This window comes from Novosphingobium pentaromativorans US6-1 (genome assembly GCF_000767465.1).
Classification (GTDB): domain Bacteria; phylum Pseudomonadota; class Alphaproteobacteria; order Sphingomonadales; family Sphingomonadaceae; genus Novosphingobium; species Novosphingobium pentaromativorans.
In genome coordinates, this window is sequence record NZ_CP009291.1 from 2,579,553 (window position 1) to 2,691,692 (window position 112,140).

The 112,140-nt window shown below is 64.1% G+C and carries 105 protein-coding genes and 1 tRNA gene (2 of these 106 running past the window's edge); 57 read left to right on the forward strand and 49 right to left on the reverse strand.

Annotation, left to right across the window (positions count from 1 at the left end):
- The 6 genes from metK to hisS all read right to left on the reverse strand — a co-directional run.
- Nucleotides 1-397: the 5' portion of a methionine adenosyltransferase gene (metK, locus tag JI59_RS12085; RefSeq protein ID WP_013831828.1), read on the reverse strand. It extends 821 nt beyond the left edge of the window; only the first 397 of its 1,218 coding nucleotides appear in the window; its start codon is at nucleotides 395-397; its stop codon lies off the left edge, out of view.
- Nucleotides 398-440: 43 nt separating this feature from the next.
- Nucleotides 441-2,141, reverse strand: a complete 1,701-nt coding sequence (gene lnt, locus JI59_RS12090) for an apolipoprotein N-acyltransferase (protein ID WP_007012452.1) — start codon at nucleotides 2,139-2,141, stop codon at nucleotides 441-443.
- 70 nt (nucleotides 2,142-2,211) lie between these two features.
- Nucleotides 2,212-3,012, reverse strand: coding sequence for a DUF4167 domain-containing protein (locus tag JI59_RS12095; protein ID WP_081473953.1), 801 nt, complete (start codon nucleotides 3,010-3,012; stop codon nucleotides 2,212-2,214).
- A 241-nt stretch (nucleotides 3,013-3,253) separates the two neighbouring features.
- Nucleotides 3,254-4,087 carry a peptide chain release factor N(5)-glutamine methyltransferase gene (gene prmC, locus JI59_RS12100; RefSeq protein ID WP_007012449.1) on the reverse strand — a complete coding sequence of 278 codons (834 nt, stop codon included), beginning with the start codon at nucleotides 4,085-4,087 and terminating at the stop codon, nucleotides 3,254-3,256.
- The gene (gene prfA, locus JI59_RS12105; protein WP_007012448.1) at nucleotides 4,080-5,150 is read right to left on the reverse strand and encodes a peptide chain release factor 1; all 1,071 of its coding nucleotides are present in this window, start codon (nucleotides 5,148-5,150) and stop codon (nucleotides 4,080-4,082) included. The genes prmC and prfA overlap by 8 nt, the downstream gene beginning before the upstream one ends.
- Before the next feature lie 45 nt (nucleotides 5,151-5,195).
- Nucleotides 5,196-6,452, reverse strand: coding sequence for a histidine--tRNA ligase (gene hisS / locus JI59_RS12110; protein WP_007012447.1), 1,257 nt, complete (start codon nucleotides 6,450-6,452; stop codon nucleotides 5,196-5,198).
- A 179-nt stretch (nucleotides 6,453-6,631) separates the two neighbouring features.
- Between hisS and JI59_RS12115 the strand changes: the two genes are divergently transcribed.
- The 4 genes from JI59_RS12115 to JI59_RS12130 all read left to right on the forward strand — a co-directional run bounded on the left by JI59_RS12115 (nucleotide 6,632) and on the right by JI59_RS12130 (nucleotide 11,120).
- Nucleotides 6,632-8,566: a M61 family metallopeptidase gene (locus tag JI59_RS12115; RefSeq protein ID WP_007012446.1), complete on the forward strand. Its 1,935-nt coding sequence runs from the start codon at nucleotides 6,632-6,634 to the stop codon at nucleotides 8,564-8,566.
- Between the two features lie 109 nt (nucleotides 8,567-8,675).
- Nucleotides 8,676-9,212 carry an inorganic diphosphatase gene (gene ppa, locus JI59_RS12120; RefSeq protein WP_007012444.1) on the forward strand — a complete coding sequence of 179 codons (537 nt, stop codon included), beginning with the start codon at nucleotides 8,676-8,678 and terminating at the stop codon, nucleotides 9,210-9,212.
- A gap of 409 nt (nucleotides 9,213-9,621) precedes the next feature.
- Complete coding sequence (locus tag JI59_RS12125; protein WP_007012442.1) at nucleotides 9,622-10,254, forward strand: DUF1326 domain-containing protein; 633 nt, start codon at nucleotides 9,622-9,624, stop codon at nucleotides 10,252-10,254.
- Nucleotides 10,254-11,120, forward strand: a complete 867-nt coding sequence (locus JI59_RS12130) for a DUF2182 domain-containing protein (protein ID WP_007012441.1) — start codon at nucleotides 10,254-10,256, stop codon at nucleotides 11,118-11,120. The genes JI59_RS12125 and JI59_RS12130 overlap by 1 nt, the downstream gene beginning before the upstream one ends.
- A 25-nt stretch (nucleotides 11,121-11,145) precedes the next feature.
- On the opposite strand, the gene JI59_RS12135 is transcribed toward JI59_RS12130, so the two are convergent.
- Nucleotides 11,146-12,600 (reverse strand): NAD-dependent succinate-semialdehyde dehydrogenase, encoded by a 1,455-nt coding sequence (locus tag JI59_RS12135; protein WP_007012440.1) that lies wholly within the window; start codon nucleotides 12,598-12,600, stop codon nucleotides 11,146-11,148.
- 361 nt (nucleotides 12,601-12,961) lie between these two features.
- Between JI59_RS12135 and JI59_RS12140 the strand changes: the two genes are divergently transcribed.
- Genes JI59_RS12140 through JI59_RS12150 form a run of 3 tightly spaced genes read left to right on the forward strand, consistent with a single transcriptional unit; the run spans nucleotide 12,962 to nucleotide 16,874 of the window.
- Nucleotides 12,962-14,563, forward strand: a complete 1,602-nt coding sequence (locus tag JI59_RS12140; RefSeq protein WP_038577534.1) for a carboxyl transferase domain-containing protein — start codon at nucleotides 12,962-12,964, stop codon at nucleotides 14,561-14,563.
- Between the two features lie 5 nt (nucleotides 14,564-14,568).
- Nucleotides 14,569-16,422, forward strand: a complete 1,854-nt coding sequence (locus tag JI59_RS12145; RefSeq protein WP_038577536.1) for an acetyl/propionyl/methylcrotonyl-CoA carboxylase subunit alpha — start codon at nucleotides 14,569-14,571, stop codon at nucleotides 16,420-16,422.
- Complete coding sequence (locus JI59_RS12150) at nucleotides 16,422-16,874, forward strand: MaoC family dehydratase (RefSeq protein WP_007012436.1); 453 nt, start codon at nucleotides 16,422-16,424, stop codon at nucleotides 16,872-16,874. The genes JI59_RS12145 and JI59_RS12150 overlap by 1 nt, the downstream gene beginning before the upstream one ends.
- Before the next feature lie 105 nt (nucleotides 16,875-16,979).
- Here JI59_RS12150 and JI59_RS12155 read toward each other — a convergent pair whose 3' ends face one another.
- Genes JI59_RS12155 through JI59_RS12175 form a run of 5 tightly spaced genes read right to left on the reverse strand, consistent with a single transcriptional unit; the run spans nucleotide 16,980 to nucleotide 21,577 of the window.
- Entirely contained in the window at nucleotides 16,980-17,471 is a 492-nt protein-coding gene (locus JI59_RS12155; RefSeq protein WP_007012435.1) for a cupin domain-containing protein, read from the reverse strand.
- Complete coding sequence (locus JI59_RS12160) at nucleotides 17,471-18,265, reverse strand: SDR family NAD(P)-dependent oxidoreductase (protein WP_007012434.1); 795 nt, start codon at nucleotides 18,263-18,265, stop codon at nucleotides 17,471-17,473. The genes JI59_RS12155 and JI59_RS12160 overlap by 1 nt, the downstream gene beginning before the upstream one ends.
- Before the next feature lie 31 nt (nucleotides 18,266-18,296).
- Nucleotides 18,297-19,187, reverse strand: a complete 891-nt coding sequence (locus tag JI59_RS12165) for an IclR family transcriptional regulator (RefSeq protein WP_007012433.1) — start codon at nucleotides 19,185-19,187, stop codon at nucleotides 18,297-18,299.
- Nucleotides 19,187-20,326: a phosphotransferase family protein gene (locus JI59_RS12170; RefSeq protein ID WP_007012432.1), complete on the reverse strand. Its 1,140-nt coding sequence runs from the start codon at nucleotides 20,324-20,326 to the stop codon at nucleotides 19,187-19,189. Before JI59_RS12170 ends, JI59_RS12165 begins: the two co-directional genes overlap by 1 nt.
- A 21-nt stretch (nucleotides 20,327-20,347) precedes the next feature.
- Complete coding sequence (locus tag JI59_RS12175) at nucleotides 20,348-21,577, reverse strand: amidohydrolase family protein (protein WP_007012431.1); 1,230 nt, start codon at nucleotides 21,575-21,577, stop codon at nucleotides 20,348-20,350.
- Nucleotides 21,578-21,637: 60 nt separating this feature from the next.
- Here JI59_RS12175 and JI59_RS12180 point away from each other — a divergent pair, with 60 nt between their 5' ends.
- On the forward strand, nucleotides 21,638-22,744 hold the full coding sequence (locus tag JI59_RS12180; RefSeq protein WP_081473952.1) for a phosphotransferase: 1,107 nt from the start codon (nucleotides 21,638-21,640) through the stop codon (nucleotides 22,742-22,744).
- A 73-nt stretch (nucleotides 22,745-22,817) separates the two neighbouring features.
- Here the strand turns inward: JI59_RS12180 and JI59_RS12185 are convergent, their stop codons facing one another.
- Nucleotides 22,818-23,399: a TetR/AcrR family transcriptional regulator gene (locus tag JI59_RS12185; protein WP_007012429.1), complete on the reverse strand. Its 582-nt coding sequence runs from the start codon at nucleotides 23,397-23,399 to the stop codon at nucleotides 22,818-22,820.
- 157 nt (nucleotides 23,400-23,556) lie between these two features.
- Here JI59_RS12185 and JI59_RS12190 point away from each other — a divergent pair, with 157 nt between their 5' ends.
- Together JI59_RS12190 and JI59_RS12195 are read left to right on the forward strand one after the other, a co-directional pair.
- Nucleotides 23,557-25,305, forward strand: a complete 1,749-nt coding sequence (locus JI59_RS12190; RefSeq protein WP_038576100.1) for an N-acyl-D-amino-acid deacylase family protein — start codon at nucleotides 23,557-23,559, stop codon at nucleotides 25,303-25,305.
- Between the two features lie 33 nt (nucleotides 25,306-25,338).
- The gene (locus JI59_RS12195; RefSeq protein ID WP_007012428.1) at nucleotides 25,339-26,235 is read left to right on the forward strand and encodes a Coq4 family protein; all 897 of its coding nucleotides are present in this window, start codon (nucleotides 25,339-25,341) and stop codon (nucleotides 26,233-26,235) included.
- Nucleotides 26,236-26,326: 91 nt separating this feature from the next.
- Here the strand turns inward: JI59_RS12195 and JI59_RS12200 are convergent, their stop codons facing one another.
- From JI59_RS12200 to JI59_RS12210, 3 genes are read right to left on the reverse strand one after another with little or no spacing between them, the layout of a single operon-like run.
- On the reverse strand, nucleotides 26,327-26,980 hold the full coding sequence (locus tag JI59_RS12200) for a Dabb family protein (protein ID WP_007012427.1): 654 nt from the start codon (nucleotides 26,978-26,980) through the stop codon (nucleotides 26,327-26,329).
- Nucleotides 26,973-27,314, reverse strand: a complete 342-nt coding sequence (locus tag JI59_RS12205) for a hypothetical protein (protein ID WP_007012426.1) — start codon at nucleotides 27,312-27,314, stop codon at nucleotides 26,973-26,975. Before JI59_RS12205 ends, JI59_RS12200 begins: the two co-directional genes overlap by 8 nt.
- 3 nt (nucleotides 27,315-27,317) lie before the next feature.
- Entirely contained in the window at nucleotides 27,318-28,160 is an 843-nt protein-coding gene (locus JI59_RS12210) for an SDR family NAD(P)-dependent oxidoreductase (RefSeq protein WP_007012425.1), read from the reverse strand.
- A gap of 70 nt (nucleotides 28,161-28,230) precedes the next feature.
- Here JI59_RS12210 and JI59_RS12215 point away from each other — a divergent pair, with 70 nt between their 5' ends.
- Nucleotides 28,231-28,986, forward strand: coding sequence for an SDR family NAD(P)-dependent oxidoreductase (locus JI59_RS12215; RefSeq protein WP_038576102.1), 756 nt, complete (start codon nucleotides 28,231-28,233; stop codon nucleotides 28,984-28,986).
- A 25-nt stretch (nucleotides 28,987-29,011) separates the two neighbouring features.
- Here JI59_RS12215 and JI59_RS12220 read toward each other — a convergent pair whose 3' ends face one another.
- The 4 genes from JI59_RS12220 to JI59_RS12235 form a co-directional block, all read right to left on the reverse strand.
- Nucleotides 29,012-29,749: an SDR family NAD(P)-dependent oxidoreductase gene (locus JI59_RS12220; RefSeq protein ID WP_007012423.1), complete on the reverse strand. Its 738-nt coding sequence runs from the start codon at nucleotides 29,747-29,749 to the stop codon at nucleotides 29,012-29,014.
- Nucleotides 29,750-29,869: 120 nt separating this feature from the next.
- A complete protein-coding gene (locus JI59_RS12225) occupies nucleotides 29,870-30,175 on the reverse strand; it encodes a DUF4286 family protein (protein WP_007012422.1) in 306 nt (101 codons plus the stop codon).
- A 127-nt stretch (nucleotides 30,176-30,302) separates the two neighbouring features.
- The gene (locus tag JI59_RS12230; RefSeq protein ID WP_007012421.1) at nucleotides 30,303-30,854 is read right to left on the reverse strand and encodes a flavin reductase family protein; all 552 of its coding nucleotides are present in this window, start codon (nucleotides 30,852-30,854) and stop codon (nucleotides 30,303-30,305) included.
- Between the two features lie 138 nt (nucleotides 30,855-30,992).
- Nucleotides 30,993-32,051 carry an aromatic ring-hydroxylating oxygenase subunit alpha gene (locus JI59_RS12235; protein ID WP_007012420.1) on the reverse strand — a complete coding sequence of 353 codons (1,059 nt, stop codon included), beginning with the start codon at nucleotides 32,049-32,051 and terminating at the stop codon, nucleotides 30,993-30,995.
- A 235-nt stretch (nucleotides 32,052-32,286) separates the two neighbouring features.
- Between JI59_RS12235 and JI59_RS12240 the strand changes: the two genes are divergently transcribed.
- From JI59_RS12240 to JI59_RS12260, 5 genes are all read left to right on the forward strand, one after another.
- Entirely contained in the window at nucleotides 32,287-33,063 is a 777-nt protein-coding gene (locus tag JI59_RS12240) for an SDR family NAD(P)-dependent oxidoreductase (protein WP_007012419.1), read from the forward strand.
- Between the two features lie 40 nt (nucleotides 33,064-33,103).
- A complete protein-coding gene (locus JI59_RS12245; protein WP_202946085.1) occupies nucleotides 33,104-33,943 on the forward strand; it encodes an SDR family NAD(P)-dependent oxidoreductase in 840 nt (279 codons plus the stop codon).
- 187 nt (nucleotides 33,944-34,130) lie between these two features.
- Nucleotides 34,131-35,639, forward strand: coding sequence for an aldehyde dehydrogenase family protein (locus JI59_RS12250; RefSeq protein ID WP_138921328.1), 1,509 nt, complete (start codon nucleotides 34,131-34,133; stop codon nucleotides 35,637-35,639).
- A 229-nt stretch (nucleotides 35,640-35,868) separates the two neighbouring features.
- Nucleotides 35,869-37,023 (forward strand): thiolase family protein, encoded by a 1,155-nt coding sequence (locus JI59_RS12255; protein ID WP_007012416.1) that lies wholly within the window; start codon nucleotides 35,869-35,871, stop codon nucleotides 37,021-37,023.
- Nucleotides 37,020-37,445 carry a Zn-ribbon domain-containing OB-fold protein gene (locus tag JI59_RS12260; protein WP_007012415.1) on the forward strand — a complete coding sequence of 142 codons (426 nt, stop codon included), beginning with the start codon at nucleotides 37,020-37,022 and terminating at the stop codon, nucleotides 37,443-37,445. Before JI59_RS12255 ends, JI59_RS12260 begins: the two co-directional genes overlap by 4 nt.
- A 46-nt stretch (nucleotides 37,446-37,491) precedes the next feature.
- Here the strand turns inward: JI59_RS12260 and JI59_RS12265 are convergent, their stop codons facing one another.
- Nucleotides 37,492-37,800 (reverse strand): DUF4286 family protein, encoded by a 309-nt coding sequence (locus JI59_RS12265; RefSeq protein WP_138921327.1) that lies wholly within the window; start codon nucleotides 37,798-37,800, stop codon nucleotides 37,492-37,494.
- Between the two features lie 359 nt (nucleotides 37,801-38,159).
- Between JI59_RS12265 and JI59_RS12270 the strand changes: the two genes are divergently transcribed.
- From JI59_RS12270 to JI59_RS12280, 3 genes are read left to right on the forward strand one after another with little or no spacing between them, the layout of a single operon-like run.
- Nucleotides 38,160-39,065 (forward strand): NAD-dependent epimerase/dehydratase family protein, encoded by a 906-nt coding sequence (locus JI59_RS12270; protein WP_007012413.1) that lies wholly within the window; start codon nucleotides 38,160-38,162, stop codon nucleotides 39,063-39,065.
- On the forward strand, nucleotides 39,062-39,493 hold the full coding sequence (locus JI59_RS12275; RefSeq protein ID WP_007012411.1) for a nuclear transport factor 2 family protein: 432 nt from the start codon (nucleotides 39,062-39,064) through the stop codon (nucleotides 39,491-39,493). The genes JI59_RS12270 and JI59_RS12275 overlap by 4 nt, the downstream gene beginning before the upstream one ends.
- Nucleotides 39,494-39,514: 21 nt before the next feature.
- The gene (locus tag JI59_RS12280) at nucleotides 39,515-40,525 is read left to right on the forward strand and encodes an MDR family NADP-dependent oxidoreductase (protein ID WP_007012410.1); all 1,011 of its coding nucleotides are present in this window, start codon (nucleotides 39,515-39,517) and stop codon (nucleotides 40,523-40,525) included.
- 196 nt (nucleotides 40,526-40,721) lie between these two features.
- On the opposite strand, the gene JI59_RS12285 is transcribed toward JI59_RS12280, so the two are convergent.
- Complete coding sequence (locus JI59_RS12285; RefSeq protein ID WP_007012409.1) at nucleotides 40,722-42,344, reverse strand: AMP-binding protein; 1,623 nt, start codon at nucleotides 42,342-42,344, stop codon at nucleotides 40,722-40,724.
- Between the two features lie 13 nt (nucleotides 42,345-42,357).
- Nucleotides 42,358-43,494, reverse strand: a complete 1,137-nt coding sequence (locus tag JI59_RS12290; protein WP_007012408.1) for an aromatic ring-hydroxylating oxygenase subunit alpha — start codon at nucleotides 43,492-43,494, stop codon at nucleotides 42,358-42,360.
- 563 nt (nucleotides 43,495-44,057) lie between these two features.
- Between JI59_RS12290 and JI59_RS28195 the strand changes: the two genes are divergently transcribed.
- Both JI59_RS28195 and JI59_RS12295 read left to right on the forward strand, forming a co-directional pair.
- Entirely contained in the window at nucleotides 44,058-44,183 is a 126-nt protein-coding gene (locus JI59_RS28195; RefSeq protein WP_138921326.1) for a topoisomerase C-terminal repeat-containing protein, read from the forward strand.
- A 158-nt stretch (nucleotides 44,184-44,341) separates the two neighbouring features.
- Nucleotides 44,342-46,744: a TonB-dependent receptor gene (locus JI59_RS12295; RefSeq protein WP_007012407.1), complete on the forward strand. Its 2,403-nt coding sequence runs from the start codon at nucleotides 44,342-44,344 to the stop codon at nucleotides 46,742-46,744.
- Between the two features lie 464 nt (nucleotides 46,745-47,208).
- On the opposite strand, the gene JI59_RS12300 is transcribed toward JI59_RS12295, so the two are convergent.
- Together JI59_RS12300 and JI59_RS12305 are read right to left on the reverse strand one after the other, a co-directional pair.
- Nucleotides 47,209-48,219, reverse strand: coding sequence for an NADP-dependent oxidoreductase (locus JI59_RS12300; protein ID WP_038577563.1), 1,011 nt, complete (start codon nucleotides 48,217-48,219; stop codon nucleotides 47,209-47,211).
- A gap of 45 nt (nucleotides 48,220-48,264) precedes the next feature.
- Nucleotides 48,265-49,080 (reverse strand): SDR family NAD(P)-dependent oxidoreductase, encoded by an 816-nt coding sequence (locus JI59_RS12305; RefSeq protein ID WP_007012405.1) that lies wholly within the window; start codon nucleotides 49,078-49,080, stop codon nucleotides 48,265-48,267.
- A gap of 189 nt (nucleotides 49,081-49,269) precedes the next feature.
- Here JI59_RS12305 and JI59_RS12310 point away from each other — a divergent pair, with 189 nt between their 5' ends.
- Genes JI59_RS12310 through JI59_RS12320 form a run of 3 tightly spaced genes read left to right on the forward strand, consistent with a single transcriptional unit; the run spans nucleotide 49,270 to nucleotide 52,160 of the window.
- Entirely contained in the window at nucleotides 49,270-49,737 is a 468-nt protein-coding gene (locus JI59_RS12310; RefSeq protein WP_038576107.1) for a MaoC family dehydratase, read from the forward strand.
- A gap of 14 nt (nucleotides 49,738-49,751) precedes the next feature.
- Nucleotides 49,752-50,996 (forward strand): CaiB/BaiF CoA transferase family protein, encoded by a 1,245-nt coding sequence (locus tag JI59_RS12315; RefSeq protein WP_202946084.1) that lies wholly within the window; start codon nucleotides 49,752-49,754, stop codon nucleotides 50,994-50,996.
- A 6-nt stretch (nucleotides 50,997-51,002) separates the two neighbouring features.
- A complete protein-coding gene (locus JI59_RS12320) occupies nucleotides 51,003-52,160 on the forward strand; it encodes an acyl-CoA dehydrogenase family protein (RefSeq protein WP_007012402.1) in 1,158 nt (385 codons plus the stop codon).
- A gap of 39 nt (nucleotides 52,161-52,199) precedes the next feature.
- On the opposite strand, the gene JI59_RS12325 is transcribed toward JI59_RS12320, so the two are convergent.
- The 4 genes from JI59_RS12325 to JI59_RS12340 all read right to left on the reverse strand — a co-directional run bounded on the left by JI59_RS12325 (nucleotide 52,200) and on the right by JI59_RS12340 (nucleotide 55,897).
- Nucleotides 52,200-53,051 carry an SDR family NAD(P)-dependent oxidoreductase gene (locus tag JI59_RS12325; RefSeq protein ID WP_038577564.1) on the reverse strand — a complete coding sequence of 284 codons (852 nt, stop codon included), beginning with the start codon at nucleotides 53,049-53,051 and terminating at the stop codon, nucleotides 52,200-52,202.
- A 53-nt stretch (nucleotides 53,052-53,104) separates the two neighbouring features.
- Complete coding sequence (locus tag JI59_RS12330) at nucleotides 53,105-54,055, reverse strand: alpha/beta hydrolase (protein WP_007012400.1); 951 nt, start codon at nucleotides 54,053-54,055, stop codon at nucleotides 53,105-53,107.
- Between the two features lie 62 nt (nucleotides 54,056-54,117).
- Nucleotides 54,118-54,969 carry an SDR family oxidoreductase gene (locus JI59_RS12335; protein ID WP_007012399.1) on the reverse strand — a complete coding sequence of 284 codons (852 nt, stop codon included), beginning with the start codon at nucleotides 54,967-54,969 and terminating at the stop codon, nucleotides 54,118-54,120.
- Between the two features lie 154 nt (nucleotides 54,970-55,123).
- Nucleotides 55,124-55,897, reverse strand: coding sequence for an IclR family transcriptional regulator domain-containing protein (locus JI59_RS12340; protein WP_038577569.1), 774 nt, complete (start codon nucleotides 55,895-55,897; stop codon nucleotides 55,124-55,126).
- A 277-nt stretch (nucleotides 55,898-56,174) separates the two neighbouring features.
- Here JI59_RS12340 and JI59_RS12345 point away from each other — a divergent pair, with 277 nt between their 5' ends.
- From JI59_RS12345 to JI59_RS12395, 11 genes are all read left to right on the forward strand, one after another.
- Complete coding sequence (locus tag JI59_RS12345; RefSeq protein WP_038577571.1) at nucleotides 56,175-58,112, forward strand: flavin-containing monooxygenase; 1,938 nt, start codon at nucleotides 56,175-56,177, stop codon at nucleotides 58,110-58,112.
- A gap of 146 nt (nucleotides 58,113-58,258) precedes the next feature.
- Complete coding sequence (locus tag JI59_RS12350) at nucleotides 58,259-59,347, forward strand: NAD(P)H-dependent amine dehydrogenase family protein (RefSeq protein ID WP_007012396.1); 1,089 nt, start codon at nucleotides 58,259-58,261, stop codon at nucleotides 59,345-59,347.
- Nucleotides 59,348-59,424: 77 nt separating this feature from the next.
- On the forward strand, nucleotides 59,425-60,630 hold the full coding sequence (locus JI59_RS12355; RefSeq protein ID WP_007012395.1) for a thiolase C-terminal domain-containing protein: 1,206 nt from the start codon (nucleotides 59,425-59,427) through the stop codon (nucleotides 60,628-60,630).
- A complete protein-coding gene (locus tag JI59_RS12360; RefSeq protein ID WP_007012394.1) occupies nucleotides 60,630-61,064 on the forward strand; it encodes a Zn-ribbon domain-containing OB-fold protein in 435 nt (144 codons plus the stop codon). Before JI59_RS12355 ends, JI59_RS12360 begins: the two co-directional genes overlap by 1 nt.
- A gap of 120 nt (nucleotides 61,065-61,184) precedes the next feature.
- Complete coding sequence (locus tag JI59_RS12365; RefSeq protein ID WP_007012392.1) at nucleotides 61,185-62,126, forward strand: alpha/beta hydrolase; 942 nt, start codon at nucleotides 61,185-61,187, stop codon at nucleotides 62,124-62,126.
- A gap of 194 nt (nucleotides 62,127-62,320) precedes the next feature.
- A complete protein-coding gene (locus JI59_RS12370; RefSeq protein WP_007012391.1) occupies nucleotides 62,321-63,946 on the forward strand; it encodes a flavin-containing monooxygenase in 1,626 nt (541 codons plus the stop codon).
- A 710-nt stretch (nucleotides 63,947-64,656) separates the two neighbouring features.
- Nucleotides 64,657-66,300: a GMC family oxidoreductase gene (locus tag JI59_RS12375; protein WP_007012389.1), complete on the forward strand. Its 1,644-nt coding sequence runs from the start codon at nucleotides 64,657-64,659 to the stop codon at nucleotides 66,298-66,300.
- Nucleotides 66,301-66,373: 73 nt separating this feature from the next.
- Nucleotides 66,374-67,777: an aldehyde dehydrogenase family protein gene (locus JI59_RS12380; protein WP_007012388.1), complete on the forward strand. Its 1,404-nt coding sequence runs from the start codon at nucleotides 66,374-66,376 to the stop codon at nucleotides 67,775-67,777.
- A 19-nt stretch (nucleotides 67,778-67,796) separates the two neighbouring features.
- Nucleotides 67,797-68,837, forward strand: a complete 1,041-nt coding sequence (locus JI59_RS12385) for an NAD(P)H-dependent amine dehydrogenase family protein (RefSeq protein ID WP_007012387.1) — start codon at nucleotides 67,797-67,799, stop codon at nucleotides 68,835-68,837.
- 82 nt (nucleotides 68,838-68,919) lie between these two features.
- On the forward strand, nucleotides 68,920-70,218 hold the full coding sequence (locus JI59_RS12390) for an MFS transporter (protein WP_238532494.1): 1,299 nt from the start codon (nucleotides 68,920-68,922) through the stop codon (nucleotides 70,216-70,218).
- Nucleotides 70,218-70,787: a hypothetical protein gene (locus tag JI59_RS12395; RefSeq protein ID WP_007012385.1), complete on the forward strand. Its 570-nt coding sequence runs from the start codon at nucleotides 70,218-70,220 to the stop codon at nucleotides 70,785-70,787. Before JI59_RS12390 ends, JI59_RS12395 begins: the two co-directional genes overlap by 1 nt.
- A 123-nt stretch (nucleotides 70,788-70,910) precedes the next feature.
- Here JI59_RS12395 and JI59_RS12400 read toward each other — a convergent pair whose 3' ends face one another.
- Complete coding sequence (locus JI59_RS12400; RefSeq protein WP_238532493.1) at nucleotides 70,911-71,783, reverse strand: MaoC family dehydratase; 873 nt, start codon at nucleotides 71,781-71,783, stop codon at nucleotides 70,911-70,913.
- 339 nt (nucleotides 71,784-72,122) lie between these two features.
- Between JI59_RS12400 and JI59_RS12405 the strand changes: the two genes are divergently transcribed.
- Nucleotides 72,123-72,569 carry a CHRD domain-containing protein gene (locus JI59_RS12405; RefSeq protein ID WP_007012382.1) on the forward strand — a complete coding sequence of 149 codons (447 nt, stop codon included), beginning with the start codon at nucleotides 72,123-72,125 and terminating at the stop codon, nucleotides 72,567-72,569.
- Nucleotides 72,570-72,590: 21 nt separating this feature from the next.
- On the opposite strand, the gene JI59_RS12410 is transcribed toward JI59_RS12405, so the two are convergent.
- The 4 genes from JI59_RS12410 to JI59_RS12425 all read right to left on the reverse strand — a co-directional run bounded on the left by JI59_RS12410 (nucleotide 72,591) and on the right by JI59_RS12425 (nucleotide 75,492).
- Nucleotides 72,591-72,995, reverse strand: a complete 405-nt coding sequence (locus tag JI59_RS12410) for a DoxX family protein (protein ID WP_038576113.1) — start codon at nucleotides 72,993-72,995, stop codon at nucleotides 72,591-72,593.
- A 244-nt stretch (nucleotides 72,996-73,239) separates the two neighbouring features.
- Nucleotides 73,240-73,641: a hypothetical protein gene (locus JI59_RS12415; protein ID WP_007012380.1), complete on the reverse strand. Its 402-nt coding sequence runs from the start codon at nucleotides 73,639-73,641 to the stop codon at nucleotides 73,240-73,242.
- 110 nt (nucleotides 73,642-73,751) lie between these two features.
- Nucleotides 73,752-75,170: a metalloprotease TldD gene (gene tldD, locus JI59_RS12420; RefSeq protein WP_007012379.1), complete on the reverse strand. Its 1,419-nt coding sequence runs from the start codon at nucleotides 75,168-75,170 to the stop codon at nucleotides 73,752-73,754.
- A gap of 109 nt (nucleotides 75,171-75,279) precedes the next feature.
- On the reverse strand, nucleotides 75,280-75,492 hold the full coding sequence (locus JI59_RS12425) for a zinc-finger domain-containing protein (protein ID WP_038577581.1): 213 nt from the start codon (nucleotides 75,490-75,492) through the stop codon (nucleotides 75,280-75,282).
- 163 nt (nucleotides 75,493-75,655) lie between these two features.
- Here JI59_RS12425 and JI59_RS12430 point away from each other — a divergent pair, with 163 nt between their 5' ends.
- Both JI59_RS12430 and nadB read left to right on the forward strand, forming a co-directional pair.
- Nucleotides 75,656-76,600: an ABC transporter ATP-binding protein gene (locus tag JI59_RS12430; RefSeq protein WP_007012377.1), complete on the forward strand. Its 945-nt coding sequence runs from the start codon at nucleotides 75,656-75,658 to the stop codon at nucleotides 76,598-76,600.
- A gap of 100 nt (nucleotides 76,601-76,700) precedes the next feature.
- A complete protein-coding gene (gene nadB / locus JI59_RS12435) occupies nucleotides 76,701-78,299 on the forward strand; it encodes an L-aspartate oxidase (protein WP_007012376.1) in 1,599 nt (532 codons plus the stop codon).
- A gap of 93 nt (nucleotides 78,300-78,392) precedes the next feature.
- Here the strand turns inward: nadB and JI59_RS12440 are convergent, their stop codons facing one another.
- Entirely contained in the window at nucleotides 78,393-78,638 is a 246-nt protein-coding gene (locus JI59_RS12440; protein WP_007012375.1) for a GlsB/YeaQ/YmgE family stress response membrane protein, read from the reverse strand.
- Nucleotides 78,639-79,243: 605 nt separating this feature from the next.
- On the opposite strand from JI59_RS12440, the gene JI59_RS12445 reads away from it, so the two are divergent.
- A complete protein-coding gene (locus JI59_RS12445; RefSeq protein WP_013831663.1) occupies nucleotides 79,244-81,286 on the forward strand; it encodes a ribonucleoside-diphosphate reductase subunit alpha in 2,043 nt (680 codons plus the stop codon).
- Nucleotides 81,287-81,429: 143 nt separating this feature from the next.
- Here the strand turns inward: JI59_RS12445 and JI59_RS12450 are convergent, their stop codons facing one another.
- Entirely contained in the window at nucleotides 81,430-81,912 is a 483-nt protein-coding gene (locus tag JI59_RS12450; RefSeq protein ID WP_238532492.1) for a hypothetical protein, read from the reverse strand.
- Between the two features lie 416 nt (nucleotides 81,913-82,328).
- Here JI59_RS12450 and JI59_RS12455 point away from each other — a divergent pair, with 416 nt between their 5' ends.
- A complete protein-coding gene (locus JI59_RS12455; protein WP_007012371.1) occupies nucleotides 82,329-82,721 on the forward strand; it encodes a PepSY domain-containing protein in 393 nt (130 codons plus the stop codon).
- A gap of 3 nt (nucleotides 82,722-82,724) precedes the next feature.
- Here JI59_RS12455 and JI59_RS12460 read toward each other — a convergent pair whose 3' ends face one another.
- Nucleotides 82,725-82,985, reverse strand: coding sequence for a DUF2171 domain-containing protein (locus JI59_RS12460; RefSeq protein WP_007012370.1), 261 nt, complete (start codon nucleotides 82,983-82,985; stop codon nucleotides 82,725-82,727).
- A gap of 406 nt (nucleotides 82,986-83,391) precedes the next feature.
- On the opposite strand from JI59_RS12460, the gene JI59_RS12465 reads away from it, so the two are divergent.
- Nucleotides 83,392-84,444: a ribonucleotide-diphosphate reductase subunit beta gene (locus JI59_RS12465; RefSeq protein ID WP_007012369.1), complete on the forward strand. Its 1,053-nt coding sequence runs from the start codon at nucleotides 83,392-83,394 to the stop codon at nucleotides 84,442-84,444.
- Between the two features lie 494 nt (nucleotides 84,445-84,938).
- On the opposite strand, the gene JI59_RS12470 is transcribed toward JI59_RS12465, so the two are convergent.
- Together JI59_RS12470 and JI59_RS12475 are read right to left on the reverse strand one after the other, a co-directional pair.
- Nucleotides 84,939-85,307, reverse strand: coding sequence for a DUF4870 family protein (locus JI59_RS12470; protein WP_007012367.1), 369 nt, complete (start codon nucleotides 85,305-85,307; stop codon nucleotides 84,939-84,941).
- Between the two features lie 134 nt (nucleotides 85,308-85,441).
- Nucleotides 85,442-86,704: a NupC/NupG family nucleoside CNT transporter gene (locus JI59_RS12475; protein ID WP_007012366.1), complete on the reverse strand. Its 1,263-nt coding sequence runs from the start codon at nucleotides 86,702-86,704 to the stop codon at nucleotides 85,442-85,444.
- A gap of 104 nt (nucleotides 86,705-86,808) precedes the next feature.
- On the opposite strand from JI59_RS12475, the gene JI59_RS12480 reads away from it, so the two are divergent.
- From JI59_RS12480 to JI59_RS12510, 7 genes are all read left to right on the forward strand, one after another.
- On the forward strand, nucleotides 86,809-87,489 hold the full coding sequence (locus JI59_RS12480; protein ID WP_007012365.1) for a queuosine precursor transporter: 681 nt from the start codon (nucleotides 86,809-86,811) through the stop codon (nucleotides 87,487-87,489).
- Nucleotides 87,490-87,499: 10 nt separating this feature from the next.
- Nucleotides 87,500-88,399, forward strand: coding sequence for an acetylglutamate kinase (gene argB / locus JI59_RS12485; RefSeq protein ID WP_007012364.1), 900 nt, complete (start codon nucleotides 87,500-87,502; stop codon nucleotides 88,397-88,399).
- Nucleotides 88,400-88,445: 46 nt separating this feature from the next.
- Complete coding sequence (locus JI59_RS12490; protein ID WP_007012363.1) at nucleotides 88,446-89,000, forward strand: hypothetical protein; 555 nt, start codon at nucleotides 88,446-88,448, stop codon at nucleotides 88,998-89,000.
- A gap of 105 nt (nucleotides 89,001-89,105) precedes the next feature.
- Nucleotides 89,106-89,399 (forward strand): YggT family protein, encoded by a 294-nt coding sequence (locus tag JI59_RS12495; RefSeq protein WP_007012361.1) that lies wholly within the window; start codon nucleotides 89,106-89,108, stop codon nucleotides 89,397-89,399.
- Entirely contained in the window at nucleotides 89,399-90,295 is an 897-nt protein-coding gene (gene folD / locus JI59_RS12500) for a bifunctional methylenetetrahydrofolate dehydrogenase/methenyltetrahydrofolate cyclohydrolase FolD (protein WP_007012362.1), read from the forward strand. The genes JI59_RS12495 and folD overlap by 1 nt, the downstream gene beginning before the upstream one ends.
- Nucleotides 90,292-91,014, forward strand: coding sequence for a hypothetical protein (locus JI59_RS12505; RefSeq protein ID WP_007012360.1), 723 nt, complete (start codon nucleotides 90,292-90,294; stop codon nucleotides 91,012-91,014). Before folD ends, JI59_RS12505 begins: the two co-directional genes overlap by 4 nt.
- A gap of 6 nt (nucleotides 91,015-91,020) precedes the next feature.
- The gene (locus JI59_RS12510; protein ID WP_007012359.1) at nucleotides 91,021-91,656 is read left to right on the forward strand and encodes a MarC family protein; all 636 of its coding nucleotides are present in this window, start codon (nucleotides 91,021-91,023) and stop codon (nucleotides 91,654-91,656) included.
- A 19-nt stretch (nucleotides 91,657-91,675) separates the two neighbouring features.
- Here the strand turns inward: JI59_RS12510 and JI59_RS12515 are convergent, their stop codons facing one another.
- Entirely contained in the window at nucleotides 91,676-92,287 is a 612-nt protein-coding gene (locus tag JI59_RS12515) for an LON peptidase substrate-binding domain-containing protein (protein WP_007012358.1), read from the reverse strand.
- Nucleotides 92,288-92,293: 6 nt separating this feature from the next.
- Nucleotides 92,294-93,196, reverse strand: a complete 903-nt coding sequence (trxA, locus tag JI59_RS12520; RefSeq protein WP_007012357.1) for a thioredoxin — start codon at nucleotides 93,194-93,196, stop codon at nucleotides 92,294-92,296.
- Between the two features lie 223 nt (nucleotides 93,197-93,419).
- On the opposite strand from trxA, the gene JI59_RS12525 reads away from it, so the two are divergent.
- The 4 genes from JI59_RS12525 (at nucleotide 93,420) to JI59_RS12540 (ending at nucleotide 97,834) form a co-directional block, all read left to right on the forward strand.
- Nucleotides 93,420-93,494: transfer RNA gene (locus tag JI59_RS12525), tRNA-Gly, on the forward strand.
- Nucleotides 93,495-93,586: 92 nt separating this feature from the next.
- On the forward strand, nucleotides 93,587-94,024 hold the full coding sequence (locus JI59_RS12530; RefSeq protein ID WP_239000558.1) for a hypothetical protein: 438 nt from the start codon (nucleotides 93,587-93,589) through the stop codon (nucleotides 94,022-94,024).
- A gap of 115 nt (nucleotides 94,025-94,139) precedes the next feature.
- On the forward strand, nucleotides 94,140-96,437 hold the full coding sequence (locus JI59_RS12535) for a TonB-dependent receptor (protein WP_038577585.1): 2,298 nt from the start codon (nucleotides 94,140-94,142) through the stop codon (nucleotides 96,435-96,437).
- Nucleotides 96,434-97,834 carry a PepSY-associated TM helix domain-containing protein gene (locus JI59_RS12540; RefSeq protein ID WP_038576117.1) on the forward strand — a complete coding sequence of 467 codons (1,401 nt, stop codon included), beginning with the start codon at nucleotides 96,434-96,436 and terminating at the stop codon, nucleotides 97,832-97,834. The genes JI59_RS12535 and JI59_RS12540 overlap by 4 nt, the downstream gene beginning before the upstream one ends.
- A gap of 4 nt (nucleotides 97,835-97,838) precedes the next feature.
- On the opposite strand, the gene JI59_RS12545 is transcribed toward JI59_RS12540, so the two are convergent.
- The 6 genes from JI59_RS12545 to JI59_RS12570 form a co-directional block, all read right to left on the reverse strand.
- Nucleotides 97,839-98,765 (reverse strand): formylglycine-generating enzyme family protein, encoded by a 927-nt coding sequence (locus JI59_RS12545; protein ID WP_038577587.1) that lies wholly within the window; start codon nucleotides 98,763-98,765, stop codon nucleotides 97,839-97,841.
- 73 nt (nucleotides 98,766-98,838) lie between these two features.
- Complete coding sequence (locus JI59_RS12550) at nucleotides 98,839-99,720, reverse strand: acyl-CoA thioesterase (protein ID WP_007012352.1); 882 nt, start codon at nucleotides 99,718-99,720, stop codon at nucleotides 98,839-98,841.
- Complete coding sequence (locus JI59_RS12555; protein WP_007012351.1) at nucleotides 99,713-100,159, reverse strand: MerR family transcriptional regulator; 447 nt, start codon at nucleotides 100,157-100,159, stop codon at nucleotides 99,713-99,715. Before JI59_RS12555 ends, JI59_RS12550 begins: the two co-directional genes overlap by 8 nt.
- Nucleotides 100,156-101,862 carry a long-chain-fatty-acid--CoA ligase gene (locus tag JI59_RS12560; RefSeq protein ID WP_038576119.1) on the reverse strand — a complete coding sequence of 569 codons (1,707 nt, stop codon included), beginning with the start codon at nucleotides 101,860-101,862 and terminating at the stop codon, nucleotides 100,156-100,158. The genes JI59_RS12555 and JI59_RS12560 overlap by 4 nt, the downstream gene beginning before the upstream one ends.
- Nucleotides 101,862-103,160 carry an OmpP1/FadL family transporter gene (locus JI59_RS12565; RefSeq protein WP_038576121.1) on the reverse strand — a complete coding sequence of 433 codons (1,299 nt, stop codon included), beginning with the start codon at nucleotides 103,158-103,160 and terminating at the stop codon, nucleotides 101,862-101,864. The genes JI59_RS12560 and JI59_RS12565 overlap by 1 nt, the downstream gene beginning before the upstream one ends.
- Nucleotides 103,161-103,213: 53 nt before the next feature.
- A complete protein-coding gene (locus JI59_RS12570; protein ID WP_013834354.1) occupies nucleotides 103,214-103,651 on the reverse strand; it encodes a DUF2147 domain-containing protein in 438 nt (145 codons plus the stop codon).
- A 191-nt stretch (nucleotides 103,652-103,842) separates the two neighbouring features.
- Between JI59_RS12570 and JI59_RS12575 the strand changes: the two genes are divergently transcribed.
- From JI59_RS12575 to JI59_RS12585, 3 genes are read left to right on the forward strand one after another with little or no spacing between them, the layout of a single operon-like run.
- Nucleotides 103,843-104,979: a thiolase family protein gene (locus tag JI59_RS12575; protein WP_038576123.1), complete on the forward strand. Its 1,137-nt coding sequence runs from the start codon at nucleotides 103,843-103,845 to the stop codon at nucleotides 104,977-104,979.
- Nucleotides 104,976-107,300, forward strand: a complete 2,325-nt coding sequence (locus JI59_RS12580) for a 3-hydroxyacyl-CoA dehydrogenase/enoyl-CoA hydratase family protein (protein WP_007012345.1) — start codon at nucleotides 104,976-104,978, stop codon at nucleotides 107,298-107,300. Before JI59_RS12575 ends, JI59_RS12580 begins: the two co-directional genes overlap by 4 nt.
- Before the next feature lie 47 nt (nucleotides 107,301-107,347).
- The gene (locus JI59_RS12585) at nucleotides 107,348-109,138 is read left to right on the forward strand and encodes an acyl-CoA dehydrogenase C-terminal domain-containing protein (protein WP_007012344.1); all 1,791 of its coding nucleotides are present in this window, start codon (nucleotides 107,348-107,350) and stop codon (nucleotides 109,136-109,138) included.
- Between the two features lie 57 nt (nucleotides 109,139-109,195).
- Here JI59_RS12585 and JI59_RS12590 read toward each other — a convergent pair whose 3' ends face one another.
- Complete coding sequence (locus JI59_RS12590; protein ID WP_007012343.1) at nucleotides 109,196-110,542, reverse strand: TldD/PmbA family protein; 1,347 nt, start codon at nucleotides 110,540-110,542, stop codon at nucleotides 109,196-109,198.
- Nucleotides 110,543-110,681: 139 nt separating this feature from the next.
- Entirely contained in the window at nucleotides 110,682-111,032 is a 351-nt protein-coding gene (locus JI59_RS12595) for a hypothetical protein (RefSeq protein ID WP_038576125.1), read from the reverse strand.
- Nucleotides 111,033-111,292: 260 nt separating this feature from the next.
- Here JI59_RS12595 and lptB point away from each other — a divergent pair, with 260 nt between their 5' ends.
- A complete protein-coding gene (gene lptB, locus JI59_RS12600) occupies nucleotides 111,293-112,081 on the forward strand; it encodes an LPS export ABC transporter ATP-binding protein (protein ID WP_007012341.1) in 789 nt (262 codons plus the stop codon).
- 26 nt (nucleotides 112,082-112,107) lie between these two features.
- Nucleotides 112,108-112,140, forward strand: partial view of an RNA polymerase factor sigma-54 gene (gene rpoN, locus JI59_RS12605; protein ID WP_007012340.1) — the beginning only. The gene runs 1,494 nt beyond the window's last position; 33 of the gene's 1,527 nt are visible here — the first part of the coding sequence; it begins with the start codon at nucleotides 112,108-112,110; its stop codon lies beyond the right edge, outside the window.

The following is a 112,140-nucleotide window of genomic DNA, read 5'->3' on the forward strand; positions in this document are numbered from 1 at the left end:
TGCCCTGGTCGCCCGCGCCTTCGTCCTTGTTGCCGGCCGAATCGACGCCCTGCGCGATGTCGGCGCTCTGCGGGTGCAGGTGGTTTTCGAAGGTCAGGTCCTTCCAGTGGAAGCCGTCCTGAGCGTAGCCGATGCGGTGCACGGTTTCGCGAACGACGCGCTGGATTTCCTCCTGCGCGCCTTCTTCCCAGTGACCGTTCCGGTCGATCATGCCCTTGCCGCGCACTTCTCCCGCCAGCACGACGCGCTGGGTGGTAGTGAGGGTCTCGCACGCGACGCGCGCTTCGGGGTCGCGCGAGAGGAAGAGATCGACGATGGCATCGGAAATCTGGTCCGAAACCTTGTCGGGATGGCCTTCCGAGACGCTCTCGGAGGTGAAGACGTAGTCACTGCGCATGTTGGGCACCGGGATATAAAGATTGCTTTATGTCTGTTGCCGTTTACCTCCCGCGGCGGCCGAGTGCAACCACGGAAAGCGCCAGAAGGGCAAGGAATGCGCTGAAGGCGAGCGGGAGGGCATTGCCGTAGCGGGCGAAAAGCGTGGGTTCATGCGGCGGCGGGATGCGGCCGTCGAGGCGTCCGGCGCGGCGCCAGGGGACGAACTTGCGCACGATCCCGTCGGCATCGACGACGGCGCTGATGCCGGTGGTGGTCGAACGCAGGACCGGCAGCCCTTCCTCGATCGCCCGCAGACGGGCCTGTGCCAAGTGCTGCGGCGGGCCCCAGGTGCCGAACCATCCGTCGTTCGAGGGATTGAAGATGTAGTCCGGGCGATTGCGGGGATCGACGACCTGGCCGCTGAAGATGATTTCGTAGCAGATCTGGATGCCGGCCTCGCCATAGCTGCCGAGATCGTACGTGCGTGGCCCCGGGCCGGGCCAGAAGTCCAGCGATCCGGCCACCAGACGGCGGGCGCCCAGCGGTTCCAGCAGCCAGCGCATGGCGAGATATTCGCCGTAGGGCACGAGGTGCGCCTTGGAATAGCTGGCAAGGATGTGCCCTTCGCCATCGAAGGCGGTGACGGTGTTGCGCGCGCCCACGCTCTCGCCGTCCCTCATCACCAGATCGACCGCGCCGGTCAGCAGCACGCTGTACGGGCCGATCATGCGGCCGATGCGCTGGCGGGCCAGCAGCGGATCCCCGGCATAAGTGTACATGCGGTAGAGGTAATCCGGGTACCCGTCGCGCAAGTAGTCGCCCAGCCCCGATTCCGGCCAGAACACCACGCGCTTCTCGCCCGGTCGGCGCTGCAGAGACAGCATGGCGAGCTTGATGAAATTCGCTTCGTATTCGCGCGGATCGTCGATGACTTCCTGCCGCAGGTCGGGCTGGACGAGTGTGTAGCGGATCTCGCCTTCTTCGCGCTTGGCCCAGCGGTCGGGCCCGGTCATCACCAGTACGAGCGGTGCGGCGAGCGCGAGGAGGGCAAGCGCGCAGGCCCAGCGGCCATGGCCGCTGCGAGCAGAGCCCAGACGGGCAAGGTAGCCGGGCAGGCAGGCCAGCAGGACCAGTACGCCGGACAGGCCGTAGGTCCCGATCCAGGGGGCCAGCAATGCCAGCCCGCGCGTGTCGAACTGGCCGAGCAGCGCGACCCCCAGCGGATTCCACGAGAACCCGGTGAAGACCCATGCGCGCAGCCACTCGGTCACGATCCAGGCGGCCGGGAGCGCGAAAAGGACGATCAGGAAGGCTGCGGGGCCTGCCGCTGAGGTGACCTTTTCCAAGCCATTTCCCTTGACCTTGCGCCCAGCCTTGAGCGCCAGCCATGCGCACAGCGCGGCAAGGGCGGGATAGATCGCGAGGTAGAGCGAGAGCAGGAACACGGCGATGCCGCCCAGCCATGCGGGCATTTCCGCCTGGTAGGTGAAGGCGGTCGCGATCCAGTTGTTGCCGAGGGTGAAGTGGCCAATGCCGAAGCACCAGCCAAGCAGGAAGGCGCTGCGTCCGCTGCCGGCCCGCACGACGAGCTCGGCGAGAATGGCGACCCCCGCAAGGGTCAGCGGCCAGAGCGAGAGAGGCTGGAAACCGCAGGCGGCCACTGCGCCCGCGAGGATCGCAAGCAGGCCCGCGGCAAGGCGCGGGAAGCGGTCGAGGATCGACAGGGGATTGCGGGAGGCCGGAGCGTGCCGAGGGAAATTCATCGGCGCCGGTATGTAAGCCAGCCCGGCCGCGACGCAAGCGAAGTTGCGCGCGGCCGGATTGGTTGTCGTATCAGTCTACGGTTTCCAGCGCGCTGCCGCTGCTGCCGTCTTCGTTCGAAGCGCTGGTCTTGCGGGTCCGGCGGCGCTTGGGCTTTTCCTCGCCCTCCGCGCTCGCTTCGGGCTTGGCCTTGGCGCGGGTACGGCGCTTGGGCTTTTCTTCCGCCTTGGCCGCGATCGGCGGCGGCAGGGTTGCCGGATCGAAACCGTCGGAGGCATTCTGCGCGTCCTCGGCCTGGCCCTGCTGTGCTTCGGCGCCTTCGCTGGCTTCGGATTCTTCGTTGCCGTCGCCCGCGTCATTGCCGCGGCGCGACTTGCGCTGCTTCAGTCCGCCACGGGCGCCGCGATTGTCGCGCACGAAGGGATTCTGCGGCGGTTCGTAGATCGAGCCGTCGTTGCCTTCGGCCTCTTCCTTTGCTTCGACCGGCTCGGCAGGAGCCTCGTTGCCGCGCTGGTAGCGCTGGCCGCGATCCTGCTGGTGATAGCGCGGGGCTTCGCCCTCGTTCTCGTCCTCGGAACCGGCGTCGTCGCCGTAATCCTGCGAACGATCGTCGCGGCGCGGCTGGCGCGATTCTTCCTGTCGCTGCTTCTGGTCGGCAATGACACGGAAGTAGTGGTCAGCAAACTGGAGGTAGTATTCCTCCTGGACACGGTCCCCATTGAGGTGCGCGTCATGGGCCAGCTTCCGATACTTCTCCAGCAGCTGCGGTGCATTGCCCCGCGCCCTGCTGTCGATCCGGTTCATCTGCTGTCCGCCCTGCTGACGGTTATTGCCGCGGCCACGCCTGCGGTTATTACCACGATTGTTATTCAAGGATTACGTTCCTCAAAACCCCTGGCTGCCGTCCAGAATGCCTGGCGGTTCAGCCGCACGTCGCAAGTTCACGGTTCGCTGTGATTGCCGTGATTTCCAAATCTGCTCAGTCGAGGCGCCGTAAGCTGCACCGATTGCAAATTGTGGAGGTGAACCGTGCATGGGAAGTTTCATCCATGTCCGGGTTCGTTATTAGGCTTAGGCACTCCAGCGCCGGATTCCAAGCGAAATCTTGAGTTATTCACCAAAATCCCAGGACTCGTGGCCGATCAGCCAGGTCGCGATGGAGCCGTACCGAAAGCCCGGCGGCGCGGCCAATTGCGCTGACGGCATCGGCCTGGGCATGGCCGATCTCGACCAGCGCCATCCCGGAGGGTGCGAGCAGGTCACGCAGCTGGGGAATGAGCACGCGGTAGTCGTCGAGCCCTTCAGGCCCGGAAAACAGCGCGCCGGCCGGTTCGAATGCGCGGACGGAAAGGTCGAGCGGGGCATCGTCCTCGACATAGGGCGGATTGGCCAGGATCAGGTCGAAAGGCCCGCCCAGTGCCTCGGCCCAGCCCGGGACATGCCAGTCGGCCAGGGCCAGTGCGGCGCGTCCGGCAAGGCCCAGTGCCTCGGCATTGGCCCGGGCCACGGCAAGGGCCGAAGAGGAACAGTCGATGCCGACGCCGCGCGCGCCGGGAAGCTGCGAGAGCACGGCCAGCAGCAGTGCGCCCGATCCGGTGCCGCAATCGAGGATCCTGCGTGCCTGCGGCCGCTCGGCGATCGCGGTCTCGACGAGGACCTCGCTATCGCCGCGCGGGATCAGGACGTCGCTGGATACCGCGAAGGGCAGGCCGAAGAATTCCTGCTGCCCGGTGATGTAGGCGACCGGTTCCTGCGCCATGCGACGCGCAACCATCGCTTCGTAGCTTTCAGGCACCGGCGCACCCATGTGGCGCAGCAGCACTTCGGACCGGGTGGCGCCAAGGGCGTGGGCCATCAGCACTTCGGCGTCGAGCCGGGCCGTGTCGCTGCTCGCGCCCAGTTTCAGGGCAGCCTCGCGGATCGCCGCGGCGACGGTGTCTTCAGGCATCCATGGCGGCAAGGCGCTTGGCCTCGTCCTCGGCGATCAGCGCGTCGACGAGTTCGCCCAGGCCCGGGCCTTCGAGGATCTCGGGCAGCCGGTGCAGGGTCAGGTTGATGCGGTGGTCGGTCACGCGGCCCTGCGGGAAGTTGTAGGTGCGGATGCGTTCGGAGCGGTCGCCCGATCCGACCATCGCCTTGCGCGCTTCGGCCTCGGCGCCCTGCGCTTCGTCACGCATCTTTTCATAGAGCCGCGCACGCAGGACCTGCATCGCCTTGGCCTTGTTCTTGTGCTGGCTGCGCTCGTCCTGGCAGATCACCACGAGACCGGAGGGCAGGTGCGTGATGCGCACCGCGGAATCGGTGGTGTTGACGTGCTGACCGCCCGCGCCGCTTGCACGGTAGATGTCGATCTTGAGGTCCTTGTCCTCGATCTGGACGTCGACCTCGCTGGGTTCGGGCAGGACTGCAACGGTCGCGGCCGAAGTGTGGATGCGCCCGCCGCTCTCGGTCACCGGCACGCGCTGGACCCGGTGGACGCCGCTTTCGAACTTGAGCTTCGCGAAGACGCCGGTGCCCGAGACGTTGGCGACCACTTCCTTGAAGCCGCCGATGTCGCTGGCATTGGCGGAGATCATCTCGACCTTCCAGCCCTGTTCGGCCGCGAAGCGCTCGTACATGCGATAGAGGTCGGCAGCGAACAGCGCGGCCTCGTCGCCGCCGGTGCCGGCGCGGATTTCCAGCATGGCCGGGCGGCTGTCGGCAGCATCGCGCGGCAACATGGCAATGGCGAGCTTGCGCTCGGCCTCGGGCAGTTCGGACTTGATCCGCGCGATTTCCTCGTCCGCCAGCGCCCGCATCTCCGGGTCCGGATCGTCGAGCTTCTGCAGGCTTGCCAGTTCCTCGCGCATCGAGACGACTTCGGCGGAGACGCGCGCTACCGGTTCGAGTTCGGCGTAGTCGCGGCTGGCGGCCACGAAGGCCTCCCCCTCCAGCGTGCCGGAAGCCAGCCGGGCTTCGAGCTCGGCGAAACGGTGCGCGATCTGGGCGAGGCGCTCGTCAGAGACGGACATCGTGCCGTACCTCCCATGCCGCGCGCCGGTCGGTCATCCCCCTGCTCACGGCCGGATCGACTGGATGACCTGCTCGACCGCGAGGTATTCCGCCGTCGGATCGGCCGCGCGCAAGTTGGCGACGGGCACGCCGTCACGCATCACGAACGAGACGAGGACTTTCGCGCCGAGCTTGACCGCCTTGTCGAAGCGCTTGCGGGGCGATCCGGTGGCGATCATCTCGGCGTCGATGCCCTGGTGGCGCAGCGCGGTGATGGCCTTCTGGGCATAGGGCAGGGCGGTATCGTCCTCGACCGCGAGGATCACCGTAAGGGGGGATTCCCCAAGCGCGCCGGCATCGGCGACCAGCATCGAGAGGCGCTCGATGCCCGCTGCCCAGCCGACTGCCGGGGTCGCCGGTCCGCCCAGCGCCTCGAGCAGGCCGTCGTAGCGACCGCCGCCGAGCACGGTGCCCTGGGCGCCGAGCCGGTCTGTCACAAATTCGAACGCAGTGTGGCGATAGTAGTCGAGACCGCGCACAAGGGCCGGCGCGCGCACATAGTCCACCGAGGCCGCGTCGAGCCCTTGTGTCACCTGCCCGAAAAAGTCCTGCGCCTCGGTCGAGAGGAAATCGTCGATCTTCGGTGCATCGGCGGTGAAGGGCTTGTCGCGCGGATCCTTGGAATCGAGGATGCGCAGCGGGTTGCGTTCAAGACGGTCCTGCGAATCCTCGCTGAGCGAGTCCTTGTGGTCGCGGAAGTACTCGATCAGCGCGGCGCGCCAGGCTTCGCGGCTGGCGGCATCGCCCAGGGTGTTGAGCTGAAGCGTCACGCCTTCGGCAATGCCCAGTTCCTTGAGCAACTGGTCGGCCATCACGAGAAGCTCGACATCGACCATCGGCTCGGCTGCGCCGATCACTTCGGCGTCGATCTGGTGGAACTGGCGGTAGCGGCCCTTCTGCGGGCGCTCGTAGCGGAACAGCGGGCCGTGGGTCGCGACCTTGAGCGGGGCGAACTGCTTCCAGCCGTTGGTGAGGTAGGCGCGGGCGATCCCTGCGGTGAATTCGGGGCGCAGGGTCAGCGATTCGCCGCCGCGATCCTCGAAGGAGTACATTTCCTTGGAAACGACGTCGGTCGTCTCGCCCAGCGAACGCGAGAAAACGGCGGTCTTCTCGAAGACCGGCATTTCGACGCGGCGGAAGCGGTAGAGCTTGCGTACGCGTTCGAAGGTTTCGACGACATGCGCGAAAGCCTCGGCGTCGCTGCCGAAAATGTCCTGGGTTCCCCTGATCGCTTTGGGAATGGCCTGTGGTGTGCTGCTCATGACGCGCGCGCTTAGCGGGAATGGCGCTGCGGGGGAAGACCGCTGCTGGACGCGATGGCGCCGGGATGACACCGATTGGCCCCGTCGTGGTAACCGATCCGGTCCAAATCGGGAAGGTTGCAGGGTCCATGCACGCTTGCGGTTGCGCTCGCGCGGCCGGGTTGCCAATACCCGGGCCCATGAAAAATATTCCTGCGGTTGCGACGCTTCTCTCCGCCCTTTGCCTTTCCACCTCGGTCCCGGCCATCAGCGCCGAGCCGCCGCGTATCGAGATGGCCAGCCCTACGGTGCCCGATGCGGTCGACAGTCCCTGGCCGGGCGGAACGATCCAGCTCGACATCGATGCGAGCGACGTGACTCGCGCGACCTACAAGGTGACCGAAACGATTCCGGTTGCGCCCGGGACCGAGCGGCTGACGCTGCTCTTTCCGCAGTGGCTGCCCGGCAACCACGGGCCGCGCGGGCCGCTGGCGGAACTGGTCGACTTGCGCTTCACCGTCGACGGCAAGCCGGTGAAATGGGAGCGTGACCCGATCGAGGTCTATGCTTTCCACGTCGAGCTGCCCGCGAATGCGCGCAAGGTCGTGGCCCGCTTCATCCATACCTCGCCGCTGCAGCCCTCCGAGGGCCGCGTGACGGTGACGCCCGACATGCTCAACCTGCAATGGGAGAAGATGAGCCTCTATCCGGCCGGGCACTACGTCAGCCGGATCAAGGTTCGCCCCAGCGTGACCTTCCCCAAGGGCTGGACCCCGGCAACCGCGCTCGACGGCGAGACTTACGCCGGCGATCGCTACGCCTGGGCCGAGACCAATTACGAGGAACTCGTCGATTCCCCGATCTTTGCCGGCGCCAATTATCGCCGCTTCGATCTGGGCAACAATGTCTCGCTCGATGCCGTGGCGGATTCGCCCGAACTGCTGGAACTCGCCCCGGAGAACCTCGCCAAGCTGCGCGCGCTTTCCGATCAGGCGCTCTACCTGTTCGGCAAGCCGGCCTTCGATCACTACGAATTCCTTGTCGCGCTTTCCGGCAAGATCGGCGGGATCGGCCTTGAGCACCTGCGCTCGAGCGAGAACCAGCTCGAGCCGCGTGCCTTCATCGACTGGAAAGGCATGGACTGGGACCGCAATGTCCTGCCGCACGAGTTCACGCACAGCTGGAACGGCAAGTATCGCCGCCCCGCCAAGCTGTGGACGCCGGACTACCGCACGCCGATGCAGGACAACCTGCTCTGGGTCTACGAAGGCCAGACCCAGTTCTGGGGCCAGGTGCTTGCCGTGCGTTCGGGTGTGCAGGAAAAGGACACCGTGCTGGGTGCGATCGCGCGCGCTGCTGCTGCGCTTGCCGCCAATCCCGGGCGCGGCTGGCGTTCGGTGGAAGATACCACTTTCGATCCGGTCTTCGCCGCCCGCAAGCCCAAGCCCTATGCCTCGATGGCCCGCACCGAGGATTACTACTGGGAAGGCGCGATGGTCTGGCTTGAGGCCGACCAGGTGATTCGCGAGGGCACCAACGGGCGCAAGGGCCTGGACGACTTCGCCAAGGCGTTCTTCTCCTACCGCGATGGCACGGCCCCGACGCTGCGCTACAGCTTCGACGACGTGGTGGCGACGCTCAACGAGATCTATCCGTACGACTGGGCGCGCTTCCTCAAGGACCGCATCTACCAGCCGGGCCGCGGCGCACCTTACGCGGGGATCGAGAAAGCGGGCTACCAGATCGTCTTCAAGGACGAGCCCAACCCCTACGACAAGGCGCTCGTCGACAAGTACGGCAGCCTCTACCTTTCGCACTCGCTGGGCATGACGGTCGACAAGGACGGCGACGTCAGCGGCGTTGTCTGGGACAGTCCGGCCTTCAACGCAGGGATCGTGTCCGGCGCGAAGATCATCGCGGTCGACGGCACGGTCTATTCCGCCGATGCGATGACCAAGGCAATCACCGCGGCCAAGTCGCGCAAGGAGCCCTTGCAGATCGTTGTGCGGCGCGGCGACAAGGTCATGACCGTTCCCGTCGATTATCATGACGGCATGCGCTGGCCATGGCTGGTATCGACGATACCCGGCAGGGAAAACGGCCTGGACCGCCTTCTTGCGGCCCGTCGCAACTAAATCAGTCTACGACCATTAGCCTGTTGCGACGCAGCAGGGGCGAGGCTAAGCCGCGCACCGCAATAGTACCGCGGTCAGCGGACTCACGTCTGCACAAGTAAGGAATAGTATGCGCATCGACATGATTCCCGTCGGCGACAATCCGCCGGAAAGCCTCAACGTCATCATCGAAGTTCCGACTGGCGGCGAACCCGTCAAGTACGAATTCGACAAGGCCTCCGGCGCCCTGTTCGTCGATCGCATTCTGCATACGCCGATGCGTTACCCGGCCAACTACGGTTTCGTGCCGCACACCCTGTCGCCCGATGGCGACCCGCTCGATGCGCTGGTCGTCGCGCGCTCGCCCTTCATTCCGGGCTGCGTCGTGCGCGCCCGTCCGATCGCCGTGCTCAATCTCGAGGACGAACATGGCGGCGACGAGAAGCTGGTCTGCGTGCCGGTGGACTCGACTTTCCCGTACTACTCGGACGTGAAGGAAAAGACCGACCTTCCCGAGATCGTGTTCAGCCAGATTGAGCACTTCTTTACCCACTACAAGGACCTCGAGAAGGAAAAGTGGGTACGCGTCGGGACCTGGGGCGATGCCAACGAAGCGCGGAAAATCGTCGTTGAGGCGATTGAGCGCTATAAGGAATCCACGCGCTAAGCGGCTCTTCTGAGTCGCGCGGACAGCACGAGTTCCACTCCCCCATGTGGAACGGGGGCCGACGGTGCAAATCGTCGGCCCTTTGTCATTCTGGAATCGTGGTTTTTTGCTTTTGAGCTGCCGCGGTAGCTTCCCGGCGTGGCCTTTCCGCCCCCGTTCAGGCGGGCGGGCGCAGGCCAGAAATCGTCCCAAATGCCGATGGCCGAGTCGCAGCAGGATGCCGGGCTCGCGGGCCGGGCGATGGCGATTGCGCCCCGAATTTTCATGAAAATGCCGGCCTCGGGGCGGGTTCTGTCGGATTACCTCGGTCGGGACTGCAAATAGCGTCCGAAGCGGGGCAAATCGTGCTAGAAGAGGTTTCCCAAGCGCGCCGATCAGCGCGTCTGCATTGCTTACGGGAGATGAAGCAATGGCATACTGGAAACTCAAGGGACGCGAACTCGCCAACTGCAATTGCGAGTATGGCTGCAACTGCCAGTTCGGCGGCCTGCCGGACAAGGGCAACTGCCAGGCCGTCTTCGCCATGGCGATAGATCAGGGCATCCACGGCGACACCGACCTTTCCGGGCTCAACATCGCGGCGGTCTTCTCCTGGCCCGGCCCCATCCACGAAGGCCACGGCGAATGCGCTGCCTTCGTCGACGAACGGGCCACAGATGCGCAGCGCAATGCCCTCCTGACGATCATGACCGGGGGCGACACCGATCCCTTCGCTACCGTCTTCGCCGTCTTTGCCTCGACGATCGAGACGATGCACCCGCCGGGATTCGTGCCGATCGAGTTCGATGTCGACGTCGACGGGCGCACGGGGCGGCTGCGCATCGAAGGGCATGTCGAAATGGACGGCGAGCCGATCCGCAGTCCGGTCAACGGCGCCGAAGTGCGCGCCCGCATCAATCTGCCAGATGGCTTCGAATATGAGATCGCCGAAATCGGCTCGGGTTCCAGCAGGTCCTTTGCCCCGATGAAGCTGGAGCATTCGCACAGCTACGGCCAGTTCGCGAACCTGCATCTCGATAGCCACGGGGTCGTGCGCGCCTGATGGCGACCGCCCTTGAGGCCATGCTGGCACGGCATCGCGCCGTCACCGTCGCCATGCTTTTCCTTCTGACGGTCCTTGCGTGGATATGGCTGGCGACCGGGGCGGGTTCGGGCATGGTCCCGGGCCTGTCGTTCCCTGCGATGATGCCGGCCAGCAGCCCGTCGCCGGAGATGATGCGGGGCATCGACAATGCCATGGGCGACCGCACGGGCGCATCGATGGGGGCGATGCCGGGGATGGCCGCAGCCGCTGCGCCCTGGGCCCTGCCGCGCTTCCTGCTCACCTTTGCGATGTGGTGGGTGATGATGGTGGCCATGATGCTGCCGTCCGCGGCCCCCACCATCCTGCTCCATGCCCGCGCCGGAAACGCCTCGGCAACCGGTTCGCCGCCAGCGACCGGCACCTTTCTCGCCGGCTACCTGCTTGTCTGGGGTCTGTTCTCGCTCGCCGCAACGGTCCTGCAGATGGCGCTTGAACGGGCCGGGATCATGGCCGGGATGGACATGGTCTCGGTCAGCCGACCGTTTTCGGCCGCCGTGCTCGTCCTTGCCGGGCTCTACCAGCTATCGCCGTTGAAGGAGGCATGCCTGCGCCATTGCCGCAATCCCGCCCGGTTCCTGGCCCGGCACTATCGCCCCGGGCAGACGGGCGCATTGCGCATGGGGCTGCTGCACGGGGCCTGGTGCGCCGGATGCTGCTGGCTGCTGATGGCGCTGCTGTTCGTCGGCGGGGTTATGAACCTCGTCTGGATCGCGTTCCTGACGCTTGTCGTGGCTGCCGAAAAGCTGCTCCCCGGCGGCCGCGGAATCGCGATCGCCGGAGGGCTGGCCTGCATCGCCTGGGGCGCGTGGATCGTCCTCGCGTGACCTGAGGCGTAATCTCGACCTTGGGTCAGGCGCTGGGCTGGATGCCCATGCACAGGTACTTCACTTCCATGAAGTCATCGAGGCCGTAGTGCGAACCCTCGCGGCCCAGTCCCGATTGCTTGACCCCTCCGAAGGGGGCGACTTCAGTGGAGATCAGGCCGGTGTTGATCCCGACCATGCCCGCCTCCAGCGCTTCGGCGACGCGCCACACGCGGCTGAGGTCGCGTGCATAGAAATAGCTGGCGAGGCCGAATTCGGTGTCGTTGGCCATGGCGATGGCGTCCGCCTCGTCCTTGAAGCGGATGACGCCTGCGAGCGGGCCGAAAGTCTCTTCGCGCGCGATCTTCATGTCGGGCTTCACGCCTGCGACCACGGTCGGGTTGAAGAAGCTGCCGCCCAGCGCATTGCGCTGTCCGCCCGCGAGAACGGTAGCGCCGCCGGCCTTGGCATCCTCGAGATGCTCCTCGACCTTCTCGACCGCCTTCTCGTCGATCAGCGGGCCGATTTCCGTGCCGGAGTCCATGCCGTAGCCGACCTTCATCGCCGAAACCCGCTTGGCCAGCTTGTCGACGAACTCGTCATAGACGCCGTCCTGCACGTAGAAGCGGTTGGTGCACACGCAGGTCTGGCCGCCGTTGCGGAACTTGGAAATCATCGCGCCGTCGATCGCGGCATCGACATCGGCATCGTCGAAGACCAGGAACGGCGCATTGCCGCCCAGTTCCATCGAGCACTTCTTGATCGTCTCGGCGCTCTCGCGCAGCAGGTCGCGGCCGATCTCGGTCGATCCGGTGAAGGTGATCTTGGCGACCTTGGGATTGCCGGTCAGTTCCGAACCGATCTGGCCCGCGCTGCCGGTGACGACGTTGACGACGCCCGCCGGAATGCCCGCCATCTCGCACAGCGCGGCAATGGCAAGCGCCGAGTAGGGCGTGGCCGACGCCGGCTTGATGACGATGGTGCAGCCCGCCGCCAGCGCCGGGCCGAGCTTGCGGGTGATCATCGCATTGGGAAAGTTCCAGGGCGTGATCGCGCCCACGACGCCGACGCCCTGCTTAATCACGACGATGCGGCGATCCGCGGCATGGCTGGGGATGACGTCGCCATAGGCACGCTTGCCCTCTTCGCCGAACCATTCGATGAAGCTGGCGCCATAGGCGATTTCGCCCTTGCCTTCGGCGAAGGGCTTGCCCTGTTCGCGGCTGAGCAGTTCACCCAGGTCGTCCTGATGCTCCATCATCAGTTCGTAGAGCTTGCGCATGAGCTTGGCGCGCTCACCGGCGGTCTTGGCGCGCCAACCGGGCAGGGCGGCTTCCGCGGCATCGATGGCGCGCGCGGTCTCGTCCTTGCCCATCTTCGGCACGGTGCCCAGCACTTTGCCACTGCCGGGATCGGTCACTTCGAAGGTGGCCCCTGAATCTGCGTCGCACCACTTGCCGTCGATGTAGCACTGCTGCTTGAGGAAGTCGGTGTAGGCCATGATTTCAGGTTCCCTGTTTTCCGCCGGCCCCGACAGGCGGGGGCGCTTCTTTTCACGATCGATAGGGTGGCGCTTACCTCGTTGCAACCGCTCACTGCTGCCGGGTGGCGGTGCCCGCCGCGGCAACCTGTCTCTCACGCTCCGCGCGCGGCGTTCCGACCACGCGTGATCGCCGCAAAGGCGAGGGTCAAAGTATTGTCGAGCGTTTTGCGCAGAGCGCTTGATTATAGACTGCATCTATAAAGTACCCCGGAAACTTTCAATTTCCCCACCGGTTTCGCCCTTGGTACATAGATGCCGCAAATCAGAACGAACCGGTGAAGAGGGTTATGCTCCCAGCAGCGACAAGGACGATCCGGGCATGAGTGCGCCTGTCCTCCAGACCAGCATCAATCTCGAAAGCCCTGAGGCCCGGGCCCGCGCCGTGCACAACCGCGTCTTGGCCGCCGAACTGCGTGAGAAGGTCGCCCAGGCGGCGCTTGGCGGCAGCGAGAAATCGCGCCAGCGTCACGTCAGCCGCGGCAAGCTGCTCCCGCGCGAGCGGGTGGAGCGCCTGCTCGATCCGGGTTCGCCGCTGCTTGAACTCGGGCAGCTCGCGGCCAACGGCCTGTATGGAGAGGACATCCCGGGCGCGGGCCTCATCACCGCGATCGGCCGGGTTTCAGGCCGCCAGTGCCTGATCGTGTGCAACGATGCGACCGTCAAAGGCGGGACCTACTACCCGATGACGGTCAAGAAGCACCTGCGGGCGCAGGAGATCGCGCTCGAGAACAACCTGCCGTGCATCTATCTCGTCGATTCCGGCGGCGCCAACCTGCCGCACCAGGCCGAGGTCTTTCCGGACAGGGACCACTTCGGCCGGATTTTCTTCAACCAGGCCAACATGAGCGCCAGGCGCATTGCCCAGATCGCCTGCGTCATGGGATCATGCACCGCAGGCGGCGCCTACGTCCCGGCGATGTCTGACGAGACGGTGATCGTGAAGGAACAGGGCACCATCTTCCTGGCCGGCCCGCCGCTGGTGAAGGCGGCGACGGGTGAAGTCATCTCCGCCGAGGACCTGGGCGGCGGCGATCTCCATTCGCGCAAGTCGGGCGTGACCGACCATCTGGCCGACAACGACGAACATGCGCTGACGATCGTGCGCGACATCGTCAGCCATCTCGGGCCTGAGCACCTTCACGATCTGCGCCTGCAGGAGCCGCGCCCGCCCAGGTACGATCCGGAAGAACTCTACGGGGTGATCCCCGAGGACGTGCGCGCGCCCTATGACGTGCACGAGGTGATTGCCCGCGTCGTCGACGGCAGCGAGTTTCACGAGTTCAAGGCGCTCTACGGCAGCACGCTGGTCTGCGGCTTCGCGCATATCCACGGGATGCCGGTGGCGATCCTTGCCAACAACGGCGTGCTGTTCTCCGAAAGCGCGCAGAAGGGCGCGCACTTCATAGAGCTGGCCTGCCAGCGCAAGATCCCGCTGCTGTTCCTCCAGAACATCTCGGGCTTCATGGTCGGCGGCAAGTACGAGGCAGAGGGCATCGCCAAGCACGGCGCCAAGCTGGTGACGGCAGTGGCAACCGCCAGCGTGCCCAAGATCACTGTGCTTATCGGCGGGTCCTTCGGCGCGGGGAACTACGGAATGTGCGGCAGGGCCTATGCTCCGCGCTTCCTGTTCACTTGGCCCAATGCGCGCATCTCGGTGATGGGCGGAGAGCAGGCGGCAAGCGTGCTCGCGACCGTCCACCGCGATGCCGACCAGTGGGACGAACGCGAGGCCGAGGCCTTCAAGGCGCCGATCCGCCAGAAGTACGAGGACGAGGGCAATCCCTACTACGCCACCGCGCGGCTGTGGGACGACGGCGTGATAGACCCGGCGCAGACCCGTGACGTGCTGGGCCTTGCCCTGGCCGCGGCGCTCGAGGCGCCAATGCCCGAAGCTCCGCAATTCGGCGTGTTCAGGATGTAATGGCCATGATCCAGTCGCTCCTTATCGCCAATCGTGGCGAAATCGCCTGCCGCGTCATCCGCACCGCGCGGGCGCTCGGCATCCGTACGGTGGCGGTCTACTCCGACGCCGATGCCGACGCACTGCACGTTCGCGAGGCGGACGAAGCGGTCCACATCGGTCCGGCGCCGACGCGCGAATCCTATCTTGTGGGCGAGAAGATCATCGCAGCTGCCCGGCAGACCGGGGCAGAGGCGATCCATCCCGGCTACGGCTTCCTGTCCGAAAACGCGGCCTTCGCGCAGGCGGTGATCGATGCCGGGCTCGTCTGGGTCGGGCCCAAGCCCTCCTCGATCACGGCGATGGGCCTCAAGGACGCCGCGAAGAAGCTGATGGCCGAGGCCGGGGTGCCGGTGACGCCGGGCTACATGGGCGAGGACCAGTCCACTTCCTTCCTCGCCGAGGAGGCCGCCAAGGTCGGCTATCCGGTGCTCATCAAGGCCGTCGCAGGCGGCGGCGGCAAGGGCATGCGGCTGGTCGAGAGCGAGGAGGACTTCGCCGACGCGCTGGTTTCCTGCAAGCGCGAAGCGGCGGCGAGCTTCGGCAACGACCACGTCCTGATCGAGAAGTACATCGCCAGCCCGCGCCATATCGAAGTGCAGGTCTTCGGCGACAGCCACGGCAACGTCGTCCACCTGTTCGAGCGCGACTGCTCCCTGCAGCGCCGTCACCAGAAAGTGATCGAGGAAGCGCCCGCGCCGGGCATGGATGCTGCGACCCGCGAGGCGCTTTGTGCTGCAGCGGTGCGTGCAGCAAAAGCCGTCGACTATGTCGGTGCTGGAACCATCGAATTCATCGCCGACGGATCGGGCAAGCTCTCCGCGGACCGGATCTGGTTCATGGAAATGAACACCCGCCTGCAGGTCGAACATCCGGTGACCGAGGCGATTACCGGCGTCGATCTGGTCGAGTGGCAGCTGCGCGTGGCCAGCGGCGAGCCGATACCGATGCGTCAGGAAGACCTCACCATAGACGGGTGGGCGATGGAAGCGCGCCTCTATGCGGAAGATCCCGCGCGCGGCTTCCTGCCGAGCATCGGCACGCTCGAATTGCTGCAGTTCGGCGAGGCGGAAGGCGCCGAGGGCTGGGGCCGCATCGATACCGGCGTCTATGAGGGCGCGGAAGTGTCGCCGCATTACGATCCGATGATCGCCAAGGTCATCGCCTGGGGCGAGGATCGCGACGAGGCGCGCGAGCGGCTGGGCGAAATGCTAGCCGATACTGCGGTCTGGCCGGTCAGGACCAATGCCTCTTTCCTGGTCCGCGCGCTGCAGCATCCGCAGTTCGTGTCCGGCGATGTCGATACCGGGCTGATCGGGCGCGACGGCGAGTCCATGGCGCAGCCCCCGGTGCCTTCGGACGAAGTGCTGCAGGCGGCGGCCAATGCCATGCTGCCGGTCACCGAGATGGCCGGCTTCCGGCTCAATGCTGCACCCGCGCGTGCAGCATGGTTCCTGCTCGACGGCGAGAAGATCGAGATCGCGCTGACCGGAGAAGGCAGCGATGAGCCGGTGCCCAGCGTACTGGTGACGGAGCAGGGCCAGGCCTGGTTGCTTTCTCCCTGGCGGCGCGATGCTGCACATGGCGGGGCCGACGGTTCAGGCGCGATTCACGCGCCGATGCCGGGCAAGGTGATCGCGGTCGACGTTGCGCAGGGCGACGTCGTTACGCGGGGGCAGAAGCTGCTGACGCTCGAGGCAATGAAGATGGAGCACGCCTTGACCGCGCCCTTCGACGGGGTTGTCGCGAAGATCGACGTAGAGGAAGGTGCGCTGGTGCAGGTCGATGCCCTGCTGGTGCAGATCGAGGAGACTGAGTAATGCCGGGCCGCTATTTCGACGAATGGCACGTCGGTGACAAGCTGACCCACCAGCCGAGCCGCACCGTTACCGAGACCGACAACCTGATGTTCTCGGCCATGACCCATAACATGCAGCCGCTGCACCTCGATGCGGAACTGGCGAGGAAGAGCGAATTCGGCCGCATCCTCGTCAATTCGACTTTCACCTTCAGCCTCGCCATCGGCCTGTCGGTCGCGGATACGACGGTGGGTACGCTCGTCGCCAACCTCGGCTTCGACAAGGTGGTGACGCCCAAGCCGACATTCATCGGCGACACGCTCACCTGCACCAGCGAAGTGACCGAGATGCGCGAAAGCAAGTCGCGGCCCGGGCAGGGCATCGTGGTCTTCCGCCATGAACTGACCAACCAGAACGGGGAAGTCGTTCTTTCCTGCCTGCGCAGCGTGCTGCTTAGCGGCAAGCCGCAGTAAGTCCTGTACGCCGCATGTCTGGAACTGCCGGGGAAGGTCTTGGCCCTGACCGCTGAAGGCACCTGCCGCGTACCGTCAAAGGAAGGTACGCGGCAGGCTCCGGTCTCAGCCGGTTTCGCCTGAATAGAGCTTGCGCTGATCCTCGATCCAATCGGGCAGGTCGAGTGGCGGGTTGGGCAACTTGGCTATACCCCGCTCCTGCAGCAGTCGGTCGTAGCCTTCCGGATCGGCGTGCCACGGCGTGGGATCGCCGACCATCACTTCGTATAGCGTGACGCCTTCCGGTCCAGCCGTAAGCGGTCCATAGGGCACGCCGATGTCGAGCGTGATGTGCGTGCCGGCGGGGCATTCGCGATCGCCTACCGTCATCGAGCCGCTCAGCACGAAGATGGTATTGGTCGCGTAATGACCGTGCAGGGACACGGTCATTCCCGGATCCCATTCGGCCAGAAAGGCCATGCAGCGCGGGGTCAGTTCCAGCCACTTTTCACGCACGCTGACGCGCCGGCCGGCATGGTCCTGCGCAAGCACTTCGCGCCACTCGACATCGTCGGCGTGCACGAAGCGCGGCGCTGCGCCTTTCCTGCCGAACCCCATCAGCCGCCCATCTTGACCCCGGCCGCGAGGCCGCCGTCGACAGGCAGGTTCACGCCGGTGACGTTCGCGGCCATGTCGGAGGCCAGGAACAGTGCGGCATTGGCGCAGTCATCCGCTTCGATCAACTTGCCGAGCGGATGGAGCTTTGCGGCGAATTCCCGAGCCTTGTCGGACCATGCATCGGCACCAACGCCGAAATTGGTTGGCATGGCCGCGGGACACACGGCGTTGACGCGAATGCCTTCTCCGGCGACCTGCATCGCCAGGCTGCGGGTGAGGATCGAAACCGCCCCCTTGGTCGCACCGTAATCCGGTCCGCCGAAAGCGGTGATCCCGGCCAGCGATGACGTGTTGACGATCACCCCGCCACCGCCTTGCTTGCGGAACTGTGCGATGGCCGCCCTGCAGCCGTTCGCAACCCCGCCCGCGTTGATGGCCATGATTCGCATCAGTTCGTCGAAGGAGCCATCCATGAACGAACTGGCCTGGCCGTCTGCATTGGCCTTCGTGGCAACGCCGGCGTTGTTGTACATCACATCCAGCCGACCGAATTCGCTCACCGCCAGGGCGATCGCCGCTTCCACATCTTCATGCTTGGTGACGTCGCAGGCGATCGCGACTGCCTCGATGCCCTTGTCCTTTGCCATCGCGACGGTGTCTTCGGCACCCTTGACGTCGATATCGGCCACCACGATCCGCGCCCCTTCGGCACCGAACAGCATGGTTGCGGCACGCCCAACGCCCGCGCCCGCTCCGGTGATGACCACGCATTTGTCTTTCAGAAGGTCTTGCATCGAAATCCTCTCTAGCTTCAATCGTGTCGTGTCACGGCGTCACCGGCTGGCCGCCGGATGCCTTGGTAACCTGGTCGCATGCACGCCGGAGCTGGTCGCCGATTTCCAGGATCTGCGCTCCCGTGAGCCGCTTGGTGAAGCCCATCACTGCCAGCGCAAAGGCGACCTGGCCCGTTTCGTCGAAGATCGGAGCCGATGCGAAAGCCAGATCGTAGGTCTTCGCCTCGTCGAGTTCGGTCACGAGGTAATCGGTCTTGTCCGCGCGATAGGTAAGCGATTGGGCGTGCGCCTGGTCCTTCAGGCGCTCGGTCCGCAGGCCGGTGGCAAAGCCGACCTTACGCGCGAAAGCCAGGCTGGCGTGAATGCGTTCGGGATCGATGGCTTCCCGCCGGTCGGCGGTTGAGGCCAGCCAGCGCTCGATCTCGCGCGGTGTGTTCCACGCAAAGAAGACGGTGCCGAAAGGCGGGGAGAGCGGAAAGCGTTTGCCCAGTTGTGCCGCCCAGCCCAGGTGCGATAGCGAGGATGCGCGTTCGCGCACCACCGCTTCGCCTGCTTCGGGAAAGATCGCCGAACAGATCACGTCGTAGCGGTCAGCCAGTTCGCGCATGACCGACTTGGCCAGCTGCAAGGGGCCGCCGCGCTGTGCGGCCGCGTCGGCCAGCCTCCCCAGCGCCGGACCCAGCGCATAGCGCTTGCTGCTGTCGCGCGACAGGTAATTGGCGGAAACCAGCGTGGACAGGAAATTGAGGCAGGTCGCCGTGCTGATCCGCAGGGCGCGGGCCACTTCGGTCAGGGTGAAGCTTTCTCGGGGATGATCGGCAAAGAAATCGAGGATCGCCACGGTCCGCTGCGCGGCGGGTGAACCGCGCAGCGGAGTGTCTCCATCGTTATTGTCCGCAAGCTTTAGAAAGCTGTCGACCATCAGACTTCAAGCGGAACCAGGATGTCCTGGGGCGTGCCGAGGCCGCGGATCGTCGCATTCTGCTGCGTGGCGATGTTGTTGTTGCCGTTGTTGCCGGGGGCATTGTTGCCTTCCAGCGCGGCCTTGCGCGCGGTGATCAATGCGACCTTGTAACCGGCGAAAAGCTCGTACCATTCGATGTCGGAGACTTCGATACCGGTGATCGCGCTCCACCGATCGAGCGTTTCGGCGCGATCGCCCAGTCCTTCAAGACGGGTGAAGCCGAGCGTGTCCGAATGGAAACGGTCGAACCAGAGCCACCAGCCCATGTCGACCAGCGCGCCGCCGAGGCTCATCTGTTCCCAATCCATCACGCCGGTGCAGGTGAAGTCGTCGCCGAACATCATGTTGCCGATGCGCGCATCGCCCCATGACAGGCCCGCCGGGGGATTTGCCGGACGGTTGGCATCGAGCCATTCGCGCAAGTCGGCAATGGCCGGAAGGTGATCGACCTTGGCCCAGCGGCCCATGCGGTGCCACCACTCGATGTGCTCTTCGAAGCTGCCATCCCCGTCGGTTTCGGCCAGGAAGGCGACCTTGTCGAGCGGCGTGAGCGCGACCTGTGCCAGCTGGTCAACGGCCGTTTCCCATGCCCGGCGACGCTCGGCGACGGTGGCGTCGAACAGCATTCCGGCCGAGTTGTAGGGCGGAAAGCTGACCGGTACGCGCCCGTGCAGCTTTTCCATGATCATGTAGGGTTGGCCGAACGGCTTGCCGCTGTCGTCATACACGAAGGGCTCGGCCACCTTGACGCGGCCATGCGCGTGCAGGGCCTTGAGCAGCCGGTACTGGTCATGCATCCGCGGATCCATGAACAGCTGGAAATCGGCCGGACCGATGCGGAGCACCAGACCGCGACCGACATCGCTGCCATCGGCCTGCCACCGCGCGTCGAACAGGATCGTCTCGTTGGAGGATCCTGCACCGACGGGCAGCTTCAGGTTTTCGATGGTGACGGGCTGACCGCCCGCCAACTGCCCGGAGACGATCGCCTCCAGCTGACGGGCGACGGTTTCCATGTCGCGACCGACGCGCGCTGCTACGTCGGTCTTGCGGAAGGCTGGGTTACGGAGTTCGTAGTCCGCCTGGTTGTCTGTCATCTGAACCTCGCGTGCGAGCGGTTAAGCGCCGATCTTGAACAGTGCCTTGGCGCGGTCGCAGATGATCATCTTCTTGTCTTCTTCAGGCACGCCCACGAAATCCCGGGCGATGACGTCTGCGGAATGCGGGAAGGTGGTTTCCGAGTGCGGATAGTCGGAAGACCACATGATGTTCTTCGCGCCCGGCAGGTCGCGCATCAGGATGCCTGCACGGTCGTTGATGAACGATCCGTAGATGTTCTGGTCCATGTAGAAGCTCGGCCTTTCCTTCAGCGGGCTGCCGATCCAGCCTTTCTGCTTTTCCCAGGTGCGATCCATGTATTCGGCGGCGTGCGCGAACCAGCCCACGCCCGATTCGACCGTGGTGTAGCGCAGCTTCGGGAAGCGGTCGAAGACGCCGCCGTAGATCATGACTGCGATGGGTTCCGCCATTGAGTACTTGGTCATGAGCAGGTCTGGCAGGAAGTGCTTCTTGTCACCGAAGCGGGCGATGCGCGCGCCCAGGTGAATGGTCAGCGTCATGTCCAGGTCCACGGCAGCGGCCCAGAAATCGTCGAATTCCGGGTCGGCCAGTCCGCGATCGCCGAACGGGTCGCCGGTCAGCGCGGCAGCCTGCGCGCCCATCGCCGCGATTGCGCCGGTATCGCCGCTCGTCTTGTTGGCGGCCTTGGCTTGCGGGAAGGCGGGGATGTTGACCGCATTGAAGCCCAGTGCCTTGGCCTCGGTCATCATGCGGATCGATTCCTGCGTATCGCGCAGGGGAATATAACCAACGCCAATCAGGCGGCGCGGATCGGTCTTGCAGAAGTCCGAGAGCCAGCGGTTATAGGCGCCGAAGCTTTCGATATAGAGGTCGACATCCGACGAACCGAGCGGTCCGCCGCCGAACAGGACCGCGGCGTCGATGCCGTCGGAATCCATATCCTCAAGCCGGGTGTGGGGCATCCAGCCGCCGGCAAGCATGTCGGCTCGGCGGCCTTCGGCCTTGAAGTCCTTGTTGCCCGCAGCGCCGCCGCCGCCGAGCAGGTTCAGCTTCTTGCGCCGCCCTTCGAACACGATGTAGTCGGCGTCTTCGCCATGCTCGATCTTCGGGAGCTTGTCGGCCCATTTCTTGTCCATGTAGTGCTCCCAGAAATCGTGGGGCGGATTCACATGGCTGTCGGCGCAGATGACCTTGTAGTCGATGGGCTGCGAAATGTCGGGGCCGCCAGCGGCCTGGGATTCGCGCTTCAGATCTGAAACTTCGTTCACGGCACTCTCCAAAATTCACAATATTGAATTCTTGTGTAGGATTGTGAAAGATGTATCTCAATGAGTCAAGTGTCGGCGCGTCCGCTCGGCAGCAAAACCTACGGGAGATTACCCTTGTCCTTTTCACCTGCTCCGCTCGATGCAGATAAATGCACCTCTTTGGAGTGGCTTTCCGTGGCCTTGAGCCAGGGGCTCGGCCGCCCGGTCAGGCTGACCGGCCGCGAAATCCTCGAATCCAAGGGCCCCTCGGCGCTCAAGATCCGTATGCGCGTGGAGACCGAGGGAGATCGCGGCGATCTTCCAGAGCAGGTGTGCCTGAAGGGCGTGTTCGACCCCGAACTCTCGACCTGGCTCAAGTCCGGAGCGCAGCAGGCGGAAGCCTTTTTCTATCGCGATATCGCCAGCCGGCTATCGGTTCGCGTACCGCGCTGCTTCTATGCCGGCTATGACGGGAAGACCGGGGCCGGGCATATCATCATGGAGGATCTGGTGCCGCAAGGTGTCACCTTCCTCTCCGCGATCTCGCCCTATTCGGTTGAGCAGATGCGCGGCAGCCTCGACCAGCTGGCCCGGCTTCACGGCGGCACATGGAACGCCGATCCTGCAGCGCAGCCGTGGGTGCGCTCCAAGCTCGCCCAGTTTGCCGACGGATCGATCATGCCTCCTGAAGCCCTTGGCGCGCTGATGGCGGACGGTCGCGCGGAAGGCCTGCCCGACCGGCTGCGTGACGGGACGGCGATCTTCGACGCCCTGCGCGCCCTGTCCGACCGCGAGGCAGATCTGCCTCTGGGCTTCATCCACGGCGATTGTCATGCAGGCAATGTCTTCGAAGGCCCGGAAGGCATTGGCCTGATCGACTGGCAGGTGCTGCAGCGCGGGCACTGGTCGCTCGATGTGGCCTACCACATCGCCGCGGCATTGGAGATCGCCGACCGACGCGAGCATGAGCGCGACCTGCTGCGCCACTACTGCGACCGGCTGGCGCAGCACGGCGGCGAGCCGCTGGACTTCGAGGCTGCCTTCGCGGCCTATCGCGCCGCTTTCCCCTACGGCTTGCTGCTATGGGGAATCACGCGCCGTGTGGAACCGGCCATCGTGCACCGCTTCGTCCAGAGGCTGGGAACCGCGGCGGCCGACCACGATAGCCTGGGCTTGCTGGGTGTCTGAGCCCGGGGGCCGGGGGCGGACCTTGACCCTGACCCCTACGCTGACCCTGACCCTGAAACCTGCCTTGGCGACATCACTCCCCGAGAGGGGCGTTGTCGTCCGGCAGGCGGGACAGTCCGTCGATAATCAGCTCGATCAGCCGCCTCGCGCGGGCTTCACCCTCCTTGGTGCGGATCTGCCAGATGAAGCTGAGCAGCAATTGCATATCGCCTGAATCGTAGTCGCGGCGGAAAGCGTCCTGTCGGGCTCCGGCGTCGAGAAGGTGCTCGATTGCCTCGCGCACCGGGCGATAGGCTTCTTCCTGCTCCGCCAATGAAAGAGCGGCCCTGAGCGTCTCTGCAAAGCCGCGCTGGCCCACCACATAATCGATCAGGCGCGTGCACCACTGGCGGAACGCCTCGGTAGCCGGATGGGCGAGGCTGAGTTCGTGGGCGAGATCGATCAGCTTGTTCACTTCCGCCTGATTCACCGCGACGACCAGCGCCTCGCGCGTCGGGAAGTGGCGGTAGAGCGTGCCCGCGCCGACCTGCGCGGCTTTGGCGATGGAATTGAGCGATGCATCGGGGTTTGCGGTCAGGGCGCGCCGGGCAACATCGAGGATGCGCTGACGATTGGCTTGTGCGTCGGATCGCAGCGGGGAAGGCGTGGAACTCATATATCTCTATTGACCTAAGCGGAGACCTCTCCGATAATGTGGGGCGTTGAAAGCGAACGCGTTGGCAAGCCCTCTCAGCCGATAGGCGGTGCCGACTTGCGCTTTCGCGAAATTCGAGCAGGACGCTAGCTCCTGCCTCTAATCGGAGAGGTCTGCCATGTACAACATTCTTATCAAGAACGGCACCGTGGTCGATGGCGCGAACAATCCCCCGCGCAAGGCCGACGTGCGCATTGCCAACGGCAAGATCGTCGGGATCGGCGACTCCCTCGAACGGCAAGGCGCCGAGCGGGTGGTCGATGCCGAAGGATGCTACGTAACCCCCGGCTTCATCGAGACGCACAACCATTACGACGCGCCGATGTGGTGGATGCCCAACATGTTTCCGCTTCCCGGTTACGGCATCACGACCACGATAAACGGCAACTGCGGATTTGCGGCAGCGCCTGTGCCGCGTTCGGAAGATGCGAAGAACGCGATGATCAAGATCTTCTCCTTCTTCGAGGACATCCCGCTCAGCCCGTTTCATTCCGAACTGCCATGGGACTGGCAGACCTGGGGGGAATATCGCGAATCCATGCAGCGCCATCTGAAGGTGCCGGTGAACTTCGAATTCTTCTGCGGGCACCAGTCGCTGCGCCTCGCTGCAATGGGAATGGACGGGGCGAAGCGCGCCGCCACCGACGAGGAGATCGCCACGATGCAGGACATGCTGCGCGAGGCCCTGTCCGCTGGAACGATCGGCTTTTCCAGCAATCTTCTCGATTATGACGACGAGGGCAATCCGGTGCCCTCGCTGTTGGCGCAGGACAAGGAATTCGAAGCGCTGTTCGACGTGCTGGAGGAATTTCCCGGCAAGACCTTCCAGTTCATCATCGGCGTATTCCAGCGCTTCACCGGCGTGCAGGACATGGAGCGCATGGTCCCGTTGCTGAAGGATCGCAAGTTCAAGAGCCAGTGGGGCGGGGTGCCCACCCTGTCATACCAGATGGCGCGCGTCGGCGAACTGGTTGAACGACACGAGGAGTACAAGGCAAAAGGCTATCCGCTCTATACCGGCTGGACGCACGTGCCCCCGGCCACGCAGATCAACTTCAACAGTTCGCTTACCTTCGCGCAGAGCAACATCCTCGTCTGGGCGGAATTCGCTTCGGAAATGAACCAGAACCGCAAGCTGGCCATGCTGCAGGACGAGACCTGGCGCGAGAAGGCCCGGGCGAGCTGGGACCAGGCATACGAGCAGGCGATGTTCCGCCGTCCCGAAGTCGTCATCATGCGCGACAGCCAATTCAAGGTCGGTCCTTACGGCTCGGACGTCACCTTCCGGGACGTGATCGACGCCGCACCCGCCGGCAAGCACCCCTCGGACATCCTGGCGGACTGGATCCTCGACAACGGCCTTGGCTCCACCCTGGGCTACGACATGATAAAGGCGTCGGAAGATCAGATGGTGGGTCTGTTCCATGATCCCAACGCGGTTGGCAATCTGTCCGATTCAGGAGCCCACGCACAGATGCTGTGCGGCATTGGCGATCATATCGACATGATCAAGAAATATGTCGTGCGCGAAAAGAAGATCCCGATCGAGCTGGCGATCCACAACATCACCGGCAAGCTGGCCGCCTTCTTCGGCCTCGACGATCGCGGCGTGATCGAGGAAGGGCGCAATGCCGACATCGCGATCTGGCACATCGACGAGGTCGAGCGCCGCCCGATGATCAAGGAATTCGACGTACCCGACGGATCGGGGGGCAGGGGTTATCGCTATACGCGCGAACCCGCGCCCATGCGCATGACCATCGCCAACGGCGAACCGATCTTCGACGGCGGGTTCTTCACTGGCGCCTATCCGGGCCGCATCGCCGGATACCAGACCAACGAGGCTTTCGCCGAAGCGGCCGAATAAGGGCCGCAACAAAGGCGATCGAGGAGAGAAACGATGGCGACAAAGGCACAGGACAAATCCCTGCCGCAGGACAAGGCGGGAGCGAACGAAACGCGAATGCAGCAAAAGATGGGGATGACTGCGGAAGAAACCGCCTACATGCGCGGCGACAAGCATCCGGTGGCGGGATCCATCCCGATGAGCACCTCGCCCTATCTCAACAGTCCGCTTTTCGTGCATGCCTTCACGCGCATGGCGCTGCGCCGGCACGGGGACGACGTGGCCGTGACTTATGACATTCCCGACATGTCGCGCGGTCTGGCGGACGTTGCCGATTACCGTACGGCGATGGAAGGTCTCGAGATCGAGAAGGCATCGAATCCGGCGCTGGCGGACTTTCTGGAGCGGCGCCCTCGGCATGAATACCGGGCGGACGATCTGCAGGACTACGGCGCGGGAACGCTGGGCGCGGCGATCCGCGCCTTCATCGACAGGACGGGGTATGACCTTGCCTTCGTGAACAAGGGCGCCGATGACCAGAACGACCTGCAATACCTGATCAAGCGCTTCGGCGATTGCCACGATGTGCAGCATATCGCCACCGGGTTCCATCCGAACCTCGCGGGTGAGCTGGCGCTATCGATCATGAATGTCACCTGCAACGCCAAGCACTTCAATCCGAAGCTGGCCCATTTCCTGTCGCAACCCAACATTTTCGTTTCCAGCGCCAGCTATGCCCGTACGGCCTTCAACTATCCGGAAGGCACCGATGTCACTCTGGAAGCGATGGAACGCGGAATTGCGGCGGGGCGGGCGATCAACAAGCCGCTGATCCTGGTCGAATGGGAGAACTACCTCGATTGGCAGCTCGAGGACATTGCCCGGGATCTGGGCTTCGTCATGGGGCCGGGGCACGGCTGGGATTTTTCGAACGAGTGCTGCCGCGGCTAGCGGGCGGCCAGCGCATAGCGAATACGCAAGTCAGGGAGAGGAAGGCGCGGCGACTTCGGTGGCCGCGCCTTTATTGCCGAGAAGTCGTCCGTCAGGGCAATGCGTAACTTGCGATGGTGCTGCCGGGCGCTTCGCTGGCGCTGTGGCACAAGTCGGGATGGACGATGCGGCAGGGCATTTCCGCATCGAACCAACGGTCGACATGGCCCCAGTGATAAGGGTGGCGCATATAGGCGCTGTTCAGGTGGTCGAGGCAGGCAAAGTCCTGCTCCCATATATGCGTCCAGCGGCGACGCCCCATGGACCAAGCAGCCGTGCCCGTGGCCGCATTGCGGATTTCCACGATATAGTCCGGCATGGCGCGCAGTTCGGAGAGGAATTGCTGCTCCGTTAGCGGCGGCGTGCCGTCGTCCACGCTTACCAGCAAGGTGCGGTGAATGCCGTTCGCCAGAGCGGGATCGCGCAGGCATACCAGTTCGGGCTGGTACGCGATGGCGTCGATGTTCGCGACGCTCGATTCCCGAGCAAGTTCCTGCGTCAGGCGCTCAGAGCCGCTTGCAGCCCAACTGTCCCTGTCCGGGTAATCCAGGTGCCATGCGAAATGCCCTGCATTGGCGCCATGCACCACCGCGCGGACGGCATGGCGCATCGCGCCCGTGCGCAGGGACAGCTCTTCCAGAACCCGCCGTCCGGTTTGCGCAACGCTCGAAGCGTCGAACGTGACGAGTGCGAGCTGCTTAAACATTGCCTTGCTGCCCGCCTTCGAAAGGAACGCGCAAGGTGCGGCTGCGATCGACGATCAGCGGGGCGATCCCGGACCAGAATTGCGTCACGCGCTCGTCGCCAGCCCCGCCAAGGCGCATTCGCCACCAACCGGCAAGGTCCGGCACGCTCCATTCGAAAATCAGCGCATTGGTTCCCTTGTCGAGCAGTACCGGAGGACAAAGGGTGGTGCTCTCCAGCGTCATGCCGCGCGCCTGCGCGGTCGGCGCATAGTCATCAAGATAACGGTCCCGAACTTCCTCGGCGCGGGCACCCTCGACACACAGCGTATCGGTGATGAAAATCGGGCCATCCATACTTCAGGCCCGCGCCACGATGATCTCTCGCCCGTCTAGCGAGCGCGTGTCGCGACCGATCTCGTCGAGCCATTTGTACGACCAGGCGAGCTTGCCGGTGCATTCCCGCGGGGGGCGCTCCACCAGAGAAAGGGCGGCTTCGGCGATGTGCTCCACCTTTTCCAGGTACTTTGCCACTTGCGGGGTGAGGATGCCCTGCGCCCTCACGCCGGGCGTGTCGATCACGGCCACCGGCGCCGCGACGTTGACGGCGATATTGTCGGCTGCGAGGCCGATGGCGAGACCTTGCGACAGGCGATGGACCGCGGCCTTCACCGCCCCGTAGAAAGGCAGGGTCGCTCCCGCCCCGCTTTCCAGCGCCTGCGCCACGTCAACGGGGACCGCACTGGACGATCCGATATTGACGATCCAGCCTTCGCCTTGCGCTCGCATCACGTCGGCTGCCCGCAGGGAAAGGTCGAGCGGCCCGAAAAGGTATTGTTCCGCCTGCGACCGGCAGGTCTCCATTTCCATGTCCTGCACGGTTTGCAGGACGGAAGTGCCGGCATTGTTGACCAGGATGTCCAGCCGCCCACATCGGGCCTTGACCCGCTCGATCAGTTCGGCCCGGCTTGCGGCATCCTCGACGTCGCAGGGGAGGGCGATTGCCCTGCCGCCGGCGCATTCGATCGCGGCGACGGTCTCGTTCACGCAGCCTTGCATTCCCGGAGCGCCGCGGACGGTTCGCGCCGCGCAGACCACGGTCGCGCCGGCCGCAGCGAGCCGTTGCGCTATGGCGGCGCCGATCCCGCGGCTGGCGCCGGTTACCAGTGCCACGCGCCTTTCGAGTGCTGTAGCGTCGTCCATGACCTCTCCCGCTGGACTAATTAAGGTATCTGTTTCACATGTCGTGGACGAGAAGGCAAGGAGCGGATGGATGAAACGACTGGCGGGCAAGGCGATTGCGATTATCGGGGCTGGCGGCATCGGCGATGCCCTGGCGCAACGCTTCGTGTCGGAAGGTGCCGATGTCCTGCTGGGCGATCGCGACAGCGCCGCTGCGCGTGCTGGGGCGCAACGGGCCGGGTCGAATTGTTCTGCGATGTCGGTCAATGCAGCCGATGAAGATTCGGTCGCCGCGTTCTTTGGCTGGGCAAGGGAGATGTGGGGCGGGCTCGACGGGGCACACCTGAACTTCGCGGATTTCAGCGCGGCGCATCCGGACCAGGACTTGCTGACCCTTTCCGTCGATGCATTCGACCGGCAAGGCGATACGAATATCCGCGGTACTTTTCTGTGTGCGCGTGCCGCCGTGCCGCTTCTGCTCGATCGGGGTGGCGGCACGATGCTGATCACCGGGTCGGGCGCGGCGGCGAAACCGGACAAGAGCGGGTTCGGCTATGGCATGAGCAAGGCGGCGGGCAATGTCTTGATGCGCCACATTGCCTATCGCTACGGCGCGCAAGGGGTGCGGGCCAATGTCATCCAGTGCGGCATGGTGCTGCATGAAAGGCTGCTGGCCAATGCGCGGCCGGATTTTGCCGAACGCGCACTGGCCGGACAGGTGTGCAAGACGCGCGTGACGCGGCCCGAAGATGTCGCCGCGATGTCGGCCATGCTGATGAGCGACGAGGGAGCCACCATCAGCGGGCAGGTTATCGCCATCGATGGCGGATCGACCATGCGGCTCTAGGCCGGAACCGGCATTCAGGCCTCTTTCAGCGGAAGTGCCCGCCGCTCACCGAAAGGGTCGCTCCGCTGACGAAACCCGAAGCCGGGGTGCTGAGATAGAGGCACGCTTGTGCGACGTCTTCCGGCGTTCCCAGGCGGCGAACGGCGATCGTGCTGGCGGCCCTTTGCTCTGCCGCCTCGTCTGTGAACATGAAATCGGTCATCGGTGTGCGGATGACGCCGGGACAGATTGCATTGGCGCGAACATTCGCGGGCAATTCGCCCGACAAGGCTTCGGTGAAGGCAACCAGCCCAGCCTTCGTTGCCGTATAGACCGCCATGCCCGGTTGCGACTTGATGCCGGACAGCGAGGAAACATTGACGATGGTCGCTTCCTGCGCCTGTTCGAGATGGGGCAGCGCATGGCGGCAGGTCAGGAAGGGGCCGCCGAGGTTCACGCCCACGAGTCTGGAGAAATCCGCGAAGTCGGTCTGGCGCACGGGCTTGGGCACGAGGACGCCGGCCACGTTGACGAGGCCGTCCAGGCCGCCCAGCTCCTCGGCTCCACTGTCGATCGCGCGGCGAACCTGATCGTCGTTCGATACATCGCACACGCGATGAACCTGGCCGGTGCGTTCGGCCACGCCCTCCAATGCATCTTCAGCGATGTCGAGCAGCAGCAGGCGCGCGCCTTCCTGCGCGAAAAGTTCGGCTACGCCTGCGCCCATTCCCGATGATGCGCCGGTCACCACGATGCGGCGGCCTGCCAGTGTATTCCGACTCATTGTGTTCCCCTGACGTGTTTGAATCGATGTCGTGTTTGGATTGAAGTGAGCTGTGCGGGTGCCGATAACGGCGCAGCGGAAGGTTTCTAGCAGCCCCGATGACGAAGCGCGCCATCATGCTCAGTCTTTGAGTTTCCTGGCGAGGATGAACGCCGATTTCGAACGGTCGAACGTCGGGCTGAAGGGCCGGGGCTTGTCGGTCATGTCCTGGAGCAGGGTGTCGATGTCGTCGGTTTCAATCGTGTAGGCGGCGACATAGGGCCATTGCGTGTTGCTCATCACCACCTCGAAGCGCTCCGCCGTCTCGATCCCGTCAAGTGCGAGAAGGTCCGGCAGGTGCGTCGTGCGGTACCATTCGTTGTAGGTTTCCTCGTCGCCCTCGCCAGATGTCGGGCCGTTGAGGGCAAGCAGCAGGTAACGCGCCATGTTCAGTCTCCCACTATTCGAGTTATTGCCATAGGCCTCATTGCCCCTCCGCAATCGCAGCAGCCCCTTGCGGGGTCACGCGGCCGGGGCGCTCCCTCGGGGCCGTGCCGACAAGGGAGGCACGCGATCAGGCCAGCCTGCCGAGGCGGGCGAAATCACCTTCGATCCAGCCGAGCGGCTCGCCCTGGCCGGTATCGGCGCCGGTCACTTCCTCGACTTCGCCGACGAAGAGTTCATGCGTGCCGAAGGCGAGCTTCTCGCTGACCCTGCAGAAGATGTTCGAACAGGCACCCTTCAGGAAAGGCACACCCTCGGCATAGCCCCATTGTTCGCCCTCGAACCGGCGGTCGCGCATGGTGTGGTTTGCGAAGAGCCCGACGAAATTCGTCTGCTCGGTTCCCAGCAGGTTGATGCAGAAGCGTTGCGAGCGCGAAACGACGCCATGCGTTGCGGTGGACTGATTGATTGCCACCAGCATGGATGGCGGTTCCATGCTGACCGGGATGACCGCCGAGGCGACCATGCCCGCGGGCTCTCCACCGCCCGGTTCGCACGTGGTGATGAGCGACACGGGACCGGGAAGCCTCCTCATCGCGAGCTTGAGCTTTGCCGCGATGGCCGCTTGCCGATCCAGGTCGGTGTCCCTCGTGCCCTCGTCACTCATATCCCCGTCACTCATTTCCTCGTTACTTCAGGTGCATTCGACATGGTTGGCCTTGTGGGCCACGCAGGAAACGAGTCGGGCGCACCGATCATGTCGGTGTCGATCTCTGCAATCGAGGGACAGCCAGGCTGCGCCCGGGACGGCGCCTCGCTCTTACTCTACAACTTCCTGAACCGCGGTGCTGCCCTCTGTTTCCTGCTCATCGCGAATCAGCTTCCGCAAAATGCGGCGTGCGCGAATGCCGGCTGCATCGGCCTTGAGTATCAGGGGCTTGTGAGCCAGGAAATCGGTGCTGTTGCCCATCGCTTCCTGCTCTGCCTCGACCATCGGTCCGTCCTGCGTTTCGAAGACCTCGCCCACGCCCTTTTCCATCATGGCGGAAACCTTTTCGTCGTCCTTCGCCATGTTGCGTCCGGTAACCCAGAAATAATGGGTAGACGTTGCGGTTTCCGGCGTCAGGAAGTGGGCCGAAGGCGTGTGGAAACCGCTCGTCTCGATGTCGGCGCCCACTTCGGTGATTGCGGTATTGGCATAGAGCACGCTGGGCGCGTCCCAGCGCACGTCGCCGCGACCGTCGCCGCGTTCGCTGTCCGATCCCCAGAGCATCTTCTGAAAGGCACCGGGCTTCTGGTTGGGGCGTGAAAGGCGCGACCAGACGGTGTTGCCGTCAACTTCGACCCGGTTGTCCCATTCGCTCCAGTGACTGCCGCCCGAGATTTGCGGATGCAGGTAGTTCACGTGGCTGAGGTCGAGCAGGTTGTCGGTGATCAGCTCGTGATGGCCCTGCACCTTCAGGTAGCCGGCTTCGCACTTGAATTCGCCGCTGGTGATGAAGCTGAAATCGGGGATCATCGCAGGCTTGGCATTCTCCGCCTCTCCCATCCATATCCACGCGTAGCCATAGCGTTCCTCGACCGCAAAATGCTGCGTGCAGATCTTGGCAGGATTCTCCTGATCGCCGGCAGGCTTGTCGTCGCACACGCCGTCGGGCCCGAAGCGCAGGCCGTGATAGCCGCAGCGCAGCGAATCGTCTTCCCGCTGCCCCATCGACAAGGGGACGAAGCGGTGCGGGCAGCGATCGTGCAGTGCCGCGATAGAGCCGTCCGACTTGCGATAGAAAGCCACCGGCCTGTCGCAGATTCGCCTGCTGACAACGTCCTCTCCGAAATCGGACGAAGGACCGGCAACATACCAGACGTTTTTCAGGAACATGCGGGACAAACCTCTCTCGAAACGTGGATTATCTAAAATCGTATACCTTTATACCCGAACGCGGCGAGCCGGGCAATAATCTCCAGGGCACGTGCTTGCCACTCGAACTGGCATCTGAAGGCCAGTTTGCAGCGGTAAAGGCTCAGCAAGTGCACTCAGGACGAATCCTTCGCTACAATATATATAAAGATACCTCTATTGCCAAGGCTTCTGTGATGGGGCAAGTCTGCTTGCGATGACAGTGATCGGAGATCTTTCGGGGCGCGCTTTTCTCGTCACCGGCGGTGCGGGCGGATTCGGCAAGGCCAGTGCGCACCTGCTGGTGCGCGATGGCGCGGCCGTTGTGCTGATGGGGCGCACGCACGAAAAGCTGCAACTGGCGCGCAACTCGCTGCGGGCTGCCTGTCCCGGGGCAGCGGTGGTCTGTCATGTCGGCGATGCCAGCCGAAAGGACGACGTGGCGGCAGCCTACCGAACCGTGGCGGAGCTGGGCTCGGTCGGCGGCGCCGTGCTGGTAGTGGGCGGCGCATCGGGTTTCGGGCCGGTCGGCGCGATCGATGCCGATGCTTTCGTGAACGATTACCGGCTCAACGTGGGGTCTGCCCTTGTGGGTGTCCAGGAAGGGCTGGTGCACATGGGGAACGGAGGCTCGATCGTGTGCATTTCTTCCACGGCTGCGAAGCTGACCTTTCCTAACCTGGCATCCTACTGCGCCGCGAAGGCGGGTCTGGAGCAGTTCGTGCGCGCTGCGGCGGACGAACTGGGGCCGCGCGGGGTCCGGGTCAATTGCGTGAGGCCCGGGCTTACCCGTACCGACGGCCTTGAGGCCGCGTTCGCGCGCCCGGGCTATGTCGAGGGGTTCCTTCCTCAAATCCCGCTCGGACGGACCGGCATCCCTGACGAAGTGGCGCAGGCCGTGCGCTATCTTGCCGGGCCTGAATCGCAGTGGGTCACCGGGCAGAGCTTCGCCGTGGACGGCGGCAACGAACTGCGCATGGCGCCCCGCGGCTAGCCGCGCGCAGAAAGAAGAAAAGATCGGAAGAGGAAGTCATATGCATATAACGATGGAAGGCGATGTCGCGCTGGTCACAGGTGGCGGCGCGGGGATCGGGCGCGGGATAGTCACCGCTTTCGTCGAACTGGGCGCCCATGTGATCGTCGCCGAAATCAATGCGGACCATTGCACCGACCTTGAACGCGAATTCGGCAGTGCCGTGTCGGTAGTGGAATGCGACGTCCGCAGGACCGGGGATATGGTGAAGCTGCAGTCTGCGGTGGACGCCTCGGGCGGTCGTCTCGACGTGCTGGTCAACAACGTGGGGCATCATCTGCGCATGTCCGCGCCGTTTGAAGATACCGCGGAAGAAGACTGGGACCGGCTCTACGACATCAATCTGCGTCACATGTTCGTGGTGACGCGGGCGATGATACCGGGTCTTCGCAAGTCGCGGCGCGTGGCTTCGATCATCAACGTCTCTTCGATCGAGGGTTTCCGCTCCTTCCCGGGCAATGTGCCCTACACGGCCTTCAAGCACGCCGTGACCGGCTTCACCCGCGCGCTGGCATTGCAGCTGGCGCCGGACGGGATCCGGGTGAACACGCTTGCGCCCGAGACGACCGATACCGAGCAGGTGCCTCTGGACAAGGTGCTGGACCCCGCATTGCGCCATGAAGCGGATCGAACGATCCCGATGGGCCGCTTCGGCGTGCCGCGCGATCACGCGGGTGTCGCGGTGTTCCTCGCGACCGAGCTTTCGTCGTGGGTGACGGGATCGTCGGTCGTGGTTGACGGTGGCGGTCTGGTCGGTGGACCGTTCCGCCTTTCGCCCGACGACAAGTGGACGAACATGGGCGTCGTTACCGACGTCGCGACCGTCAAGCCGCGCCCGTAGTTCGCGGAAGCCGACAATGCAGCGAGCGGGCTGAAGGATTGATGCCGGCTCCGTGCGCCGTGGGCTGCGCCGCCTTCGGGGGCGACGCGAAAAATCGCAGCGCGTCGGCGCCAACGCGCTTGATTTTGCATCGGCAATTCATGTATCTCAATTAAGAACATGCGATTTGCGAGAGGAACTTTCCAAGATGGCCGCAACACAATCCCATAAGCCCCTTATCGAACTGGCAGGTGGGACATCGCAGTTCATTGACGGCAAGCTCGTTCGCGGGGAAGGGGAAGCCTTCACCGTGGAAAATCCCTCGGACGGCAGCGTGGTGGAGAGCATCGCGGCGGCGTCGATCGACCAGGTCCGCGAAATGATCGCAGCGGCCGGTCGCGCGCAAGTAGAATGGGCCGCGCTGTCGCGAGACGAGCGCATTGCCGCGCTGCGGCCTTTCGTGGCAGCGCTGCGTGCACGCATGCCGGACATGCGCGAGACCCTGATCGCAGAGGCGGGCTGTCCGGGCGGATCCGCACCTTCGGCAGCGGGCATCATGTATTTCCAGACCCATGTCGGCGTGAAGCAGGCCGACGACACGCTCGATCTCTATCGCTCCATGCCCGAATGGGAAGATAACCCGGTTCCGCTCGAGGAACGCACGACTGCGCTGGGTCAGCTGGCACAGAGCGTCATGCACTATTCGCCGGTCGGCGTGGTGGCGGCGATCGCGGCCTATAACTACCCCTTCTATACCGCAATCTGGAAAGTCATTCCCGCTCTGGCAACCGGCAACGCCGTCATCCTGCGGCCAAGCCCGTTGACGCCGATCTCCAGCCTTGTCTTCGCGCAGGCGGCGATCGAGGCGGGCCTTCCCGCCGGCGTTCTCAACGTGATGATCGAGAGCGGGATCGAAGGTGCGCAATTGCTGACCACCGACCCGGGTGTCGACATGGTGGCCTTCACCGGTTCTACGGCTGTGGGTGTACAGGTCGCCAAGCAAGGGGCCGACACGATGAAGCGCCTCCAGCTCGAGCTTGGCGGAAAGTCGGCGCAGATCTTCATGGAAGATGCGCTGGACAAGGTGATTCCAGCTGCGGCGGGCGTCTGTCTTTCGCACGCTGGCCAGGGTTGCGTGCTGGGCACGCGCATCTTCGTGCCGGAGGAAAGAAAGGCCGAGGTGATGCAGGGCATGAAAGCGCTGTTCGAATCGGTCAAGATCGGTCCCGCCTCTGCTGACGATACGGTGCTCGGCCCCCTCATCAGCAGGGCCCAGGTCGAGCGCTGCGAGCGATTTGTCGAGCTGGCGACGCAGGCCGGGGCCAAGGTGGTTTGCGGCGGCAAGCGGCCGGAAGGGCTGGACGGCTACTTCTACGAGGCGACTGTCCTCGATACTCCCGATAACGCCAATCCTGCGGCGCAGGAGGAAATCTTCGGTCCGGTCATCTGCGTGATTGGTTACACCGACATCGATCATGCGATTGCCATGGCGAACGACACGCCCTTCGGTCTGTCTGGCTATGTATTCGGCGCCGACAAGAAAGCCGCTCTGGCGGTGGCGAAGCGGCTCAAGACCGGGACGGTCAACGTCAATGGGGGTCTCAATTCGGCCTATGCTTCCTCGGGCGGTCACCGCATGAGCGGTGTTGGTCGCGAGCGCGGGCCGGACGGACTGCGACTTTACCAGAACGCGACCAACCTCACGATGGCAGCGTGACGATTGCGGGAGCCGGGAGCGGCGCTTCATCCAAAAGGCATGCAGCAGGCGGGGCTCCCGTACGTTTCCCCGAGGCGATGATTGCGGGCAATTGCAAGACATCGCCGACATGCGCAGACAAGACACAGGACGATTGCCGGATGCCTTTTACGTTTATCCATCCTGCACATGATTGGCAGGGTTATCGCGATGACTTCGGACACCCGCAGGCCATGACGGATAGCTCTTTATGACCGGGCAACGGGGACGCTACGCGATCGCCGGACTTGGCCTGACCGAACAGGGCCGGGGTCTGGGCAGGACATCGCGCGAATTGAGGGCGCAGGCGCTGGCCCTGGCGCTTGACGATGCCGGGTTGGAGCGCAGCGCGGTCGACGGTTACATCCATTGCTGGGTGGAACGCGAGGACCTGCGTTTTCTTGGTCTGGCGCCCAATTTTTCGCTGCAGCTGCAAAGCGGCGGAGCCACGCCGGGCATAGCCATCATGACGGCGATGGGCATGATCGAGGCGGGACAGGCGGAATGCGTCGCCATCAATTACGGCTTCGCGCCAAGCGAAGGCTATCTGCGCGGGCAGCCCTTCGGCGATATCGGTTCGCTGGGTTACGGCTATCCGTCGCTCTACGGCCTGATCGGAGCGGCTGCCGCGCACGCCTTGCATGCCCGACGTCATTTCGACCTTTACGGAACGACGTCGGAGCACCTGGGCGCGGTTGCGGTGCAGCAGCGCGCCTATGCAGTGAACCGGCCCGGTACGCTGGGATACGGCAAGCCGTTGACGCTGGACGACCATCAGGCCTCGCCGCTGGTCGCCGATCCGCTGCGCCGCTACGACTGCACCCGTGACACCGACGGCGGCGCTTGCTTGCTGGTGATGTCGGCCGAGCGGGCGAAACAATGCCGATCGCGCCCGGTCTATGTCCTGGGGGCGGGAACCGGGCACAATATCGCGCGGTGGTTCGACAAGACGATCTATGCCCATCACGACAATATAGGCCCGGCCAAGGCGCGCGCCTTCGAGATGGCCCGGGTCGGGCTGGACGACATCGATTGCGCACAGTTCTACGATGCCTTCACCATCGGCACGCTGATGCAGCTGGAACATTACGGTTTCTGCAAGGACGGGCAGGGCGGCCCGTTCGTGGCAGAGGGCGGAATGGGTCCCGATGGCGCGATCCCCACCAATACCGGCGGGGGGCAATTGTCAGCCTATTACACCGCGGGCTTCACCCCGATCGTGGAGGCCATGCTGCAATTGCGCGGCGAGGCGGGGGCCGGACAGCTCGACGGCATGAATATCGCCCTGGTCAGCGGTCATGGCCTGAACGGCGGCGTCCAGAACACCTGGGCGCACGCAACCCTGATCCTGGGGAATGCAGCATGATCGATCCGAAGAAACTGCAAGACATAGTCTATTCGCTGGACGGCGACGTCCTCGACCTGCCCTTCTGGGAAGGGTGCGAGCGGGGTGAGTTCCTGCTGCATCGTTGCGGCAAGTGCGGACGGTCCTATTGGCCTGCTGCCTGCTGCACCGAGCACGGCGCTGACGCAATGGAATGGGTGGCTGCGAGCGGACGGGGTACGGTGCACGTGCATACCGTGATGCGGCGCGGACGCTGTGCCGCGACCGGTGAGAACGCGCCTTATGCGGTTGCCGTCGTCGAACTGGAGGAAGGCCCCTTCTTCCATTCAAACATCGCGGGAGTCCCTTTTGACGAGGTGCGATCAGGCCTTGAGGTCGAGGCGGAATTCGTAACTCATGCCAATGGCATGAAAGTGCCCATCTTCCGCCCGGTCAGGTCATGAGGAAATTGCCGGTACGCCGCGTCATCGCAACGTACCGGCGACGCCCTCAGTCCGGGGTGATTTCCATGGCCACGATGTTGCCGGAATTCGCCTTGTCGAATTCCGGTGGGAACGGGCCCATCGAAGTCATCATGGTTTTCATGAACGCGTCCAGATCGTCCGTCTCGACTTCGTAGGCGGCGAAATAAGGATAAGGCGTGTTGCCGTGCAGGGTGCGGAACCTGCGTGCCGAGACGATCCCTTCAACTGCGCGCAGTTCGGGCAGGTGTGTCTCGTCGTACCAGCGATTGAACGCAGCCTCTGCCGCATCGCCCTGGGTTGGGCCGTTGAGGGCCAGGATCATGTAACGTGCCATCGGAAGGTTCCTCTCTGTCGCGTCGCCATGATTGAGATACCTCATGGCGAGAAATTATCGGACGTATCAGTCGCATGTCGACCATCATATAGTCATTGAGGATAGTCAATTGGTTTGCTACCTCCATGGTCCAGGATGGGAGAAGGCAGAATGAACAGGCATTGCAGGCAGCGCCATCAAGCATTCTGGAGCTGCACGTCAGAGTTCTGGCCGCGGTTCGCGTTGCCCATCGGAAATGGGCAGCGCCGTTCTGCATGCCGTCCGGGTCGGCCGTTCGCGCTGATGTCGAGGCTTGTTCCCGCACCCGTGCGAGAGAATGCTGTCCGGGACCGTCGCGGATTGCTGCAAGGCATTGCGACATGAAGATTCTCGTCATCGGCGGGAACGGCATGGTCGGCGGTCATGCGGCTTTGCGCCTGGCCGCGGCTGGCCACGACGTGACCCTGGCCTCGCGCACGCGCCCTGATAGCGGTCCTTTGGCGCAGCTTGCCTGGAAGGCTGTCGATTACCTTGCGCCCGATGCTCAGGCGGTGCTGCGGGGATTCGATGCGGCGGTCTTCGCAGCAGGACAGGATCCGCGGCACGTTCCCAAGGGGGCAGATGCTGCAAGCCATTACGCGCAGGCGAATGGAGAGGGCGTGCCGCGCTTTTTCGCCGCGGCCAAGGCGGCAGGCGTCGGCAGGGCGGTCCTGATCGGCAGTTTCTATCCGCAGGCGGCACCTGAACTGGTCGAAACCGATCCCTACGTCGCCAGTCGCCTGGCCGCAGATGAAGGGGCTCGCAAGCTGGCCGACGACAACTTCCATGTCGCAGTGCTCAACGCGCCTTTCATCATCGGCGAGGTTCCGGGCCTGATCGTGCCTTCGGCGGATGCCATGGCCCGCTGGGCGCTGGGCGCGCTGGACCTTCCCCGTGTTGCGCCGCCCGGCGGCGTCAATGTGATCACCTGCAATACACTGTCCGATGCGATCGAGGGCGCGCTGGTTCGCGGAGAGAACGGGAAGGCCTGGCTGATCGGCGACGCCAACCTGAGCTATGCGCGCTATCTGGGTATGTTCTTCGAGGCTGCCGGAGATCGGGCGGCGCTTGAACTGAGGGACGAACCCCATCCGCTGATTCCCGATTCCGCCATGCTGCGGGGGCGCGGAAAGACGATCTACTATGACGTAGCCCCCGCCGAACGCGCGACGCTTGGCTATCGGCAGGACGATGTGTGGCCGACGATCCGGCTCATCGTCGAAAATGCCGCAAGGCGCCTGGCATGAACGAGGGGGAACGCGCACTGGCCATCGCCGAAATACGCTCGCTGAAGGCGCGGTACTGGCACTGCGTCGATCTGCGCGATGCCGAAGGGTTGCGGGCCTGCTTCGCCGACGATGCCGTCATTCCGGCCCATGGCGACATCCGCGAAACCCGCGATGCAGATGGCTTCGTCGCCAATCTCGTCGCGTCGCTCAGGGTTACGCGCTCGCTTCACCTGGGTGGCCCGGGCGATATCGCACTGGAGAGTGCGGATAGGGCACGCGGCGTCTGGGCCGTCGAGGACCGGATCTGGGCACTGGACGGTGTCACGAATACCCCATTTCGAACATTGCACGGTTGGGGCCATTACCATGACGAATACGTGCGGACGGCCAAGGGTTGGCGCATCCAGTCCTTCCGGCTGGACCGGGTCCGCGTCGACATCACCTGAATTGAACCGAGGAAGAAACTCATGCGCAAGGTAGTTCTGGCGAAGCGTCCGAATATCGATCCCCGGCCCGACGATTTCGAGATCGTCGATGCCGGGATGCCCGAGCCGAAGGATGGCCAGCTGCTGGTCAAGGTGCTGTGGCAGTCGATCGATCCCTACGTCCGCCTGACATTCGACGATCCGACCATTGCCGGAGCGCCCGGAATGGCCCTGGGCGAGATGCCGCTCGGCCGCGCCGTATCGCAGGTGGTGACATCGCGGCATCCCGATTTTGCCGCCGGCGACATTATCGAAGGGCGCACCCACTGGGGTGAATACGCGGTGGTGGATCCCGCAGTGCGGCCGACCAAGCTGGACTTCGGCGAAATTCCGCTGTCCTACGCGGTCGGTGCGCTGGGGATGCCGGGCCAGACCGCCTATGCCGGCGTCGACAAGGTTCTGAACGTGCAGGCGGGGCAGACGATGCTCGTGTCCGCCGCGGCAGGGGCTGTCGGAACTCTGGCCGGCCAGATCGCCAAGCACCGCGGCGCGCGGGTCGTGGGCATTGCGGGTGGTCCCGACAAGTGCGCCGAGGTCGAGAAGCTGGGCTTCGATGCCTGCGTGGACTACAAGGCCGCCGATTTCTCCGATCGACTGGCTGCTGCCCTCCCCGGAGGGTTCAACGCCTACTTCGAGAACGTTGGCGGCGACATGAGCCGGATCGCGTTCCAGAATGCCAGCTACGGCGCGAAAGTGGCTCTGTGCGGTGTGCTGTCGGTCTATGCCGTGGGGAACGAGACCGGCCCCGATCGCTTGCCCGAGGTCATGCGCCTGCTGTTCACTAAGGGGCTGACGATCCAGTCCTTCTTTGGCGAATTACTGGGCGGGGCCGATGCCACGGTTGCCATGCGCAAGCTGATCGAAGCGGGCGCCATTACCCCGCGCGAGTCCATCATTGAAGGCATCGAAAACCTGCCGGCAGCGTTCAGCGGCATTTTCCGGGGCAACGATCATGTCGGTAAGGTGGTGTTGCATATCGCCGATCCGGACTGACATTCTTTCGCCGGAATAACGGGAAATGGGAAGGGTTCGCGTCCCCGGCCGATGCCGGAGAAGGGCGAACCCTTCAACACTTGAGATACTGCCTTGGCCGGCATGTCGCGAACCGACTGCCTAGTTCCAGGAGTAGTAAGTCGCACAGGCCATGCTTGCGCGAAGGCACCCGCGCCGAGAGCGGCGCGGGTGCAGTTCAGTTTCGCGAGAGCGCGAAGGCGGCTTTCTTGCGATCCCAGGTGTTCTGCGTCACGCCGCGCTCGCGCAGTTTGAACTTCTGCACCTTGTTGGTTGGTGTGCGCGGGAAGTCCGCGACGATTTCGATGTAGCGCGGCACGAAGAAATACGGCGCGTTCTCATTGATGTACCGGGCTATGTCCTCCGGCGTCACATCGGCCCCGGCGTCGGGAATGATATGCGCTGCCAGTTCGCTTTCGCTTTCCAGTTCGTCGGAGGGGATGCCGAAGACGGCCACATCGGTCACGCCAGGATGGCGGCGGATGACGCTTTCGACTTCCATGGTCGATATGTTCCGCCCGGCAAGCCTGACCGCGTCCTTCTTGCGATCGACGAAGAAGTAGTTCCCATCCTCGTCCTGGCGGCCAAGATCGCCCATTCGATACCATCCATCTTCGGTGAAGGCGGCCTTAGTTGCTTCGGGATTGGCGAAATAGCCCTCGAACATCATATGCTCGGCCTTGGGCCTGATGGCGAACTCGCCGGTCTGGCCGGTTGCAACATCCTGTCCGGAATCGTCTATCAGGCGCAGGTCGAGATCGGGATTGGGACGGCCCAGTGCGCCCGGCGGCATGGTGACCGCCAGCTCGTGCGGCAGCGACAGCACTGCCGAAGCCTCGCTTTGCCCGAAACCCTGGCCCACGCGTTCCAGCCCGAAGCGTTCGCAGAACGGAAGCAGCAGGTCCTTGGGCATCGGGGTCATGGCGGCGTCGCGCGCAGGATTGTCCGCATCGTCGGCCCGGCGTTCGGCCTTCCACAGGTACATGTGCATCGCGCCGAGCGTGAAGATATGGGTAGCACCGTAGAACCGGACGCGATCCCAGAACGACGTGACGGAAAAGCTGGGGTCGGTGGCGCACGCGATGCCTTCCACCAGGCAACGGAAGAACGCGGTGGTCCAGGCCGCCGTATTGTACAGCGGCAGGACATTGTAGTGAACGTCTCCCGGCCGCGTGCGATAGCTGGAGCGACCGCCGAGCTCGGCGCTGCGGATCCAGATATTGTGGCTCTGCATCACGCCCTTGGACTTGCCCGTCGTGCCTGATGTCCACAGCACGGCGTTCACGTCGCCGTAGTGGATCGCGCCGTGATCGAAGGCATCGGCCTTTGCCTGCTTCAATTCGTCGAATGGCCGCGCCCAGGCCGGCCAGGCGCCGGAATCATCGCCCATCACGTAGATCGTGCGGCATGCCACCCGATCCTTGATCTCGGCGAGGCGGGCGATCAGCTTGCCGTCCGTGACAATGACTTTCGGATCGCTGTCCGCCAGCGTCTGGGCCAGCCAGTCGCCCTTGTATTCGCCGTTGACCGGGATCCATACGGCCCCGAGCCGGTTCACCGCCAGGGTAAGATAGACGACCTCGATGTCGGAGGCGACAAAGAACGCCACCCGATCCCCCCGCGCAACGCCTTGGCTTGCAAGCCCGTTGGCGATGCGGTTCACCATCTCGTCGGCCTGCGCGAAGGACACGCGTCGGTCCTCCTGCGCCAGGTAGATGCCATCGCCATTGGTTTCCGCCTGCAGCTGCAGGATGCGCGGAAGGTTGCGATCCGCCGGATCGCTCAGGTCGAGCCTGTTCATAGCCTGTCTCCGCTCAGCCGGTGACGGACGCGAACTGCGCGACGTCGGGGGTCGCCGACATGTCCGGCGCCTTGCCGCTTGACGCATAGAACTGCGAAAACCAATCCGAATTGCGCGCGAACGGGCCGTCGCCCTGGCAGACCAGCGGAGGATCGAAGCGGTGGTGGCGGTCGAAGATGACCTTGTCCTGATCGAACTGCCGCGCAACCTCCTTTATCAGGGCGCGCGCCAGCCCGGCGCGAGGGCCGTCGATCTCCGTCTTGGGCTGAGTGAAGGCGAAGCGAGAATGCATCAGGTCGCGTTCGATCGGCGCGCTGCCGGTTACCATCAGCGTGTCGGATATGCCCGAATAGCGCACCCAGCCCTGGCCCGGCCCATACGTGATCGATTCGATCTGGCCCTTCAATTCGCCCTTCGATGTCTGCACCTGGATCTGGGCGGTTATGCGACGCATGATGCCGTCGAACTCGAATTCGTAATCGGGCACGTTCAGGGTGCCGTGAACATACTTGAAGTGGCTGACGTCGACCGCGTTGTCGCTCATGTTTTCCATCGAGTTGGCCGTCTTCCATTCGAAGGTCTGCAGGTCGGTCCAGTCCTCATGCCCGATCTGCGTGAAGCTGGCCGGCTCCCACAGGGGGGCGATGCGGTCGGGGTGGTGCCAAACCATCACGAAGCCGTTGACTTCCCGCGTCGACCAGGCAGGCACGCAGTCGGCGCGCTTCGCCTTGGGCGGAATGACGCGCGAATAGGGGATATCCTTGCAGGCCCCGGTTTCGTCCCATCGCCAGGCGTGGAAAGGGCACTCCAGCAGATTTCCGTGTACCTTGCCGCCAACGGCCATGTTCGCGCCGTAGTGCGCGCAATAGGCGTCGATCACGCGGGCCGTGCCGTCCTCGCCGCGCCAGACCGCCAGGTCGGTACCGAAATAGCGGACCGGCTTCACTTCGCCGATCGCCAGTTCGCTGCTGTAGCAGACCGTGAACCAGCCCATCGGGAACTGCTTCTGCAGGTTCCGTTCGTCCGCGGAAGGATTGTCTGTTGGCACTATCAGGCGCCATGCCTCGATGTCCTCGACATTCAGCTTATTGAGTGCCTGACGTGTCGCTGTCTTTTCGGTCGGCTTCTCGGCGATCTCGGTGTTGCTCATATTTCGGCCTCCGTCCCAAATCTGGATGATAGAGTTATATCAATTGCTGCATTACACGGACAAAGGCGATGCGCCAAGACCGTAAGCGGCCCAGCGGGTGTTCGGGGCGCCGCAGCTTCTGGATGAACGCACCCCCAGACAGGGCAAATCGTCGCACTATCTATCGACAATCTATCCGATAAAATGGCTGATTATCAGTAATTTATATAGCGTTCCCTGGACGGCGCCCGTCGGCGCAGGGCGTGCCGGGGCGATGCCGCGGACAGGCCGGAAGAAGGCTGAGCGGTCAGGCGCAAATCATCTTCCAGCCCTTCGGCTGCGCGTCGCAAGGGGCCCTTTGACGGGTTGTGCCGTCGACTCGAGTCGCGCTGCCGCCGGCACCGGCCACCGAGTCGTTCATCCCGGTGCCGGTGCTTCGCGCATGGCGGGCTCTTCCAGCTGTCGCGGACAATCGGATCGAGCGGAAGAATCCGGCATGGAACGGGGCTTTTCCGGTTCGAACATGGTACGGAAGGTCCGCCGCGGACCATTCGCGCGGCCGGTGTTGAAGCGGCTCCGTTTGTATGTCGAATTCCGGTGCGGGCAGGGGCAGTGCGGGTCGACTGCAGGCGGCGTTCTTCCCGGAATCCGGAGGGAAAGTGGCCATACGATCAGGCAGGTATGGCCATTATGTCACGCTTTCGAGATAAAACAGGTATATCAATTGACGGCAGCGAAACATCGAGGTAACAATCCATTCATTGCAACGTGAATGTCCGCCGCAAAGGCGTTCAATCGAAAGTCGCCGCAAAGGCGTACTCTTGGGAGGGAATCGATGAGATTGAAGGCTATTCTTTGTACTACTGCCATGGCAACTTGCCTGTTTCATGCGCCAGCCATGGCGCAGGACAGCGCTTCCGCTGCCGACGATCAGTCAGCGCAAGCCTCGCACGGCGGTATCGAGGAAATCGTCGTTACCGCACAGCGCCGCGAGCAGAACCTGCAGGATGTGCCGGTAGCCGTGACCGCGGTGACGGCCTCGACGATCGAAGGCAATCGCATTCAGAACGTCAACGATCTGAGTTCTATTGCTCCCAACCTCTCCGTTCGCGAGGGTGCCGGTGGCTCCAAGCTGCCGCAATACTCGCTGCGCGGCATTTACACTTATGGTTCGGCGATCGGCGCCGACAAGGGTGTCTCGCTTTATATCGACGGCGTCTATATTCAGTCTGTTGTCGGCTCGATCCTAGACTTCGCCGATATTGAGCGCATCGAAGTGCTGCGCGGTCCGCAAGGTACGCTGTTCGGTCGCAATGCGACCGGCGGCGCCATCAGCGTCACCACCCGCAAGCCGACCGGCGTGCTGGGCTTCCGCCAGGATGCCACCATTGGCAATTTCAACCAGTTGCGCACGAAGACCCGGGTCGATCTGCCGCGCATCGGGCCGTTCGCTATCACGGCCTCGTACATGCATTCCGAACGCGACGGCGATACGCGCAATCTGGGCGCGGGTACGCAGGTCGACTTCGGTCCTGCTACCAACGGCGCGAAGGGTGTCTACACGGCTCCGCGTCGCCTCGGTGACGAAAACAACGAAGGTGTCTTCGTGGCCGTCGATGCCGACTTCGATCCGGATCTCAAGGTTTCGTACAAGTTCGACTACGCCCAGAGCGATTACACGGCGGGCGCCACGGGCCTGAGTTATCTGGCCGGTCCTTCGGCGTTGCAATACGGCGGGACACCGCCTTCGCTGGCCGGCTATTCCTTCTACAACGCCAGCCCCAACCCGATGACCCCGATCAGCCTGACCAGGCCGGATGCGGTGAACAACGCCTACAGTCTGGGCGGCATGACCAAGTCGCAGGGGCATAACCTGACCTTGGAGTGGTCCGCGACCGACAACCTGACGCTCAAGAACATCGCGGCCTATCGTACCAGCGAGACGACCAATACCTTGACCCAGCTTGACGGGTTGGGCGGCTTGCAGTTGCCCGCGACTTCCGGCGGGTTCCCGTTCGTATTCGTCCTCAACAATTCCAGCAACGACGACAGAACCTTCACTAACGAGTTCCAGCTGAACTACAGCACCGATCGGGTGAACGTCACGGCGGGCCTGCTGTACTTCGATTATCACCAGGTAGCGGGCGGCGCTCCCAACCTCTACAACGTTCTGTCAGGCTCTCCGGTGATCGGCCAGAACACGAGTTCTTTCCCGACTCCCTTCGTTCTGCCCAGGAACACCGGATACGTTCCGTCCGAGGTCGACGTCACTTCAAAGGCAGCCTACGCTCAGGGCGAATTCCACCTGACGGACGCGCTGAGCGTCGTAGGCGGCATCCGCTTCACGCAGGACAAGAAGTCCGGTCGGGAAACGGTGCCGGGCTCGGTTGCAATGCCGTCCAATGGCGCAAGCGTGCCCATTCGGTACAAGGACGATCGGGTCACCTATCTGATTGGCGTGAATTACAAGCCGACGGACGATATTCTTGCCTATGCCAAGTATTCGACCGGCTATATTTCCGGCGGTCAGCTGGCGACGATCACGTTCGAACCTGAAACAGCATCGTCATTGGAGGCCGGTGTCAAGGCTGACCTCTTCGATCGCATGCTGCGCACCAACGTGGCCTTGTTCCACGTTGACTACAAGAACATCCAGGTGGCGACGCTGGGTTCGCTTACCGGCATTCCTTCGGCAGCCAACTTCGGACAGGCCATCATTCCGTTTGCGGACTCGCGGGCCTACGGCTTCGAATTCGAAAGCACCCTGGTTCCGATGGACGGACTCACCCTGACGGCCAACGTCGGCTATACCGACTTCGACTGGAAGAAAGATACGATCTTCGCTGGCCTGTTGAACGGGGCAGGTGCTCCCGGAGTGAAGGAGTTCTTCCGTCCGAAGTGGACCGGAAGCACGTCTGCGCAATATAAGTTCTACGACGTAGTCGGCGGCGGCGATCTCGTGTTCCGCGCCGATCTCAACTACAAGAGCAAGACGCGTCTCTCCAACGACATTACCCCGGGTTCCGGCCCGACGGCACAGGCCGATCCGGCCTATGTCAAGGGCGTTACGGGACAGGAGCAGTTCATCCTGAACGGGCGCATTGCACTCACCCAGGTGCCGATCGGTCCCTTGAAGGGCGAAGTGGCCGTCTGGGGCAGGAATCTTCTGGACGATGACAGCATCGTTCAGGCGACGGGTCTCGGCTTCGCGGTTGCCGTCATTTACGAACGGCAGCGGACTTACGGCCTGGATTTCTCGATCCAGTTCTGATCGCCAGCGAATAGCGATCGCATAAAGCAAAAGGGGCGCTCGTCAGAGCGTCCCTTTTTCGTTTGCTTGTGGCATGCGCCTGGCCCGCGGCCTGATTCCGGCATTGCCAGAACATGGGGCCAGAACATGGGGCTGGCACATGAGGCCGGCACATGGGGACGCTCCACGGGCCTTGAAGCCAGCGGCGCGCCACGCACACGCTCCCGGAAAGCCGGGACAGGTTAGCGATAATTCAAGAAGGGGACACGCCCGGAGCCGGGCGGCAGCGTCGATGCGGCGCTCTGCGGCCCTTGCGTGTCGGTCGATTGGCTGCAGCTACAGGGCCGTCCCCGGCGGCCCCAGGGGCTCTGACAGCCTGCTTCGGCAAGTCGTGTCAGGGTTTCCGGAACGGCCTGTCGGAGAGGAGGAGAGCGACCCATCCGGCTGCATTCTCCGGACGGGTCGCTGATGGGAATGGGCGAGAACTAGACGCGCAGCAGTTGCTTGCCGATGTTCAGGCCCTTGAAGATGCGCTGGAAGGTTGCGGGAATGTTTTCGAACCCGGTCTGGATGTCCTGCCGGTGGCTCAGGCGGCCTTCGCTGACCCAGCGTTCCAGACGGGCATCGGCAACCTTGTTGTAGTCGCTGAAATAATGGACGAGGTAGCCCTTCATCGTCGCGTTCTGGATGGTCAGGCGAAGATAGTTCTTCGGTCCGCCCGGAAGGTCCTCGGGCTTCGACATGTCCCGCTCGTAATTGCTGATGCCGCCGCAGATGACGACGCGTGCGCCATAGGAAATGCGCGCCAGGGCAAGGTCGAGGATCGCGCCGCCGACATTGTCGAAGAAGATGTCGATGCCGTCCGGGCAGAGCGCATCCAGCTGGGCGGCAACATCGTCGGTCCGGTAATTGATCGCTCCGTCGAAGCCCAGTTCGTTGACGATCCAGTCGCATTTCTCCTGCGTACCGGCGATGCCGATAACGCGGCACCCGGCAATCTTGCCGAGTTGTCCGACGATCGATCCGATCGCGCCTGCCGCGCCGCTGACCAGCAGCACATCGCCGGGCCGGGGCATGCCGACGTGGACCAGCCCGAAATAGGCGGTCCTGCCCGAGGAGCCCAGGATGCTCAGTGCGTTTTCGTCGTTCACGCCCGGAGAGATCTTCTCAAGCTGAGCGGCGCGCACGACCGGATGCATCTGCCAGCCGAGATGGCCGCGCACGCGGTCGCCGGGGGCGAAGGCAGGATCGCGCGACTCGACCACTTCGGCAATGGCGCGTCCGGGCATAATGTCGCCGATCTGGGTCGGGGCGGCATAGCCGGCCATGTTCGACATCCAGCTCTTCTGCGTCGGGTCGAAACCGAACATGCGAGCCTTGAGCAGGATGTCACCGTCTTCCAGGTCGCGCACGGCCCGCTCTTCAAGCGCGAAATCGCTTTCCCGCACTTCGCGCCCGATAGGTCGTTCCTGGATGGTCCAGCAAGTGTTCTTCACGATCGTCAACTCCCAGTCTGCCGGAATGCCTTGCCGGCCAGTGAATCAAAGCTGCCGGCGGATACCGCCGTCATGGACAAACGCCTGGCCGGTCACGAAGCGGGCCTCGTCCGATGCAAGATATACGAAGGCATGGGCAAGGTCTTCCGGGTCACTGACGATGCCCAGCGGGCTATGCTGTCCAAGCCCGCGCTCGGCATCGGCCTCGTCCTTGTAGCGGCCGGCCTTGACCATCGACTGCATGCCGCGCTCGATCATCGGCGTCTTGGTAACGCCGGGGTGCACCGAGTTCACCCGAATACCCTGGGGGCCGAACTCATCGGCCGCGCACAAGGTCAGCATGCGTGCCGCAGCCTTGGATGCGGAATAGGCGAAGCTCATCGTATTGGGCATGTAGGCGCCGACGGAAAGCGTATTGATGATCGAGCCGCCGCCGCGGTGCCGTTCACGGCTCTGTCCCAGAGCAGGCACGCAAGCCTTCATGCCAAGGACGATCGCACCGAAATTGACTTCCATCACCCGGTCGAGGTCCTCCTTCGGCAGGTCCATGATGGAGCCGTGGAGCGAAATGCCCGCATTGTTCACCAGGACGTCCAATCCGCCGAATTCGTCGATGGTGGCCTGGCATACGCGCGCCCAGTCGTCAGCCTTGGCGACATTGTGCTGCAGGAAGAGGAAGCGGCCGGCGCCGTGCGACTGTGCCATCTGATCCGAGATTTCCTCTGCATGATCTGCAGAAAGGTCGGTGGCAACCACTCCTGCGGCTCCTTCGCGCAGGAAGGCATCGCAGATGGCGAATCCAATGTTTCCGGCGGCTCCTGCCCCCGTAACAATCGCGACTTTGCCGGTTAGACGACCCATTATTCCTCCATGTACTTCATCAGGTGAAGTTTGAGTCCGTTCAATAAGGGCAGCGGACCGCGCGTGTCAATTGGCCTCGCGGCCGCGGCATCGGTCGTGATCCAATTATATGAAGTATTGCTTCAACAGGCGAACCAAACTAAGCCTGTTGCCGTTTCAAGAGTTGGACCGCCAATACGGAGTTTGGTCATGAACGCATCCCGATGTCCCGAACAGCTTGGCCAGGGCCATTTCTGGCAGGACCTTTCGGTCGGGCAGCGTTTCCGGACTCTCAACCGGACCGTTACCGAAGCCGATCTGGTCAACTTCATCGGTGCGACCGGGATGCTGGAAGCCATTTTCATCGACGCCACCTTTGACGGCGCAATGGAAGGCCGTGCCGTGCCCGGTGCCCTGACCTGCGGCCTCATCGAGGGATTGCAGTTCCAGACGTTGCTGCAGGCCACCGGGCTTGCCATGCTGGAAATGACGATCAAGGCCGTGAAGCCGGTGTTCGTCGGCGATACCATACACGCGATAGTGACGATCGAAGCCGTTCGGCAGACCTCCAGGGGAGGACGCGGCCTCGTCGAATCCTCGGTCGATATCCGCAACCAGCGCGGCGAGACCGTGATGACCTATACCGCCAAGCGACTGATCGCCGGTCGTCCGGACTGATTGAACTTATGACAATGAGCAGGCCCACCATGCAGGACACTCCGCCGAACGCAGCGCCTTCGGGTGACGGCGTGGAACTTCGATCGCCGCCGCTTGCCGGTGTGCGCGTGCTCGATCTCTCGCGCGTGCTGGCCGGTCCCTGGTGCACGCAATGCCTGGCCGATCTGGGGGCTGAGGTCCTGAAGGTGGAAAGCCCGGGCGACGGGGACGAAACGCGGACCTGGGCGCCGCCCTACGCGGGGGACATGTCTGCCTACTTCACTTGCGCCAACAGATCCAAGAGCAGCCTCGTGGTCGATCTGAAGACGCAGGAAGGCAAGGATACCATCCTGGCACTCGCGGCTCAGGCGGATGTCGTGATCGAGAACTTCAAGACCGGCTCGCTGGAACGCATGGGGCTCGGCCGGGAAGATCTGCGACGCATCAATCCGCGTCTCATCCATTGCTCGATATCCGGTTACGGCCGTTCCGGCCCACAGCCCGATCGCGCCGGCTACGACTTCGTGATTCAGGCGGAATCGGGCCTGATGTCGATTACCGGTGAGGCTGACGGGCCGCCTGTCAAAGTGGGCGTGGCGGTATCCGACATCATCACCGGCCTCTACGCCTCGCAGGCAATCCTCGCTGCACTGGTCGAGCAGCGAAAGACCGGGCAGGGCCGTTTCCTCGATGTCGCCCTGTTCGACTGTCAACTGGCGGCACTTGCCAATATCCAGGCGAGCGTGCTGGCGACCGGTCAAACGCCGCGTCGTTTCGGCAACGCCCACGCGACGGTCGGTCCGTACCAGGTGGTGGATGCCGCTGATGGTCCCTTCGTCATCGCCCTTGGCAACAGCCGCCAGTTCGATGTCTTCTGCCGGCAATTGCTGGATCGGCCCGACATTGCCGAGGATGATCGTTTCAGGACCAACGGCGACCGGTTGACCAACCGGGAGGCGCTGAACGCGCTGATTGCGCCTGAACTGCTCAAGCGGTCGAGTCAGGAATGGCTTGAGCTGTTTCACAGGCACGGGCTTCCCGGCGGCCTTGTCCAGACCGTCGATCAGGCACTGGCTTCCGAGCAGGTTTCTGGGCGGGGCCTCGTTCACCGCTTCAACGAGGAAATTGCCGTGGTGCGTTATCCCGTGCAGGTCGAGGGAGGCCTGCCCGATCCCTCTCCACCGCCGCACCCCGGCGAGGGCGGGGAAGCGCTGGCGCAAGAATGGCTGTCGGGCGTCAACGGCATATCCGCATCGGTTCAAGAGATGGAAAAAGGCTGACCGGTCATGAACTTCGAGTTGAACGAAGATTTTTCGATGCTGCGCGATCTGGTGGCGCGCTTCGTGAAGGAAGAAATGCTGCCGCTCGAACCCGCCGTGCTCGAGCGCGAGGCGATGACGGGCAACGCGGCTCTCACGACCGAGGAAGAAGAGCGCTTGCGCTCGGTTTCAAAGGACATGGGCCTTTGGAGCCTCGATGCTCCTGAAGATGTCGGCGGCATGGCGCTGCCGCATGTCGCGATGGTGGGCGTCAACGAGGAACTGGGCAAGTCGGCGGTTGCCTTCCACCTGCCCCCCGACAGTCCCAACCTGCAGATGTTGATGGCGACGGTCAACGATGCGCAGCGCCAGACCTACCTCGCGCCTTACGCGCAGGGCGATACCGTCTCTGCCATCGGCATTTCGGAGCCCGGTGCCGGTTCCGACCCCAAGGCCATGAAGGCGCGTGCGGTCAAGGATGGCGACGACTGGATCATCAACGGGCGCAAGATCTGGATTACCCGTGCCGACGAGGCCGATTTCACGATCCTGATGGCCAATGCGGAAGTCGACGGGGAAAAGCGGGGCATCTCGGCGTTCCTGGTGGACGCGGACCTGCCCGGGTTCGAGGTCGTCCGCCCGATTCCCATGATCGGCGGAGAAATGACCTACGAAGTCCTGCTCGAAGACTGCCGCGTGCCCGGCGACAGGTTGCTGGGCGAACTGGGCAAGGGTTTCGCGCCGATGCAGGTGCGGTTGGGGACACGCCGTCTGCAGATCGCCTGCTGGTCGATCGGCATGGCGCAGCGCGCGCTCGATATGGTGTGCGAATACGCGCCCCAACGGCAGACCTTCGGTATGCCGCTGTCCAAGCGCGGCGGTGTGCAGGACTGGGTCGGCCAGGCCGCGACCCGGATCCACGCGGCACGCCTGATGACTTACGATTGCGCCTGGAAGCTGGACGAAGGCCGCGACACCCGGCGCGAGATCTCGATGATCAAGGCCTTCTCCACCGAGATGGCATGGGACATCGTCGATCATGCGATGCAGTTGTTCGGCGCCATGGGCATGACCCGCGAGATGCCGTTGCACCTGATGGCTTCGCGTATTCGCACGATGCGGATCTACGATGGCCCGACCGAGATCCACAACTGGGTTATCGGCCGGGACGTATTGGCGGGCTGAGGGGCTATCCGCCCCCCACCCACGCCCTGTTGAGGAAGATCAGTCGAGCGCGGCCTGCGCCATGCGCTCGTTGAGCTGCGGATCCTTGAGGCCCTGAAGAAAGGATCCGCGGGCCGCGGCAGCGCCCGCCATCATTTCGGGGTGCGGCGAAACCCAGAAGTCGCCAGCCGCGATGCCGGCAAGGATCCGCTCCCCGGCCTGCTGGGCGGGAAGGCCATGATCGCGGATCATCGCCTTCATTTCCTCGTGGTGGGCCTTGATCAGCTTGTGTTCGCCAGCCGCCGCGGAATCGGCGAAGATGCGGCTTTCGACCGGGCCCGGCAGGACGGCCGACACGTGGATCGGCGCCTTCAGTATCCGCAATTCCAGCGCCAGGCACTCCGTCAACGACAGGACGGCATGCTTGCTGACCAGATAGGCGGCCTGCAATGGCGCCTGGCTGACGCCTCCGACCGATGACAGGTTGGCGATGGCAGCGGGCTTGCCGGCTTCGAGCATGCGCGGCACGAAAGCCCGCAGGCCGTTGACCACGCCCAGGACATTGATGTCCATGATCCGCCGCCATTGCTCGGGTGGCAGTTCCCAGATCAGGCCGATCAGTTCAATGCCGGCATTGTTGATCAGCATGTCGACCTGGCCGTATTGCGCATAGGCCTGCGAAGCCAGTTCCTCGACCTGGGCCGGATCGGTAACGTCGGTATGGAACGCCGTGGCATCCGCGCCCGCTTCGCGCAGCGAAGCTGCCACTGCATCGACGCGCTCCGCCGCCTTGTCGGCCAGAACGAGCTTCATGCCAGAAGCTGCCGCGGCGCGGGCTATTCCCTCGCCGATTCCAGCACCGGCGCCAGTGATAACGATCACCTGGCCCTGTAGATTACCAAGATCCGTCATTTTCTCTCCCATACGAGGCTGGCCCGAGGTTGGTCGGGCCGGGTGAAAGGCTGTCAGTCGCCCATTGCGCGCAGGCGCTGGGCGAACCGCTCCGAAAGCCATGCGCACGTCTCGTCCATCGCCTTGCGCACGGCGGGTGAATAGGCAACGAAGGCAAGGAAACCATGCGGCATCCCGTCATAGCGGCGTGCATCTACCGGGGTTCCTGCGAGGCGCAGTCTCTCGGCGTAACGCTCACCCAGATCGCGCGACGGATCGCATTCGCCGCTCACCACAAGGGCAGGGGCAAGTCCGTCATGCCGCGCCGCATTGGCGGGTGTGGCGCGCGGGTCGTGCCGGTCCTGCGGGTCTGCCAGATAGCAATCCCAGTAGAAGCGGCTATCGGCGGCGCGCAGCATCGGCCCATCGGCGTATTCCTTTGCGGACGGCGCCTCGGGATCCGGGAAGTCGGGGCTCGCATAAAGCAGGACCTGCGCCGCCAGTGGCAAGTCGTTGTCGCGCGCCTCGATGGCGAGGCTGGCGGAAAAGTTTCCTCCCGCACTGTCGCCGCCCACCGCGATCACACCCGGTATGGCATTGAGTTCACCGGGATGTTCGAAAGCCCAGCGCAGGCTGGAGGATGCATCCTCGACACCTGCCGGGAAGGGGTATTCTGGCGCCAGCCGGTAGTCGACCGACATGACTACGCAGCCGGCGCCTGACGCCAGCGCGCGGCAGATCGGATCGGCAATGTCCAGATTGCCCAGCACATACCCGCCGCCGTGGTAATAGACGAGCAGGGGGAAGGGGCCTTCTCCGTTCGGCGTATAGACCCGCACGGCAATGTCTCCGGCAGGGCCCGGGATCGTGCGATCGGCGACTGACGAAAGCGGCACGTCGAGCTTCGGCGCGCGCGCCGATCCGGCGTCGACCCGTGCCCGCAAGGTTTCGATGCTGATGCTGTCCAGCGGCGGCATCGGCGGAATGGCATTGATGATCGGGGCAAGTTCAGGGTGCAGCGCCATGACAGTTCCTTTGGCGAATAGGGTGTTCGAAGGCGAAGGGCAGGGCGAGAGGAGCGGGAGGACTACGCCTCTTCGCGCCCGCCGCCCCGCAATTGCGCCGCGGATGCTTCGGCCCGGTCAAATGCGGCTTCGATCCTTGCGAAGCGGGCGCTGACGTGGGGGCGCAGTTCGGGGGCGGTGATGATGTAGAATGCGCCCTCCTTGATCGACCGAACCACATGCAGTCCGACGTGGTAGGGATCGAGGCCGTCGGGATTGGCCGAGCCGCTCTTGTATTCATCGGGCGGCGTGTCGACATCTTCCAGCCCCTGCGCCGCGCGCGAGCTGCGCCACAGCGCCGTGCGGACGGAGCCGGGAAGCAGGACGCTGACGCCGATATTGTTTTCGGCCAGTTCGGCGAGGAGCACTTCGGACAGTGCGACCACGGCATGCTTCGTGGCCCCGTACATGCTCCTCCCTGGCGTTCCGGGAAGAATGCCGGCCATCGAGGCGGTGTTGACGATGTGGCCCCCGCCAGCCTCCGTCATTTGCGGAAGGAATGCGTGCGTCCCGTAGAACACCCCGTTCAGGTTGATGTTGACGAACCGGTTCCAGACCGAGACGTCGAGCGTGCTCACCGGCATATTGGCGGCGCCGACGCCGGCGTTGTTGCACAGGACCTGCACCGGTCCGAGAGTGTCGCGCACCTTTTGTGCCAGTTCGACCCAACCGGATTGATCGCTGACATCGTGCACGAAGGGGCTGACGACAAGGCCGCGCTCCGTAAGGTTCATGGCCGCCTTCGCCAGCGCCTCGGCATCGTAGTCGACCATTGCGACAGTCATGCCTTCCTCGCCCAGCGCTTGCGCAAGGCCCAGCCCGATGCCGCTGGCCGCGCCCGTGACAAGGGCGGTCTTGCCGGCGAAATGGTCCATTTTTCGACTCCCGAATCGCCGTGCCTGAATGCCTTCCGACTGTCAGGTCGGACGAATCCTTGCGCCAGTGGCGTTTCGGCACTTCCTATCGCCCCGCGGAGTGTCCCGCAAGGGTTTGAAGCCTGACTTCATTGTGCGAAGCGAAAGTCGCTGGTCAGATCGTAGAGCCGGCCGCGATGGAATCGGCGGCTTCACGCAGTCGGGGAACGAGCTTGCGCTTCGCCTTTTCGTCCACGATATCGGTGAGGAACATGACGTTGAGGGCTGCGATCGCATAGCCGTCCACACAGACCGGTACGCCGATCGCGGAAACCTTCGAATCGTAATTGTGGGCACTGTAAACGGGATGCATCGTGGCGAAGCCAGCTTCCCGAACGCGTGCCAGCTGTTCATGCACGGCAGCGGCATCGTCTGCCAGCACTGCCTGCAGCCGCTCGTCGTGAGCCATCATTGCCACGATTTCCTGCACGACGTTTTCCGGCTGATAGGCCAGATAGGCCATTCCCAGAGACGTGCCCAGAATCGGTGCGCGATAACCGGCCTGGCGATTGAAGAAGAGGTGCCCCTGCGCGCGGCTCGTCTGCACCAGCACCATCATGTCGCGATCGCGCACCGCGAGATCGGACGGCCAGCTGATCCGGTCCTGCAGTTCGGCAAGAATGGGCTTCGACACCACGCTGAGCTGCTGTGCGGAGCTGTAGCCGGCGCTTAGCGACAAGGTCCGGCTGGTCGGTACATAGCATCCCGTCGTGCTGTCTTTCAGCACCAGTCCCGCCGCTTCCAGCGTCTCGAGTATCCGGACCACCGTGGACGAACTCAGCTGGGTCTCCTGGTGGATCCGGGCGAAGGAAGCCTGCGGCAACTGGTTGACAATGGCCAGTACGTCGAATGCCCGCAAAGCGGCCGTGACTGGCTTGTATGAAGGCATGTACTTGACTTTCCCCATCCGAACGAACGCGCAGCTTCATTGCATGATTGCGCGAAAATGCAAACGCGGCGGGCTGAAAAGAGCGCGTTCCGGTTTCAGGGTGCCGAAATTTCCCCCGGGCAGAGGTGCATTGCGCTGATTCCGTGAATCGGATTGACAGCCAAATTCCGAATGCGTAAAAAATTTTGAAGCGAGACTTCATCTATTGAAGTTAACTCGATCTAAGCAGCATAAGCCGGGACAGTCCCGCGGCAATGAGCGATGTGGAGTGGAATCGATGCACGATGGCGTTCACTTGAAGAAGTACAGCATTGACGATGAGCGGCTGCAGTCCGCTGTCGCGGCACTCGATCCTGCGATCGCTTTGCTTGCCTTGGTTCATCTGACCGGCGATCGGACATTGCTGCGCACTCTGGGGGCGGCTTTCGACGGCGTGCCGCGTGCGGCCCAGTCGTCCTTCAGTCCGCGCGATCTTGGCCCTCCCAAGGAAGTGGACGCGGCCGTCGTGAAGCAGATCCGCGAAATGCTGATCGCGCAGATGGCGAAGGATCCGCATCCCCTCATCACTTTCCCCGACCGCGCCCTGTTCCAGCAGATGGCAGAGTTCTGCATAGGTATCCCGCTTGGCGAGCAGGCAGTCGCGATGGGCCGCGAGCAGGCCGGTTTCTCGAAGGACGAAGGCGCGGCCGAGGCTTCGCGCGTGCCGGGGCCGGACTTCAACGTACTGATCCTGGGCGGCGGCATGGTTGGCCTGATCGCCGCCATCAAGCTGAAGGCGGCCGGTTTCGATTATCGCATCGTCGAGCGGAACAAGTCCGTCGGGGGGACATGGTACCTCAACACCTATCCCAACGTCGCGGTCGATACGCCGAGTGTGCAATACTCGCTGTCGTTCGAGCAGAACGCCTCCTGGAGCAAGTACTATCCGCGCGGCGCCGAATATCTCGCCTACCTGCAGATGGTTGCCGACAAGTACCAGGTTACGGACAACATCGACTTCAATACCGAGGTTCAATCGTGCGTCTGGGACGAAGACCGAAAGCTGTGGACCGTCACCTGCGTCTGCGACGGTGAGACCAAGACTTATGAAGCGCGCGCGGTCATCAGCGCCTTCGGCTTCCTGACCAAGCCTTCCATGCCCAAGGTGGACGACCTCGACACGTTCGAAGGCCCGCTGGTCCATTCCGGGTACTGGGATGACAGCATCGAAGTCGAAGGCAAGAAAGTCGTCATCGTCGGAACCGGAGCGACTTCGGCGCAGCTGGCGACCAACCTTTCGGGCCGGGCCAGTCACGTCACCGTCGTGCAGCGCCAGCCCAACTACATGATGCCGGATGAGAAGACACTCAAGGACGTCGATGCGAACGAACGCTGGGCATTGGAGCACATCCCCTTCGTTACCCAGTGGAGCCGCTTCCAGAGCCTGGTGAGCATGCTGACGCTGCCGGTCTCACCGGGTGTGATCGACAAGGACTATCGCGAGCGTACCGGCGGTGTCTCGGCTCTCAACGAAGGCGCACGGCAAGTGAGCCTGAACTACATCGAATCGAAGTTCGCAGACTATCCCGAGCTCAAGCGCAAGGTGACGCCCGACTTCCCCTTCTTCGCCAAGCGCCCGATTCTCGATTGCGGCTATTACGATACGCTCAAGCGGCCCAATGTCGATCTGGTGGAGGGCAGTCTGGCTCGCTGCGAAAAGGACGCGGTCGTGCTGGCGGACGGCACCCGGATAGAGGCCGACGTCGTTGCCCTTGCGACCGGCTACTCGCTGGCCTTCCTGTCCAACATCGACATCACCGGACGAGACGGACGATCGCTGGAGGACGTGTGGAATCCCTATCCCTTTGCCTACAAGGGTCTGGAAGTTCCCGGGTTTCCCAACTTCTTCATCACCAGCGGACCCAATTCGGGCCTGACTGCGTCTCACACGACCCTGGGGGAGCAGCAAGTCCACTATGTCGTCGAATGCCTCAAGGCGATGGTCGAGCGGGACCTCGTTGCGCTCGACGTTTCAGAGAAGGCCTGCACCGAATATTGCCAGGCGATCGAGCAGCGCCTTGAGGATACGGTGTGGGTGCAAAAGGGCACTGCGCACGGTTATTACCGGCACGAATCGGGCAAGGTCGTCCTGGCTTATCCGGGAACCAATCTCGAATACTGGAGCGCCCTGAGGCGTCCCGATCTGGGCGACTACGATACGATCGCGCGCCAGTAGCGTCGGGACCGAGGCGTGCCGGCCCGCCTTCACCCGTCGCGACTGGATCAAGGCCATGACGCCGGAGTGCAAACATTTCCTGCAATAGAGGTATATGTTTTGGCTCCGGCATGGCATACTCCAACCCTGTCATCAGGGAGAGAACAATGGCCATCAGGGTGATTCACTGGGGGACCGGGGCAACGGGCCGCCTGGCGCTGGGCGCCATTCTGGAACGCCCCGGACTCGAACTGGTGGGCCAGTACGTCTGGAACGCGGAAAAAGCGGGTCGCGATGCCGGGGAACTGATCGGTCGGCCCGCAGTCGGCGTCATCGCGACGCAGGACATCGACGCGCTGATCGCCCTGCGACCCGACGTGTTGACATATTTCGGCAATGGCGTGCGCGACCGGCAGCAAACGGCACGGGACATTGCGCGCTTCCTGCAAAGCGGCATCAATGTCGTGACCAGTTCGCTCCCTCAGCTGATCCACCCCGACTGCGGTGAGCCTGACTTGCGCGAGATCGTCGAGGCGGCTTGCGAGGAGGGCGGGGCAACCCTGTTCGCAAGCGGGATCGACCCCGGCTTCGCCACCAGCCATCTCGCTGTCACGGCCTATTGCGTGGCGCACCGGGTGGATCGTGTCCGACTGCAGGAATTTGCCGATTACGGCGTCTATCCGGATGAGCAGACCGGGCGGTATCTCTGGGGATTCGGACTGCCGCTGGATGCCGAAACCGTGGTATCCTCCGGTGCCTTTCTGAAGTCGGCCTGGACGGGAACTCTCGAAGCCAATGCCCGGGCGCTGGGCTGGACCATCGAGTCCTATCGCACGACATGCGTGACCGCTCCTGCCCGCAAAGACCATGAAACCGCGATTGGATCGATCGAGAAGGGGACTACGTCTGCCGTCTGGTTCCAGTTGATCGCAACCGTCGACGGGGCGGAAAAGCTGATCCTGGAGCACGTGAACTGGATCGATGTCGACGACGTTCCCGCCGACTGGCCGGTGCCGCCGACATTCAGGGGAGAGCCTTCGGGCGTCTCTTACAGGCAAGTCATCGAGGGCGAGCCGTCCTACGATCTGGAGCTCCAGATGAAGGATTCCGACAACGGCCTGCTGATGACGGCGATGCATCCGGTGAATGCCATTCCCCTGACGATCGCCGCGAAGCCCGGTGTCATCGACCAGACCGGCCTGGCACCCTTCGGGCCGGGCGACGCAACATCACGGCTCGGCGCAGTTTTTAATTGAGTTACCTTTAGTCCTATGTTTGTATCGTCGCGAACGACGAGGGCCGGACTTGATGGCCGGTTTGAGAGGGCAGGAATTTGGCGAGAGAGATAACCCCTGGTCCGGCCACGCTGGAAGACATTCGCGGCCGCGTCGCCATCGTCGGCGTCGGAGAGTCGCGCATGAGCGGGCCTTCGGGGCGCAGTTCGCTCGACATGGCGTTCGACGCGATCGATGCAAGCCTGGCCGATGCCGGACTGCAGCCCTCGCAGATCGACGGGATCATGTTTGCCGAAGGCCTCGCCGGGCAGGTCGATGCCGATGCGTTTCGTGAACATTACGGCGTGCACCAGGATATCTGGATGTCGGGGGACGGCGGGGCCTTCGCGCAGATCGCCACGGCGCCCCATGCTGCCTGGCAGGCGATGCAGGCGGGGCTGGCTACCACCATCATCAGCGTTCTGGGAATCAACTGGGCCAGCCAGGCCAAGGCCGGGACCGGCGGCCCTGCGCAATATCACCGCGAGCACGCGATCAAGGCCAATGCAGAAGCTGTTTTCGGCTTCCTGCCGCAGCCCGTCTATTATGCCCACATTGCGCGGCGGCATATGATCGACTTCGGCACGACCGCCGAACAGCTGGGTGCGATCGCCGTGGCCTGTCGTCGCCACGCCAACGGCCACCCCGGCGCGGTCATGCGCGACAAGCCCCTGTCCCTTCGGGACTATCTGGCTTCCACCCCGTTCATCGACCCTGTGCGCAAGGAGGACTGCTGCCTGATCTCCGATGGCGCGGCGGCCTTCATCATGGTCGCGAGCGAGAAGGCGGGAGATTTCCCGCAACCGCCGGTGACGGTCGAGGGCGTCGGATATGGCGGGGCGCAGGAACGCACCTTCTTTGCGCAGGAGCCGCAATTCACGGCGACGCCGCAAGGCTATGCCGCGCCTGGCGCCTTCGCGATGGCAGGGATCAAGCCCGCCGACGTCGATGTGCTGACACTCTACGATCCGTTCACCATCACCGCGTTGATGCAGATCGAGGACATGGGCTTTTGCGCCAAGGGCGAGGGCGGCGCCTTCGTCGAAGGCCGGGCGCTGCATTTCGACGGCGGCGGCCTTCCCTTCAATACGCATGGCGGGATGTTGAGCCATTCCTACACGCTCGGCGCTTCGCACGTGGTCGAACTGGTGCGCCAGTTGCGCGGCGAAGCGGCCAATCAGGTGCCCGAGGCGCGGATCGGCGTGCACGGCGGATATTCCGGAAGCGATGCAGGCTGCATGGTCCTGCGCGGAGGGTTGAATTGATGGATTTCCCTCTTCCGGACCTTGCAGGCGGGCAACTGGCGCCGTTCTGGCAAGCCGCTCAAAGCGGGCAATTGTCGCTGCCCCGTTGCAACGATTGCGGGCGCTTGGACTGGTATCCCAAGGGCGAATGTCGCCGCTGTGGGGGCGCACGGATTGCCTGGACTGCGCTGAGCGGCAAGGCGACCCTGTTCTCATGGGCCCTTGTACGCAGGGCTCTCGATCCCCGGCTCGCTGCGATTGCGCCTTATATTTCCGCGATCGTGACGCTGGAGGAGGATGCAGACAGCCGCTTCGTCACACGCCTCGTCGATTGCTCCGAAGCGCTGTTGCGGCCCGGCCTGCCGGTTGCCGTCCGCTTCCTGGATCTCGGTTATCCTTCCTTGCAGACCGGTGTGACCGCTCCCTTGTTCAGCCCCGCGGAGCCGGGGCGATGAGCTGGAGCCTGCGTTCTCGACCCGCTTGCCGGTCGCGCTCATGCCAATCGCAACGGCTTGTTTGCCGCAAAGTCGTCAAGGCGATCAGGAACAGGTCGAACATGACAAAGGGGAATCGCCATGCCGATGGATGAAGACGCGCGGGCCATGATGGAAATGCTAGAAAAGATGGTGCCGCTGCCCACAAGCGGAACCGACGCCGGCGCATACCGTGCAGAGCGCATCGCCGAATTGAACGCGCGGGAGATCGAGCTCATCGAAGTCGATCGCGTCGAGACGTTCTCGATCCCGCGCGGCGACGGCGACGTGACGGTTCGGCTCTATCGCCATGGCCCCGGCGATGCGGTTCGGCCCACGATCCTCTACATGCACGGGGGCGGCTTCGTGACCTGCAGCATCGAAACGCACGATCCCTACTGCCGGACGCTCGCGCGCGAGACCGGACTGAGCATTCTCTCGATCGATTATCGGCTCGCCCCCGAGGATCGTCACCCCGCGGCTTTCGAGGACTGCCGTGCCGTCCTTGAATGGGCGGCGGGGCCATCTGCCGCGGAACGCGGTATCGATGCCGACCGGCTGATCGTGGCGGGCGACAGCGCCGGCGGTGCCCTGGCCGCCGCCCTGTGCCTTTGGGCACGCGACAATGCTGGGCCGGCCATCGTCCACCAGTTGCTGATCTACCCGGTGACGAACAACGACTTCACCACTGCGTCCTATCGCGACAACGCCACGGGCAATTATCTGACGACCGAGTCGATGCGCTGGTTCTGGGAGCAGTACCTTGGCGATGCCGACGCCGAGGCCGATCAATTCGCGGCCCCCGGCAAGGCGGCCGACTTTTCCGGTCTGCCGTCGGCGACTGTCATCACCGCCGGCTACGACCCGCTGCGCGACGATGGCGGCAATTATGCCCGTGAGCTGGAGAAAGCCGGGGTGCCTGTCGAATATCGCGACTTTTCAGGAACTTTCCACGGCTTTGCCGGCATGTTCATGCTGCAGAGCGCCCGCGATGCACTCACTTTCATCAAGCAGCGACTGGGCGATGTTGCCGGGCCGCGCTGAAGATGATCGGCCCGGCATGAAGGGCACGGGCCGAGTTGCCGCGCCATGTGTGCGTGCAGGCCGGTTGCGCTCAGGGCGCAAGCATGACCGGGACTTGAGAAGTGGCCGGATTGCCGTGTGTGGAACAGCGGCAAGGTCTGGCAAGACTGACCTGAAAGAGGTATTTCTAATGTCCATACCGAAGGGACGAGGACATGCATGAACGATTTGATGTCGTAGTAATCGGTGCCGGTTTCGGTGGCCTTCACATGCTCTGGAAGCTGCGCCAGATGGGGCGCACTGCCGTTGCTTTGGAAAAGGCCGACGACGTCGGTGGGACCTGGTACTGGAATCGCTATCCCGGCGCGCGCTGCGACGTGCCCAGTTTCGAATACTCGGTGCCCTGGGACCCCGAACTGGAGCAGGAATGGAACTGGTCCGAGAAGTATTCGGCCCAGCCTGAGATCCTCGCCTATGTCGAAGAGGTCGCCAAGCGGCATGACCTCAAGCGCGACATCCGGTTCGAAACCACGGTCACTGCAATGACGCGCGATGAAACGCGCGGCTTGTGGATCGTCGAAACCGACACCGGCGTCACGTTCGAGGCGCCCGTGGTGGTGAGCGCGGCCGGCTGCTTGTCCGCCCCGAACCTGCCGGACATTCCCGGAATCGAGGATTTTTCGCGTCCGCTGCACCATACCGGCCGCTGGCCGCACGATCCGGTGGATTTCTCCGGCAAGAGCGTGGGCGTGATCGGCACCGGGTCCACCGGCGTGCAGGCCTCCACTGCCATCGCCGCTGAGGCGGGGCACCTCTATGTGTTCCAGCGGACCGCGCAATACAGCCTCCCCGCCCTTAACCGCGACATCTCGGCGGAGGAACTGGCGGAGCAGAAGCGGGCATATGCCGAACTGCGCCAGCTTCAGCGCAGCAGTTTCGGCGCCGCCGTCATCGATCCGCCCAAGGGCATGAAGGCGTTCGAGGATCCGCAAGAGGAACGCCTGGCCGAATATGAACGGCGCTGGAACATCGGCCGACAGGATCTGCTGGCCGCTTATGGCGATATCTCGACCGACCCGGAAGTGAATGCCGAAGTGTCCGAGTTCGTGCGCGGCAAGATCCGTGCGATCGTCAAGGATCCCGAAATTGCCGAGAAGCTGTGCCCGAAGGTCAATCCTCTGGGAACGCGCCGGATCATCATGGACACCGGCTACTTCGAGATCTTCAACCAGGACAACGTAAGCCTGGTCGACATTCGTGAGGATCCGATCGAGCGGATTACCGAAACCGGGGTGAAGCTGCGGAGCGGTCAGTTCATCGAACTGGACATGCTGGTGATCGCCACCGGCTACGACGCGGTCACCGGGCCTCTGATCGACATGAACATAACCGGCCGGGGCGGGCGAACGCTGGCGGATAAATGGGAGCATGGGCCCGAGACGTACCTGGGTCTGATGATGCACGGCTTCCCCAACCTGTTCACGATCACCGGCCCGCAAAGTCCGACCGTGCACGCCAATGTGATCATGGCGATCGAGCAGCACGTCGAATGGATCGCCAAGTGCCTCGCATTCATGGAGCGTGAGCAGGTTGCCGAAATCGAGCCTGCCCGCCAATCGGAAGAGGAATGGAAGAAGCAGGTCGACGCCGTTGGCAGTGTCGGTCTGCGCGCAAAGGATACTAACAACTGGTACACCGGCGGCAATATTCCGGGCAAACCGCGCTCCTTCCTGACCTGGCAGGGCGGCTTCGTCCGCTATGGCGAAATCTGCGACACGATCGCGAACGAAGGATATCGCGGCTTCGAACTCAACCGTGAACCGACCAAGGCCAGCGCATGACGAGGTGCGTTGCGGGATGACACTGCAACGCGCCTGATACCACCGACGTATTTCGGCATTTCCCGGCTTGCTCGCCTGTGCTTGCCCCGCCTGTGCTTGCCCCGCCTGTGCTTGAGCGCGGAGCAGGCCGGGAAACGTCAATATCTGCCGATACCGGCCCCAAAGCATCATCCCCACCCCGAAGGCTGTGAAGTCACTGCCGTTTCGTCAGGCGGTCCCGGCAAACTTGCCGAGCCGGCCGGGGCGAAACTGCGCCTCCCGCTGCCCGCCAGAGGCAACATGCAGGTTGCGGCAATTTTCCTTGTTTGAGGTACCTCAATCGCGCTACAGTCCCTGAGAGCGAAGCAAGCATAACAGTCGCTCGGCAGGGAATCGCCGGATTCCCGTGCGCAAAGGGAGAGTTTCCTTGGGACAAGCCCGATTCTCATGGCACTGGCATTCCTCGTGGCGTTGATGCGTGCTCCGATGCAGGAGCCGAAGCGCCTGTGCTGTGCGGCTCTTGCAAGGGGGCGGCGGCGTTCGGCTGACCGGACCTGGCCGGTGCCGCAAGCATTTGCCAGCTCCCTTGCTGGGATCGCCCGCGTCGGTACGGCAGTCCTGCTTGAGCGCCGCGACCCTTTATCCGGCGCCGCCCTGACATCACCGCTGAAGCCGGGTGGCCTTTCCGGCTGCCCGGCTTCGCACGCGTCAAGCAGAGAATAGGAAAGTCGATGCAGCAATTCGAAGCAGACTATGTCGTCGTCGGAGCAGGCAGCGCCGGCTGCGTCATGGCCAACCGTCTCAGCGAGAACGGGCGCCACACGGTCCTGCTGCTCGAAGCCGGGGGCGATGACCGGCCCTGGCGCAACTGGCGCCATTTCTCCTCCGCCGCGATGATCCAGATACCCGCCGGTTTTGCCAAGACGATGAAGAACCCCGCGACCGCCTGGAACTACGAGACCGAACCCGACAAGGAGACCGGCGGGCGCCGCCACTCGATGCCGCGCGGTCGGATCCTGGGCGGATCTTCCGCCATCAACGGTATGCTCTATGTCCGCGGGCAGCCGCAGGACTATGACCATTGGAGGCAACTGGGGTGCACGGGCTGGGGCTGGGAGGATGTCCTGCCTTTCTTCCGCAAGGCGCAGGATCAGGAACGCGGGGAGAGCGAACTGCATGGTGTGGGCGGTCCGCTGGCAGTGACCGATCCCGGCGACAGGATGCCGGTGTGCGAGAAAGTGATGGATGCGGCGGAAGCGATCGGCATTCCCCGCAATGCGGATATCAACGGGCCTGAACAGGAAGGGGTAACCTGGTCGCAGGTGACGATGCGGCGCGGCGTGAGGCACTCGACGGCGGCGGCCTATCTTAGACCGGCGGAGCGGCGGGCCAACCTGCGGATCCTGACCGGTGCGTTTGCGGAACGGATCCTGTTCGACGGCACCCGCGCCAGCGGCGTTCGCTTCGCCCTGAACGGACAGCCCGCGCAAGCCAGTGCGCGGGCCGAAGTCGTCCTTTGCGGGGGTTCTTTCAATTCGCCGCAACTTCTTGAGATTTCGGGAGTCGGCGATCCTGAACGCCTCCGTGAAATGGGTATCGAGCCGGTGGCGGCGAACCGCAACGTGGGCGAGAATCTGCAGGATCATTTCATGCATGCCCTCAGCTACCGTATGGTGCCGGGAACGAAATCGATCAATCAGCAGGCCCACGGAGCGCCGCTTGCGTGGCAGGCGCTGCGGTGGCTGTTCACCCGGCGCGGCCTGCTGGCGCAAAGTTCGTCGCAAATGATGTTGTTCACCAGGTCCCGGCCCGAACTGGCTTCGCCCGATATCCAGATGCATATCACGCCGGCATCCACAAAGCCTCAGCTCATGGGCATGAAGCCGATGCAGCCCGACGAACATCCGGGGCTGACTTTCGCACCTTGCCACCTGCGCCCGGAGTCGGTGGGGCACGTTCACGCCCGCTCCGGCGATCCGCGCGAATTTCCCGCGATCGTTCCCAATTTTATCAGTACGGAGGCGGATCGCGCAGCCCAGGTCGCGGCCTTCAAGCTGGTGCGCCGCCTGGTCGAGCAGCCAGCCCTTGCGTCGTTGGTCAGCCTGGAGAGGTTGCCGGGAGAGCGGGTCAAATCCGACGACGAGATCCTTTCCTACATTCGCGCCGCCGGGACATCGGTGCATCACCCTGTGGGCACCTGCCGCATGGGCAGCGATGCGGATTCGGTGCTGGATACAGACTTGCGGGTGCGCGGCGTGCAGGGGCTGCGCGTCGTCGATGCTTCGGTCATGCCCAGGCTCGTATCCGGCAACACCAATGCACCAGTCATCATGATCGCGGAAAAGGCCGCGGACATGATCTGCGCACGCAACTGAAGCGGCGGCAGGGCCCTTGCCCTTGCCCGCCAATCGTAATCACGGGTTTCCCGGCAGACAGGACGTGAAGACTATGAACACGAAAATGTTGATCGACGGCAAGCTGGTGAAAGGCGCAGGCACGCTGGACATCGTGAACCCCGCAAGCGGACGGCCCTTCATCCAGGCGGAACGCGCGGACGAAGCGCAGTTGCAGCAGGCCGTTGCTGCCGCGAAGGCCGCTTTTCCCCATTGGTCGGGGCTGAGCTTCGAAGAGCGCGGCGAATATCTGTTGCGCCTGGCCGATGGCCTGCAGGAGATGCAGGACGAACTTGCCCGCATCGTGACCCGCGAACAGGGCAAGCCGCTGCAACAGGCCTATGCCGAAGTCATGGGCGGCATCTACCAATTGCGCCACTACGCCGCGCAGCGGATCGAGCCGACCGTCATTCGTGAAAACGAGGGCAGCCGTATCATCGAGCATCGCACGGCGCTGGGCGTGGTGGCGGCGGTAACGCCCTGGAACTTTCCGTTCCTGCTGGTCACCCAGAAGATCGGTCCTGCCCTCATTGCCGGCAATACCGTGGTCGCCAAACCGGCGCCCACGACCCCGCTGTCCGCGCTTGCCATTGCAGGGGTTGCCGCCGATGTCTTTCCGGCGGGCGTCCTCAACGTGATCGTCGACGAAAACGATCTGGGATCTGCGCTGACCGGCCATGCCGACGTGGCGAAGGTCAGCTTCACCGGGTCGACCGGAACCGGCCGCAAGGTTAGCGCGGCGGGCGCCAGCACGCTGAAGCGCCTGACGCTTGAACTGGGCGGCAACGACGCCGCGATCGTTCTGGACGACGTGTCGCCCGCGGAGATCGCCCCCCGCCTGTTCGGTGGTGCGATGGTCAATGCCGGGCAGGTGTGCCTGGCCATCAAGCGAGTTTATGCGCCGAGCGCGATCTACGACGAACTGTGCGATGAGCTGGCCAAGCTGGCGCGGGAAGCCGTGGTCGACGACGGCGACAAGCAGGGCACGCAGATCGGCCCGCTTCAGAACCGGATGCAGTTCGACAAGGTGCTTGGCTACCTCGAGGATGCGCGGGCCAATGGCTCGGTCATCGCCGGTGGCGAGGCGCTGGACCGCGACGGGTATTTCATCGCTCCCACCATCGTGCGCGACATCGCCGACGACGCGGCCCTGGTGCGCGAGGAACAGTTCGGTCCCATCCTGCCGGTTCTGAAATACGATGATATCGACGATGCCATCGCCCGTGCCAATGACAGCGACTTCGGCCTGGGAGGCACGGTCTGGGGCAAGGACATAGACCGTGCGGCCAAGGTTGCGATGAAAGTCGATTCGGGAACGGTCTGGGTCAACAAGCACCTGGATATCTCCTTCGACATCCCGTTCGGCGGTGCCAAGCAATCCGGTATCGGACGGGAAGGCGGGGAGGAAGGACTTCACGCCTTCACCCAGGCCCACATCGTCAACATCGCGCTGACTTGAGCGCGCGGGGGACAGAGGCATGGCATATCGCGTCATCCAGTGGACCACCGGCAATGTCGGCCGACAGACCCTAAAGGCGTTGATCGCCAAGCCGGGGTTCGAGCTTGTCGGCGTTTTCGCCCATGGCAGGGACAAGGTCGGGCGGGATGCCGCCGAGCTGTGCGGATTGGACACGCCGACCGGGATCTGCGCCACCGACGATGTGGAGGCCTTGCTGCGAAGCGGGGCGGACGCATGCGTCTTTTCGGGGCGGTGGTTCGACGTCGACCTCGTCTGCCGTCTGCTGGAGGCGGGGATCAACGTCGTGACCCATGCCGCTTTCATCAACGGGCGCTGGCTGGGCGAGGATGCGCGGCACAGGCTTCAGGAAGCATGCATCAAGGGCGCAGCCTCGCTTTACGGATCGGGCATCAATCCCGGCTTTGCGAACATTATCGCCGTCGTCTCCACCCAGCTTTGCGCGCGGGTTGACCAGATCCGGGTCACTGAAGCGGTGGACTCCACATACTACGATTCGTGGGAGACCGAGGTGAAGGTCGGCTTCGGCCAAAAGCCCGACGCGCCCGGACTGGTCGAGAATGCACGCGAGGCGACCGAAGTTTTCGGCGATGCGGTCGAAATGATGGCCGATGCGCTGGGCGTCGTCCTCGACGAAATCGTCTTCGATATGGATACAGCGCTTGCAACCGCCCGAAACGAATTGGGTTACGCCACTATCGAGGAGGGCACCGTCAGTGCAGTGGACGGGCGCTGGCGCGGGCGGATCGGCGGCCGTGACTTCATCGTCCTGCGCTTTCGCTGGAAAAAGGGAACGCATGTCGAGCCCTTCGAGATCGACGGCGGATACCGGATCGAAGTGGATGGGAATCCCAGCGTCCTGGCCACGGCGCATCTGCAACGTCCCGTGCCGCAAACGGATGGCGATGCAATGGCGGTAGGCATGATCGCCACGGGCCTGCCCGCGCTCAACGCTATCCCGTCGGCCGTTGCCGCGCAGCCCGGCATCGTCGCGATGCATCAGATGAATGCGTTCGGCGCATGCGACGTCTTCTCGTTCTGATGCGACCGCCGCGAAGCCCGGGCGGGACCGGCTGCCCCCTAGCCGATAACTCCGGAAAAGCCTTGCCAGGATGAATGCCCCGATGAAACTCGATACCGCTCCGGCGAAAGCCGGTCCGCGCGCCTATTTCGGGCTCGCCATCCTGGTGATTCTGACGATCCTGTCCTACGTCGATCGTACGATCATCCTGCTGCTGGTCGAGCCGATCAAGGCAGACCTCGGCATCGACGATGTCCAGTTCAGCTTGCTCACCGGCCTTTCGTTCGCGATGCTTTACGCGGTTCTGGGCGTGCCCTTCGGCTGGCTGGCGGATCGCTATTCGCGCCGCTGGATCATCTATCTGGGCGTCACTGCCTGGTCCATCGCAACGGGCCTGTGCGGATTGGCCACCAGTTTCTGGCACCTGTTCCTGGCCCGCATGGGCGTGGGCGTGGGTGAGGCGACCCTGAGCCCGGTCGGCTATGCCATTGCGGGCGATCTGTTTTCCCGCAGGCGCCTTGCCCTTGCGACAAGCACGCTGGCGGCCGGAACCGCGTTGGGGGCGGCGATCGCCTATGGCATTGGCGGGGTGCTGATGGACTGGGCCGAGGCGCGCGGCGGCCTGTTCGGTCTTCGCCCGTGGCAGACGGCCATTGTCATGCTGGCACTGCCGGGTCTGCTGATCGCGCCGTTCGTCTTCGTCATCCCGAAATATGCGGACAAGGCGGCTTGCGACGATCGGACCGAGCAGGCCGGCACGCCCGAGGGCTATCTGCGCTGGCTGAAGGCCAATCTCTCCCACCTCATCCCCATGATGGCCGGGGCTGCCTGCATCTATGCCCTGATGTTCGGGGTGACGGCGTGGATGCCGGCCCTCCTGTTTCGGCGCTTCGCCATGTCGCCGACCGAAGTGGGGGCGCTGCTTGGCCTGTCCTTCGGCGTCTCGGGCGTCACGGGCTTCATCCTCAGCGGCTGGATCGTCGATTGGCTGGCAACCACGCGCATGCGGCATGCCCAGCTCAAATACATGACGTTCGTGATCGCGGCTCTGGGCCTCGTGGGACTTGCGACTTTTACTCTGGCCGGCACCACCACGCAGATTGCCACGGCCCTCGGCCTTCTGGCGCTGCTGGCGCCGGTGAACGGACCGGCGATGGCCTATCTGCAGATCCATACGCCCGCGCAATTTCGCGGACGGACAATCGCGATATTTCTCCTGGTTTACAATCTGTTCGGAATGACCCTGGGCCCGGCAGCCGTCGCCCTCATCTCGCAGGAGGTTTACGGCGACAACATCGGCGCGGGCATGGCCACGATGAGCGCAATTGCCGGTGTGGCAGGCAGTGTGCTGCTTATCTTTGCCCAGCGGCACGAACCCGCGATGGACAACGGGAACCTGTAATGTTCGACTTCGATGTGACCCGCACCTACCGGCCGATCGAGGAGAAGCTGAACCGAACGACGAATTCTCGCCACCGCAGGATGCTGCAGATGTTGCTGCAGCATGCGCGTGCAGAAGTCGAAGGCGATCTGGGATCGGTTCTGGCGACTCTGGCACCCTGGCCCGTGTACAAGGGCGTGCGTCCCAAGGGGCCGCAGCCCGAAGGGCCGGAGGAGGTGCGCCGCTTCTACATCGACGAGATCTTTGGTTCGGGCCGGCATGTGTTCGAAAGCAACAAGACCCGGATCATCGTGGACGACGACGCGATCATCACCGAAGGTCCGATGCGCATTCTGCTGTGGGGTCGCGATCTGGCCGACAGGGGCATGCAACTGGACGATGCCGATGCCGTCTATCTGATGACGGTCGATGTACTGATCGTCTGGCCCTTCGACGAGGAATGCCGGATCGTGGGCGAGGAAAGCTGGAGCCAGCCGATGGTGACGCCGATGCAGAAGATCGCCGAAGAGGATGTGCCCCAGGCCTTCAGGGACTATGTTGTGCGGCGCAAGGCTGCCGCCGCGAACTGAAGGGGTGCCGGCCCTTGCGGCGTATCCGCGTCGCAGGGCCGGGGCGAATGGCAGGCCGCAACCGGCGCTGCCATCCACGCCTACACCCTAGCTGCGGCTTTTGGCCGCAATGCCTCTTTCCGATCAGTCGCGGACCGAAGCCCGACCGCCCTTGGCCACCACGACTTCGCGCTCGGTCGCCGTGACCTCGAAGGCGAAGTTTCCGTCGCCCAGGGCCCAGATGTCCGTGCGCAGCGTCTCGCCGGGAAATACCGGGCTGGAAAAGCGCAAGCCGTAGTGGGCAAGCTTCGTTTCGTCGCCATCGCATGCGCCGTCCACGATCGCCCTTGCGACAATTCCATAAGTAGCCATGCCGTGCAGGATCGGTCCGGGGAAACCGGCTTTGCGCGCCACTTCGGGATCGGCATGGAGCGGATTGGCATCGCCGGATAGGCGATAGAGCAATGCCTGCTCGGGCCGGGTCTCAAGGGTGATGCGGGCGTCCGGATTGCGGGTGGGCGGTTCGTTCACGCTGGGCGCGCCCTCGGCGGAGCCCCCGAACCCGCCGTTTCCGCGCAGCATGAGGACTGTGCGCGTCTCGGCGAATGGTTCGGCTTCGCCCTTTACGGTAATCGTCTTGCAGGTTTGCAGGATGGCGCCCTTCTGCTGCCCGCGGTCCCAGATCTTCTCGACGCCGGTCGCCACTTCGAATGCGCCGCTTGCGGGCAAGGGCCGATGCAGCGTGATCCATTCCTCGCCATGGAGCACCTTGGCGTAATCGATGCCGTATTTCCTGTCGAAGATCCCCAGCGACATTCCCATCACGGTGGTCATCGTGGGAAAGCCTGCCAGCCGGTCTTCCAGGACGAAGCGCAATTGCGAGGGATCTTCTATTGCGGCGGGGCCGAAGCCGATTCCCAGATTATAGATGATCGTGTCCCGAGCGGGCCAATCGACAGGAATGGTCTTGGCTGGCATCTGCAGCAGGTCGTTGGCGGCAAGCATCTGATCTCCCATGATCGTTTCTCTGGCGGGCATCATTAGGCACATGGATCCCGGCAGGCTTACGGAAAAGTGCATGGCAGGGAAGGTTGCGAAGGCATCGGTCGACTTAAATGGAGCTGCGGCGAACGTGGCGAGCGATCCCGGCGAACCGACCACCTGAATTCGCCCCCGTCTGCCGGGATCCTGACCCTGGCTCGCGGTCCCTTCATGCTTGTGCCCCTTCTTCGCGCGTGTCGGGTTGGCCGCGCGATCGGCTTGTGCAGGTCCGGTCGGCGCGGAGACGGGCTTTGGGGAACTTTGCATTCGATGGTAGCGTTGCCTTCGCGACACTTTTCAACCGGGAGAGAAAGCATGCCCCCTGCAACCAGCCGCCTTGCCACGGCCCTGTCCATCCTTGCGCTTGCCGCTGTGTCTTCGGCTGCTTCGGCTGCCGAGGCTGCAGACCATACCTATAAGGCCACGCTTTCCGGCGAGCAGGAAACCAAGGGCGGCGATCCCGATGGCACCGGGACGGTAACGGTGACCGTTTCGTCCGGGCTCGACAAGCTGTGCTATGATGTCGGTGGGATCGAGAATCTGTCGCCGATCACGGCCGCGCATATTCACAAGGCTGCCGCAGGGCAGGACGGTCCGCCGGTGCTGACGCTCGAGGCTGCCGAGGATGGCGGCTTCAAGGGCTGCGTGAAGGGGCCGGAGTGGTTGCCCGATGCAGTGGCCAGCGGTTTCGCCGGCTATTACGTCAACGTGCATACGGGCGATTATCCTGCCGGTGCGATCCGGGCCCAGCTGGGAAGCTGATCGCGCATTCGCCTCAAGGGCTCAGGCGCGGCGGCGCAGCGGCCAGCCGGTGACTTCGCCCGCCCAGAGCGGCCACCAGATCAACAGCGGCTGCAAGGTCAGGCGGGGCACGTGATAAGCCAGGCCCAGCCCATGGTCCGGCTTGGCCATGTCGAGCAGCATGTGCTGCACGTTGGCCGGCCAGACGCACAGGGCATAGGCAGCCAGGCCCCATGCTGCGGCTCGGCGCAGCGCGGGCGAGAAGGATTGTGCCAGTCCCGCCGCGCCGGTCAGTTCGGCAAGGCCGGTCAGCCCGACGACGGTTGCGGGATAGGGAACCCAGGGCGGCATGATGGAGAGAAACGGGGTGGGCAGGGCAAGATGCAGCACCCCCGCCGCGGCATACAGGACGGCAAGGAGCCATCGGTTGCCGGACCTCAGGGTCATATCCGCTTTCCTTCCCTCATGTGCCCAACGCAATAAAAATGCGTCCGGACCCAGGGCCCGGACGCATGAGGTGCCAAGCCAGGGTGGGCTCGAGGGCGAAGGACATGCCGCAGGTCGCTTGTGGATTGCAACCGCTCCAAGGCATTAATCTGTCTGGAACAGGTGGATCGCAAACCAGAAGGCGACCGCGAGAAACTCCCGGCCGCCTTCCGCAGGGGACCTCTTGGTAAAATAGCGCTGGCGCTTACTTGGCCGACGCTATCTTGGTGTAGGGCACGAAGTCCTGAAGCCCCACGAAGCCGTTCCAGAAGTGGCTGCCGCGATCGTGCAGTTGCACGGTGTCGAGCCGGCAAAGCTGGCTGGAATGAAGTTTGGTGACGAGAATGTCGTCGTCATCGAGCGAATCGGCATTGCTTGGGCGATTGACGTAAAGCGTTCTGCCGACGCGATAGACGATCGCCGTCTTGTCGATCACGCGCGTGTCCTGCGCCATGTACGATGGAATGCAATTGACCGGCTTCCCGGCCTCTCGGCCATCGAGCATCTTGGCCAGCTGTTCCTCGCCGGTGAGCTTGGTGCGCGCGTCTGCGACGGGTGCGGCAAGGAGCGTGGCGGCGACAGCTACAGCGGCAAGTACCTTCTGCATGTCATTTCTCCTTTGATCCCACTTCCCTTTCATCGCGACTTTCGCACGAACCGTCTTAACCGAAGCTGACCGCCGGGGCTTCGATCGGAAGGGAATGTCGTGCGCCGATATCAGGCGGTTCCGCCGACGGTGAGACCCTCGATCAGAAGGCTGGGCTGGCCGACGCCAGCCGGCACGCTCTGCCCGCCCTTGCCGCACATGCCCACGCCCTCGTCGAGCGCCATGTCGTTGCCGATGCCCTTGACCCGGGTGAGGACGGAGGGGCCATCGCCGATCAGCGTGGCGCCCTTGATCGGCGCCCCGAGCTTGCCGTTATTTACCTTGTAGGCTTCGGTGCAGGAGAAAACGAACTTGCCCGAGACGATGTCGACCTGGCCGCCGCCGAAGTTCTTGGCGTAGATGCCGTTGCCGATGCGGGCGAGCAGTTCCTCGGGATCGTCCTGGCCGGACTTCATGAAGGTGTTGGTCATGCGCGGCAGCGGCGCATGCGCGTAGTTTTCGCGGCGTCCATTGCCGGTCGGCTCGACGCCCATCAGGCGCGCATTGAGGCGATCCTGCATGTAGCCCTTGAGCACGCCGTCCTCGATCAGGACCGTTTCGCGCGTGGGCGTGCCTTCATCGTCGATGGTGAGCGAGCCGCGGCGGCCCATGATCGAACCGTCGTCGACGATAGTGACGCCCGGCGCGCCGACGCGTTCGCCGATGCGTCCGGTGAAGGCCGAAGTGCCCTTGCGGTTGAAGTCGCCCTCGAGGCCATGGCCGATGGCTTCGTGCAGTAGCACGCCGGGCCAGCCGGGGCCGAGCAGCACGGTCATCTCCCCTGCGGGAGCATCGACGCTTTCGAGGTTGATCAGCGCGCGTTCAAGCGCGGTGTCGATGGCGCGGTTCCAGTTCTCGGGCTTGAACAGGTCGTCGTAGAGCCAGCGCCCGCCCATGCCGAACGAGCCGGTCTCGCGCCGTCCGTTGCTTTCGGCGACGATCGAGACGTTGAGCCGGACCAGCGGGCGCACGTCGGTGGCGACAAAGCCGTCGGCCCGCACGATCTCGACCACCGACCAGGAACCCGAGAGGCTGGCGCTGACTTGCGCGACGCGCGGGTCGCGGGCGCGGGCGGCGGCGTCGATGGTCTCGAGCAGTTTCACCTTCTCACCGAAACCGACGAGGTCGAGCGGCGAGGCATCGGTATAGAGGTGCCGGTTGCTCTTCTGCGGCGGTGCGGCGCGTTTGCCGGTTGCCGGGTCGAGCAGCTGCAGCGTCTCACCCGCGCGGCGGATCGCGGCGGCGGAAATCTCGTTGGCGTGGGCAAAGCCGGTCATCTCGCCCGAAACGCCGCGCAGGCCGAAACCCGCATCGCGCGAATAGTCGGCGGTCTTGAGGCGCCCGTCGTCGAAGCCGAAGGCCTCGGTCGCCATGAACTGCAGGTAGAGTTCGCCGTCGTCGCACGCCTGCAGCGTTTCGGCGGCAAGCGCCTGTGCGTCCTCGGGCGTGAGCTGGCGGTAAAGTAGCGAGCGCGGGTCGGTAACGGTCATAGGACCGGATATAGGCCCACCGGCGCGAATTGAAATGGCAATGGCCGCAATCGGGCCAGTGCCGAAGATCTTGCGGGGCGTCCCGGCCGAGGACCGGGACGTAAGCCGATCAGGCCGCCTGCTGGTCTGCGGGGCCGCCCTTCAGCACGAAGCGGCGGTCGCAGTAACCGCATTCAACATAGCCCTTTTCGTCGATTTCCATCCACACGCGGGGATGGCCCAGCGCGGCGGGCTTGTAGGCGCCGTTGGCGCGGATGTCGGAAGCCCCGTCGCAGGAGACGCGAGGGGAATCGGTGTAGACGGTTTCGGGCGCGTTGCTCATGAGCTGCGCCATTAGCAGCGAGTGCCGGCCATTTCCAGCGCGGAACGGCGCAGATTCGCAACCTCATGTGGGAAGGTCCCGCGCCGCCGCGGGACGCGCGCCTGCACGCTGCCTTGCCAGCCGGGGCTTTACCCGGAGGGCAACTTCCCCCAAATGCGCAGGAATGACCAGCACTGCAGCCCCCGCCATCTCCATTCGCGACCTCAAGAAGCGTTACGCCCCGGCTGGCGGCGACGAAGGCAAGCTCGCCCTGAAAGGCGTCTCTTTCGACGTTCCGGAAGGCGGGATCTTCGGCCTGCTCGGCCCGAACGGCGCGGGCAAGTCGACGCTCATCAACATCATGGCGGGGCTGGTCCGCAAGACTTCCGGCTCGATCGACATCTGGGGCTTCGACATCGACCGTGACCAGCGCAACGCCAAGCGGTCGATCGGCATCGTGCCGCAGGAGATCGTCTTCGACCCCTTCTTCACGCCTTACGAGGTGCTGGAGATCCAGGCGGGCCTCTACGGCATCGCCAATCACTTGCGCCGCAGCGAGGAACTGCTGCGTGCCGTCCACCTTGCCGACAAGCGCGATGCCTACGCGCGTACGCTGTCAGGCGGCATGAAGCGGCGCCTGCTGATCGCCAAGGCGCTTGTCCACCAGCCGCCGGTGCTTGTGCTCGACGAGCCGACCGCGGGCGTCGACGTGGAACTGCGCCGCCAGCTCTGGGAACTCGTCACCGAGATGAACCGCGAAGGCGTGACGATCGTGCTTACCACGCACTATCTCGAGGAAGCCGAGGAGCTGTGCGATCGCATTGCCATCATCAACCACGGCGAACTGATCGCCAACAAGCCGACCCGCGAACTGGTGGGCATGGCGCGCGAAAAGATCCTGGTCCTCACGCTGGACCGCGACCTGACCGAGCTGCCCAGCCACCCCGGCTTCGTGAAGTGCGAAGCGAGCGGCGAGCGAATGCTCGAGATTACGTACGACAAGGACCGCGCCAATGCCGGCGAGATTCTTTCGGCGGTGCAGGCGCAGGGCTTCTCGGTTGTCGACGTGACGACCCGCGAAGCCGATCTCGAGGACGTCTTCGTGAGCCTCACCAGCCAGGCGGCCTGACGGGCCGCGGAGTCAGGCGAGGCACTGCTGCAGTGCAGCAAACGAAAGTATGGCGTCGCAAGTTATTGCGCATGGGCGCGGCACTCGCCAATGAAGCGGGATGGAAACGTCAGATCGCAGCGATACCCAATTCGATGTCGTCGTCGTCGGCTCGGGCGCGGCGGGCCTTACCGCCGCGCTGGCGCTGGCCTCGAAACTCAAGGTTCTGGTTCTCGCCAAGGGCCAGTTGACCGGGGGGTCCACTGCCTGGGCGCAGGGCGGCATCGCGGCGGTACTGGATGCGGGCGATACCTTCGAAGAGCATATCCGCGACACGATGATCGCCGGGGCCGGGCTTAACCGGCTCGAGACGGTGGAATATGTCGTCGAACGCGCACCCAGCGCAATCGGGCGGCTGGTCGAGCTGGGCGTGCCGTTCAACATGGAAGGCGATGCGCTGCATCTGACGCGCGAGGGCGGGCATTCCCACCGCCGCATCGTCCACGTCAATGACGCCACCGGCTGGGCGGTGCAGCAGGCGCTGCTCAAGGCTGCCGAGGACAGCCCCAACATCACCCTGCTGCCGGGCCGTTCGTGCATCGACCTCATCACCGGGCGGCACGAGATGCGCTATTCCGGTTCCGGGCGCATCTGGGGGGTCTATGCGCTCAATGAGCAGACCGGGCATGTCGAGGCCTATACGGCACGCGCCACGGTGCTCGCCACTGGCGGGGCGGGGCGCGTCTATCGCTACAGCACCGCGCCGCGCGGTGCCACCGGGGACGGGATCGCCATGGCCTGGCGTGCCGGTGCGCGCGTCTCCAACATGGAGATGATGCAGTTCCACCCGACCTGCCTCTACAATCTGGAGGTCAAGAACTTCCTGATCACCGAGGCGGTACGCGGCGAAGGCGGGCACCTGAAGCACCCGGTCACCGGGCACCGCTTCATGCCCGATTATGACGATCGGGCCGAACTGGCGCCGCGCGACGTGGTCGCCCGCGCCATCGACGACCAGATCAAGCGCTATGGCCTGGATTACGTTCACCTCGACATCAGCCACCGTCCGCCCGAATTCGTGAAGGAGCACTTTCCGAACATCTACGAGAAGCTGATCTCGCTGGGCATCGACATGACGAAGGAGCCGATCCCGGTGGTGCCGGCGCAGCACTATACTTGCGGCGGCGTGCTGGTGGACCTCGACGGGCGGACCGACCTGCCCGGGCTCTATGCCGCGGGCGAGTGCACCGAAAGCGGGTTGCACGGCGCGAATCGCCTCGCGTCCAATTCGCTGCTCGAATGCTTCGTCTTCGGCGAGGCCGCGGCCGCGCACATTCTCGACCACTGGGACGCCTTCGATTCTCCGCCGCCGATCCGCGACTGGGACGAAAGCCGCGTCACCGATTCGGACGAGGAAGTCGTCATCAAGCAGAACTGGACCGAGATCCGCCGGTTCATGTGGAACTACGTCGGCATCGTGCGCACCACCAAGCGGCTGGAACGCGCGATGCACCGCATCCAGATGCTCAACGGCGAAGTGGAGGAATACTATCGACACTTCCGCGTCTCGACCGATCTCGTCGAACTGCGCAACCTGCTGCAGTCGGCGGAACTGATCGTGCAGTCGGCCCTGCGGCGTCACGAAAGCCGCGGCCTGCACTTCACGCTCGATTATCCCCGGACGCTTCCCGAGGCGCAGGACACCGTACTGGTGCCCTAGACGTTCGGATCCGGGTTCCGGTTCTTCATCGTGCAATCCCCGCCGTCTTCCCCGCCAGGGCGGGAAGCGGGGTGTGCTTCAGCCTGCAGCCGATCAGGCGCCGATTCCCAGCAATCGGCCCAGGAAGATCAGCACGATGGCACCGATGATCGAGGCGAGGCAGCCGGCGCGGCTGAAGTCGCGCTGTCCGCGGCTGGAGACCAGCCCGGCGACGAGAGAACCGCCGATGCCCAGCAGGATCGTCGCAATCCATCCCATGTCCACTGCACCGGGGTAGAAGAAGCGCGCCAGCACGCCGACGATGAGGCCGCTGATGATGGCGCCGATGATGTTGAGCATGATTCCGTTTTCCCTCCTGCCAGCCCGTTCTCGACTCAGGCTGCCTTATAACCGTTGAAAGACGCGACGGTTGCATCGAGGCCCGGCTTGCCCGTGCGAGCCTGCCCGGGCATCGTGAACCTTGCGCAGGGCTTGTGTGTGCACTCGGCTCGTCGCATTCCTGATTCACTTCGTCGTCAGATTACTGGGGAAAAATTTTTCCTAGAAGTCGAGACATTCGGACTTGCCAGAGACGTGGGTGAAGGACTTCCCACGCGTCGCGAGAGCGGCGGGGCTGTCCAGCCGTCCGATGCGAAGCCCGTCGGATCAGGGCCACCCCTCTTGCAGTGAAATCCAGAACAGGCACTATGGGTTGTGTCGCAGCGGCGACCGGGGCTCAATACCTAGAGGGATCGCAAGTGGGCGGATCAGGGCCCACCAGGGGGCGAGTCCCGGTGTGAAGGCCGACCGGAAGCCTCTAGGGCCAAGGCGGAACGGGTAATTCCGTTCTCTTTTTGTACCATATCTGGTAGGTGGGAATGCAGATCCCCGCCGACTCGTGACGGTACCGCCCGGCCGATGCGGAAAAGATGACGCTGCTTTCGGGCAGTTCGATGACAAGTGCGATGACACGGGGGCGAAAAGTGGATTTCAGGAACGAAAGCGACGCGGTCGTGGAAAGTGCTGACGTGGAACATGTCGGGGCGGTGGCTTCGGATACGGACTGTGCCGTAGGGGCGCAGGACGCGAGCAAACAGAACAAGGAGACGGGCAAGGGCCCGGCAGTCGCCATGGATAAATCCGACATCGCAACCGCAGATCTGGTCGACGCGGCGAAGGCGCCGCGCAAGAGCGATTCGAAGACCATCCATGACCGCCGCTTCAAGGTCGTCACGGATGACAGCCGCGATGCGCTCCTGACCGATTTCGGCAAGGAGACGCTGGACGACCGCTACCTGCTGCCGGGCGAGAAGTACCAGGACATCTTCGCGCGCGTCGCGGATGCCTATGCCGACGACCAGGAGCATGCGCAGCGGCTCTACGACTACATCTCGAAGCTGTGGTTCATGCCCGCTACCCCGGTCCTGTCGAACGGCGGCACCGGGCGCGGCCTGCCGATCTCGTGCTACCTGAACTCGGTGGACGACAGCCTCGAGGGCATCGTCGCGACCTGGAACGAGAACGTCTGGCTCGCTTCGCGCGGCGGCGGCATCGGTACCTACTGGGGTTCGGTGCGCGGCATCGGCGAACCGGTAGGCCTCAACGGCAAGACCAGCGGCATCATTCCCTTCGTGCGCGTGATGGACTCGCTGACCCTCGCGATCTCGCAAGGTTCGCTGCGCCGCGGCTCGGCAGCCTGCTACATCGACGTCTCGCACCCCGAGATCGAGGAGTTCCTCGAGATCCGCAAGCCGTCGGGCGATTTCAACCGCAAGGCGCTCAACCTGCACCACGGCGTGCTGCTCACCGACGAGTTCATGGAGGCCGTGCGCGATGGCCGTGAGTTCGAGCTCAAGAGCCCGCGCGACGGTTCGGTGCGCGGTTCGGTCAATGCCCGCTCGCTGTTCCAGAAGCTGGTCGAAACCCGCCTGGCCACCGGCGAGCCCTACATCGTCTTCTCCGACACCGTGAACCGCATGATGCCCAAGCATCACCGTGATCTCGGCCTCAAGGTCTCGACCTCGAACCTCTGCTCGGAAATCACCCTGCCCACGGGCCGCGACCACCTCGGCAACGACCGTACGGCGGTGTGCTGCCTGTCCTCGCTCAACCTGGAAACCTGGGACCAGTGGAAGGGCGAGAAGCGCTTCGTGGAAGACGTGCTGCGCTTCCTCGACAACGTGCTGCAGGACTACATCGACCGCGCGCCGGACGAGATGGCCCGTGCCAAGTACTCGGCCATGCGCGAACGCTCGGTCGGCATGGGCGTGATGGGCTTCCACTCGTTCCTGCAGCAGAAGGGCATCGCCTTCGAAAGCGCGATGGCCAAGGCGCTCAACCTGCAGATGTTCCAGTACATCAACCAGAAGGCCAACGAGGCCTCGATGATGCTCGCCAAGGAACGCGGTCCGTGCCCGGACGCGGCCGATCAGGGCGTGATGGAACGGTTCAGCTGCAAGATGGCGATCGCGCCGACCGCGTCGATCTCGATCATCTGCGGCGGCACCTCGGCCTGCATCGAGCCGATCCCGGCCAACATCTACACCCACAAGACGCTTTCGGGCTCCTTCGTGGTGAAGAACCCCTACCTGCAGAAGCTGCTGGCCTCGAAGTCGAAGGACTCCACCAACGTGTGGAACTCGATCCTCGAGCATGGCGGCTCGGTCCAGCAGCTCGACTTCCTCTCGCCCGAGGAAAAGGCGATCTACAAGACCAGCTTCGAGATCGACCAGCGCTGGCTGCTCGAATTCGCGGCCGACCGCACGCCCTATATCGACCAGGCCCAGTCGCTGAACCTGTTCATCCCGGCCGACGTCGACAAGTGGGACCTGATGATGCTGCACTTCCAGGCCTGGGAGAGGGGCATCAAGTCGCTTTACTACCTGCGCTCCAAGTCGGTGCAGCGCGCCGGTTTCGCCGGCGGTGTGGAAGCGGACAATACCAAGGTCGCACCCAAGTTCGAGATCGGCGAGACCACCGACTACGACGAGTGTCTCGCCTGCCAATAAGGGAATTGCCGGGGGGCGGCATTTGCTCAGCCCCGACACGGACTCCCAGCGGAAGCGGCTCCCGGTTTTCCGGGGGCCGTTTTCGTTTGAGCCCGGATGAAAGAGAGGCACACCGTTCGGGCAGGGCTTCTCGTCGACCGGGATTACTCCACGGTCATGCGGAACGGCAGTTCGATGTCGATCTTCACCCGGTAATTGGGTCCGTTGGTCCCGCTGCGGTCGGCCACCATCACGATCACCGCGCTGCACTTCACCATTGCGTGCGAAAGGTGCCAGCGCTTGAGCCATTCGCGAAATTGCGTGGTCAGGGTGCGCGGGCAGGAGCCGATCACGATATCGTCGATGGTGACGACGACATCGCCCCGGCTGTTCGCATGGTCCTCGTCGAGGTCGAGGGTCGCGATGCATTCGTGCTTGCGGCGCGGGCCGTCGCCATTGCCTGCAATCGTCTTGAGCTCGGGCTGATAGTGCGAGGTGCGCACGATTTCGTGGCGGAATTCACCCTTGCCGTGAAGGAAAAGGAAGCGCGTTTCGCCGCCGGGCACGGGAAGCAGGTCGGCATTGATCGGCGCCGCGCCAGGGCGCGTGGCCCTGTCGAGGATGACCGGCAAGATCAACCACTTCAAAAACTGTACGAATTTCTTCCAGATACCCACTTTTGCACGCGACGCCCGATTTTCATGGGATTTTGACAGGTTCTTTAGTGCGGTTTGACTGTAGCCGATAGCCCGGTTGGAGGGGCAGGAGCGGAGTTTTCCCCGCCGGCTTTCGTAGCTTGAATGTCGCAATACCGCAGAAATCCGCACCGTTCGCGGCGCTGCGGGAGCGAATTCTCCGCCCGCATCAGCCGGTTACGATCGGGCCCGGGAAGTATTCGTCTGCGTGAAAGGCGAAGGATAGCAGCTTTGCTGGAATGTGCCCTCGAAGTGTGCAGCTTTTACCATTTGCGACAATTTGCGGCTTGAGGTCGACGGGCCGAATGCGGATGGTCTCGCACGAGACAGTTCCTCTTCCGGCATCAGTTTCAGGACCAGATACGACAATGCGCAAGTGGCACCGATGGCTTTCCGTTTTCTTTGGCGTCTTCATGCTCTGGATCGCCGTGACAGGGGTCCTGAGCCAGGTTGCCGTGCTCTGGCCGAGCGGCGCGCCCGATGCTGCCGCTCAGGCCGCGGCCGCGCCGCCGCCCGGCTTCGAATGCCCCGAAGGCTGGCGGTGCATGCCTCCTCGCGGCGATGCAGGCGGCATCCGTTCGCTGACCGGGCTGTTCCATCACCTGCACTCGGGTGAAAGCTTCGGCCCGATCGGCACGCTGATTTCGGTGCTCTCCGGCCTGACCCTGATCTTCTTCTCGATTTCGGGCCTGTGGCTCTACGTGCAGATGTGGCAGAACCGGAAGAGCCGTTCGCTCAATCCGCGCTGGTTCTGGAAGTAAGGTTCAGGGGGTGCCGCCAAGCCCGAAGGTGGCATCCCCGCGCCCGGACAGGAGGACGCTCGTCTCGTCGACGCCGTCGACCTGGGTGATGACGATGAAGTCGTGCTCCTGATCGTCCGGCGTTCCATCGAGGAAGATCTCCTCTCCCTTCATGCCCGACACGATGCCGATGCACGAACCGTCGGGATTGAGTACCCGCATGCCCTTGCGGATCGTTCCCGCGACCGTCGTCCAGGCGGTTTCGTCCGATCTCTGCTCTGTCATGGGATTTCTCCTGTTGAGGGGGTGCGGAAATGCCGTCCCCCTATATCATGAATAATGCCCGGGGCGGCGCTCGGGTTCCTGCGCGCGGCGCCGGGCCGCGCGCGGGGCGAAGCCAAGGACCTAGCACGAGTCGCGTCGCATTCGAGCGGGTCGGCCGGGCTCTGGAATACTAGGTCTAGCGTCCCCATATTCATCGGGCCGCTAGATGTGCGGGGGACGAGGCTGTGCATATGTTCCAGGCACGTCTCCCACCGCGAAGCGATTTTTGGTTATCGTGGCGCCCTTCGCCCGGGTCATGTCACTGCGGGCGAAAGCGTTTTCGACCCGGAAAGTCCTGCCGAGCCGCCGATCCGGCCGGCCGAATCGACCGGGCCACTGATCAACCGATGCCCGGAGTGAGTCGCCCATGCCCCTTCTCGAAGCCCGCAAGACCTACAAGCCCTTCGAATATCCCTGGGCCTACGACTACTGGAAGCTCCAGCAGCAGGTCCATTGGCTGCCCGAGGAAGTGCCGCTGGGCGAAGATTGCCGCGACTGGGCGCAGAAGCTTTCCGAGCATGAGCGCAACCTGCTCACGCAGATCTTCCGCTTCTTCACCCAGGCCGACGTCGAGGTGCAGGACTGCTACCACGACAAGTACGCGCGGGTGTTCAAGCCGACCGAGATCAAGATGATGCTCACCGCCTTCTCCAACATGGAGACGGTGCACATCGCGGCCTACTCGCACTTGCTCGACACCATCGGCATGCCCGAGAGCGAGTACGGCATGTTCCTCGAATATGCCGAGCTCAAGGACAAGCACGACTATCTGCAGCGTTTCGGCGTCGATTCCGATGAGGACATCGCCCGCACGCTAGCCATGTTCGGCGGTTTCACGGAGGGCGTGCAGCTTTTCGCCAGCTTCGCGATGCTGATGAACTTCCCGCGCTTCAACAAGATGAAGGGCATGGGCCAGATCGTTTCATGGTCGGTGCGCGACGAATCGCTGCACTGCGAGGGCATCACCCGCCTGTTCCACGCCTTCACCAAGGAACGCGACTGCCTGACCAAGGCGGTGAAGGAAGACATCGCCGACCAGTGCCAGACGACCGTGCGGCTGGAAGACAACTTCATCGACCTGGCCTTCGAGCTGGGCCCGGTCCCCGGCATGACCGCCAAGGACATCAAGAAGTACATCCGCTTCATCGCGGACTGGCGTCTCGGCCAGCTTGGCCTCAAGCCGATCTACCTGATCGACGAGCACCCGCTGCCCTGGCTGCAGCCGCTGCTCAACGGCGTCGAGCATGCCAACTTCTTCGAGACCCGCGCCACCGAATATTCCAAGGGCGCGACCCGCGGCAACTGGAACGACGTCTGGACGAACTTCGACCAGCGCCGCAAGGCCAAGGCCAACGACGTCGACGAACTCGACGACGGCAGCGAGCCCGACATGTTCGGCGGCACGCAGGCAGCGGAGTAATCCGCCAGGCCACACGCCGCTGCGACATCGCGGCCTCTCCCGCACAAGCCGGAAAACGATAAGACCGCCCCTCCCGCGCGCGGGAGGGGGCCCGGGGTGGGCGCAGCTACCTCGACTGCCGTCTTGCTGCAGTGCAAAATCGCCACGCTGCCTGTGACATGAAAGACACGCGCGGCAATTACCGGGCTATCGGTGCCGTATTCTTGCAACCTTGGGATTGTACCCGGCGTTGAAACGTCGGAACAAGGGTGCAGCCGGGTTCGGCAGGACATGGCAAGCCTGTTCCTGCCACTCGTGCCGGAGGAAGCGTCAGCGAAAGCAGGCGCCAGAGCCGGCCAGGCGCCGCCCGGACAGCGCGAATCCCCGTCCGGGCGGCGCTGCCTCTTCCTGCGAAACGCTTGCCGCAGGATGGAGCAATGGAGCGTCCTGGCGGAGCATCATGACACTGCATCATGACTTGGCCACGACGCTCCTTTTTCTTCGGGCGATCCCGTTCAGGCCAGCCAGGTTGATGGATTGGGCATCGGTGCATGCTTCTGCGCGTTGAGCAGGCTCAATACGCTGCGCACGATCACCAGCACTGCGACGGCGGGCAGGATCAGGAAGCCGATCAGCACGATCATGAGCATGAAGCCCACGACAGAGCCGACCAGCCCGATCCAGAACGTGTTGATCAGGTACTGGTAATGCGAAACTTCCCAGTCCGCTTTCGGTTCGTTGCGCCAGACAAATGCAAGAACGATGCCGACGATCGCCGTTATCCCGGTCAGGAACGAGGCAAGATAAAGCAGGCTGATGATCGTCGGATTATTGAACTCGAAACCTGAATTGGCAGGCGTCGGGGTGGGCTTCATTTCATCCATGGTAATCCTCCATGATGACCGGCCCCGATGCTGCCTGTAATACTCTTGAGGCGCAAGACACTGATTTTGAGGCGGTCACGCACGCCGCGAAAGTGAAAGTGGGGGCGCAGGGCGGCCCGGTTTCCCGCCCTCTTTCAGCCCAGACCGAGGAACAGTCCGGCCAGCGCCGCGCTCATCAGGTTGGACAGGCTCCCTGCGGCCAGCGCGCGCAGGCCGAGGCGGGCGATCACCGGGCGCTGGTTGGGCGCCAGCCCGCCGGTCACCGCCATCTGGATCGCGATCGAGGAGAAATTGGCAAAGCCGCACAGCGCGAAGGTCACGACGGCGACAGTCCGCGGGGACAGACCTGCCGCGCCGCCAAGGTCGATGAAGGCGACGAACTCGTTGAGCACGATCTTCGTGCCGAACAGGCTGCCGGCCTGCATCGCCTCGTGCCAGTCGGGCGCGGCGAGCAAGTAGAAGATCGGCGCGAGCAGGTAGCCCAGCAGCGACTGGAAAGTGACGTCCTGGTAGCCGAACAGACCTGCAGCCCAGCCGACCACGCCATTGGCCAGCGCGATCAGGGCAACGAAGGCAAGTACCATCGCGCCGACCGCGACTGCCAGCTTCACGCCCGTCTGCGCGCCTTGCGATGCGGCCATGATGATATTGGCGGGGCGTTCCTCGTCATGCGGCACCTCGACCTGTGCGCCGCGGGCAGCGGCTTCCAGCGCCGCATCTTCCTGGGCCAGCGTCACCCTGCGCGGATCGGGCATGATCATCTTGGCCATGAAGATGCCGCCCGGTGCGGACATGAAGGCGGCAGCCACGAGGTAATCGATGCGGATGCCCATGCTGGCATAGGCGGCCAGGATCGTTCCGGCGACCCCGGCCAGGCCGACCGTCATCACGCAGAACAGCTGCGAGGGTGTCAGCCCGGCAATGTAGGGGCGAATCACCAGCGGGCTTTCGCTTTGGCCGACGAAGATGTTGGAGGCCGCGCACAGGCTTTCGACCTTGCTGATCCCGGTCACTTTCTCCAGCGCGCCGCCGATCCAGCGGATCACCAGCGGCATGATCCGCAGGTAGTAGAGGATCGAGATCAGCGAGGCGAAGAAGATGATGACCGGCAATGCCGAGATGGCGAAGCTGGTGCCGCCGATCTCCGGGCGGGCGAGGGGCCCGAACAGGAACTCCACCCCGGCATGGGCATAGCCGAGCAGGTTGCTCACGCCCCGCGACGCGCCGTTCAGCAGCGAGCGGCCGAAGGGCACGTAGAGCACGAGAGCGGCAAAGCCGGCCTGCAGCGCAAAGGCGGCGCCGACCACGCGGGGGCGGATGGCCTTGCGATCTGTGGAGAGGAGGAATGCGACAGCCGCGATGAGAGCAATGCCGATCAGGCTATAGGCAACGTGCATTCGGCGCATTTCTCCGCAGGAGGCCAAAAAACCCGGCAAACCTAATGCCCTGCGCAAAAGGCGGCTAGTGCAATTGCGAAGCCGAACGGTTAGATCGTCCGACCATGATCACGCCCCCCTTGCCGCAATCGCGCAATTGCCCGCCAGGCCTGATGCTCTTCTCGCTGATTTATGGCGGCATGGTGACACTGGGCGGCGTCTTGGGCGCCAAGCAGGTGTCTATCGGGCCGCTTGCGGTGGAGGCGGGTATCTTCCCATTCCTGACCCTGGTGGCGACGTCCAGCGGTATTGCCGAACTCTACGGCAAGGATACCGCGAACCGGCTGGCGCGCTTCGGGCTGGTACCGCTTGTCATGGCGATCGCGCTGACTTTCTTCGTGCTGCAACTGCCTACCGATCCGGGCATGTATGAGCCGGCCAAGGCCGCCTTTCCGGTAATCCTGGGCCAGTCGGGGCGGATGATGGCGGCAGGGATCTGCGCCTATGCCGTCTCGCTCACGCTCAATATCTGGATCTTCTCGAAGCTGCGGGCCGCGACCGGGCGCTTCGCCGGCTTGCGCGGCTTCATCGCGGCGGCGCTCTCGCAGATCGTCGACACGATGATCTTCATCACCATCTCGTTCTACGGCGTGCGCGAGATCTTCGGGATCTTGGTCGGGCAGGCGCTTGCCAAGGTCGTGCTCTCGGCCGTCGTGGTCCCGATCGTGATCTGGATCGTCGTGAAACTCGGCCATTTTCTGGACGGAAACGCCGAAAATGCTTCAAATCGCGCGCAGGAGCGTTAAAGCGCACCCCATGCCGAATCCACACGATCCCTCGCTCCTTGCCAAGGCCGAAACGCTCGTCGACGCGCTGCCTTACCTGCAGCGTTACGCAGGTCGCACCTTCGTCGTGAAGTACGGCGGCCATGCCATGGGCGATCCCGAACTGGCGCACGATTTCGCCGAAGATGTCGTCCTGCTCAAGGCAGTGGGCATCAACCCCGTGGTCGTCCACGGCGGCGGCCCGCAGATCGGCGCCATGCTCAAGAAGGTCGGGGTGGAAAGCCAGTTCGTCGACGGGCTGCGCGTCACCGACAAGGCGACTGCCGAAGTGGCCGAGATGGTCCTTTCAGGGGCGATCAACAAGGAGATCGTCGGCTGGATCGCCAAGGCCGGCGGGCGCGCGATGGGCCTGTCGGGCAAGGACGGCGGCCTCGTCACCGCCCGCAAGGTGCAGCGCACCAGCAAGGATCCGGACAGCAATATCGAGCGCGTGGTCGATCTCGGCTTCGTCGGCGAACCCGACAGGATCGATACCAGCGTGATCGAATCGATTTCGGCGGCGGGCATGATCCCGGTCATCGCACCGATCGCGCCGGGCCCCAATGGCGAGACTTACAACGTCAACGCCGATACGATGGCCGGCTCCATCGCGGCGGCACTGGGCGCAGCGCGCCTGTTCCTGCTCACCGACGTGCACGGCGTGCTCGACAAGCAGGGCGAGCTGCTGACCGACTTGCGCCCGGCCGATATTGACCGCCTGCAGAAGGACGGAACCATCTCGGGAGGGATGATCCCGAAGCTGGAAACCTGCGTCCATGCCGTGGAAGCTGGGTGTGAAGCCGCCGTTGTCCTTGACGGACGGGTATCGCATGCCATGTTATTGGAAATTTTCACGCAGGAAGGTGCCGGCACGCTCATCCGCGCAGGCTAGGATTTTTCCGAAGGGGACCAAGGGTCTGAAAGGCATCTCTAAAACCATGCATCTCAAAGCCGCTTTTGCCACCGCGCTCACGGCGAGCGTGCTGCTGCTCTCCGCCTGCGACAAGGAGCCGCCGATGGCCGAGCCTTCCGCCAGCATCAGCGGCGAGGCAAGCGAAGGTGCCATGGTTCAGGAAGTGCCTTCCGCCGATGCCTCCGGGGCGGCATCCGCCGGCCTGGCCGCCGGTCTGGACATGGCCGCGCTCAAGGAGCGCCGCGATCCCGAACGCCTGCTGCGTTTCTACACCAATGCCATCCGCATCGGCGACTGGGGCGATGCCGCCAGGGCCTGGAGCCTCGACGCGCAGATGACGCCCGAGAAGCTCGAGAAGGAATTCGGCGGCAATGCCGGGCCGAAGGTGGCGGTGGGCAAGGGCGATACCTCGGGCGCTGCCGGATCGCTCTATTACGAGGCTCCGATGGTGGTCGACTTCGCCGATGGACGTCCCTCGCGCCGCGGCACGATTGTCCTGCGCCGCGTCAACGATGTGCCGGGAGCCAGCGAAGAACAGCTCAACTGGCGGATCGAGCGCACCTCCACCCTGCCGCAATAGTCTTTCGTCGGCGGGCATGGGTCCGCTGCAGACTGTGGCCTTGCTCCCCACGCGCCTGCTCGGCTATCAGCCGCAGCGCCAGTTCCAGAAGAAAGGGAGCAGGACTTGCTCTTCTACACCCTCTACCAGATCATCGATTACCTCGTGAACATCATCGTGTTCGTGGTGATCGTGCAGTTCGTGCTGGGCCTGCTGATCGCCTTCAACGTGGTCAACATGCACAACCAGTTCGTGGCGTCGGTCTATCAGGCCCTCAATGCCCTGCTCGAACCGCTGCTGCGGCCGATCAGGCGCCTGATGCCCAGCACCGGGACGATCGATTTCTCGCCCATGATCCTGATCATCGGGCTTACCATCCTCCAGATCATCCTGGGCAATCTCGCAAGGGCCTACGGCTGATGAGCGAAGCAGCGATTATCGACGGCAAGGCATTCGCCGAAGGCCTGCGCGGCCGCGTCGCTACTTTCGCGTCGCAGTTCGAGGCGAAGGCCGGGCGCAAGGCGGGCCTGGCAGTGGTTCTTGTGGGTGAGGACCCGGCAAGCCAGGTCTATGTGCGCAACAAGGGCAAGCAGACGGTTGCCTGCGGCATGAACAGCTTCGAGCACAAGCTTGATGCCGACACGAGCGAGGCAGACCTGCTGGCGCTCGTCGAAAAGCTCAATGCCGACCCGGCGGTGGACGGGATTCTCGTCCAGCTGCCGCTGCCTGCGCACATGAACGAGCAGAAGGTCATCGCCACGATCAATCCGGACAAGGACGTCGACGGTTTCCACGTCGTCAATGTCGGCCGTCTGGCGACCGGGCTGCCCGGTTTCGTGCCCTGCACGCCGCTGGGCTGCGTGATGCTGCTGAAGGACCGGCTCGGCTCGCTTTCGGGCCTCGATGCCGTGGTCATCGGTCGCTCCAACATCGTCGGCAAGCCGATGGCGCAGTTGCTCACGGCGGAAAGCTGCACGGTGACGATTGCGCACAGCCGCACCAAAGACCTTCCCGAGGTCGTGCGCCGCGCCGACATCGTCGTGGCTGCCGTGGGTCGTCCGGAAATGGTCAAGGGTGACTGGATCAAGCCCGGTGCCACCGTGATCGACGTAGGTATCAACCGCGTTCCCGCGGCAGAGGAAGGCAAGACGAAGCTCGTCGGCGACGTCGACTTCGCTTCGGTCTCGCAAGTAGCCGGGGCGATCACCCCGGTACCCGGCGGCGTGGGGCCGATGACGATTGCCGTGCTCCTGCGCAATACCCTGGTGGCCGCGCATCGCAACGCCGGGATCGCGCTGGACGAGAACGCGATTTGAAGCCTGCCGCGCTCGGTCTTGCGCTGCTGGCGCTGGCCGGGGTGCTTGCATCCCCGGCACTGGCCGAGCGGCATCGTCGGCCCGGCCCCGGCACTGCCAATCCGAGCGCGCTGGTCGCCACCGAGATCGCCTTCAATCGCCTTGCGCGGGAAAAGGGGCAGTGGACCGCGTTTCGCAAGACTTCCGACGAGTCCGCGATCATGTTCGTGCCGCAGCCGGTTCTTGCAAGGTCGTGGCTCGGCGGGCGATCCGATCCCGCGCAGCCTTTGCAGTGGGAGCCTTACGAGGTCTGGATGAGCTGCGACGGTTCGCTGGGCGTCACTCGCGGCGCCTATCAGGCGCCCGGCGGCGCGGCGGGTTACTTCACGACGATCTGGCGGCAGGACAAGAAGGGCGAATACCGCTGGGTGCTCGACCAGGGCGCGCCGCTGGCCAAGCCGCTCGACAAGCCCTTAATGCTATCCGCCTCCGTAGCCGACTGCCCGTCGCGCGGCGAGTGGCCGGGCGCCTATCGCGGCAAGGCCGAGGATGAGCGCCGCGACCGCGAGCCGATCAAGGTTGCGGGCATGGACGGCAGCGGCACGTCGGACGACGGCACGCTGACCTGGGCCTACCACGTCGAACCCGACTTTGCCCGAACCCTTACCGTGTCATTGCGAAAGGATGGCGAGATGAAGCCCGTGCTTTCCCTGAAAGTCAGTGCCGAGGACGCCAGGTAGAATTCCATGCTTGAGCTGTTTCTTTCGGCTTTCGTATCGCTGTTCGTTGTCATCGACCCGCCCGGATGCGCGCCGATCTATGCCGGACTTTCGGCCGATGCCACGCGGCGGCAGGCCATTGCGATGGCTGCCCGTGCCTGCGTCATCGCCGCGATCATTCTCGTCATATTCGCGCTGTTCGGCGAAAAGCTGCTTGGCGCGCTGCACATCGAGCTCAATGCCTTTCGCATCGCTGGCGGCATCATGCTGTTCATGATCGCCACCGAAATGGTGTTCGAAAAGCGTACGCAGCGCCGCGAGGAGCGGGCCGAGAAAATCATGGCGACGCCGGAAGTGGAGGACGTGTCGGTCTTCCCGATGGCCATGCCGATGCTCGCCGGGCCGGGTTCTATCGCCACGATCATGCTGCTGACCGCGCGCGCCCAAGGCATCGAGCAGACCTTTGCCGTGCTGGGCGCGATGCTGCTCGTCCTTTTGCTCAGCTTTGCCGCGCTTGCTGCCGCCGGGCCCTTGATGCGGGTGCTGGGGGACAAGGTGGAGGCGGTGATTACCCGCCTGCTGGGTGTCCTGCTGGCCGCGCTGGCGGCGCAATACGTGATCGACGGCGTCACCGCCGTGCTGCGCTTCCCGGCGGCGGCCTGAGCCGCCGCGGCGCGCGCTTCTACTGCAGGGTCACGCCTTCTTCGTCGCCTTCGCCGTGGCGGCCGAAGAACTGCATGAGCTGCACGAGCAGCTCGCATCGCGCGCCCAGCCCGTTGGCTTCAAGCAGGGCCTGCTTGGCGGCGGGGTCGAACGGGGCGATCTGTGAAACGCCGTTGATCAGCGAGACGTCGTCCAGCCGGGCGACCTGATCCCAGTCTACCGCATAGCCCTGCATGTCGGCAAAGCGGCGCGCTTCCCGTTCGAAGCTGGCGCGCTCGACCGGGGCGAGGGCTTCGTCCTCGCTGTCCTCGATCAGTTCGGCCTCGACTTGCCGGAACGGGGTGGTGACATCGAGTTCCTTGACGATGCGGAAACGCGATTCGCCTTCGAGAATGATGTTGAAGCGCCCGTCCTCGAGCGCTTCAACGTCGCCGATGCGGCCCAGACAGCCGATCGAGAAGAGCGGGGCGCCTTCCTCTGGCCGCTGAGGCTGGATCATGCCGATCAGCCGGTCGCGCGCGAGCGCATCACTAATCATCGCCCGGTAGCGCGGTTCGAAGATGTGCAGCGGCAGCTGCAGTCCCGGATAGAGAACCACCCCGGGCAGGGGAAAGATGGTGATGCGCGTCACGGAGGGTCAGCCGAACAGGATCGTCGAGAGCTTGCGCCGGGTTGCCGAGACCCAGGGATCTTCCAGACCGACGGCTTCGAAGATCTGGAGCAGCTTGGCGCGCGCGGCGCCATCGTTCCATTCGCGGTCGGCCTGGATCATCGCCAGGAGCGTTTCGCCAGCGGTATCGCGCTCACCGGCGGCAAAGGCAGCATTGGCGAAGGCAAGCTGCGCGTCCATGTCGTCGGGGCGCTCGGCCGCGGCGGCGCGAAGGGCGGCCAATTCGCTGTCGTCGGGCTTGTCCTTGGCCAGCTGCAGGGCAGCGCGCGCGCGCTCCACATGCGCATCCTGCGCCAGTTCCGGGGTCAGGCTACCGAGCACCTGCTCGGCTTCCTCGAGGCGTCCTGAAGCGATGAAGCTGCGAATCAGGCCGGAGAGCGCTTCGGCATTGTCGGGGGCCATTTCGACGATCTGCATGAAGATGCTGGCGGCGCGTTCGGCGTCATCCCCTGCCAGCGCTTCTTCGCCCATGGCGAGAAGCGGTGCCAGATCGGCCTCGGGCTCACCGCCGCCCGGTTCGACCGGAAGCTTTTCCAGCAGCTGGTCGAGCGTGGACTTGAGCTGCGATTCGGTGCGTGCGCCGGTCAGGTCGGCAACCGGCTGGCCGCGGAAGATCGCATAGACGGTCGGGATCGAGCGGACCTGGAACTGCGAGGCAATGAACTGTTCCTCGTCGACGTTCACTTTCGCGAGCAACACGCCCTTGTCGGCATATTCGGCGGCAACCTTTTCGAGCACGGGCGTGAGCGCCTTGCACGGCCCGCACCATTCGGCCCAGAAATCGAGGATCACCAACTGCGTCATCGAGGGTTCGACAACGGACTGGCGAAAACGGTCCACTGCCTTCTGTTCGTCGAGGTTGAGACCCATGCTGGCCAAAGTGTTTGCTCCTAAACTGTGCTGCGGTTGCATAGATCGGGACTTTGCGAGCGTTTGTGAAGGGTCATTGCGTCGGAAATGCCGGTTTTGCGTTGCTTCGTCATGGAGGATGAAAAAATTTTCGATTTCCCTCTTGCCACCCCAAAAAGGCACTGCTAGTGGCGCGCCTCCACCCCGGGCCTACCGGCAAACACGGCAGGCCTCGAACGTCAGAGCGGGCGTAGCTCAGGGGTAGAGCACAACCTTGCCAAGGTTGGGGTCGAGGGTTCGAATCCCTTCGCCCGCTCCAGTTCCTCTCCTTAAAATCAATGACTTGCAGGGCTAGCGCGGACCTTTTCGCGTTCGGCGCGGGTTAGCTTTCGCCGGGTTGCAATTGCGCTGATGACTTCCGGCGCGATTGTTATTAGAGGCGCGCTCGTGGGCAATTTCAGGCACTTCATCCGGCATCGGCCGGGGATCGCGGCGCTGCTGCTGGCGGCGGCGCTTTGCCTGAAGATTTTCGTGCCGGTGGGCTATATGCCCGCACCTGCCGGAAGCGACCTCGTCGTCGCGCTGTGTTCGGGTAGCGCGCCTGCCGGAACGACCGTGCAGATCCACATTCCGGGCAAGGGCCCGCAGGACGACGCGCCGAAGTCTGTCGACCACCCTTGCGCGTTCGCCCCGCTGGGGGCCGCGGCACTGGGATCGGCGCCGCCGATGCTGGCGCTGGCCGCGCTGTTCTTCGTCTTCGTCGCCGCGATCCTGCGCCGTCCGCTCGACCTGCGCCCGATCGATGCGCAGATCCGTCCGCCCAGCCAGGGGCCACCTTCCTTCGCCTGATCCATGATTCGCGCCGCGCCGGTTCCCTGCGAACGGCTGCGGTACCGACAAGACTTCTGCACGCCATGCGCGCCCGAGATGCGCCTCTATGCGTGCCATTCAGGTGATACCTTCCATGACAAAGACCATGCTCGCGCTCGGCGCGGCGCCGCTTGCCCTGCTTCCCCTTGCCGCCCACGCCGATGAAGCGGCGGCAGACGCGAATACCATTCTCGTTGTCGGCCAGCACGAATCCGCAATCTCCATCGAACCGCGCGGCCTTTCGGTCAGCCTTGGCGAGGAGCAGTTCGCGGGCATCAATGCCCAGAACGTCGAGGACCTGATGAAATACGCGCCCGACTTCTTCGTGCGCAAACGCTATGCCGGGGATTCCAACGGCGTGCCGGGCTTCCGGGGCACCCATTCGACCCAGAGCGCACGAACGCTGGTGATGGTCGATGGCTTCACGGTCTCCAACTTCCTTGGCAATTCCTTCGGCTTTGCGCCCAAGTGGGGGATCGTCGGCCCTGGCGAGGTGGCGCAGTTCGACATCGTCTATGGCCCTTACTCGGCGCGCTATGCGGGCAATTCGATGGGCGGCCTCGTCAATATCACGACCCGCTCCCCGCAGAAGACGGAAGCCTTCGCCACGGTGCAGGGACTGGCCCAGCACTACGACCAGTTCGGCACCCGCGACACATATCGGGGCTATTCCGCAGAGGCCGGTTTCGGCTTTCGGCAGGAGGACGGACCATGGTCGCTGCGCGTGTCCGGCCGCCATTTCCGCAACGACGGCCATCCGCAGATGTTCTACGGCCTTGCGGAATCGGAGAGCACCATGCCTGCCACCGCGGTGACCGGCGCCGTCATCGATCCACGGCAGGGGCAGGCTTATGCGCCAGGTTCGCCTGCCAAGCCCATCTTTGCCGCGCAGAGCCCGGCAGCGATCACCCAGGACCAGGCGAAGCTGCGCCTCGGTTACGATGGCGCTTCGGGCGTGACCGGCGAATTCCTGCTGGCCTACTGGCACAACCTCGATAGCCAGACTGCGCCCGACTGCTACTTGCGCGATGCTGCAGGCAATGTGGTCTGCGAAGGTCTCGTTTCGCTTGGCGGGAAAACCTACGATGCCAGCGGAGCCAGGTGGTCGCGCTCCATACGCGATGAACTGCTGGCTGGTCTCAAGCTTGCAGCGCCGCTTTCGGACCGGGTGACGGTGCAGGCGAATGTCTCCAGCTATCAGATCCTGCGTTCGGACGGCTTTACCTCCGGCAGCTATGCGGCTGGAGAGGTCAATGGCCCGGGCACGCTCGCCCGTCAGGGGCCGACTTACTGGTGGACTGGCGATCTTTCCTTCAATGCCCGCCTTGCCGGGTTCGAGCTGGCTGCCGGAAGCAGCGCCAATCTCTACCGGACCGATGCCACCAACTATGCGCTGGACAGTTGGCGCCGTGACGGGGGCAAGGATTTCTCGAGCCGGACCTTCGGAAAGACGCGCGTGCTGGCAGGCTGGGCCGAACTGCGCGTTCCGCTCGAGGCGGTGACGCTGACGCTGGGCGCCCGCTACGAGGACTGGCGCGCCTTCGATGGCGGATTGACCCGGCTGGGCAGCGACGCATTGGCGGGCCAGCAGGTGACGGGGCGCTACGATAGCCGCCACGCCGACGGCTTCCAGCCCAAGGCCGCGTTCGAATGGGCAATCGATGCCCGAACGACGCTGCAGTTGAGCCTGGCCAGGGCCACGCGTTTTCCCACTGTCGGGGAACTGTTCCAGGGCAGCCTCAATGGCGATGGCAGCTTCAACGAGGACAGCTTCGATCCCGGCCTGAAGCCGGAGCGGTCGAGCGATGCGAATCTGGTTCTGGCGCACGATTTCGGTCCGGTGAAATTGACCGGTTCGGCTTTCTGGCAGCGGGTGGAGGACACCATCTTCTCCTTCACCGGGTTCAACCAGAACGGCGTCACCACCTCCAGCTACAAGAACATCGACGTGACGCGCCAATACGGCTTCGAGGCGATCGCGGAAGCGCGCGACGTGATCGTGCCGGGGCTCGACATCGATGCCAACGCGGCGTTTATCGATTCGATTACGGTGCGCAACGATGCCGCCCCGGCGGCGGAGGGCGTGCAGTTTCCGCGCATCCCGCGCTGGCGGATCAATGCGAACCTGCGGTACCGGGTGACAGGGCCGGTGATGGTGTCGGTCGGCATGCGCTATGCCAGCAGGCCCAACACCGATCTGCTGGGTGAGCAACGCGGCGATACCTACGGCTATACGTCCGAGCTTTTCGCGCTGGATGCCAGAATTAACTGGAACGTGACCGAACGGCTCCGGGTCAGTGCGGGCGTGGACAACATCACCAATGACCGCGCCTGGGTTTACCACCCCTATCCGCAGCGCAGCTTCCTGATCGAGGCGGGTTGGACGCTATGAGCGGGCCACAGCAAAGGCGCAGCGAGCGCTGGTATCGCGCCGTGTGGCGCTGGCATTTCTATGCCGGTCTGTTCTGCGTACCCTTCGTCGTCTGGCTTTCGGTGACCGGCGGCATCTACCTGTTCAAGCCGCAGATCGAGGCCGCGCTCTATGCGCCCTACCGCGATGTCGTGCACGTCGACGCGCCCCAGCTTACCGCTGGGGCGTTAGCCGCAAAGGCGGTTGCGGCGGTGCCGGGTTCGGTCTTGCACAAGTACGTGTTGCCCGAGGCCGCAGGCGATGCGGTGCAAGTCCTTGTCGGCAAGGGCGCTCGGGAAACGCGGGTCTGGGTCCATCCGCAGACCGGAGAGGTGCTCTACAAGGTGGCGGAGCAGGACCGGCTGATGCGGGTGGTCTTCCGCCTCCACGGCGAACTGCTGGCCGGGGACCGCGGCTCTGCGCTGGTCGAGACGGCGGCCTGCTGGACCGTGATCATGCTCCTGACCGGACTGTTCCTGTGGTGGCCGCGGCAGACCGGGGGGAGGCTCGCCGGGGTGCTTTTGCCTCGGCTGCGCAAGGGCAGCAGCGTGTTCTGGCGTGACCTTCATGCCGTGACCGGCTTGTGGATCTCGCTGGGCGCTGTGTTCCTGATCGCCTCGGGCCTGCCCTGGGCCAATGCCTGGGGAGATTACTTGCGCCAGGTCCGGTCGGTGACCGGAACGGCGGCAGGCAGACAGGACTGGTCGGCGGGATCGGTGGCCGACGCGCGCGAGCGCGCAGGCGCCGATGCCGCCATGCGCGCGACGATGTCCGAACATGCGGGGCATCATGGCATGGCGATGGGCGGGGCCGTCACAGCGGCTCCGGCTGCGCTGGACGCCGTCGTCGGGCGAGCGGTAACGCTGGGCTTCGCTGCGCCTGTCGAGGTCAGTCCGCCCACTGCGCCCGGTGCGGCCTGGATGGTGCGCAGCCAGGCAGCGGACCGCCCGCAGCGCGAGAGTGCCCAGATCGCAGGCAATGGCGCCCTGATCGGCATAGAGCGCTTTTCCGACCGGCACTGGATCGATCGGACCGTCGGCTATGGCGTGGCGATCCACGAAGGAGCCTTCTGGGGGCTGGCCAACCAGTTACTGAACCTGGCCGTGCTGCTGGGGCTGGTGACCCTGTCTGTTTCCAGCGTGGTGCTTTGGTGGCGCCGTCGGCCTGCCGATATGCTGGGTGCGCCTTCATGGCTGGCGCCGGTCCGGCACAGCTGGGCGCTGGTCGGCCTGGTCCTGCTGCTGGCGCTGGCGATGCCGCTGTTCGGCGCCTCATTGGCCCTGGCTGTCGCGGCGGAATGGACGCTCAAGCGCCTGACGCCCTCGCTGGCGCGATGGATGGGCTGGCGAACCGGGGTGAGTGCTCAGGCGGGACGCTGAGAGGTCAGGCCCTGTCGCGCACCACGCAGCGAAATCCGATATGCGTCGTGGCGCTGTCGATCATTTCGGGGTGGCGCGCGGCGGGGCGGTAGCGCTGGCAATAATTGGCGGCGCACAAGTGCGATCCGCCCTTGAGCACCTTGCGGCCAATCCTGACACCCGGCTGGACCGGATCGTAGCTGTCCTTGAGCTTCGCTCCGCGCGGATTTTCCATCACGCAGCAGGCGCCCGGTTTCTTCTTGGCGACGGTCTGCGGGCGTTCCGACCACCAGTCGGCGGTCCATTCCCAGGTGTTGCCGATCATGTCGTAGAGGCCGTAGCCGTTGGCCGGGAAGGTCCTGACCGGCGAAGTTCTTTCCCATCCATCGAGGCACTGGTTGGCGAAGGGAAACAGGCCCTGCCAGTAATTCGCCATCATCGCGCCGTCCGGGGCCAGTTCGTCGCCCCAGGCGTAGTCCTTGCCCTCAAGGCCGCCACGCGCGGCGAACTCGAATTCGGCCTCGGTCGGCAGTGCCTTGCCGGCCCACTTCGCATAGGCCTCGGCATCGGCATAGGCGATATGGACCACCGGGTGATCCCAGAGATCGTCGAGATTGCTGTCCGGGCCGAGCGGGTGGCACCAGTCGGCCCCGAAGACGAACGACCACCAGTTGGCCGGATTGCTCGTGTCGACCGGCGTCGCGGTCTTGTGGAAGACCAGCGATCCTGCCTTGTCCATGCCCGGCAACATGCCCGGGTAGTCCTTGGGATCGGGGGCGATCTCGGCCACGGTGACATAGCCGGTCGCCTCGACGAAACGCGCAAAGTCACGATTGGTGACGGGGGTCTCGTCAATCCAGAATGGATCGACCTTCACACGCCGAAGCGGCATTTCCTCGGGATAGAAGGTCTCCGATCCCATCGTGAAAGTTCCGCCGGGGATGTGGATCATCCCCGCGACAATGTCTTCTACCGGGCTGCTGGTCTTCTGCATGGTTTCGTGACTAGAGAGATGCACACAGTAATCAAGTCTCGCTCGGCGGCTGGTCGCGGCGGCGGCACAGGCCCTCCTGGGCTACGCTGGCGATCATGTTGCCGGTCCGATCGTAGATGGTTCCGCGCGCGAAGCCCCGGGCGTGGCCGGCCCACGGGCTGTCCATGTGATAGAGCAGCCAGTCGTCGACCGGCGGGGTGCGATGGAACCATACCGCGTGATCAAGGCTGGCGGCCTGCAACTGCGGTGAGAAGAACTTGATGTCCTGCGGGAGGACGGCCGTGGTCAGCAACGCGAAGTCGCTGGCATAGGCCAGGACGATGCGGTGAACTGCAGGGTCGCCGCCGATCGGCCTCGCCAGGCGAAACCACAGGTATTGCGAAGCCAGACCCACGCCATCGACCACGGGTGGGCCGGGCGGTCCCGGCCTGATATCGAAGGCGGCAAGGCGCTCCTGCAGGGCCGGAGGCATGGGGGCGCTCTTCCTGCGCAGGATGTCCATCATCTCGGGCAATTGCTCCGGCGGCAGGACTTCCGGCATCGGCGCGGCGTGGGAGAAACCGTCCTCGGGCCGCTGGAACGATGCCGCGAGGTTGAGGATGGGCTTGCCGCCCTGCATGGCCACGACACGGCGATTGGCGAAAGTGCCGCCGTCGAAATCGCGCAGCACGCGGTAGATGATCGGGCGCTGGGTATCGCCGGGGCGCATGAAGTAGGCATGGAGTGAGTGGGCGTGATGGCCTTTGCGCAAGTCCTTCGCCGCAGCGGCGAGAGCCTGCGCGATCACTTGCCCGCCGAAGACGCGGCCGGGCCTTTCCGCCGCTGCCGCGCCGCGGAACAGGTCCGTGTCGATCTCCTCGACGAGCAGCAGTTCGCGCAGTTCCTCAACGGCAAGAGCCCTCGGATCAGTCATTGGTGCCTTTCTGCTTGTGCTGCGCGCTTGCGCCTTCCAGCCAATCCTTCGACTGCTGCTCGATCAACCGCAGCTCGGTCAAGGTCTGTTCGATCGCCCGCTTCTGGCGGCGCAACTCTGCGATCCGGTCGCTCACCTTGCCGAGAAGGTTGCGGACCTGTTCGACGTGTTTGGGGTCGACGTCGTAGAGATCGAGGAATTCCTTGATCTCGCGGATGCTGAAGCCCAGCCGCTTGCCGCGCAGGATCAGCTGCATGCGCCCGATCTCGCGCTTGCCGTAGATCCGCGTGGTGCCCACGCGCTGGGGCGCGATCAGGCCCTTGTCCTCGTAGAAGCGCAAGGTGCGCATGGTGACGTCGAGATGCTCTGCCGCCTCGTGGATGCCCAGCATGTCAGGCAGCTGCACGTCCGCCTTTTCGCTTGCCCCGCTTTCGCTCATGGTGCGCGCTTCGCGGCTTCTTCGGCCACGAGTTCCTTCTTGGAAAGCTTGCCGACGAGGGTCTTGGGCAGCGATTCCCGGAATTCGATGGCCGAGGGCATCTCGATCTTGTTCAGCCGCGGCTTCAGAAATTCCAGCAATTCTTCCTCGCTCAAGATATCCCCCTTGTGCAATGCGACGAAAGCCTTGGGGGCCTGCCCGCGATAGGCATCGGGAATGCCGATGACGATCGCTTCCGCGACCATCGGATGCTCATAGATGGCATCCTCGATCACGCGCGGATAGACGTTGTAACCCCCACACAGGATCAGGTCCTTGATCCTGTCGACGAGGAACAGATAGCCGTCTGCGTCGAGATAGCCAATGTCTCCTGTCCGCAGGGCGCCGTAAATGAACGTCTTTTCCGATTCTTCGGGCCGGTTCCAGTACCCCTTCATCACCTGGGGGCCGCGCGCGCAGACTTCGCCCTTCTCCCCGGTGCCAAGCACCTTGTGGAGATTGTCGGGATCGCGGATCTCCAGCGCGGTGCCCGGGAAGGCCGGGCCGCAGGAGTTATCCTTGATGACGCCTTCAAGCGGATTGCAGGCGATGATCGGGGATGCTTCGGAGAGGCCGTAGCCTTCGACGACCTTGACCCCGGTGTGCTCCTCGAAACGCTGGCGCACTTCGAGCGGAAGCGGCGCGCCGCCCGAGATGCATACGCGCACGCTGTCGAACTCGCCGTGCAGCTTCACGTGGTTGAGCGCGGTGTAGAGCGTGGGCACCCCGAAGAACTGCGTCGGCCTGGTGCGCCGCGCGGTGGCGAGGAAGGACTTCATCTCGAAGCGCGGCAGGAGGATCATCTCTGCCGCGGTATCGACCGAGTAGTTCAGCACCGTCGTCAGTGCGAAAACGTGGAACAGCGGCAGGACGCCCAGCGTGCGCTCCTGTTCGTCGGGCATGTGGCCGACGTGGGCGATCATCTGGGCGCTGTTGGCGGCGAGATTGGCGTGGCTGAGCATTGCGCCCTTGGGCACGCCGGTGGTGCCGCCGGTATATTGCAGCACGGCCAGGTCGCCGGGATCGCGCTTGACCGGATCGGGGTCGGCATCGCGCGCGATCAGGTCGGCAAAGCGCACGAAGCGCAGGTCGTGCGGCTCATGCGCGATGTCCTTGCGCTTGAGCAGCTGGTAGGCGCGGCGCTTGAAAGTGGGCAGGGCGTCGGCGAAGGGGCACACGATCACGCGTGACAGGCTGCCCTTGCCGACCAACGGCGCGATCTTGGGCAGCGACAGGGCCAGGTCCGAGGCGATCAGCACGCTGGCACCCGAATCCTCGACGAGGTGCTCCATCTCGCGCTCGGTGTAGAGCGGGTTGAAGTTCACCACGACCGCTCCGATGCGCAGGATCGCGAAGTAGCAGATCACGTAGTAGGGCATGTTGGGCAGGCACAGCCCGACCCGCGTACCCGGCTTGACGCCAAGGTCCTGGAGCCCGCGCGCGGCCTTGCGCGCCAGCTCGCCGACTTCGGCGTATGTCCACTTGCGGCCCATGAAATCTATGGCGGGCCACTCACCATGATGCGCGACCGCGTGGTCGAGCAGGTCGGTAAGCAACCGCGGAGCGATCGGCGGCATCTCTTCCGGCAGCTGGGAGGAGGAGGGTTGTGCCGGGCGAGCCTTGTCCCCCAAGTGGGGGCCGCCGATCGTCTCCGCGGCGCTCATCAGAACTTCACCCGCGCGCCGAGGGAAAAGACGAGCGCGGATGCGTCTGTGAGCGTGCCGTTCACCAGGATCGGCGTCTGTGCCGCGGTTCCTGCATAAGCGGCGGTCGTGCGGTCGATCGCGGCATCCTTGAACGAGATGTACGAAGCGGCAGCATCGACGGTGATGGCCTTGCTGACAGCGTAGCTGGTACCGGCCGAGAAGTTCCAGCGGTTGCTGTCCGGCACGCGGGCGTCACGTTCGCCGTCGCGCGTTGGGGTTCCGCCGTACTGGACGCCAGCGCGCACGGTCCACTCGGGATTGACCATATAGTCGATGCCCGCCGCGTAGCTCCAGCTGTTCTTGTAGTCCTCTGGGATCGAGGCGTTGATCGGCGCGCCGAGATCGATGGTGTCGAACTTGCTCCAGCCATAGCGTACGACCTGCGCGTTCAGCGTCAGCCGGTCGGTCGCCTTGTAGCGGACGCTGCCGATTGCCTGCCACGGCGTGCTGAAAGTGGCGCGCGTGGCGATCTCGCCGTTCTGGCCGGCAAGCGGGCCAAGCAGGCCTTCGGTCAGGACCGTGCCCTTGAGCTTGTGCTTGATGCTCGACTTGTAGGAGACGCCAAGCGACAGCGGACCGGTGTGATACTGGGCGCCGACCGACCAGCCCATGTCCCAGCCCTTGCCGGACAGGGTCTGGTGCCCGTCGGGCAGCAGGGCGGATAGGTTGGGCAGGTAATTGCCCAAGGTGGCATCGGCGTGCTCGATGTTGAGCGCGGCGCCAAGGTACAGTTCGGGCGTCACGGCAACGGCCAGCGTCGGCTGGATGTCGAAGGTGCGCAGCTTGGTCTTGTCCGCAGTGTAGCGGGCCCAGCTGTCCTCTGCGTAATTGGTGGTGAAGTTGTAGGGGGCGCTGACGGCGAGGCCCACCGCGACCTTGCCGAAGCCGTAGGCGATCGCGCCGGAAGGCAGCACGCCGTTGTCGATCGGGTTCTTCTCGACCGGGTCGCCGCCGACGGAGGCGGGGGCCGAGGCCGGGCGGACGATCACGGTGCCATTGTCGGAAACCTTGCCGCGCGGAAGGATGGCGCTGGCATGAACCGCGGCTTCACCGCCTTCCATGCCGGCGATCGAGGCCGGGTTCCACCACAGCGAATCGACGCCGGTGTCGGCGGCCTCACCGGAAAAGGCACGGCCCTGGCCGCGTACGGACTGTTCCTGAAGGTAGAATGCCTGGGCGTGGGCCGATCCTGCGACGGCCATGGCAAAGAAGGATACCGCGCTGGAAAGGAATACGCGGCCGGACGTCAACTTCATTCGAAACTCTCCCGAATTCAATTTCTTGTATTGTCTGGTAACGCCCGGACGCATCAGTTGATCCGCGTCCAGGTCTGGGTCTTGCACAAGGGCCAGACGATGCAGCCCTTGAGCTTGAGGGTGTCTGCGCCGGCCGGTGTGATCGTGGCCTTGTAGGTGCCGCCGTCTTCCGGGTTGTAGATCGTGCCGCCGGTCCACTTGGCCGCGTCGCGATCGAAGCCGCCCAGGATCTGCAGGCCCTTGAGGCGGCGATTGCGCTTGGCCTCGTCCTTGTTGTTCTCGTCCCGCATCTCCGGATTGCGCCGGATGTTGTCGGATTCGAGGAGCGTCCCGCAGATCGAGGTTCCGCAACGCGCGATCTCGACGACGCCGTGCTTCGACGGTGTGCGCCACATTCCCAGTACCGAGTCCGGCGATGCGGCGGATGCCGTGACCGGAACTGCAGCAATGGCGGCAACAAATGCCACTGCCGCATGTTTCGTGATTCTCATGTGCGACCTTTCCATCTCTCTCCCGAAGCCCGGATTCGCGCCGCTTGCTGGCAGACGTCTTCGATCCGGGGCCGGGTATGGACTCGAGATAACCGAAAATTTGCTTGACGTATAGGGAAAGAATCGCACCTTAAGGGAAGATGTTTCGAACGGTCCGGATTCTTGAGGCCCGTCCGCCATGGAGAGAATGCATGCAAAGCGTCGTGATTGCGGGTTTCGCCCGTTCCCCGTTTCACCTGGCCAACAAGGGCGCGCTTGCCCGGGTCCGGCCTGACGACCTTGCCGCGCAAGTGATTCGCGGGTTGATCGACAAGACCGGGGTCGAACCGTCCGACGTCGAGGACCTGATTGTCGGCTGCGCCTTCCCCGAAGGCGAACAGGGCCTCAACGTGGCCCGCCTGATCGGCCTGCTGGCCGACCTGCCGATCTCGGTGGGCGGGATGACGGTGAACCGATTCTGCGGCTCGTCGATGAGCGCGATCCACATCGCCATGGGCCAGATTGCCGTGGGCGCGGGTGAAGTCTTCATCTGCGCAGGCGTCGAATCGATGAGCCGGGTGCCGATGATGGGCTTCAACCCCATGCCCAACCGTGCCCTTGCCGAAAAGAGCGCCGCCTACATGTCGATGGGCGAGACGGCTGAGAACGTCGCCGCAAAGTACCAGATCGGCCGCGATGCGCAGGAAGCCCTGGCCGTCGAAAGCCAGAAGCGGGCGGCCGCGGCGCGCGAGGCCGGCAAGTTCGCCGACGAGATCGTACCGATCACGACCAAGGGCGGCACTGTGAGCGAGGACGGCACGATCCGTCCCGGTACCACGGCCGAGGACCTTGCCGGGCTCAAGCCTGCCTTCGATGCCAAGGGTTCGGTCACTGCCGGTACATCCTCTCCGCTGACTGACGGCGCCAGCGCGGTGCTGGTCTGCACCGAGGAATATGCCCGCAAGCACGATCTGCCGATTCTCGCCCGTATCAAGTCGGTGGCGATCTCCGGTTGCGCGCCCGAAACGATGGGGCTCGGGCCGATCCTCTCCAGCAGGAAGGCGATGGAGCGCGCAGGCATCACGGCGGGCGACCTCGACGTGGTCGAGCTTAACGAGGCCTTCGCCTCGCAGGCGATCGCCTGCATGACCGACCTCGGCCTCGATGCCGCCAGGACCAACATCGACGGCGGCGCCATCGCCATCGGGCACCCGCTCGGCGCAACCGGCGCGCGCATCGTCGGCAAGGCCGCGGCGCTGCTGAAGCGCGAAGGCGGCAAGTATGCGCTGGCCACGCAGTGCATCGGCGGCGGGCAGGGCATCGCCACGATCCTGGAGTCGGCGCAATGAACGATATCATCCGGAAAGTCTGCGTCATCGGCGCCGGTACCATGGGTGCCGGAATCGCCGCCCAGGTCGCCAATGCCGGCGTGCCGGTCGTCCTGCTCGACATCGTCCCCAAGGACGGCGAGAACCGCAACGCCATCGCCGAAGGCGCGGTGGCGCGCATGCTTAAGACCGAGCCGGCGCCCTTCATGTCGAAGGCTGCGGCCAAGCTGGTCGAGACCGGCAACATCGAGGACCATCTCGACAAGGTCGCCGAATGCGACTGGGTGATCGAGGCGGTGATCGAGCGGCTCGACATCAAGCAGGGCCTCTATGCCAAGCTGGAAGCGGTCAAGCGCGAGGGTACGGCGGTCTCGTCGAACACGTCGACCATCCCGCTCGCCCATCTCGTCGAAGGGCGCTCGGACGGCTTCAAGCGCGATTTCCTGATCACCCACTTCTTCAATCCGCCGCGCTACATGCGCCTGCTGGAAATCGTTACCGGTCCCGCGACCGATGCGGCCGTGGCGGACAAGGTGGAGCGCTTCGCCGATGTCGCGATGGGCAAGACGGTGGTCCATGCCAAGGACACGCCGGGCTTCATCGCCAATCGCATCGGCACGTACTGGATCCAGCTAGGCCTCAATGCCGCTTTCGACATGGGGCTCACCGTCGAGCAGGCCGACGCGATCGCCGGCAAGCCGATGGGCGTGCCCAAGACCGGCATTTTCGGTCTGGTCGATCTCGTGGGCATCGACCTGATGCCGCACTTGCAGGCGAGCCTGACTTCCACGCTGCCCAAGGACGATCCCTATCAGGAGATCGCGCGCAGCCATCCGCTTATCGAGAAATTGATTTCCGAGGGATTCACCGGCCGCAAGGGCAAGGGCGGTTTCTACCGCCTCAATAGGGACATGGGTCGCCGCAAGGAGGCTCTTGACCTTGCGACCGGTGAATACCGCGAGAAGACCAGCGCCCGCGGCCCTTCGGGTCGCGCAGCCAAGGGGGACCTGCGGGCGCTGGTCGAAACCAGGGGCGCGGTGGGCGAATATGCCTGGGCGATCCTGGGCGGGACGCTGGCTTATGCCGCCGCCCTGGTGCCGTCTGCCGCCGCCGATGTCGTGGCCGTCGATGATGCCATGAAGCTGGGCTACAACTGGAAGTCCGGGCCGTTCGAAATGATCGACACGCTGGGCGCGCAGTATCTTGCCGAAAGGCTCGAGGCTGAAGGCAAGCCCGTTCCCGAGATCCTCAGGCTGGCAGGAGAGCGCACCTTCTATCGCATCGAGGACGGCAAGCGCCAGTTCCTTGGCCTTGACGGCGAGTATCACGATGTCGTGCGCCCCGAAGGCGTGCTGCGTCTCGCGGACATCAAGCTGGCCTCCGGGCCGCTGCTCAAGAACGGCTCGGCGGCCCTGTGGGATGTCGGCGACGGAGTGGCCTGCCTCGAATTCACCGGCAAGATGAATGCGCTCGACGGCGACGTGATGAAGCTGATCGTCGAGGCGATCCCGCTCGTTTCCGCCAGGTTCAAGGCGCTTGTCGTCTATAACGACGCCGACAGCTTCTCGGCTGGCGCCAACCTCGGGCTTGCCCTCTTCGCGATCAATATCGCCGCCTATGGCGAGGTCGAGAAGCTCGTGGCCGGCGGGCAGATGGCCTACAAGGGCCTCAAGTACGCGCCCTTCCCGGTGGTGGGAGCACCTGCCGGTCTGGCCGTGGGCGGCGGGTGCGAGATCCTGCTGCACTGCGATGCGATCCAGGCCCATGCCGAACTCTACACCGGCCTCGTCGAATGCGGTGTCGGCCTGATCCCCGGCTGGGGCGGCAATGGCGAGATGATCGACCGCGCGCGCAAGGCGCCCATGATGCCCAAGGGGCCGATGCCCGCCGTCGCCAAGGTGTTCGAGACGGTCTCGACCGCGACTGTTTCCAAGTCTGCGGCGCAGGCGAAGGAAATGCTGTTCCTGCGGCCGGATGACGGCATCACCATGAACCGCGACCGCCTGCTTCACGATGCCAAGCAGAAGGCGCTTTCGCTGGTGGAAGGCTACGCTCCCCCCGAAGCGCCCGAGTTCAGGTTGCCGGGCGAGGGCGGGCACGTCGCGCTCAACATGGCGGCGCAAGGCTTCCACAAGCGCGGAATGGCGACCGATTACGACATGGTCGTTTCCGATGCCCTGGCCACCGTGCTGACCGGAGGAGAGGCCGACCTCGTCGATACGGTGAGCGAGCAGGAACTGCTCAAGCTGGAGCGCGAGACCTTCATGCGGCTGGTTCGCGAACCGCGCTCGATCGCTCGGGTCGAGCATATGCTTGAAACCGGCAAGCCGCTGCGCAACTGATGCGATGACAAGGGCGCGCGCAGTCGCGCCTGCGAGGAGAGTGAGAAATGCAAGTCTACGAGGCACCCTTGCGCGACATGAAGTTCGTGCTGCACGAGCTTCATGAGGACGACGGCTTCGGTAATCTCGAGGCGCTTGAAGAATTTACGCCCGATCTCGTCGATGCCGTGCTGGAAGAAGCGGCCAAGGTGGCGCAGGAGGTCCTGCTCCCGCTCAACCGCAGCGGTGACGTCGAGGGCTGTACCCTGGAGAACGGCGTGGTGCGCACGCCGCAGGGCTTCAAGGAAGCCTATGAGCTGTTCCGCGAGGGCGGCTGGTGCGCGCTGGCGTCCGATCCCGAATGGGGCGGGCAGGGCCTGCCCGAATCGGTCAACAAGATGACCGAGGAAATGATCTGCTCGGCCAACCTGTCGTTCAGCCTCTATCCCGGCCTGACCCACGGCGGCACGACCGCGATCGAGGTCTATGCCAGCGATGAACTCAAGCAGTTCTACCTGCCGAAGCTGGTTTCGGGCACCTGGTCGGGCACGATGTGCCTCACCGAATCGCATTGCGGCACCGATCTGGGCATGCTGCGCACCAAGGCGGTTCCGCAGGATGACGGCAGCTACAAGCTGACCGGCGGCAAGATCTTCATTTCCGCCGGCGAACATGACCTGACCGAGAACATCATCCACCTCGTCCTCGCGCGGCTTCCCGATGCACCCAAGGGCGTGAAGGGCATCAGCCTGTTCCTGGTGCCCAAGTATCTGCCCAAGGACGACGGCACGCCGGGCCCCTCGAACGGGGTCTCGGTCGCGGCCATCGAGCACAAGATGGGCCTCAAGGCCTCGGCCACCTGCCAGCTCAATTTCGAGGAATCGACCGGCTGGCTGGTCGGCAAGCCCAACAAGGGGCTCGAGGCGATGTTCACGATGATGAACACCGAGCGCGTCTCGGTGGGCGTGCAGGGGCTGGGCGTGGGCGAGGCAGCCTACCAGTCTGCGGTGTGGTACGCGAAGGACCGCCTGCAGGGCCGTTCGCTGTCCGGCGTGAAGAACCCGGATGGACCGGCTGACCCGATCATCGTTCACCCCGATGTGCGCCGCATGCTGATGACGATGCGCGCCAACAACGAAGGCTGCCGTGCCATTTCGGCATGGGTGAGCCGCGCGCTCGATGCCGAAAAGCACGCCACCGATCCGGAAGTGAAGCAGCGCGCCGAGGATTTCGTCGCCCTGATGACGCCCGTGGTGAAGGCGCTTTTCACCGACCTCGGTTTCGAGAGCGCGAACCTTGCGGTGCAGGTCTATGGCGGCCACGGCTACATCGCCGAAAGCGGCGTGGAGCAGTACGCGCGCGATGCGCGCATCGCCATGATCTACGAAGGTACCAACGGCATTCAGGCGCTCGACCTCGTGGGCCGCAAGCTGCCTGCCCACATGGGCCGATACTTGCGCGCGTTCTTCCACCCGGTCTCGCAGTTCATCGAAGCGAACAAGGATGACGAGACCTTCGGCAAGATGATCGAGGCTCTGGAAAAGGCCTTTGGCGCGCTTCAGCTGTCAACGGCGACGATCGCGCAGAAGGGGATGAAGGACCCCGAGGAAGGCGCTGCTGCCGCGACCGATTACCTGCGCCTGACCGGCCTTGTCGCCATGGCCTACTGCTTTGCCAAGTCGGCCATGATCGCCCAGCGCAGGCTTGGCGAAGGCACCGACGAGGCGGCGTTCTACAAGTCCAAGCTGGCGACCGCGCAGTTCTTCTTCGACCGTATCCTGCCCCAGGCGACGGCGGCATTCCTGGCGATCAAGGCGGGCAAGGCATCGATGATGGCGCTCGAGGCCGAAGCGTTCTGATCGGGCGTCCGGTGCCGCGCTCCGCAGTCGAGAGCGCGGCGCCGGACCGCTCGTCCATCAGTTTCCGGCGATGGTCATGCCGTCGACGCGCAGCGTCGGCACGTTGATCGCGCGGTACCATTCAAGGTCGCTGGCCGGGGTCATCTGCGCAAACATCTTGAGCAGGTTCCCGGCGATGGTGAATTCGGCCACCGGCCCGGCCAGTTCGCCGTTGACGATCCGGAAGCCCGAAGCGCCGCGGCTGTAATCGCCGGTCACTCCGTTCACGCCCTGCCCGATCAGCTCGGTCACGTAGATGCCGTCGGCGATGTCCGCCATCAGTTCGGCGGGTGAGAGCGGACCGGGTTCGAGGTGGATATTGCCCACCGAGATTCCAGGTGCGCCGCCGCCGCCGCGCGAGGCGTGGCCGGTCGGCTCCAGGCCGAGCTGGCGGGCCGCCGCGCAGTCGAGCAGCCAACCGGTGATCTTCCCGTCTTCCACGAGATTGCGCGCACGGGTCGCCAGTCCTTCGCCGTCGAAGGGCCGGGCGCGCAGGCCGCGCGGCCGGTGCGGGTCTTCGGCGATCACGGTTCCCGGCGCGAAGATCTGTTCGCCGAGCCGGTCGAGCAGGAAGCTGGAACGGCGGGCGATTGCGCTGCCCGACATGGCGCCGATGAGATGGCCGACCAGCGTGCCCGAGACGCGCGGATCGAACAGGACCGGCATCGGGCCGCTCTTCACCTTGCCGGGCTCGAGACGGGCGACCGCGCGGGTTCCGGCCAGTTCGCCGATTTCGCGCGCGCCGGGCAGGTCGGCCACGTGATGCGTCTGGCGCCAGGCGCTGTCGCGCTGCTTGCCCGCGCCTTCGCCGGCGACAACCGAAGCGCTGGTGGAATGGCTGGATGCGCCATAGGCTCCGGCGAAACCGTGGCTGGTCGCCAGCGCGAAGATGCCGAAGCCGGCACTGGCCGATGCGCCGTCGGAATTGGTCACGCCCTGCACCGCCCGGGCCGCGTCCTCGGCTTCCTCGGCGCGTTCGCGCAGGGCTTGCGGGCTGGGCTCGGTGGGATCGATCAGGTCGAGTTCGGGGAAGGGGCCATGGGTGAGCAGTTCCTCTGGCGCCAGGCCGGCATAGGCGTCTTCCGGTGCGGCGCGGGCCATGGCGATCGCGCGCGCGGCCAGCTCGTCCAGCGCGAGGTCCGACAAGTCGGAAGAACCGATACTGGCCGAACGGGTGCCGCTGAACACGCGCAGCGAGATGTGCTCGCTTTCCGAACGCTCGACATCCTCGAGCTTGCCGAGGCGGATCTGGATCCCTTCCGAGGAACTGGCGCCATACACGGCATCGGCGGCATCGGCGCCAGCGCGGCGCGCGCGCGCAACCAGGTCCTGCGCGCGTTCCCTGGCCTGTTCCGGATTGAGCATTGGACTTCGCAACTCCCTTGGACCGCGCGAAAGCCGGTTCGCGCTCAGGGCAGCCCTAGTCGCCGCGCGGGCCGAGGGCAAATGCGAGATGCACGAAGAGCTGGTTGTCCGGGGGACGAAACCCCGATTGCCGCCGCCTTCAGGCGAAGATCAGGGCGAGGCCCTTGAGCAGTCCGGTCAGTGCGAAAGGAAGTCCGATGGCGATAGCCCAGAGTACCAGACGGTCACGTCGGTAATAGGGGGCCATGCCCGGATCGTGGGCCTGTTCGTCGGTCAGGCGGTTCCAGCGCGCCTCGAAGCGGCGGCAGGCCGGGATGATGGCAATGACGAGGATGATCAGTGCGAGGTAGGGCAGCAGCGAACTGCCGTGCGACTTGAGGGCGCCGATCGTCACGAAAATCTGCAAGGCGGTATAGACCAGCAGGGCGTAGGCGATGTGGTCGCTCATCTTCTTGCGCCAGTCCACCAGGTGCACGGCGGACGGTGTCATGATGGCCCTATGTCTTGTGGTCTTAACCATCCGGCAGCACTTCCCCTTCAATCCCACTCAGAATAGATCATCAAATTGCGGGAAGATCAAGTTTGACGAAATTTCCGACAAGCTCTGGCGAGGCGGACGGGCGGCGGCCCGAAGCCAATCGGTAAACAGCGCCGGGTTATCAGGCACATGCACGAAACCTGCTAATCTGGGCCTCGAAGGCAAAATGCCGACTTGCCGTTGCCCGGTCGCGTGCGTTAACGCGGTAACCAATGACGGAAACGACCGAACTTTCGCAGGATCAGAGCTCCAGTGCGGCGGCGGCAGCAGTTGCCGAACGCGGCGGGCTCGAAGTCATCTCCATCGCCAAGAGCTACGACAAGCGTGCGGTCCTTACCGACATCTCGCTTTCGGTGGCGAAAGGCGAAGTGCTGGGCCTGCTCGGCCCCAATGGCGCGGGCAAGACCACCTGCTTTTATTCGATCATGGGGCTGGTGCGTCCGGATTCGGGCCGCATCCTGATGGACGGCGTCGACGTCACCCGCCTGCCGATGTACCGCCGCGCGATTCTCGGCCTGGGCTACCTGCCGCAGGAAACCTCGATCTTCCGGGGCATGACGGTGGAGCAGAACATCAGCGCCGTGCTGGAACTCAACGAGCCGGACAGGGCCGTGCGCGACGAGGAACTGGAGCGCCTGCTCGACGAATTCGGCCTGACCCGCCTGCGGTCGAGCCCGGCCATGGCGCTCTCGGGCGGCGAGCGCCGTCGCTGCGAAATTGCCCGGGCCCTGGCTGCGAAGCCGTCGATCATGCTGCTGGACGAGCCTTTCGCAGGCATCGACCCGCTTTCGATCGCGGACATCCGCGATCTCGTAAGGGACCTCAAGACGCGCGGGATCGGCGTTCTCATCACCGACCACAACGTGCGCGAAACGCTCGACATCGTCGATCGCGCCTGCATCATCTACGGCGGGCAGGTGCTCTTCGCGGGCAGCCCCGAAGCGCTGGTGGCCGACGAGAATGTGCGCAGGCTCTATCTCGGCGAGGGTTTCACGCTGTGAGGCCTGACGTCCAGGGATACTGACGCATGGCGCTGGGGCCCCGGCTAGACCTGAGGCAA

Bases quoted from the DNA above. Each gene is read 5' to 3' on its own strand.
- JI59_RS12150 (WP_007012436.1), top strand. From the start codon at position 16,422: ATGCCGGGCCGCTATTTCGACGAATGGCACGTCGGTGACAAGCTGACC.
- JI59_RS12145 (WP_038577536.1), top strand. From the start codon at position 14,569: ATGATCCAGTCGCTCCTTATCGCCAATCGTGGCGAAATCGCCTGCCGC.
- JI59_RS12405 (WP_007012382.1), top strand. From the start codon at position 72,123: ATGCCCCCTGCAACCAGCCGCCTTGCCACGGCCCTGTCCATCCTTGCG.
- JI59_RS12430 (WP_007012377.1), top strand. From the start codon at position 75,656: ATGACCAGCACTGCAGCCCCCGCCATCTCCATTCGCGACCTCAAGAAG.
- JI59_RS12315 (WP_202946084.1), top strand. From the start codon at position 49,752: ATGAGCAGGCCCACCATGCAGGACACTCCGCCGAACGCAGCGCCTTCG.
- JI59_RS12170 (WP_007012432.1), bottom strand. From the start codon at position 20,326: ATGACAGACAACCAGGCGGACTACGAACTCCGTAACCCAGCCTTCCGC.
- JI59_RS12230 (WP_007012421.1), bottom strand. From the start codon at position 30,854: ATGAGTGACGGGGATATGAGTGACGAGGGCACGAGGGACACCGACCTG.
- JI59_RS28195 (WP_138921326.1), top strand. From the start codon at position 44,058: ATGTCGAATTCCGGTGCGGGCAGGGGCAGTGCGGGTCGACTGCAGGCG.
- JI59_RS12415 (WP_007012380.1), bottom strand. From the start codon at position 73,641: ATGCAGAAGGTACTTGCCGCTGTAGCTGTCGCCGCCACGCTCCTTGCC.
- JI59_RS12535 (WP_038577585.1), top strand. From the start codon at position 94,140: ATGACAAAGACCATGCTCGCGCTCGGCGCGGCGCCGCTTGCCCTGCTT.
- JI59_RS12400 (WP_238532493.1), bottom strand. From the start codon at position 71,783: ATGGGAGATCAGATGCTTGCCGCCAACGACCTGCTGCAGATGCCAGCC.
- nadB (WP_007012376.1), top strand. From the start codon at position 76,701: ATGGAAACGTCAGATCGCAGCGATACCCAATTCGATGTCGTCGTCGTC.
- JI59_RS12395 (WP_007012385.1), top strand. From the start codon at position 70,218: ATGTTCGACTTCGATGTGACCCGCACCTACCGGCCGATCGAGGAGAAG.
- argB (WP_007012364.1), top strand. From the start codon at position 87,500: ATGCCGAATCCACACGATCCCTCGCTCCTTGCCAAGGCCGAAACGCTC.
- JI59_RS12490 (WP_007012363.1), top strand. From the start codon at position 88,446: ATGCATCTCAAAGCCGCTTTTGCCACCGCGCTCACGGCGAGCGTGCTG.
- JI59_RS12210 (WP_007012425.1), bottom strand. From the start codon at position 28,160: ATGGACGACGCTACAGCACTCGAAAGGCGCGTGGCACTGGTAACCGGC.
- JI59_RS12475 (WP_007012366.1), bottom strand. From the start codon at position 86,704: ATGCACGTTGCCTATAGCCTGATCGGCATTGCTCTCATCGCGGCTGTC.
- JI59_RS12155 (WP_007012435.1), bottom strand. From the start codon at position 17,471: ATGGGGTTCGGCAGGAAAGGCGCAGCGCCGCGCTTCGTGCACGCCGAC.
- JI59_RS12510 (WP_007012359.1), top strand. From the start codon at position 91,021: ATGCTTGAGCTGTTTCTTTCGGCTTTCGTATCGCTGTTCGTTGTCATC.
- JI59_RS12540 (WP_038576117.1), top strand. From the start codon at position 96,434: ATGAGCGGGCCACAGCAAAGGCGCAGCGAGCGCTGGTATCGCGCCGTG.
- JI59_RS12275 (WP_007012411.1), top strand. From the start codon at position 39,062: ATGAACGAGGGGGAACGCGCACTGGCCATCGCCGAAATACGCTCGCTG.
- JI59_RS12115 (WP_007012446.1), top strand. From the start codon at position 6,632: ATGAAAAATATTCCTGCGGTTGCGACGCTTCTCTCCGCCCTTTGCCTT.
- JI59_RS12255 (WP_007012416.1), top strand. From the start codon at position 35,869: ATGACCGGGCAACGGGGACGCTACGCGATCGCCGGACTTGGCCTGACC.
- JI59_RS12240 (WP_007012419.1), top strand. From the start codon at position 32,287: ATGACAGTGATCGGAGATCTTTCGGGGCGCGCTTTTCTCGTCACCGGC.
- JI59_RS12260 (WP_007012415.1), top strand. From the start codon at position 37,020: ATGATCGATCCGAAGAAACTGCAAGACATAGTCTATTCGCTGGACGGC.
- JI59_RS12165 (WP_007012433.1), bottom strand. From the start codon at position 19,187: ATGGTCGACAGCTTTCTAAAGCTTGCGGACAATAACGATGGAGACACT.
- trxA (WP_007012357.1), bottom strand. From the start codon at position 93,196: ATGGGTCTCAACCTCGACGAACAGAAGGCAGTGGACCGTTTTCGCCAG.
- JI59_RS12345 (WP_038577571.1), top strand. From the start codon at position 56,175: ATGCACGATGGCGTTCACTTGAAGAAGTACAGCATTGACGATGAGCGG.
- JI59_RS12190 (WP_038576100.1), top strand. From the start codon at position 23,557: ATGTACAACATTCTTATCAAGAACGGCACCGTGGTCGATGGCGCGAAC.
- JI59_RS12280 (WP_007012410.1), top strand. From the start codon at position 39,515: ATGCGCAAGGTAGTTCTGGCGAAGCGTCCGAATATCGATCCCCGGCCC.
- JI59_RS12140 (WP_038577534.1), top strand. From the start codon at position 12,962: ATGAGTGCGCCTGTCCTCCAGACCAGCATCAATCTCGAAAGCCCTGAG.
- JI59_RS12410 (WP_038576113.1), bottom strand. From the start codon at position 72,995: ATGACCCTGAGGTCCGGCAACCGATGGCTCCTTGCCGTCCTGTATGCC.
- JI59_RS12270 (WP_007012413.1), top strand. From the start codon at position 38,160: ATGAAGATTCTCGTCATCGGCGGGAACGGCATGGTCGGCGGTCATGCG.
- JI59_RS12285 (WP_007012409.1), bottom strand. From the start codon at position 42,344: ATGAACAGGCTCGACCTGAGCGATCCGGCGGATCGCAACCTTCCGCGC.
- JI59_RS12565 (WP_038576121.1), bottom strand. From the start codon at position 103,160: ATGAAGTTGACGTCCGGCCGCGTATTCCTTTCCAGCGCGGTATCCTTC.
- JI59_RS12225 (WP_007012422.1), bottom strand. From the start codon at position 30,175: ATGGCGCGTTACCTGCTGCTTGCCCTCAACGGCCCGACATCTGGCGAG.
- JI59_RS12325 (WP_038577564.1), bottom strand. From the start codon at position 53,051: ATGACGGATCTTGGTAATCTACAGGGCCAGGTGATCGTTATCACTGGC.
- JI59_RS12385 (WP_007012387.1), top strand. From the start codon at position 67,797: ATGGCATATCGCGTCATCCAGTGGACCACCGGCAATGTCGGCCGACAG.
- JI59_RS12530 (WP_239000558.1), top strand. From the start codon at position 93,587: ATGACTTCCGGCGCGATTGTTATTAGAGGCGCGCTCGTGGGCAATTTC.
- JI59_RS12265 (WP_138921327.1), bottom strand. From the start codon at position 37,800: ATGGCACGTTACATGATCCTGGCCCTCAACGGCCCAACCCAGGGCGAT.
- JI59_RS12330 (WP_007012400.1), bottom strand. From the start codon at position 54,055: ATGGCGCTGCACCCTGAACTTGCCCCGATCATCAATGCCATTCCGCCG.
- JI59_RS12555 (WP_007012351.1), bottom strand. From the start codon at position 100,159: ATGAGCGAAAGCGGGGCAAGCGAAAAGGCGGACGTGCAGCTGCCTGAC.
- JI59_RS12185 (WP_007012429.1), bottom strand. From the start codon at position 23,399: ATGAGTTCCACGCCTTCCCCGCTGCGATCCGACGCACAAGCCAATCGT.
- JI59_RS12195 (WP_007012428.1), top strand. From the start codon at position 25,339: ATGGCGACAAAGGCACAGGACAAATCCCTGCCGCAGGACAAGGCGGGA.
- JI59_RS12340 (WP_038577569.1), bottom strand. From the start codon at position 55,897: ATGCCTTCATACAAGCCAGTCACGGCCGCTTTGCGGGCATTCGACGTA.
- JI59_RS12375 (WP_007012389.1), top strand. From the start codon at position 64,657: ATGCAGCAATTCGAAGCAGACTATGTCGTCGTCGGAGCAGGCAGCGCC.
- JI59_RS12460 (WP_007012370.1), bottom strand. From the start codon at position 82,985: ATGACAGAGCAGAGATCGGACGAAACCGCCTGGACGACGGTCGCGGGA.
- prfA (WP_007012448.1), bottom strand. From the start codon at position 5,150: ATGTCCGTCTCTGACGAGCGCCTCGCCCAGATCGCGCACCGTTTCGCC.
- JI59_RS12455 (WP_007012371.1), top strand. From the start codon at position 82,329: ATGCGCAAGTGGCACCGATGGCTTTCCGTTTTCTTTGGCGTCTTCATG.
- JI59_RS12205 (WP_007012426.1), bottom strand. From the start codon at position 27,314: ATGGATGGCCCGATTTTCATCACCGATACGCTGTGTGTCGAGGGTGCC.
- JI59_RS12570 (WP_013834354.1), bottom strand. From the start codon at position 103,651: ATGAGAATCACGAAACATGCGGCAGTGGCATTTGTTGCCGCCATTGCT.
- JI59_RS12290 (WP_007012408.1), bottom strand. From the start codon at position 43,494: ATGAGCAACACCGAGATCGCCGAGAAGCCGACCGAAAAGACAGCGACA.
- JI59_RS12365 (WP_007012392.1), top strand. From the start codon at position 61,185: ATGCCGATGGATGAAGACGCGCGGGCCATGATGGAAATGCTAGAAAAG.
- JI59_RS12180 (WP_081473952.1), top strand. From the start codon at position 21,638: ATGAGTCAAGTGTCGGCGCGTCCGCTCGGCAGCAAAACCTACGGGAGA.
- prmC (WP_007012449.1), bottom strand. From the start codon at position 4,087: ATGCCTGAAGACACCGTCGCCGCGGCGATCCGCGAGGCTGCCCTGAAA.
- JI59_RS12590 (WP_007012343.1), bottom strand. From the start codon at position 110,542: ATGCTCAATCCGGAACAGGCCAGGGAACGCGCGCAGGACCTGGTTGCG.
- JI59_RS12125 (WP_007012442.1), top strand. From the start codon at position 9,622: ATGGCATACTGGAAACTCAAGGGACGCGAACTCGCCAACTGCAATTGC.
- JI59_RS12200 (WP_007012427.1), bottom strand. From the start codon at position 26,980: ATGTTTAAGCAGCTCGCACTCGTCACGTTCGACGCTTCGAGCGTTGCG.
- JI59_RS12335 (WP_007012399.1), bottom strand. From the start codon at position 54,969: ATGGACCATTTCGCCGGCAAGACCGCCCTTGTCACGGGCGCGGCCAGC.
- JI59_RS12550 (WP_007012352.1), bottom strand. From the start codon at position 99,720: ATGACTGATCCGAGGGCTCTTGCCGTTGAGGAACTGCGCGAACTGCTG.
- JI59_RS12135 (WP_007012440.1), bottom strand. From the start codon at position 12,600: ATGGCCTACACCGACTTCCTCAAGCAGCAGTGCTACATCGACGGCAAG.
- JI59_RS12575 (WP_038576123.1), top strand. From the start codon at position 103,843: ATGCAAAGCGTCGTGATTGCGGGTTTCGCCCGTTCCCCGTTTCACCTG.
- JI59_RS12480 (WP_007012365.1), top strand. From the start codon at position 86,809: ATGATCACGCCCCCCTTGCCGCAATCGCGCAATTGCCCGCCAGGCCTG.
- JI59_RS12250 (WP_138921328.1), top strand. From the start codon at position 34,131: ATGGCCGCAACACAATCCCATAAGCCCCTTATCGAACTGGCAGGTGGG.
- JI59_RS12585 (WP_007012344.1), top strand. From the start codon at position 107,348: ATGCAAGTCTACGAGGCACCCTTGCGCGACATGAAGTTCGTGCTGCAC.
- JI59_RS12545 (WP_038577587.1), bottom strand. From the start codon at position 98,765: ATGATCCACATCCCCGGCGGAACTTTCACGATGGGATCGGAGACCTTC.
- tldD (WP_007012379.1), bottom strand. From the start codon at position 75,170: ATGACCGTTACCGACCCGCGCTCGCTACTTTACCGCCAGCTCACGCCC.
- JI59_RS12215 (WP_038576102.1), top strand. From the start codon at position 28,231: ATGAAACGACTGGCGGGCAAGGCGATTGCGATTATCGGGGCTGGCGGC.
- folD (WP_007012362.1), top strand. From the start codon at position 89,399: ATGAGCGAAGCAGCGATTATCGACGGCAAGGCATTCGCCGAAGGCCTG.
- JI59_RS12470 (WP_007012367.1), bottom strand. From the start codon at position 85,307: ATGGATGAAATGAAGCCCACCCCGACGCCTGCCAATTCAGGTTTCGAG.
- JI59_RS12320 (WP_007012402.1), top strand. From the start codon at position 51,003: ATGAACTTCGAGTTGAACGAAGATTTTTCGATGCTGCGCGATCTGGTG.
- JI59_RS12295 (WP_007012407.1), top strand. From the start codon at position 44,342: ATGGCAACTTGCCTGTTTCATGCGCCAGCCATGGCGCAGGACAGCGCT.
- JI59_RS12245 (WP_202946085.1), top strand. From the start codon at position 33,104: ATGCATATAACGATGGAAGGCGATGTCGCGCTGGTCACAGGTGGCGGC.
- JI59_RS12235 (WP_007012420.1), bottom strand. From the start codon at position 32,051: ATGTTCCTGAAAAACGTCTGGTATGTTGCCGGTCCTTCGTCCGATTTC.
- JI59_RS12425 (WP_038577581.1), bottom strand. From the start codon at position 75,492: ATGAGCAACGCGCCCGAAACCGTCTACACCGATTCCCCTCGCGTCTCC.
- JI59_RS12220 (WP_007012423.1), bottom strand. From the start codon at position 29,749: ATGAGTCGGAATACACTGGCAGGCCGCCGCATCGTGGTGACCGGCGCA.
- JI59_RS12350 (WP_007012396.1), top strand. From the start codon at position 58,259: ATGGCCATCAGGGTGATTCACTGGGGGACCGGGGCAACGGGCCGCCTG.
- JI59_RS12595 (WP_038576125.1), bottom strand. From the start codon at position 111,032: ATGACACCGTCCGCCGTGCACCTGGTGGACTGGCGCAAGAAGATGAGC.
- JI59_RS12390 (WP_238532494.1), top strand. From the start codon at position 68,920: ATGAAACTCGATACCGCTCCGGCGAAAGCCGGTCCGCGCGCCTATTTC.
- JI59_RS12440 (WP_007012375.1), bottom strand. From the start codon at position 78,638: ATGCTCAACATCATCGGCGCCATCATCAGCGGCCTCATCGTCGGCGTG.
- ppa (WP_007012444.1), top strand. From the start codon at position 8,676: ATGCGCATCGACATGATTCCCGTCGGCGACAATCCGCCGGAAAGCCTC.
- lnt (WP_007012452.1), bottom strand. From the start codon at position 2,141: ATGAATTTCCCTCGGCACGCTCCGGCCTCCCGCAATCCCCTGTCGATC.
- hisS (WP_007012447.1), bottom strand. From the start codon at position 6,452: ATGAGCAGCACACCACAGGCCATTCCCAAAGCGATCAGGGGAACCCAG.
- JI59_RS12560 (WP_038576119.1), bottom strand. From the start codon at position 101,862: ATGAGCGCCGCGGAGACGATCGGCGGCCCCCACTTGGGGGACAAGGCT.
- JI59_RS12445 (WP_013831663.1), top strand. From the start codon at position 79,244: ATGACACGGGGGCGAAAAGTGGATTTCAGGAACGAAAGCGACGCGGTC.
- JI59_RS12305 (WP_007012405.1), bottom strand. From the start codon at position 49,080: ATGGGTCGTCTAACCGGCAAAGTCGCGATTGTTACGGGGGCAGGAGCC.
- JI59_RS12465 (WP_007012369.1), top strand. From the start codon at position 83,392: ATGCCCCTTCTCGAAGCCCGCAAGACCTACAAGCCCTTCGAATATCCC.
- JI59_RS12580 (WP_007012345.1), top strand. From the start codon at position 104,976: ATGAACGATATCATCCGGAAAGTCTGCGTCATCGGCGCCGGTACCATG.
- JI59_RS12160 (WP_007012434.1), bottom strand. From the start codon at position 18,265: ATGCAAGACCTTCTGAAAGACAAATGCGTGGTCATCACCGGAGCGGGC.
- lptB (WP_007012341.1), top strand. From the start codon at position 111,293: ATGACGGAAACGACCGAACTTTCGCAGGATCAGAGCTCCAGTGCGGCG.
- JI59_RS12370 (WP_007012391.1), top strand. From the start codon at position 62,321: ATGCATGAACGATTTGATGTCGTAGTAATCGGTGCCGGTTTCGGTGGC.
- JI59_RS12360 (WP_007012394.1), top strand. From the start codon at position 60,630: ATGGATTTCCCTCTTCCGGACCTTGCAGGCGGGCAACTGGCGCCGTTC.
- JI59_RS12130 (WP_007012441.1), top strand. From the start codon at position 10,254: ATGGCGACCGCCCTTGAGGCCATGCTGGCACGGCATCGCGCCGTCACC.
- JI59_RS12310 (WP_038576107.1), top strand. From the start codon at position 49,270: ATGAACGCATCCCGATGTCCCGAACAGCTTGGCCAGGGCCATTTCTGG.
- JI59_RS12380 (WP_007012388.1), top strand. From the start codon at position 66,374: ATGAACACGAAAATGTTGATCGACGGCAAGCTGGTGAAAGGCGCAGGC.